Genomic DNA, 93013 nt, shown 5'->3' with positions numbered 1-93013 from the left:
ACTGAATGATTAACTCTTTATTTTTTTAAAAGCCAATAAGCACATAAAAAATAGGATCAATGATTTTACTCATCAACCCTATAAATTATAGAACCAAAATATACAAAAACTGTTGAACAATTAGCATAATCAGTTTATGATTGGTATTCAAGAGTAGTTAAAGTAAAAGGCTTGGAGGGAATCATGGTTACAATTAAAGATATTGCTAAAATTGCTGGGGTATCGCATGGGACAGTATCAAATGTCTTAAACCACCGTGGTAATGTTAGTTCCGAAAAAATCAAAATTGTTGAAGAAACTGCCAAAAAATTAGGTTATCAATTGAATATTCAAGCACAATCATTAAGAAAAGGTAGTTCACCACGAATTTGTGTATTTATTCCATTTAATTTACGCTCTACGTATAAAGAGTTTTATGCAGGAATTTATAACACATTAGTTGATTCAAGATATGATTTGGAATTAATCTATGTACAAGATGTATTGGATTGTAAAAGTCAATTAGAAAAAGAATTTGCCACTAAACCGGTAGCTACATTATTTTTAGGATTTTTACCAGAACATCATGTATTAGATTTTGTACCGAATGAGATTATATTAATGGTCATTGACTATTATCAAGAAATAGCGAACCCTAAAGTCATTCCGTTGAATTTTAATATGGAACAAATTAAAACAGACATCAGAGATTATTTAAAACAGCATCAATTAGAACATGTTTTAATTATTTCACATAAACAACCTCAAAAAGGCGTATTTGCTAAAAAATTAGCGACAGCCTTAGCCAATAATTGTCAGATAAGTACCTATACACTAGAACAAGAGCATAGTATTTTACGTTTATTCCAACAAATGAATAATATTCATCATTTTGATTTAATTATTTGTATGGAATATGAGATTAAAAGTGAATTACTAAAAATTTTTCGTTGGTTTGAATCAGAGCAAATCCCAAACATATTAACATTTGATTCAAAACAATTTTTCCGAGACACCAATGATTATTATGAATTAGACTATAAGAATCTAGGATTTAAAATTGGCAAAAAAATTATTCAAAAGAAATTAAAAAGAATGAAACCCCAAGTGATAACACCAGATGGTATTATCCAACCAATTCAAATAGGTGTTGTTGATGAGGCAAAAGAAATCAAAATTCTCTCGCTAAAATCTCCAACTAGTGCGGCTATTAAAATGGTGTCTAATAAATTTTCAACAGAAACAAATATTAAAGTTATAGTGGATGAACTGGATGCCAAAGACTTATATTATAAATTATTAAACCAAGAAGAAGTTATTGAGGAATATGATCTTATTCGAGTAGATGTATCGTCTCTACCGCAAGTTGCAGCTGATTTATTTATCGCTTTAGATCAAGAACCAAGCATTACTGAGATATTAAATAATATTGAAGAAGAAGTATTAGAAGAATATATTAAGGTCAATCAATCTGTTTATGCTTTGCCATTTGATGTTAGTGTGCAGATGTTATTTTATCGCTTGGATTTATTTGAAGATAAATGGATTCAGCGTCGTTTTTATGAAAAATATAAAGAAAAGTTAGTTGTGCCAAAAACTTTTGCGGAATTTGATAAAATCTCTCAGTTCTTCTCAGATAGTAAAAATTCATTAGGAAAAGTAAAATACGGGCATAGTCTGGCAAATAATACCCCAGTGGTTGCGACTTGTGATTTAATGCCTAGATACCGTGAACAATTAAAAATGACCCATGATGAGCAGTTGGCATTTGATTTGGCATTAGAACAATATGTTACAAGTTGCGTATCAACCGATTGTAAGGAAGATAAATGGTGGGGAACTTTAGCGGATGAGTTCGCAACGGGGGAAACAGCGATGGCAATCATCTTTTCAAGTTATGCTTCACGGATTACTAATAGAATTCATGAATGTCATAATTTTGAGATGGGAGTAGCAGATGTTCCAGGTCAACAACCCTTAATTGGTGGAGGGAGCTTAGGTATTACAAAAGGCTGTAAAAATATTAAAAATGTACTATCTTACTTAGAGTGGTTATATTCTGATGAGATTTCACAATTAGTCGTTTGTCTAGGGGGAATTATCCTTAATAAAAAAGTTATTAGTAATCGGAATTTACAAGAACTTTTTCCTTGGTTATCTCAAATTGAGTCATCGATTAAATTAGGGAATCGTTTGAATTTTGAAGGGTATAAATATGCTAAAGAATATGAAGAAGAATTAGGTTTATCGATTATTAATTATGTAAAAAACAGGTAATAGTAATAGTGCTATTACCTGTTTTTTTATAGTTAAAAATATTTTTTTAGGAAAAAAATTACTCGTAATAAGAATGTGCTTGATATTAGTTGACACGTTCTAAAAGGTGTATTACTATTACTTAAGACATTGACACGTTCCAAAACAGTTTTTTTATTTTAACAAGGCGTAAAAGCTTACAAAAATAAGATTATCTCACAAATAATGATAAAAATCCTGTTTTGGAAGATGTCAGTTATGGAAGTTTTCGTTAAAATTGTAGTGAAAAAGGAGAAATAGACATGAAAAAAGTATTAGCAGGATTAGCTTTAGTATCAGTAGCAGGATTGACGGCAGGGTGTTCATCACAAAATGAAAAAATCGTTATTTATTCAAATGCAGTTGATGGTGGACACGGAGAATGGTTAACAGAACAAGCAAAAGAAGCCGGTTTTGATATTGAATGTGTAAGCGTACCTGGTGGAGAATTAGGAGAACGTTTAATTGCAGAAAAAAACAATGCAACTGCTGATATGGTATTTGGTCTAAATGCAATTGAATTCTCACGTTTAAAAGATGAAGAATTATTAACTAAATATAAACCAACATGGGCAAGTGATGTTGATATGACAATTGGAGACGTTGAAGGATACTTCTATCCAATTACAGTTGTTCCATTAACATTAGCAGGAAATGATCGCGTTGAAATGCCAAGTGATTGGACTGATTTAACACAAGATCAATATAAAGATCGTTATGCAATCTTTAAATTAAGTGGTAATACAGCTAAAACAATCTTAGCAAGTATCGCTTGTCGCTATCCAGATGAAAATGGTGAATTTGGCGTTTCTGATGAAGGTTGGGAAGTTGTTAAAAAATATATCCAAAATGGTGTAGTAGTAGATGGTAAAGAGCGTGATTTCGTAGGGGACGTTATTAGTGAAGATGATCCATTAGATTACATGATGATTTGGGGACAAGGATTATTCCAATTCGGTGAGCAACGTGATTATACATTCCAATATATGAAACCTGAAATCGGTGTACCATATGTAACAGAACAAGTAGGTATTTTAAATACAACTGATAAAGAAGAAAAAGTGAAAGAATTTATTGACTGGTTCGGTTCAGCAGAAGTACAAGGTGGATGGAGTAAAGAATTTGGTTCAATTCCGGCTAACCAAGTAGCATTAGAAGGCATTAAACCAGAAATTAGAGAATTCGAAGCGTCATTACACCCACAAGAAATTGATTGGGATTTCGTTTCAAAACATTTAGCTGATTGGGTTGAAAAAGTTGAATTAGAATTTATGCAATAAAAGATTAAGATGAAAAGAATCGGGGAAAAATAATGATTAAATTTAGTGATATACAAATTAGCTATGGCGATTTTGTTGCTGTAGATAACTTGAATCTAACGATTGAAGAGGGTGAGTTTTTTACGTTCTTAGGACCAAGTGGATGTGGGAAATCAACAACGCTTCGTACCTTGGTAGGTTTTATTGAACCAACACGTGGAGACATTTTTATTGGTGAAAATAATATTACGCATTTAGTTCCGGAAAAAAGAGAAATCGGGATTGTATTCCAAAGTTATGCTCTTTTCCCAACAATGACTGTCTATGATAATATCGCTTATGGCTTAAAAGTCAAAAAAGAGAAAAAAGACATTATTGAACAAAAAGTTACTGAAATTGCTAAGAAAATTAAGATTTCAGATGAACAATTATATCGCAATGTTTCAGAATTATCTGGTGGACAACAACAACGTGTCGCTTTAGCTAGAGCATTAGTATTAGAACCAAAAATTTTGTGTTTAGATGAACCTTTATCGAACTTAGATGCAAAATTACGTGTTGATTTACGATTAGAATTAAAACGTCTACAAAAAGAATTAGGAATTACGACTTTATATGTCACTCATGACCAAGAAGAAGCCTTAACCCTATCAGATAGAATCGCTGTCTTTAATAATGGCTATATCGAACAAGTAGGCACTCCACAAGAAATTTATAATGAATCTAAAACTGAATTTGTATGTGACTTCATTGGAGAAATTAATAAATTAACACCTGAGACAATTTCATATTTAAATGGTTTAGGTAGTTTAGCAGATAAAAAAGGGTATATTCGTCTAGAAAGAATTAGATTTGATAAATTATCAGAAAATGATCAAAAAATCGCTGCGAAAATTATTGATAGTGAATTTAATGGAACATTTGTAAAATATACTGTAGAGACAGTGACAAATCAAGAATTAAAGATTATTGATAAAAATGATGGTTGCTCACTTCGCGAAATGGGCACCGAGATTGATTTATTCATTAATGCAGCTGATATTATGCAGTATTAGTAGGTGAACCTTATGAAAAAGAAAAAAGTAACACTCCAGCAAATTCTTATTCGCGTACTATTAGCATGGTTTATAATTGGATTTATTGTTTACCCAAATATACATTTATTACAGAGTATTTTTTGGCAGAATGGTACTTTCTCATTTAGAGCAGTAGAAAAAGTATTAAGTTCACCAAGAGCAGTTCAAAGTATTAAAAATAGTTTTATTTTAGCCATTTCCCTTGTATGTTCGGTTAATATTGTGGGAACATTAGTGGTGTTATTAACAGAATATTGGGATATTAAAGGTGCTAAGTTTTTACGTTTAGGTTATATGACATCATTAATTTATGGCGGGGTTGTTTTAGCAACCGGTTATAAGTTTGTTTATGGTTCAACAGGTTATGTAACTCAAGTTTTACAATATTTTATGCCGAATTTAGATGTTAATTGGTTTTCTGGTTATGGAGCGGTGTTGTTTATTATGACATTTGCTTGTACATCTAACCATATTATGTTTTTAACGAATGCAGTTCGTTCAGTGGATTATCATACGATTGAAGCTGCAAAAAATATGGGTGCCAAACCATTTAATGTTTTACGAGAAATTGTATTACCAACATTGAAACCAACTATTTTTGCATTAACCATTATGATTTTCCTAACTGGTTTATCTGCAGTATCAGCACCATTAATTGTTGGGGGAAGCGAATTCCAAACGATTAATCCAATGATCATTACTTTTGCAAAATCGACTAGTTCAAAAGATTTAGCTGCTTTTATGGCAAGTTTCTTAGGGCTTGCAACCATTATTATGATTATGATTATGAATAGAGTTGAACGTGGTGGAAATTATATTTCTGTGTCTAAGACAAAAGCACGTCTTAAAAAACAAAAAATTCAATCTAAAGTAATGAATGTTATTATGCATATTATTGCCTATGTATTATTTATTATTTATATGATGCCGATTATTTTAATCATTCTATTCTCATTCTCAAATTCATTAGCAGTTTCAACAGGTAAATTATCATGGAGCAGTTTTACCTTAGAAAATTATCAACAATTATTTACAAGTGCAGATGCTTTCAAACCATATTTAGTCAGTGTGACATATGCCTTGTTAGCAGCCATTCTTGTAACAATTTTATCAATTTTAATTGTTCGTATTATTAAAAAACCAATCTTTAAATTCGATTTCTTATATGAATATGGAGCATTATTACCATGGGTGTTACCAGGTACATTAATTGCCTTAAGTTTCTTATATACATTTGATGTGCCAGTTATCTATATTGGCAATAAAATCTTAGTAGGAACCGTTGTTATTATGTTACTAGCCTATGTCGTTATCAAATTACCATTTTCATTCCGTATGATCCGTGCTGTATTCTTCAGTGTTGATGACAATATGGAAGAAGCTTCACGTAGTATGGGGGCATCATCATTTTATACAATGACTCGTGTAATTATTCCGTTTATCTTACCAACTGTATTATCAGTAATGGTCTTAAACTTTAATTCACTATTAGCAGACTATGATTTATCTGTCTTCTTATACCAACCCTTATTCAAACCATTAGGGATTGTTATTAAGGCAGCCAGTGATGAGACGGCATCCGTTAATGCGCGTGCTATGTCATTTGTCTATACGGTCATTTTAATGATTATGTCATCGACAGCACTATATCTTACTCGCTCAAGAACACCGAAGAAAAAGAAAAAATAATGAATCGTTAAGCACCTAGAGTTACAAAGCTCTGGGTGTTTTTTGTTGGTAAATTAAGGAAACGCTTACTAAAATATAAGGTGAAAAAGTCATTAAAATATGAAAAAAGAAATAGATTTTATTGCATTTTTTAATAGATTCATGTAAGATGAAAGGTGCAAAAAGGGTATGATGATCACCCTTGTAATTCAGTTACTAAACCGCCCCTAGGCTAATGACATCTATGGCTTTTTTGTCATGGAACATTAACTTAGAGGCTTTTTTTGTAACTAAGAATAAAAGAATGGAGTGTGGAAAAATGTTAGCAAGTTTAGGGATGTTGATTATTGCTGGATGGGCACTTAGTCAACTAAGTAAAAAAGTAGGATTACCGCCTTTAGTAGGGATGATTCTTGCAGGTATTATTTTAGGGCCATCAATTATGAATGTGATTAGTGATCCAATGATTGCGGTGGCACCAGATTTACGTACAATCGCTTTAGTAATTATTTTAGTTCGTGCAGGTTTAACATTAAAATTAGATGACTTAAAACAAGCAGGTCGTCCAGCTGTCATGTTATGTTGTGTGCCAGCAATTTTTGAAATTGGAGGATTCTTATTATTAGCGCCATTATTATTTGGCATTCCATTTGCAGAGGCAGGGGTTATGGGGACTGTATTAGCAGCTGTATCACCAGCCGTAATTGTACCAGCCATGATTCAAATTATCGATAAAGGTTATGGTCAAGCAAAAAAAATCCCACAAATGATTTTAGCGGGAGCTTCAGTTGATGATGTGTTTGTTATTGTATGTTTTAGTTTCTTTACACAGTTATCATTAACTGGTGAAAGCAATCTATTAAGTTTACTAAAAATTCCAGTATCAATTATTTTAGGAATTTTATTTGGATATTTAATTGGTAAAGCATTCGTAGCATTCTTCAAAACAGTTCATGTTAATGATACTTTAAAAGTTGGTTTTATCTTAAGTGTGGCATTTATTTTATTAGCTTTACAAGATATGATGACTTATGTACCATTCTCAGCTTTATTAGCAGTAATGTGTATGGCAATGGTGATTGGTAAAGATGACTTTGAAGTTGCTGAACGTTTAGCTCCTCGTTTTCAAAAATTATGGACCATCGCTGAAATCGTTCTATTCACATTAGTAGGAGTTGCGGTTCAATTATCTGCTGTATCAACAGTTTGGTTACCAGCAATCTTAGTGATTTTAGGAGCTTTAGTAATTCGTATGCTAGGCGTATTAGTATCAGTAGCAGGCAGCCCATTAACTTGGAAAGAACGCTTCTTTACAGCAGGAGCTTATACTCCTAAAGCAACCGTTCAAGCAGCAATTGGTACATTACCATTACAAATGGGCATCGCTTCAGGAGAAATTATCTTATCAGTAGCAGTTATGGCAATTTTAATCACTGCACCATTAGGATCAATTTGGATTGAACGCTCATACAAAAAATTATTACAAAATTAATAAATACAAAAGAGTGGCCTTGTGTCGCTCTTTTTTTACAGCAAAAAAGTTTAGATATACCGAAAAGATTAAAAAAACATGAAAATAAGGGTTGCCAAATTTAAAAAGAGTAGTATAATCGACTATAACAGGATGAAAGAAAGGTGGAAAATTAATGGAATTAGAAAAAGAAATGACAAAAGAATTTAGAAATGGCTTTACACAAGATAAGAAAAATCTTGCTGTTCAAAAAAGTGCCGTACGAAATGGGATTCATGAAAGTTGCCAAACAGTAGAAGCGGCAGTAAGTAATGTACCAGTATTCTCAGTAGATGTGGAAGTAGGAGCAGTTGCTAACCAAAAAGCTTCTGGACGTTGTTGGATGTTTGCGGCGTTAAATACTTTCCGTCATAAATTATTAAAATCTCATAACTTAAAAGAATTTGAGTTATCACAAAGTTATACATTTTTCTGGGATAAATATGAAAAAGCTAATTATTTCCATGAAAATATTTTAAAAACAGCTAATCAAGAAGTAACAAGTCGTGAGGTAAGTTTCTTATTACAAACACCACAACAAGATGGTGGACAATGGGATATGATCGTCTCAATTTTCGATAAATATGGCGTTGTTCCAAAAACAGTTATGCCTGAAAGCGTAAGTAGTTCAGCTAGCTCTGTTTTAAACTCATATTTAAACAAAAAATTACGTAAAGATGCAATGATTTTACGTCGCTTAGTAAAAGATAATGCGACTGAAGAAGAAATCGCTGCAACACGTAAACAAATGATGGAAGAAATTTACCAAATTTTATCAGTATCATTAGGTACACCTCCAGAAACATTTGATTTTGAATATCGTGATAGTGAAAAAGAATATCACTGTGTTAAAGATTTAACACCACAAACATTCTTTAAACAATTTGTAGGAATTAACTTAGATGATTATGTTTCAGTAATTAATGCTCCAACAAAAGACAAACCATTTAATCGCTCATTTACAGTAGATATGTTAGGGAATGTCGTTGGTGGACGTGAAGTGAAATACTTAAACGTTGATATGGAAACTTTCAAAGATTTAGCCATCAAACAATTAAAAGATGGCGAATCAATTTGGTATGGTTGTGATGTAGGTCAATCATCAGATCGTAAAGCTGGTATTATGGCAATGGATACATTCGATGTTGAAAACTTATTCGATGTAGACTTCACAACTACTAAAGCTGAACGTTTAGAATTCGGTGAAAGCTTAATGACTCACGCAATGGTATTAACTGGTGTTGATATTGTTGACGGCAAATCAACTAAATGGAAAGTTGAAAATAGTTGGGGAGATAAGATTGGTGATAAAGGATTCTTCGTCATGTCAGACGAATGGATGGATGAATACACTTACCAAATCGTTATTAAAAAAGACTATTTAACAGAAGAACAATTAAAAGCGTTTAACGAAGAACCAATCGTATTAGCACCATGGGATCCAATGGGCTCATTAGCTTAATACATTTATTAAATTTGTTTATGGAAAGCATCGTACAACCGTGTCCCCGTGCGATGCTTTTTTATATTAAAAATCGCTAGTGAACAGTAAGAATCAGTTTACTAGCGATTTTTTGTATTAGATAAAGGCTAGGATAATAAAATTAAGAATAAATAAGAAGGTTGCTAACCAAAGAATCGGGTGGATATCATGTCTTTTACCGGTAATTACTTTAATTAAACAATAGAAAATAAACCCTGCTGCAATCCCATATGAAATACTATAACATAAAGCCATAAAGATACCAGCGAAAAAGGCAGGAACAGCTTCTTCTAAGTTATCCCATTGAACATCAGTAAATGACGATAGCATCATAATACCAACTATGATTAAGGCTGGTGCTGTTGCTGCTGCAGGTACAATACTAACAATAGGTGCTAATAAAGTGGATAGTAAAAATAATCCTGCTGTTACGACTGCTGTTAAACCAGTTCTTCCTCCCGCTGCAATACCGGCTGCACTTTCGACATAGGTGGTTGTATTAGAAGTACCAAAGATAGCACCAATTGAAGTACCGATTGCATCGGCGAATAAAGCTTTATCCATTTTAGAGCTGAATCCTGAACCATTTTCTAACATACGCTCATCTTCTGCTGAAAAGATACCTGTCTTCCGTCCAGTTCCAATAAACGTTCCCAATGTATCAAAAGTATCTGATAAGCTAAAAGCAAAAATAGTCATTAAAACTAAGGGAAGTTTGGCAACGTCTGAGAATAAGGAGCCCATCCCTTCAGAACCAAAAGCAGCTAAGAAAGTTACTTTCAAATCGCTAAAGGCACTTCCAAGAGAGTTATTGGTCCAATCAATTGTCGATACATCCACCACTCCCATTGGTATCCCTAGTAAAGTGGTTAATAGAATACCAATTAAAATGGCCCCCTTCACATTTTTTATCAGTAAGATTACTGTTAAGAATAAACCAATAATAGCAAGCAATGTATCAGGTTGCGTAAAATTCACTAATGACGGAACAATCCCTCCATTTGATACAACTGAGAAGACACCATCAGGATAAGGGGTAGTAGCAGTATAACTAGCATTATTAATAGAGATAATAGAGGCATCATTTGATAAAAAGTTTAATAGATTCGCATTTTTAATCCCGATATAAGCTACGAAAATACCAATCCCACCACCAATCGCATGTTGTAAACTAAGGGGGATGGCTTTAATAATCATTTTACGAACTTTTGTAACTGTAATAAAAACATTGAACATACCGCAAATAAAAACCATTGCTAAAGCTTCTTGCCAACTAAATCCTAATCCAAAAACAACTGTAAAAGTAAAGAAAGCATTTAAACCCATTCCAGGCGCTAAAGCATAAGGTACATTGGCAAATAACCCCATAATCAGTGTACTAACGACTGTTGCGATGATGGTGGATAAAAAGACTGCTTGAAAAGGCATGCCAGTTAAACTTAAAATACTTGGATTAACAAAAATAATATAAGACATGGCGAAAAAGGTCGTTAACCCAGCCATTACCTCGGTAGAAACAGTAGTATTATGTTTTTTTAGTTCGAAAAACTTGTCCATTATAAATAAATCTCTCCTTTTTAATAAAAAATAGATTACTTTCGGTTATTCATTTGTCGACACCTACAGTATACGTATAAAACAATGATAAATCAATATAAAAATGAACGTTAAATAAATAAAATTTATAATCGTTCGTGAATAAGGTTAAAACAGATGGGCATTTTACAACTTTGGAGGTTTTAGGATGAAGATTAGGGAGAATAGTGGTAAAATAAATAGGAATTTGAAAAAAGGAGCGATTTTATGACAGAAAATAATCAACTAACAGAGCGTCAACGTTCAATAGTGTTGGTAAAAAAAGAATTAACACAATTTTCACCAAAACAAATTGACACTGTATTAAGCTTATTACAAGAAGGCAATACCGTACCTTTTATTGCTCGATACCGTAAAGACCAAACCAATTCTTTAAATGAAGTGCACATTAGACAAATTGAAGAGCGACAACAATATTTAGAAAATTTAGTGAAGCGTAAAGATGAAGTTATTCGTAAAATTTTAGAACAAGATAAATTAACTGACCAATTAGAACAAGAGATTCAAAAAGCAACAACTTTAACACGCCTAGAAGATTTATATCGTCCTTATAAACAAAAACGTCGCACTAAAGCAACGATAGCTAAGGAAAAAGGCTTAGAACCTTTAGCAAATTGGCTACTAACTACACCTCACCATGCAGATATCATGGAAAAAGCAGCTGAATTTATAAATGAAGAAAAAGACGTCAAATCATTAGAAGATGCCTTAGATGGCGTACATGAAATTATTGCCGAAATGATTAGTGATAATGCAAATTACCGTACAAAACTAAGGAATTACACACGTCAATATGGCCGTATAGTATCAACAGTTAAGAATAGTAATGATGATCAAACGAATATTTATGAGATGTATTATGAGTATGAAGAGCCAGTTAAATCAATTGTTCCGCACCGTGTTTTAGCATTAAATCGTGCAGAAAAAGAGGAGATTATACGTGTAGGGATTGTAATTGATGTTAGTGGTGTATTAGAAACAATTAAAGCAGAAGTCATTAAAGAAAGAACGTCACCTGCTGCACCATATATTGAAAAAGCCATTGAAGATAGCTATAAACGCTTTATTGGTCCAGCTATTGAGCGTGAAATCCGTAATGAATTATCAGAAAAAGCCGAACAACAAGCTATTCATATATTTGGTGAGAACTTAAAAAATCTTTTATTACAAGCGCCAATGAAAGAACAAATTATTTTAGGCTTAGACCCAGCTTATCGTACCGGTTGTAAATTAGCTGTCATTGATGAAACAGGGAAAGTATTAGGAAAAACAGTTATCTACCCACATAAAGGTGGAAAACCACATCAACGTCAACAAGCAGCAGCGTTATTCCAAGAGTTTGTTAAAAAATATGGGGTAACAATGATTGCAATTGGGAATGGAACCGCAAGTCGAGAATCAGAACAATTTGTTGCCAAACAAATTAAAGAAATGAACGTACCGATTGTCTATACAATTGTTAGTGAAGCAGGAGCATCAGTCTATTCAGCTAGTGAGGTTGCTCGCTTAGAATTTCCTGACTATCAAGTAGAAGAACGTTCCGCAGTTAGTATCGCTCGTCGATTACAAGACCCTTTAGCTGAATTAGTAAAAATTGATCCAAAAGCAGTTGGAGTTGGACAATACCAACATGATGTCTCACAAAAAGAATTAGATCATCAATTAGATTTTGTTGTTGAAACGGCTGTAAACCAAGTTGGGGTAGATGTGAATACTGCTAGTGCCATCTTATTAGCTCATATTGCTGGTTTAACAAAGACAACCGCTAACAATATTGTGACTTATCGCGATGAGAATGGTAAATTTACCAAACGTCAAGAATTGAAAAAAGTTCCACGTTTAGGACCGAAAGCCTATGAACAAGCAATAGGATTTTTACGCATTCTAGATGGCGATAATATTTTAGATAGTACGGAAATTCATCCAGAATCTTACCAAGAAGCAAAAGCAATATTAGAGAAGGCTTCGGTTGGTTTAAGAGAAGTAGGTACTCAAAAAGCACAAGAGGCACTACAACAATTAGATAGAGCTTCAGTTGTAGAAGAGTTAGCTATTGGGAAGGAAACGTATGAATTATTATTACAAGGACTAACCAAACCAGGACGTGACCCTAGAGATGAAGTAGCGGGACCAATTTTACGAAATGATGTCTTAACAATGGATGATTTACAAGTCGGTATGGAATTAGAAGGAACTGTTCGCAATGTAGTTGATTTTGGAGCATTTGTTGATATTGGCGTAAAACAAGATGGTTTAGTCCATATTTCTCGCTTAACAAAATCTTTTGTCAAACACCCATCAGATATTGTTGCTGTTGGGGATATTGTCAAAGTGTGGGTAGTAGATATTGATACTGCAAAAAATCGTATTGCTTTAACAATGATTCAACCAGAAGAAAAATAATCAATAGAAAAAGCACACTAGTAATTCACAAAATGTGACTGCTAATGTGCTTTTTTGAAAACAGGATGCGGCTAAGAAGACTCGAACTTCCACGGGATTACTCCCACTACCCCCTCAAGATAGTGCGTCTGCCATTCCGCCATAGCCGCAAGTTCACCATTAGAATAGCATTCTTCATTGATTATTGTCAATTGCTAAATCTGAAATACTTATAAGAAAAAGAAAATAACATGACGAATGATGTCTTAAGTAATGATAAGCTTCTCAGAATGAATTGAGTATTACTAGTATAAAGGCTATAATAATAATACAGAATCTCATTAAAAAGAGAAGGAAGGAGGATGTATATGAATTTTGTAACACTACAGGTTGCCAGTGCCTATTCATTATTAAAAAGTACCATTGCGATTGATGAATATGTAAAGTTGGGAAAAAAGCTTGGGTATGATGCACTAGCGTTAAGTGACCAAGGGATGATGCATGGGGCTTTAGAATTTTATCAAACATGTCAACGCCATCAAATTAGACCCATTATCGGTTGTGAATTTGCGATACCGGGAGTCTTACATCAAGAATTTTTGCAACCAATTATGGTCTATGCTAAAAATAAAGCTGGATATCATAGTTTAATAAAATTATCTACTATTTATCAAGAAAAAGGTTGTCATGCGGAATTTATCGAAGAAATAAACCAGCAAAACAGTAACTTAAAAGTGTTACTAGCCTATAAAGATTCTGAATGGCTTCGCTATATTGACCAACCAGAATTATTAGTCCAGTATTTTGCAACAATAAGAGAGATGTTTCCTACCATTGAACTAGCATTAGGAATAGGCATTCAACAAGTAGATAGTAAAGCTTATCAAGTGGTTGCGCCAATTGCCAAACAACTGGCTATTACACCAATTGCCCATCAAGTTACTTTTTATTTGTATACAGAAGATGATTTTAGTTGGCGTGTATTAGAGGCTATTGATCAAGGACAACAATTGCAAAATTATGCCTCAGAAATAACTGGTCCATATTATTTACATGAAACACATGCCATGAAGCGAATGTTTGTGGAAAGAAAAGCTAAAGAATTAATCACGAACCATCTAGCCTTTATTGAGGATTTAGCAGTCGAGATTGATATGGATAAACATTTATTACCAAAATACCAAGTACCAAATGATGCTCCAAGTAATAGTTATTTAAAAGAAGTCTGTCAAAAAGGTTTACTACAGCGAGGAGTGGCGAATAATTCAGTATATCAAGAGCGCTTGAACTATGAATTAACCGTGATTGAGGATATGGGTTTTTCGGATTACTTTTTAATTGTTTGGGACATTATGGCTTATGCGCATAAAGCAGATATTCAAACAGGTCCGGGGCGTGGTTCAGCAGCCGGCTCATTAGTAGCTTATGCATTAGATATTACGCAGGTAGACCCAATAGAACATGGCTTGATTTTTGAACGATTCCTTAATCGTGAACGATTTACCATGCCGGATATTGATTTGGATTTTCCTGATAATAAACGTGAATTAGTTTTACAATATGTTTTAGAAAAATACGGGAAAGCCCATGTCGCACAGATTGCTACTTTTGGAACTCTAGCAGCTAAACAAGCCTTGCGTGATGTTGGTCGTGTGATGGGGTTATCAGTGACAGAAATGGCACAGTGGTCAAAAGCTGTACCAAATCAATTGAAAATAAAATTAACTACAGCTTATCAACAATCACGTGCTTTACGAGAAATTGTTGAGCGTTCACCTAGAAATCAATTAATCTATCAAACAGCATTGAAAATAGAAGGCCTGCCACGTCATATGTCAACGCATGCGGCTGGAGTAGTGATTAGTGATCGTCCATTAGTTGACCATATTCCATTAGTCTATCGTGAAGGGGAATTACCAATTACGCAATATACAATGAATGATGTTGAAAAAATTGGCTTATTAAAAATGGATTTCTTAGGCTTAAAAAATTTAACGATTCTTTATGATGCATTACAATTTGTAAAAAAAATAAATCATGAAGCGATTGATATTTACCAAATTAATCCTCAAGATGAAAAGACACTCAAATTATTTGGGGAGGCTTACACGAATGGCATTTTCCAATTTGAATCAGATGGGATTAAACAAGTCTTAAGACGCTTAAAACCGTCTAGTTTAGAAGATATAGCAGCAGTTAATGCCTTGTATAGACCAGGACCAATGGAGCAAATCGATACTTTTATCAAGCGTAAAAATCATAAAGAAACTATTCGCTATATTAATTCTGATTTAGCACCAATTTTAGAAAGCACTTATGGCATTATGGTATATCAAGAACAAGTCTTACAAGTTGCTTGTAAATTTGCTGGTTTCTCATTAGGGGAAGCGGATATTTTGCGCCGAGCAATCGGTAAGAAAAAATTAGCCGTTATTGAACAGGAAAAAGTACACTTTATTGAAGGGGCTAAAAACTTAGGTTATGAAGAACAAACAGCTATAGAAGTATATCGTTATATTGAACGCTTTGCAAATTATGGTTTTAATAAATCACATGCTTATGCTTATTCATTGTTAGCTTATCAATTAGCCTATTTAAAAGCGAATTATCCAAGCGCATTTTTTGCCGCCTTATTAAAATCGATGAATGCTAGTTCTAAAAAAGCTCAAGATTATTTAACAGAAGCCAAACGAGCGGGTGTTAGAGTCTTACCACCATCTATTCAAACTAGTGTGATGGACTTTACAGTAAGTGATACAGGGATTATAACCGGATTGGGGGCCATTAAAGGCTTAAGGAAAGATGTAATGATGTATATTATTCAAAATCGTGCCAATTATGGTGAATACCGCGGATTTATGGATTTCTGTTTTAGATTAGGGAAAAAATATTGTCGTGAAGAAGTGATTAGTGCTTTAGTGTATGTTGGCGCCTTAGATTCATTTGGCGAGACACGAGCTAGTTTGATTGCAACTATCCCAGGTGTAGTTGAAAGTGTGAACTTACATGGAGATAACCTTGTTTTAGATGTGAATGATGAACTGTTCCCTAAAATGGAAGTTAAGCCCGAAATTTCGTTATTAGAAAAGCTCGACAAAGAAATTGAATTCTTAGGTTACCCCATATCAGCTCATCCAACAGAAGAGTACCAAGAAGCTTATGATGCAGGAATAGTTCAAACAATTAATGATATTTTTGAAGCCAAAATAGTCAGTGTCTTAGGGGTGATTACATCAGTCAAAAGAATTCGTACTAAAAAAGGAGAACCAATGGCATTTGCAACACTTCAAGATGCGACAGGAACAATTGATTTAGTATTATTCCAAAGAGATTATCCCAAATACTATCAATTACTTGAGGAAAAAGCTCTTGTTCAGATTACTGGGAAAGTTTCAAAAAATAGAATGAATGATTGGCAAATTCAAATCCAAAAAGTACACCCTATTGAAATTATTGCCGAGATGTTGAAAGAAAGTAAAAAGAAATGTTATTTGAAAATTGATGAAAACCATTATAATCAACAAACAATGGATAAAATCAGTCGAATCGTTCAACAACACTCAGGATTCACACCTGTATTTATCTATCTTAATAGAGAAAAAAAAGTTGTAAAACCTAATTTTATCAGAGGTATTAAAATAAGTAATAATTCAACTTATGAATTGGAAAAAATAGTTGGTCAAGAAAATGTTAGAATTGTTGAATAAATACGTTTTCCGAAATCGTTTACAGAGTCAAAAGTGAAGACATTTTCAAAAAAAAGTGGTAATATTACAGTGGATATGGATGAAAGTCCGTTAGAAATAAATTTGAAGAGGTGAATTCTATGAAACGTATCGCAGTGTTAACAAGTGGTGGTGATGCACCAGGTATGAATGCGGCAATTCGCGCAATCGTTCGTAAAGGGATTTATGAAGGTTTTGAAGTTTATGGCATTAATTATGGATATGCTGGTCTAGTTGCAGGAGATATCCGTCGTTTATCAGCAGAAGATGTGGGGGATATTGTAGGTCGTGGAGGTACATGCTTATATTCAGCACGTTATCCAGAATTTGCAAACCGTGAAGGTCAAGAAAAAGGAATCGAACAATTGAAAAAATTCGGTATCGAAGGCTTAGTAGTAATCGGTGGAGATGGAAGTTATCAAGGAGCAGTAGCCTTAACAAAATTAGGGTTCCCAACTGTTGGTGTTCCAGGAACAATTGATAATGATATTCCAGGAACTGATTATACAATTGGATTTGATACAGCTATTAATACTGTATTAGAATCAATTGACCGTTTACGTGATACTGCCTCAAGTCACATGCGTACATTTATTGTTGAAGTTATGGGACGTAATGCAGGAGATATCGCTTTATGGACTGGTATTGGTACTGGTGCCGAACAAATCATTATCCCAGAACACGGATTCCATTTAGATGAAATCGGTGAAGCTATTAAAGAAGGTCGTAAAAATGGTAAAAAACATACGATTATCGTTTTAGCAGAAGGAGTAATGACAGGTGCTGAATTAAAAGAAGAATTATGTCAATTCGACCCAGAATCAGATACCCGTGTAACAGTTTTAGGTCACGTACAACGTGGTGGTGCTCCAACAGCTCGCGACCGTGTATTAGCAAGTAGATTCGGTGCAAAAGCAATTGACTTACTTAAAGAAGATATCGGTGGCGTATGTGTAGGTATTCGTAATGGCGAAATTATTTATAATGATATTGTTGATACATTGGAAAATGGAAAACATGTTCCAAACTTAGATTTATACACTTTAAATAAAGAAATTTCATTCTAATAAATAGAGTGAAAGCAATAGATAATTAAACTAAAAATAAAAGGGGATTTTACCGTAATGAAAAGAACAAAAATTGTTTGTACTATCGGACCAGCAAGTGAAAAAAAAGAGGTTTTATCACAATTAGTTGAAGAAGGTATGAACGTTGCTCGTTTAAACTTCTCTCATGGTGATTTTGAAGAACATGCAGCACGTATTAAAACAATTCGTGAAATTGCTGAAGAAACAGGTAAAGTAATTGCAGTGCTATTAGATACTAAAGGACCAGAAATTCGTACACATGATATGACAGATGGCAAGTTAGAATTCGAAACTGGTGATGTTGTTCGTGTAGCAATGAATGAAGTATTAGGAACAAAAGAAAGATTCTCAATTACATACCCACAATTAATTGAGGATGTAGAAGTTGGATCAAGCATCTTATTAGATGATGGCTTAATCGGCTTAGAAGTTACTGATATCGATTTAGAAAACCAAGATATCGTTACTGTTGTTAAAAACAGCGGTATCTTAAAAAACAAAAAAGGTGTTAACGTTCCAGGCGTAAGCACAAACTTACCAGGAATCACTGAAAAAGATAAAAATGATATTATCTTCGGTATTGAACAAGATGTTGATTATATTGCAGCAAGTTTTGTTCGTCGCCCTTCAGATGTACAAGAAATCAAAGAATTATTAGCTGCACATAATGCAGAACATATTCAAATTATTCCAAAAATCGAAAACCAAGAAGGTATCGACAATATTGATGAAATCTTAGCATTAGCTGATGGTTTAATGATTGCTCGTGGTGACATGGGTGTTGAAATTCCAGCTGAGGAAGTTCCAATTGTTCAAAAATCATTAATCGCTAAATGTAATGCTTTAGGTAAACCAGTTATTACTGCTACTCAAATGTTAGATTCTATGCAACGCAACCCACGTCCTACACGTGCAGAAGCTGGTGACGTAGCTAACGCTATCTTTGATGGAACAGACGCAGTAATGTTATCTGGTGAATCAGCAGCAGGGGATTACCCAGTAGAAGCTGTTAGAACAATGGCTAATATCTGTACTCGTACAGAACGCGAATTAAAACCAAACGAAAGATTCAAATTAGAAACATCAGACGCAAGTGATGTAGCTGAAGCAATCGCTCGTTCAGTAGCTCATACAGCTAAAAACTTAAATGTTAAAACAATTATTGCAGCAACTGAATCAGGACATACTGCAAAAATGATTGCTAAATTCCGTCCAAATGCTGATATTTTAACATTAACATTTAAACCTCGTTCAGCTCGTGGATTAGCATTAGTATCAGGTGTTCACCCAATCGTTGTTGAAAAATTACCTTCAACAGATGCTATTTTTGAATGCGCTCAAGAAGAAGCTTTAAAACATGGTTTTGGTAAAGAAGGCGATTTAACAATCGTAACTGCTGGTGTTCCAATTGGTAAAAAAGGTTCGACTAATATGATGAAAGTTCAGAGCTTATAATTATATTTTTAACTAGATTCAATGAGACTCAAAAACACTGTTAAAACAATGTTCTTGAGTCTTTTTGTTTACTTTCGAGTCTATATGATTATCATCGCTTTCCTAAATTGCACACACTATTTGAAAACCTCATTAAAAAGTCATAAAATAAAAATGAATACTTAAAGGGAAGAGTTGATAATATAGATTTGCTACTTGATAAGTTAATAAAACAATTTGGTGGAGAAAAAATAGAACGCACATAGTCCCTGCAAAGGAGGATTAAAAAATGTTCACTAATGATCTTTATGATAAAAAAATTAAAATTATAGATATTGATGACAAGGTTCATGTAGGAACTGTAGCATACATAACGCCCAAAGGAGATGATGATGAAGTAAACAGAGATAGTATAACAATAAAAATAAACGGAAATTATGTGTGTATTTATGATTTTGAAATAAAAAAGATAGAGGTTTTACAATAAGTACACCAACAGGCCTATTGGGGTACTTTTTTCTGCACAAAATTAGAAATAAGAAAAATAATGAACGCACTACAATAATTAATTTTAGAAATCGTAAAAGTTAGATATACACATAAGAAAGAATTTTACAAAATGTATAATTTAAAAGTGGATGATGGGAAGAATGTAAAATAATTACCAAGAAATCACCTGTGCTTTTGCTTTGTGTGTAGTTTTTAATTAGAAGAATTTGACAAATTTGATGGTAAATGACATTTTTCAAAACTTGTCAAAAAACATGTCATAATATTGTATATTAACAACATAATGATGTTAGAATAAGCTTAGAAACTTAGGGATAAGTTTGTTGCCTATAGGATAGTATGTTATACTTTATGTTCAAAGGAAGCAATGTTCTATTAGAAAATAGATTAATTATTACAACAAAATAGCTTAAAAAAGCATAAACACTAAGAATATAACTTAAAAGATGGAAAAATTTTTACATTTTTAGTCTTATAAACCGTACAATTAGTTTAATTTTATAATAAATATGATAAAATGGAAGAGTATATATGTTTATAGAAATGAAAGGAGGATTTTATGAAGAGTGATTTAGCAACAGTTATTCAAGCAATGGTCACTGATGAGAATGAAAAAGCCTTTTTTGTTCAAAAAAATGGTCAGACATATCAATTGCCAAAAGCTGAAAACACATCAGAACTTACGATAGGATCCGTAGTAAAAGGATTTGTATATGAAAATAGTTCAAAAAGAAAGATGATGACTCTTGATATTCCTCAGGTGAATCAAGATCATTACGGGTGGGTGAGGGTTACCGAAGTACGAAAAGATTTAGGTGTTTTTGTAGATATCGGATTGCCGGATAAGGATATTGTGGTTTCTTTAGACGAGTTACCAACAATTACTTCTTTATGGCCTAAAAAAGGCAACCAATTGTACACAACATTAATTATGGATAAAAAGGACCGTATGTGGGCTACTTTAGCCGAAGATTCACGTATAAAAGCTTTATCACATCGTGCAACGGAATATGAATTAAATAAAGATAAAAAAGCAACAGTATTCCGCTTAAAATTAGCTGGTACACAATTAATTACAGAAGATGGGTTTATTTGTTTCTTACATCCATCAGAACGTTTTTATGAACCAACATTAGGAGAACAATTATCAGTTCGTGTTATCGGTGTCAAACCCGATGGAACATTAAACGTTTCAGCTCGCCCTCGAGCGCATGAAGCTATTTCTGATGATGCGCAGATGATTTTAATGATGCTTAAAAATTCACCAACGCATATTATGCCATATGGTGATAAATCTAGTCCTGAAGCTATTAAGGAAGCGTTTGGAATTAGTAAAGGCCAATTTAAACGTGCATTAGGCTCATTATTAAAAGCTAGACAAATTGAACAAATTGATGGCTGCATTTCAATGACAGAAACCGCTTTAGCACAAGCAGCTGAGGAAGAACGTACCGCTCAAGAAAGAGCACAACAAGAATTAATTGATTCTCAAGAAGTAACTGAATCAGAATAAAGTACGATGAGGGTGGTTAAGGTGAGTAATTTAACAATTGAAGATATTAGAAGTAACTTGCAAAAGGCAGGATACAAATTAACACCTCAAAGAGAAGCAACCGTCAGTATATTATTAGATAGAGATGATGAACATTTAAGTGCTGAAGAAATCTATATTCTCGTAAAGCAAAAAGCACCAGAAATTGGTTTAGCAACAGTTTATCGAACATTAGAGATTTTAACAGATTTACATTTGACGCATAAGGTTGTTTTTGAAGATGGTTTATCACGATATGATTTGCAAAAGAATCGAGGCCATCACTTCCATCATCATTTAGAATGCGTAGAATGTGGCAAGATTGAAGAGATTGAAGAAGATTTATTAGATGAAGTTGAACAAGAAATCGAGCAAAGATTTGGTTTTCTTGTTCAAGATCATCAATTGACTTTCCAAGGAATTTGTAAAAAATGCCAACAAAATCGTAAGGAATGAGGATGATGACAAAGCAATTATTAGAAGAATTTGGTTATTCCTTATTAGTGGAAGGTTTAAGTAAAAATACTGTCCAAAGTTATGAGAGAGACCTAGCAAAATATTTTGATTTTTTAAAGAGTCAAGGTATTACTGATGTTTCAACAACATCATCAGAGACCGTTATTTTATATTTGCAACAGTTAAAAAATGATGATTATGCTAGTTCATCGGTTAGTCGGATGATTAGTTGTTTAAGACATTTTTATCAGTATTTATTGGATGAAAACCAGATTACTATTAATCCAATGCTTAGTGTAAAATTACCTAAAAAGAAAAAAATATTACCAAAAGCATTATCAATAGAAGAAATTGACACCTTACTTGATTCAAAGTCGCCAACAGATGCGCCATCATTACGAAACAAAACTATGTTAGAAGTAATGTATGCGACGGGTTTGCGGGTAACGGAATTAGTAGAATTACGATTATCGGATATTCATTTAGAAATAGGTTTTATTCAAACAATAGGTAAAGGGAATAAACAACGCATGATTCCAATTGGTGATGAAGCTAGTTATTGGTTAGATATGTATTTAACTTATGCTAGACCATTATTAGAAAAGGAAACCATTGAAGATACACATGTCTTTTTAAACCAAAGAGGAACAAAATTTACTAGACAAGGTGTTTGGAAAATTTTAAAGAAAATGGTAAAAGAAGCAGGCATTACAGAAAATGTTTCACCACATACGTTGCGGCATTCATTTGCAACGCATATTTTAGAAAAAGGGGCAGATTTAAGAGTGGTTCAAGAATTATTAGGACATTCTAATATTACAACAACTGAAATCTATACCCACATTACTGGTGAACGTAAAAAAGAAATTTATAACCAAACTCATCCAAGAGCTAAAAAATAAATTTAGGGGGACACAGAAATGAAATTTAATAGAATACATGTAGTAGTAATGGACTCAGTAGGAATCGGAGAAGCGCCAGATGCAGCAAAATTTAATGATGCTGGATCACACACTTTAGGACATATTTCAGAACGCGTAGGCTTAGATGTACCAAACATGCAAGCATATGGTTTAGGAAATATTGCACCTTTAAAAACAGTAACGCCTGTTGAAGAAGCTAAAGGATACTATACTAAACTAGAAGAAGTATCAGTTGGTAAAGATACAATGACAGGACACTGGGAATTAATGGGATTAAATATTCAAACACCATTCCGCGTATTCCCAGAAGGATTCCCTAAAGAATTATTAGATAAAATTAGTGAATTCTCAGGACGTAATATCGTATGTAACTTACCATATAGTGGTACAAAAGTTATTGATGATTATGGTAAACACCAAATGGAAACAGGAGATTTAATCGTTTATACTTCAGCTGACCCTGTATTACAAATTGCGGCTCACGAAGATATTATTCCATTAGAAGAATTATACCGTATTTGTGAATATACTCGTGAAATCACTAAAGATGATCCATATATGATTGGTCGTATTATTGCACGTCCGTACGTAGGGGAACCAGGAGCATTCGTTCGTACATCAAACCGTCATGACTATGCACTAGATCCGTTTGGTAAAACTACTTTAGATTTCCTAAAAGAAGATGGAAAAGATGTTATCGCTATTGGTAAAATCAATGATATCTTCAATGGACAAGGAATCACTTCATTTGTTAGAACTGCTAATAATATGGATGGCGTAGACAAATTTGTTGAAGTATTAAAACAAGACTTCACAGGAATGAGCTTCACAAACTTAGTAGACTTTGATGCATTATTTGGTCACCGTCGTAATGTTGAAGGTTACCGTGATGCATTACAAGAATTTGATGCACGTATTCCAGAAATCGTTGAAAACATGAAAGAAGACGATTTATTAATTATCACAGCTGACCATGGAAATGATCCAACATTCCCAGGAACAGACCACACACGTGAATATATTCCTGTATTAGCAATTAGCCCTAAATTTGAAGGAAATGGCCAATTTACACAAGGACACTTCTCAGATATCGGTGCAATGATTTGCGAAAACTTCGGCGTTCAATCAACTGGAAACGGCGTAAGCTTCTTAGATGAATTAAAATAATAAATAATATTTTCAGGAGGAATACAATGACAACTCAATACGATCAATTATTAGAAGTAAAAGAATTTTTATTTGAAAAAGGAATGACAAAACCAGAAATGGGTCTTATCTTAGGCTCAGGTTTAGGCGAATTAGCAACTGAAATTGAAGATGCTATTTCAATCGATTATAAAGATATTCCTCATTTCCCAGTATCAACAGTAGTAGGACATGCAGGGCGCTTAGTATATGGTAAATTATCTGGTAAAATGGTCTTAGTAATGGATGGTCGTTTCCACTTTTATGAAGGTTATGCAATGGAAACAGTAACATTCCCAGCACGTTTAATGAAAGTTTTAGGAATCCACACAATGTTAGTAACTAATTCAGCTGGTGGATCAAACAAATCGTTCAAACCTGGTGACTTAATGATGATTACTGATCACTTAAACTTAACTGGAACAAATCCATTAATCGGTAAAAATGATGATCGCTTTGGACCTCGTTTCCCTGATATGTCAGATACATACGACAAAAAAGGTCAAGAAGTTATTCGTGCAGCAGCTAAAGAATTAAATATTGACCTAAAAGAAGGTGTATATGGTGGATTCTCTGGACCAACTTACGAAACACCAGCCGAAGTACGCATGGCACAAGTTTTAGGAGCAGATGCAGTAGGTATGTCAACAGTACCAGAAGCTATTATCGCTAACCACGCTGGTTTACATATCTTAGGAATTTCATGTATTACAAATATGGCAGCTGGCTTACAAGAAAGTTTAAACCATGAAGAAGTAGTTGCGACTACTACTCGTGTTAAAGAAAGCTTTAAAGGTTTAGTAAAATTAGTTATCGAAAACTATGATGTTACTAAAATGTAATTGAACACAAAAATTCACTAATCTACAATTAATAGCAAGTATAAAAATGATAAAGAAAGGGACTTACGATGGAGGAATTAACAATAAAGATTAATGAATTTGAGGGGCCCCTTGATTTATTATTACACTTAATTAAAGAATATAAAATGGACATTTATGATATTCAAATGGTTGAATTAACAAATCAATATCTAACTTATATCCATTCAATGAAAGAGATGGAATTAGAAATTGCCGGCGATTATTTAGTAATGGCCGCAACTTTATTAGAGATTAAAGCACGAACACTTTTACCAAAGCCAACTACTGAGATTGAGATTGGGGAAGACTTATATGAAGAAGATCCAAGACAAGAATTAGTGGAGCGCTTAATTGAGTATAAAAAAGTACAAGCTACGGTAAAAACCTTAGAAGAATTATCACAAAAAAGAAGTTTACATTATTCAAAACAAGCAACGGATTTGACTTCTTTTCAGGATATGGTTCCGCTAAAAGAAGGCGAACTAACGACACAAGATTTGTGGAATGCGCTAAAAAAAATGGCACAAAGAACACTTGCCAAACAACCATTGCAAGCCAATTTGTATCATGAAGTTCATACTATTGAAGATGTGATGGATAATATTTTAACAAAAGTAACACTATCTAAAAAAGAAAAAGTACCTTTTGTAGAATGTTTTCCAGAATTTAATCGTCATGCGATTGTAACTACATTTTTAGCGATGTTACAATTAGTTAGAGATCGTTCAATAATGATTGTGCAAAGAGTTCCATATGAAGATATTTACATAGTCAAACGTAATGAGAAGGATGAGTATAAGAAATGATAAGAAGTATTGCAACCGTACAAGCATTGTTATTTGTGGCGGGAGATGAAGGCTTAAGTTTAGAACAGATTAGTTCATTATTAGAAATTGCAAGGCCAGCTGCAAGCCAAATGATTGAGGAGTTAACTGAAAAGTTAGCAGATGATGACATGTCAGGATTAGAAATCATTAAAACAGCTAATGCCTATAAAATAGTGACAAAAGAAGAATTTGAAAAAGTTATTAAACAATATGCGGTATCACCTTATGCAGCTCAAATATCAAATGCAGCCATGGAAACTCTAGCGATTATCGCTTATAAGCAACCAGTTACTAGATTGGATATCGAACAAATTCGTGGTGTACAGTGTAGTGGTGCGCTTCAAAAATTACTTTTACGTGATTTAATTGAAGAAGCGGGCCGTTTAGAAAGTCCAGGACGACCTAAGTTATATAGAACAACTAAGTATTTTATGGATTACTTTGGTCTTGATAATCTAGCAGAACTACCAGATGCTCAAGAGTTATTTGCATTAGGAGAAGAAGAAGCCGAACAATTATTCAGCGATAATGAAGAGCTGTTCGAAAAGTGGCAAAAAAATTAGTTAAAATATACTAAAAAATGAATTTTTGGATAAATAGTTGCTAGAAAGAGCAAGTAAAGTGTAAAATCTAAGGAGGTTGTTAAATGGAAAGACTACAAAAAGTTATGGCACATATGGGGGTAGCCTCAAGAAGAAAATGTGAGGAGATTATTACATCTGGTCGCGTTAAAGTGAATGGCAAATGTGTGAAGGAATTAGGTATTAAAGTAAGCCAAAGTGATAGAATAGAAGTAGATGGTGTTCCGGTTTATCGCGAAGAACCTGTATATTATTTATTTTATAAACCAAAAGGCGTATTATCAGCTGCATCGGATGACCGTGATCGTCGAGTTGTTACTGATTATTTTGATGATATAAAAGAAAGAGTATATCCAGTTGGTCGTTTAGATTACGATACAACAGGGCTATTGATTATGACGAATGATGGCGAGTTTTCACAATTAATGACTCATCCAAAACATGCAATTGATAAGACCTATGTTGCTAAAGTCAAAGGTATACCAACACCACGTCATATGCGTCAATTAGAACGAGGTATTATGATTGATGGACGTAAAACTTCACCAGCAGTTGCAAAAATTATTTCATTTGATCAAGCTAAAGGAACAGGTATTGTTTCTTTAACCATTCATGAAGGATGGAATCATCAAGTAAAAAAAATGTTTGAAGCGGTAGGATTACCTGTTCAAAAACTAAAAAGAGAACGTTTTGGCTTTCTAACATTAGACAAATTACAACCAGGAGATGCTCGTATCTTAAAAGGACACGAAATTCAAAAACTAATGAAAATGGCACAAAATACTAGTAAATAATTAATGGAGGACATGCACATGAGTTTAGGAAAAGTCTTATTAGTAGATGATGAAGAGCGTATTCGTCGTTTATTAAAGTTATATTTAGAAAAAGAAGGATATGAAGTTGATGAAGCAGAAGCAGGAGATATCGCTTTAGAAATGGCGTTATCTGGTGACTATGATTTAGCATTATTAGATGTTATGTTACCTGGGATTGATGGTATTGAAGTTGCACGAATGATTCGTGACTCAGATAAAAAAGATTTACCAATTATTATGATTACTGCTAAAGGTGAAGAACAAGACCGTGTTAATGGTTTCTTAACTGGTGCGGATGATTATGTGGTAAAACCATTTAGCCCACGTGAAGTTATGTTACGTATTTCTTCATTGATGAGTCGTGTTAAGAAAAGTACTGAAACAGAATATAGTGCTGACAGTGTTGATTATGGCGTACTAAAGATGTTCCCTAAATCACGTTTATTATTAGCTAATGAAGTTCCAGTCAGCTTAACACCAAAAGAATTTGAATTATTGTATTATTTAATTAAATCACCTGAAAAAGTATTTAGCCGTGAAGAGTTATTAGAAGCTGTTTGGGGTTATGATTATTATGGTGATTTACGTACAATTGATACTCACGTGAAACGTTTACGTGAAAAATTGGCTGTTGAATCTGAAATTGCTGCTCGTATGATCGTTACTGTTTGGGGGAAAGGATATCGCTTCTCTCCACACGAGATGAGTCGTAAAGTATGAAGAAATTCGATGAAATAGTTTTTCGGATATGGATTGTTAATTTAATTATCTTTATCTGTTCGGTGTTATTGGTATATACTTTATTTTATCAATCAACACTAAAGGGGTGGTATTTAGTAGTTCCGGTTATTGTGATGATTATCGTTTACTATGGCTCGTTTTATATTGTTTTGCATCAATGGTTAACGAAACCAATTACCGAATTAACCAATATTGCCTATCGTTTTTCACAGAATGATTTCGAGAATAATTATGATTTTGATTCTGTTGATGAATTTTCCCAATTGGGTTTAGCAATGAATAAATTAGGAAAGTCATTACTAATTACTCGTATTGCCAATCATGACAAGCAAGAAGTTCTTGGACACATTTTAGAATCATTGCAAACAGCGGTTATTCTATTTTCTACTGAGTATTCTATCCCAATTTCTAATACAGCAGGGGATGTGTTATTAGAGCGTTGGCAAATAAGTTCATCTGGTGAATCTATTCATGGCTTGCCAATGGATCTTGATGAAAAGTTAAAAAAAGTTTTTGAGACACAAGAAACATTGCAATACTCTATTTCAGTTAATGAGCATCCCTATGTGATTAGTATGTTACCAATGTATCATGAAAATCAAGTAACGGTACGTGGGGTATTAATGATTGCGCATGATGTGACGGAACAAGAAAATCTTGATAAAATGAGATCCATCTTTATTAGTAATGTGTCACATGATTTGCGTACCCCATTAACGATGATTAAAGGGTATAGTGAAGCGATTATGGATGATTTAGCAGAGACTCGAGAAGAAAAAAATGAGATGGCTGCGATTATTAATGATGAAGTGTCTGAGATGATGAGAATTGTTAATTCATTAATTGAATTGTCGAAAGTTCAAGGTGGAATGCTAGAATTAAATCGTAGTGAAATTACTCCAGAAGATTTTGTAGAACATGTCGTAAAAAGATTTAGACGTTTAATCGAGGATGAAGGAATACAGTTAACGATTGATATTGATCCGAAAGTTAAAATGTTAAATATTGATGAAGATAAAATGCATCAAGTTGTCTTTAATTTATTAGATAATGCCATTCGCTATGTTTTAGTCAATGGAAAAGAGACAAAAGAAATTACTATTTCGGTTTATGATGATATTTTAATCAATAAAACAGTTATTAAAATTACAGATAATGCAAAAGGAATTGTTAAGGAAGATTTACCATTTGTCTTTGAACGGTTTTATAAAGCAGATAAGGTACGTGGTCGCGAAAAGAAAATTGGCTTAGGAATTGGCTTATCGATTGTTAAGAGTGTTGTTGAACAACATGATGGACAAGTCGCTGTTGAATCTGTTGAAGGAGAAGGCACAAGCTTTATTATTAAATTACCAAAAGCAATTATCTAGTAAAAAACTTCGTTATTACATCTAGTAATAGCGAAGTTTTTTTATTACACTAAAATTAGTTAAAAGGTTGGTTAGAGCGTTTGATAGCTCCCGTTGGACAATGGACATAAGCCTGCTTAAATTCATCCGTTAATGGACTAGGAATAGCTGCTTGTCCAAGGTTTTGGTCTAATGTAATAAAAGCTAGTCCTTCTTCATTATAATCGAATAAAGCAGGACTTTTTAATTGGCATAAACCACATGCAATGCATTCCTCTTGGTTAACGCAAGCATATAAATGATTTTCAGGGAAGGGTGATTGTTTCATGGAAGATATCTCCTTAATTAAATATAGTATTTATCAAATTGTTGGTAAATTAGGTAGTTGTAAAAAGAATGCGGTCTATCATATTATTTGTGGTAGACGAACAAGTTATATGTTATATCATACATTTTCAAATGAACTAATGAATTATTTTGGTCTTTTTCCAAGATGTCAGATGGAAGAATTTAATGCTATTATAGCACAAATGATTGAAAATAATCAGTTGAAGGGTTATTTAGAAGGAGAAATAACTTGTGGAGAACAAATTCCTACTTGTTTATCTCAAGACTTAATGGAAGAATTAACCATCAATGAAATGGGATTAATCCATCAGAAATTATATCCTGTTTGGTGTGAGAGTTTTCGTTTATTAGTACAAGTGATAGGGAATAGTAGCTTTAAAATTTATCAATATGCGCCCTTAAATGATAATATTATTATTCAACAAGCATTAAAAAATTGGGTTAAGGAATATCAATATAATATTTTTGATCAGGAATATTTAAATAATTGGATTGATGAATTAGAAAGTCTTCTTAATGAGCATTCGGTAGTATTTAATAACCTTTTTTTATCGATGTTGGATACCAAAGAGGAGGTTAGTCAAACATCAGAACAAAGAATTAGTCAATTTTTAGAGCTTGATTTAGTAGAAATGAAAGCAATGGAAAAAAGAATCTGGCTACAAGTTTTCTCAGATATTTATGATAATCAAGAAAAATATCCAATTCTGTATAGTTGGCATCAAAATCAAATGAAGTATTTTGGTTTAGTATCAAGAAGTTGTCGACAAACGGAAATATTATACTATCAAGGGCGCTCAATTGAAGACATGGTTAGAATACGTAACTTGAAGCAAACAACGATACAGGACCATTTAATGGAGATTGCAGTACTTTCTAATAAAGAAGTGATGTCCTCATTATTACCACCACATGACCAAAAGGAATTATGGCAGGCATTAAGTGATACGCCAACTCTTCCTTATAAACAATTCTATCAAGAGCTAACTGGAGAAGAAGTTAGTTTTTTATCGTATCGTTTATTGCAGATTTATCAATTAAAATTACAAAAGAAGGTGACAAGAGATGATTGATTGGAATTTTTTGAAGGAGTCTTTTGGCTTTACTTCTTTACGAGTAGGACAAGAAGAGATTTTGGAAACTTTATTAAAAGGGAAAGATGCATTGGGCATTTTACCAACAGGAACAGGAAAATCTTTTATTTATCAATATTATGGTTTATTTACTAAACAAAAGGTAGTGGTTGTATCGCCATTGATTGCTTTAATGCATGATCAAGTGCATGAATTACAATTATTAGGGGAGAAAAAAGCTATTGCATTAACTTCGATGCTAAGTAGCCGTGAAAAAAATTGGATTATCCATCATTTACAATATTATCAATTTATCTTTCTTTCACCAGAAATGTTACAAGATCAACAAGTTATGATGAATTTAAAACAACAAAAAATTGGTCTATTAGTCATTGATGAGGCGCATTGTATTTTGCAGTGGGGGTATGATTTTAGGCCGGAATACTTAATGTTAGGGAAGATTAAACAGGAATTACAACACCCTTTAACGCTAGCTTTAACGGCTACAGCGACCCAGCAAATGGTACAAGAGATTAAAGATAGTTTAGGGTTAGATGAAGATGTATATCTTTTTAGTAATAATAGTATTCGTGAAAATAATCGAATTGAAGTTATCCCAGTTGATAAAACAGATAAAAACCAAGTGATAGTAGAAATTTTGCAAAAAGTATCCTTACCAGTCGTAATTTATGCTTTATCCATCAAGGCTTTAGAAGAATTAAAGTTTCAATTACAACAAATTTTTCCACAATTAAAAATGGATACCTATCATTCCAAACGGAGTAAAGAAGATCGCCAAAGTATTCAAAAGCAATTTATTAAGAATCAATTAGATATCTTATTAGCAACGAGTGCTTTTGGGATGGGGATTAATAAAAAAGATATCCATACCATTATTCATTACCATGTTCCGGCAAATTTAGAAGATTATGTCCAGCAAATTGGTCGTGCGGGACGTAATGGTGAAAATGCGGATGTGATTTTATTGTATGATGAACGAGATATTAATCTGATGAAACATCGCTTAATAGAAGAAACGAACCCTGATTTATTAGTGAATATCTTGGAAAAAGATTGTAGCTTAGAGTATTTTCCTGAAAATCAACAAACTTTATTACAATTAGCAAAACATTATCACTATCGTACGGAAGAAGCACGAGCTTTTTTTGAGAAAGTTTTTTATGATAAATTAAATCGATTGCAAGTAATGCAACAATATTGTCAAGCAAATACTTGTCATCGTTATGCTATTGAACAATATTTTACAAATAAAATTAAGAAAGAACCAGAAAATTGTCAACAATGCGCTAATTGTTTACAAAAATCAATTTTCGACAGAAAGAGTGAAATACCTCAAAGTTTATTACCGCAGAATGATACAACTAAAAACCAGGATTGGCAAGAAAAATTTCATCGTTTGTTTAAAAAAATGTAATTTATTTAGTCTTTTAATTAGAATTGTGCTACAATGATATTACTGAAAACTTTATACTACTACCATTTATAGATAGAAACAGTTATAATAGATAAGAAAAAGTAGTTAGATTTGTAGGAGGAAATTTCATGAGAGATAAGCAAATCAAGAAAGAGACCAATGAAAAACAGCCTTGGTCACACAAATTTGGTGAAGAAGAAAACCTAAAAAATAGACAATTTTCACGTGTAGCAAGAAATCAAAAAAAATCAGTAGCGCCATTATCAAATGTTTTAATGATTATTATGTTAATTGTTGTCGTTGTACCAATTATCTTTATGATTTGGTTCTATAATCATACTAAGCAACCAACAATTGAACCAAGAACTGCTGAGAGTATTATGTATAGTCGCTCAATTGCGGAATCAGAAAGTATGTCCATTATCGAATCGGAAAGTTTAGCTAGTAGTTTAGCGAGCAGTTCATCAGCAGCAGAGAATAGTTCACAAGAAGAATCTTCTAGTAAGGAGGAAAGTTCGCAAGTAGAGTCTTCTAGCACGCAAGAAAGTAGTGTAGTAGAAAGTTCGTCTGAACCAACAAAACCAACAAATGATGGCAATTATCAGATTTATACTGTAAAGGCTGGTGATAATTTATATCGTATTGCGTTAAATCATGGAATGGATTTAGCAACATTAAAACAAATTAATGGCTTAGCAAGTGATGAGATTTCAGTCGGAATGGAATTGAAAGTAGCACAACAATAAAAGGGAAATCAGAGGAAACTAGCTATTCTGAATATAGAATTACTAGTTTTCTTTTTTGTGAAAAATAAAGAATTAGGAGTGGATAAGTTATGCAAATTGCAATCGATGGGCCAGCATCGTCAGGTAAAAGTACAATTTCAAAAAAAATTGCGAATATGAGAGGGTTATTATATTTAGATACAGGAGCAATGTATCGTGTAGTCACTTTAGCAGCGCTACAACATAAGATTGACCCAAGTGATGAGGAAAGTGTGAAACAATTATTATCACAAATCAAAATTCATTTTGAAACAAGTGATAATGGTCAATTAGTCTTTTTAAATGGCGAGAATGTAACAGATACTATTCGAGGGAATCAAGTTACGAATAATGTTTCAGCAATTGCAGCCCAAAAATTAGTACGTGAAGAAATGGTAAAGCGTCAAAGAGACATTGCAGCTAATCATTCAATTATTATGGACGGACGTGATATTGGTACAGTAGTCTTACCAGATGCGGATTTAAAAGTCTTTTTAATTGCAACAGCTGAGGAACGTGCAAATCGTCGTTTTAAAGAAAATCAATTGCGTGGCATCGAAACAGATTATCGTCAATTATTAGAAGAGATTAAGCATCGTGACTATTTAGATTCAACACGTAAAGAATCTCCACTAAAAAAAGCTGATGATGCCATCGAATTAGATTCCACACCACTAACAATTGATCAAGTTGTTGATACAATTGTTAAATGGATTGACGAAAGTAATAATTAATTTAGACAAAAAATAGATCAAAAGGAATTTGTTAAGAGAAATCAAGGCAAGTTCTTTTTTTTGTGGATAAAAACATGTGGATAAGTATTTTGTAGTGAAAAGTTAACATGTGGATAAGTCGTGAATTTTTGTTTAGAGGACTGTTTTTGACCGTTTTAATGAGTTTAAATAAATTTCACAAACTTTTGTGTATTTTTTAGTGAAATGTTATAAAAAAGAGCTGACCTATGAATAAATCAGCTCTTTTGTGGATAAGTTAAAATAATTCTTTAGCTTGTTCAGTGAATTGTAATAAAGTTTTAGTAATTGTAGGTTCAAAAGTAGAGTGACCAGCATCTTGCGCAATTTTTAGGGTAGATTTTGGTAAGGCTTTGTGTAATAACCAAGCATTTTCAAAGCGACAATCCACATCATAACGTCCATGAACCATTAAGCAAGGGATATCACTGATTTTATCTACATTATTTAAAATATAATGATCATCATCAACAAAATTATGATGTTTAAAGTAGTGACACTCAATACTTGCAATGGCTAATGCATCACGATCAGACTCGGCAGTAGGGGCAGGAGTTGGTTTATCAATTAATGAGACGATTCCACCTTCCCAATTAGCCCAAGCACGTGCAGCAGATAGTTTAATAAGAGGATCATGACTTGTAAAACGTTTATAATAAGCACTGACTAAATTATCTTGTTCAGATACAGGAATTTCATCGATAAAATCTTGCCATTTATCAGGATAAAAACTACTTGCCCCTTCCTGGAATAACCAATCAATATCAGTTTTTCGCCCTAAGAAAATTCCTCTTAAAATCATCGCTTTCACATGATTGGGGTGACTAATCGCATAATGTAATGCTAAAGTTGTACCCCAGCTACCACCAAATAAAATCCACTCCTTAATATCTAATTGTTTGCGGATAACCTCCATATCATTGATTAAATCCTCAGTCGTATTCTCTTCTAAACAACAATGCGGTGTACTTAATCCAGCTCCACGTTGGTCAAATTGAATAATACGGTAAAACTCTGGATCGAAAAATTTACGTCCTTTTGGTGAAGTGTGTCCACCAGGTCCGCCATGTAGATAAATAATCGGCTTGCCATCTGGATTTCCGGATTCTTCTACATAGATAGTGTGAATATCGGATACTTTTATAAAATGGGTTTTGTATGTATCGATATCGGGAAATAATTGACTACTCATAAAGATCTTCCTTTCAAATTGTTTTTTTGTTTTTAGATAAAAAATAAGGCTGGAACTAGTCCAACCTTATAGTGTTTTATTTGTATAATTCCTCAACACGTTGTTGAACTTCTTCATTTTCTAAGAATTCATCATATGTTGATCCCATACGGTCGACAACGCCATTTGGTCCGATTTCGATAATACGGTTAGCAGTTGTTTGAATGAACTCGTGGTCATGAGATGAGAATAATAATGAACCTTTGAAGGCGATTAAACCATCATTTAGGGCAGTGATTGATTCTAAGTCTAAGTGGTTAGTTGGGTCATCTAATACTAATACATTCGCTTTAGAAAGCATTAATTTAGATAACATACAACGAACTTTTTCTCCCCCAGAAAGCACATCAACGTTTTTCATAACTTCCTCACCAGAGAATAACATACGGCCTAAGAAGCTACGTAAGAATGTATTGTCTTGTTCTTCAGCTGGAGCATATTGACGTAACCATTCTAGGATATTTAAGTTAGAATTATTAAATTCATCCCCCATATCTTTTGGTAAATAGCTTTGTGAAGTAGTAACACCCCATTTGAATGTACCACTATCAGCTTCCATTTCACCAGTTAAGATTTTGAATAAGGTTGTAATTGCGATATCTGAACGACTTAAGAAAGCAGCTTTATCGTCTTTACGTAATTGGAAACTAACATTATCAAAAATTACTTTGCCATCAATTGTTTTAGATAAACCTTCAACTAATAATAAATCATTACCAATTTCACGCTCAGGAGTAAATCCAACGAATGGGTATTTACGTGATGAAGGTTGAATATCGTCTAGAGTGATTTTATCCAACATTTTTTTACGAGAAGTTGCTTGTTTTGATTTAGAAGCGTTCGCAGAGAAACGAGCGATAAAGTCTTGTAATTCTTTGATTTTCTCTTCTTTTTTAGCGTTTTGGTCAGCTTGCATTTTAGCAGCTAATTGGCTTGATTGTAACCAGAAGTCATAGTTACCAACGAATAATTTAATCTTACCAAAGTCAACGTCAGCCATATGAGTACATACTTTATTTAAGAAGTGACGGTCATGGGATACGACGATAACCGTATTTTCAAAGTTGATTAAGAATTCTTCTAACCAAGCAATTGATTTAGCGTCCAAACCATTCGTAGGTTCGTCTAGTAATAATACATCTGGTTTTCCAAATAAGGCTTGAGCAAGTAAGACTTTAACTTTATCGGCTTCAATTAATTCACTCATTAATTTATCGTGTTTGTCTTCAGTGATTCCTAAACCTTGTAATAATTGTGAAGCGTCTGATTCAGCTTCCCAACCATTCATTTCAGCGAATTCACCTTCTAATTCAGCAGCGCGGATACCATCTTCATCTGAAAAATCAGGTTTCATATAGATGGCGTCTTTTTCTTGCATAATCGCATATAATTGTTGGTGTCCCATAATTACTGTTTCGATAACACGTTTATCTTCAAAAGCGAAGTGGTCTTGTTTTAAAACAGTTAAACGTTCATGCGGATCTAAAATAACATCACCAGTTGTTGGTTGAATTTCACCTGATAAGATTTTTAAGAAAGTAGATTTTCCGGCACCATTTGCTCCAATAACACCATAACAGTTACCTGGAGTGAATTTGATATTTACATCATCAAATAATTTACGGTCAGAAAATAATAAGCTTACATTTGATACAGTTAACATTTTTTTCCTCTTTTCATTCTTTATTTACCGCTTAATTTTATCATACAATTATTAAAATAGAAATGAATTAGCGATTATTTCAAACAAATCATTAGAAAAGAAGGGGTTTGTAATCTATCTAGAAATTTGGTATCTTTAAATTATTAAAAAAAGAAAAATGACATGGAGTGATATCATGAAAAAAGTATATTTTGCTAGCCCTTTATTTTCTGAAATGGAATTAGCTTTTAATGCAATGTTAGTAACCAAAATCCGCCAAGCATATCCGAATCTTGATATTTATGTACCGCAAGAACAAATGGAAATTAATGATAAAAATGCTTATGCAGACTCAACAATGATAGCTCAATATGATACAAAAGCTTTATTAGAAAGTCAATTAATGATTGCAGTCCTAGATGGTGTAACGATTGATGCTGGTGTAGCAAGCGAGATTGGGATTGCTTATCAAGCGGGAATTCCTATTTTAGGATTATTTTCTGATAGTCGCCAAAAAGGGGCAGATAATCCTCAAAAATTAGATGCTTTACAAGAAGTCTGTGAATCACAATTCCCATATGTTAATTTATATACAGCAGGATTAATTAAATTACGCGGTGAAATTGTTTCATCATCAGACGAATTATTAGAAGCTTTGAAAGGTTATTCAGCAGAAAAAAACAAATAAAAAACGAATAAACTCATATTTGCCGGTGATAGTTCACCGGCTTTATTAATGTCTAGTAGATTGTTAGCTAATTGTAATATAACTGATACATATTGATGATATCGATTCGGTACAATATGAGACGAATATAGAAAGTAATATCAAATAAGCAATTCTAATAAATTTAATAATGGTGGAGAATAAAATGAAAAAAATAAACTATATACTAGTAGCTATGATGGCAACAGTTGGAATGGTTAGTTTTAATCATGCTGTTGCTTATGCTGAAGACAGTCTAGCTCAAGAAGAAGCACAGATAGAAGCTTTGGAAAATAAAATTTCAACGGCTTTAGCCGAAATTAATGAGCATCGTTTAGCTAGCGAAGTCTTATCAAAAGACATTGAAGATTTATTAGCTGAACAAAATGAATTACAAACAGAAATCACAAGTCAACAAATGAAGGTTGATGAGCGAGAAGATTTTTTAAAAAAACATTTAGTATCTATGCAAGTATCAAATTTTGCTCATAATGGTGTTATGCAATTAATCAATGCCGAAAACTTTACAGATTTCATGAATCGTTTAATGGTGATTGGTCAATTATTTAATGCGGAGGAAACAACGATTAATACGATAGTTGATGATATTTCGAATTTAGAAACAATGGAAAAAACAGTTGAAGAAAACAAACAAATTTTAATGGAAAAGCAAGCTAAAGCTAAAGAAGAAGAAGCGACAATGACAGCAGGAATTCATGAATTACAAGCAGTTTTAAGTGAAAATAAAGCAGTTTTTGCTGAATTAATGAAACGTAAAGCTGAAGAAGAACGAATTGCTGAAGAAGAACGAATTGCTGAAGAGAATCGTAAAGCTTTAGAAGAAGCTGCCCAAAAAGCTTTAGAAGAACAAGTTGAAGCAGAAAAAGCAAAACAAGCTGAGATGGAAGCAAAAGTCAAAGCAGAAAAAGAAGAAGTAAAGGCTAAAGAAGAATCGAGTACAAAAGAAGATCACGTTGAACCAACAACACCTTCTCAAAAGCCATCTGAACCAGCTAAGCCAGTAGAACCAACAAAGCCAATTGAAAGTCAAGATGGTTATAAAGTGATAGCAGTTGAGGCGACAGCTTATTCTTATCAAGAAGCAGGATTAACATATCATACAGCATTAGGAATTGATTTACGTGAAAATCCAATGGTTATAGCAGTTGATCCAAGTGTTATTCCGTTAGGCTCAATAGTTGAAATTCCAGGATATGGTATTGCGATTGCAGGAGATACAGGGGGAGCTATTAAGGGGCATCGTATTGATGTACATTTCCCAGATGTAGCATCTTGTCATGCATTCGGGCGTAGACAATTAAATATCAAAGTATTTTCATGATTGATGATAAAAGATTAGATAGAAATGACTATCTAGTCTTTTTTTATGGATTAAATTTCTGAAAATACGAATAAATTTTTCAGTATTTTTGCAATCGTTCGTGTTAAAATAGATATCCATTCATAAAAAAGTAAAAAACGTTGACTTTTACAGTTTAAGAGGCTAAAATAGAAGATACCAAATAAGACTTTTGTTTGAAAATACGAACAATAATAGGAGGATGAAAATGAATAGTAATAAAGGTGAAGCAAGTATCAATAATATTTATAAACTGGATGGTAAGGTTCCATTGATGAAGGCTATTCCATTTGGTTTGCAACATATTTTAGCGATGTTTGTAGCTAATTTAGCTCCTTTATCCATTATTGCGGTATCTGTTCAACCAGCAATGGAAGCTAGTCAATTAGCAAGTTTGTTACAAAATACAATGTTTGTAGCAGGGATTGCAACATTAATTCAGTTATATCCAGTCTGGCGTATCGGTTCTAAATTGCCGATTGTGATGGGGGTTAGTTTTACTTTTGTGGCAGTCTTAGGAACAATTGCTGCTAATTATGGTTATCCAGCTGTTATGGGAGCTGTTATTGTAGGGGGTATTTTTGAAGGAACTTTAGGTCTTTTGGCAAATTATTGGCGTAAGATTATTACTCCGATTGTTGCTGCGACGGTGGTAACTTCTATTGGTTTATCGTTATTTACAGTAGGTGCTAGATCTTTTGGGGGAGGATATGCAGAAGATTTTGGGTCAGCACAGAATTTATTATTAGGAGCAATTACCTTAGCTGTATGCTTATTATGGAGTATTTTTGTAAAAGGTCATTTAAAGCAATTAGCGGTTTTGGCAGGTTTGGTAGTTGGTTATATCGTAGCGATGGCGATGCATAAAGTAGATTTATCTTTATTAACGGCAAATGGTTGGTTTGCTTTACCAAAATTTTTACCATTTACACCAGAGTTTCATCCAGGTGCTATTATTTCTACTTGTATTATCTTCATGGTATCGGCTGCTGAGACGATTGGGGATACTTCAGCGATGGTGTCAGGTGGATTAAAACGAGATATCACTGATCAAGAAATTGCTGGATCTTTAGCATGTGATGGGTATCTATCGGCAGTTTCGGGATTATTTGGGTGTCCACCGGTGACGTCTTTTTCACAAAATGTTGGCTTAGTGATTATGACAAAAGTAGTCAATAGGTTTACTATTATGACGGGGGCTGCATGTATGATTTTAGCGGGGTTAATACCAGTTGTTGGGAACTTTTTCGCTTCTGTACCGCAATCCGTTTTAGGTGGCTGTACGATTATGATGTTTGGGATGATTGTAACATCAGGTATTGAAATGATTGCCAAATGTGAATTTACTCAAAGAAATATTACGATTGTAGCTTTAGCGTTATCAGTAGGAATTGGCTTTACTGCTGCTAGTGAGAGTGGTATTTGGGCTATTTTCCCTCCTTTAGTACAGACGATTTTTGCTTCAAATGTAGTAGCAGTAGTCTTTGTGGTATCGATTATTTTAAGTTTAGTTTTACCTGAAAATATGGAAATAAATCATATGATAGCAGAAGATTAGAATCACTATAAAAGCGTAGTAACGAGATAGAATAGTTGCTACGTTTTTTTTGTTAGTGTCTATCTTGATAAATTCTGTTACTCTATGTGTTTTTAATGTATAATAGAGGAGACTTTTAGATAGAAAGGGGCCAAGAAATGGTAACAATTGATAAGCAATTAGCAGAGATTAAAAGTGGTCATTTGGCGCCAGTGTACCTAGTGCAGGGGGAAGAACATTTTTTACAAAAAAAGGCAAGAGTGTTTTTTCAAGAAGAAATTGTTGATGAAGCTGATCGTGATTTAAATATAGGTTCTTATAATATGGAAGATACACTTTTACAAGTTGCATTAGAAGATGCGGAAAGCGCACCTTTTTTTGGAGACAATCGTGTGGTCTTTATTGATAAGCCATATTTTTTAACGACTGCTAAAAATAAAAGTAAATTAGAACATGATTTAGAGGCATTTACGGATTATTTAGCCAATCCTTTAGAGAGTACGGTACTCGTGATTATGGCGCCGTATGACAGTTTGGATTCACGTAAAAAAATTGTTAAGCAATTAAAGAAACAAGCGGTATTAATTGATGCTAAGATATTAAAAGAAGATAGTGTGAGAAGTGTTGTGAAGGAACAAGTTATTGAGAAAGGATATCAGATTGATCGAAAAGTCTTAGATATATTTTTACATAAAGTGAACTTCTCATTAACAAGAGCTATGCAGGAATTGGACAAATTATATTTATCAGTAGGCGAGTCAAAAGAGATTACGGAAATGATGATTCATCAATTAATTGCTAAGAGTTTAGAAGAAAATATTTTTGAATTAGTTGAAGCGATTCTAAAAAAAGATGCTACCAAAGCATTAGAAATTTACCGTGATATGTTATTGCAAAAAGAAGACCCTATTAAGATGAACGCTATTTTAGTGGGGCAATTCCGTTTGTTATTGCAAGTTAGTTATTTAACGAAGCAAGGGCATCATGAAGGTGAGATGCAAAAGGTATTAGGGATTCATCCTTATCGCATCAAATTAGCCAGCCGACAAGCAAAAAAATATTCAATTAAACAGTTAGAGATGTATTACAAAAAATTAATCGAAACAGAATTAGCTTTAAAAACAAGTGTAGGAATTAAAAATATTCATTTCGAATTATTTATTTTACAATTTTGTGCATAAAAGTTAGCGAACTACCAACCATGATTAGTAGTGTCATACTGATAGGGTGGGTAGTTTGTTTTTTTGTAAAGCTTGTTTTGTGATATACTGAAGAGAGAATTGACTATAAGATAGAAAAGATAAATAAGATTGTGATAGAAAGAGGATTATTATGGCAGAGAAATTATTATTAATTGATGGAAGTAGTTTAGCGTTTCGTGCATTCTATTCAATTATGAATTTAGAAAGTTTTAAAAACCAAAATGGGTTGCATACGAATGCATTATTTTCATTCCATCGTATGTTTGAAAGTATTATGAACAAAGAACAGCCAAGCCATGTGTTAGTAGCTTATGATGCAGGGAAGGTGACTTTCCGAACTGCAATGTATGGCGATTATAAAGGTGGACGTAAAAAGACGCCTTCAGAATTTCAAGAACAAATGCCATATTTCCCAGTGTTATTAGATGCATTTGGCGTTAGTCACTATAAATTAGCCAATTATGAAGCGGATGATATTATTGGGACATTAGCACGTATGGGTAGTGAAGCCGGTTATGAAGTTGTTGTCGTTTCGGGAGATAAGGATTTAATTCAATTAGCTGGAGAGAATATCCGTGTTGAAATTACGACAAAAGGTGTCAGTGAATTAGCAACTTATACGCCAGAAGTGATTCGTGAGAAGTTCAATTTAACACCGGAACAGATTATTGATCTGAAGGGTTTAATGGGTGATTCATCTGATAATTATCCTGGAGTTACTAAAGTCGGCGAAAAGACCGCTTTAAAATTATTACACCAATATGGCAGTGTGGAAGAACTTTATGAACATATTGATGAAATGAAGAAAAGTAAGTTAAAAGAAAACTTAATTAATGATAAAGAATCAGCCTTTTTAAGTAAGACATTAGCACGTATTCACCAAGATGCCCCAATCGAGATTACGTTAGAAGATACCATTTATCGTGGAAAAGACACACAATTATTAATGGATTTTTATAAAGAGATGAATTTCCAATCTTTTCAAACAGAATTATTAAAACAATCAGATGATATTGAGTTACCAGAAGAGGAAGAGCCAGTTGAATTTGTGTGGGTTGATGAAGTAACACCGGAAATGCTGGAAAAAGCAACGACACTTCATGTAGAAACCATTACCGAAAATTATCATTTAGCAGAGATTGTGGCAGTAGCTTTCGGAAATGAAGAAAAAGTATATTTAACATCTCCAGAAATTGCGACAAGTTCAATGTGGTTCCAATCATGGGTTGAAGATGAAGCAGTTGAAAAGACTGTTTTTGATTTAAAAGCGATAACAGTCTTATTAGCACGTTATGGTTTACGTCCAAAAGGGGTAAAATACGATATTTCACTAGAATCTTACTTATTAGATACTAATGATAGTGTCAAAGAAATTGCCGACATAGCCGTTAAACATCAAATGAATTTTGTTAATTATGATGAAGTAATATATGGAAAGGGCGCTAAATTAAAAGTCCCTGAAGATAAAGAAGTATTAGGAAGACATATCGCTCAAAAAGTAAAGGCGCTTCAATTATTAGGGCCAGTTATTTTGGCAGAATTAGCTAACTTTGATCAAAAAGATTTATACGAAACAATGGAATTACCATTAGCAGATGTCTTAGCTCGTATGGAAATTGAAGGGATTTCTGTTGATAAATCTCGCTTAGAAGAAATGGGTCTAGCATTAGATGAGCGCTTAAAAGAATTAGAACAAAGCATTTATGAACAAGCTGGAGAAGAATTCAATGTAAAATCTCCTAAACAATTAGGCGTGATTCTATTTGAAAAATTAAATTTACCAGTGATTAAAAAGACGAAAACCGGTTATTCAACAGCAGTGGACGTCTTAGAAAAGTTAGCACCACAAGCACCAATTGTTCATGATATTTTAGAGCATCGTCAATTAGCAAAATTAAAATCAACTTATGTGGATGGCTTAACGCAATTTATTTTAGCAGATGGCAAGATTCATACCCGCTATATTCAAACATTAACACAGACAGGCCGCTTAAGTTCTGCTGATCCTAATTTACAAAATATTCCAATTCGTACGGAAGAAGGACGTAAAATTCGTTATGCCTTTTTACCAGAAAATAAGGATTCTGTTATCTTATCCAGTGACTATTCACAAATCGAGTTACGTGTCTTAGCGCATATTTCAGAAGATAAACATATGATTGAAGCCTTTAAAGAAGGTGCAGATATTCACTCTAGTACAGCGATGCGTATTTTTGGAATTGATCATGCAGAAGATGTTACTAGTCAGATGCGTCGTGATGCTAAAGCTGTTAACTTCGGGATTGTTTATGGCATTAGCGATTATGGTTTATCACAAAATTTAAATATTAGTCGAAAACAAGCTAAAGAATTTATTGATCGTTATTTAACAGAATATTCAGGTGTGAAACAGTTTATGGAAGATGTCGTTAAACAAGCAAAACTTGATGGTTATGTGGAAACATTATTTAATCGTCGTCGTTACTTACCAGATTTACATTCAAGTAACTTTAATGTGCGCTCATTTGCCGAACGTACAGCGATGAACTCACCAATTCAAGGTTCAGCTGCCGATATTTTAAAAATGGCGATGCTAGAGATTGATCATGAGTTAACAACCCGTCAATTAAAATCAAAAATGTTATTACAAGTACATGATGAACTGATTTTTGAAGTACCACAAGATGAATTAGAATTAATGCAAAGTCTTGTGAGTGAAGTAATGGAAAATGCTGTTAGTTTACATGTCCCATTAAAAGTTGATTCGAATTTTGGTTCAAGTTGGTATGAAGCGAAATAATGCAAAAAGTTAGTAAAAGGGAGTGATTACATGCCAGAATTACCAGAAGTTGAAACAGTTCGTCGTGGTTTATTGGAGATGATTAAAGATCAGACAATTATTGATGTAGATGTTTATTGGGATAGAATTATAACACCTCCTTTTGATAGTGAAAAATTTAAGCAATCATTAGTAGGCGAGACAATTCATACTATTCTGCGTCGTGGGAAGTATTTAATATTTTTAATGGATCATTGGGCAATGATTTCCCATTTACGTATGGAAGGGAAATATAAGGTGTGTCCAGCTAGTGACCCTTTAGAAAAGCATACGCATGTGGTATTTACATTAGCAGATGGGCGCTCTTTACGCTATTTAGATGTAAGGAAGTTTGGTCGTATGACCTTAGTGCCGATTACAATGATTAAAGATAAAGTGAACGGCTTAGGATTAGGTCCCGAACCGATATTGCAATGTTTTAAATTGGAAGATTTTTATCAACAACTACAAACTAAAAAGCAAATGATTAAACCTGCACTTTTAAACCAAAAATTAGTCGCAGGTCTAGGGAATATATATGTTGATGAAGTCTTATTTCGGGCTAAAATTATGCCAAATAGAGCGTGTAATGATTTAACAAAAGAAGAAGTCGAAAGATTACATCATTATATTATAGAAGTCATTGAAGAAGCAGTAGCTCAAGGGGGAAGTACGATTAGAAGTTATCAGAATTCATTTGGTGCTCCAGGTTACTTTCAACAATCATTAAGAGTATATGGACACGAAGGAGATCCTTGTGTAGATTGTGGACAACCCATAAAAAAAACAAAAATTGCGCAACGTGGTACACATTATTGTCCACATTGCCAATCATAAGCGATAATATGGATGTGGATAAACAAGTAAGCTGTAACAAGTTGAAAACTTATCCACATTTTTAATAATTTGAAAAAGAATGAGTCAAGCTGTATGATAGACATACTATTATAAAAAATGGAGGGAACTAATGAAGATAGTTGGATTAACAGGCGGAATCGCTACAGGGAAAAGTACCATTAGTCAGTACTTATTAACAAAAAATATTCCAGTAATTGATTGTGATCTGATTGCTCGTCAAGTTGTTGAAAAAGATACGATAGGGTTACAGCAATTAATAGCTGCTTTTGGTGAAGAGATTTTAACAGATAGTAAAGAACTTAATCGAGCTAAACTGGGAAATATCATCTTTAATCATCAAGAAAAGCGTCAATTAGTCAATCAGATAGTCCACCCATTAATTGATGTAGAAATGAAAAAGCAAATAGAAAATTATCAACTAATGAATAAACAGTTAGTAGTATTAGATATCCCTTTATTATTTGAAGAGAACTACCAAACATGGTGCGATGAAGTATTAGTCGTCTATATCCCTACCAAACTGCAATTAACACGTTTAATGCAACGAAATCAATTATCGCAAGAAGAAGCTAAAAGTAGGATTCATTCACAGATGCCAATAGATGAGAAAAAGTTATTAGCCAATCGAGTTGTGGATAATAGCCAAAGTTTAGAAAAAACTTATCAACAAGTGGATAAATGGCTGCTCGAAAATACTTTGTAAAAATGTTATAATATAAAAGAATATACACATAATAGTGTGGAAGAAGGAGTGAAGTAGAATGCTATGCCCAAGATGTAAACATAATGGATCGAAAGTTATCGACAGTCGCCCGGCGGATGAAGGTCGTGCAATTCGTCGTCGCCGTGAATGCGAAGAATGTCAGTATCGTTTTACAACATTTGAAAGAATTGAAAAAACACCATTATTAATTATTAAAAGAAATGGTAATAGAGAAGAATTTAATCGCGAAAAATTATTAAACGGAATTGTACGCTCATCAGAAAAACGTCCTATTTCATTAGAAGAAATGGAAAAAATTGTTAATATTATTGAACATGATATTCATCAATATGGTGAAAATGAGGTATCTAGTTCATTAATTGGAGAAATGGTAATGGATCATTTAGCTAAAATTGATGATGTGGCTTATATTCGATTTGCAAGTGTCTATCGTCAATTTACCGATCGAGCAATGTTTATTAAAGAATTAGAAAAAATGTCTACGGATAAAGATGGAGAAAAGAAATAGGAAGGATTATTAATGATGGAATATGCATGGAGTAAGTTAACCCCAAAAGATGCCTTACAAATCTGGCAGCCTAAGTGGATTACTGAATTAGATTTGCGCTATTTAACGCATTTATATCAACCATTTATTGGGCAAACAGCAACAATTTTATATACGACTTTATTCTATGAAATTAGTCCGTCAAATTATTATAGTGAGTGGTTTCGTATTGGTGATATGTTAGCAGTGTTAAATATTGGTATGGCTAAATTTTATGAAGCCAAGACACGTTTAGAAGGAATTGGTTTATTAAAGACGTATCAATTACAAAAAGAAGATGGTAATTACTATAAATTAGAGCTGATACCACCAGTTGCACCGGATCGTTTTTTTAGAGATCCGTTATTATCAAGTTTGTTAATTAGTCAAATTGGCCATCAACGTTTTGCTATTTTGCAAAGACGGTATTCTATTGCAAAAGAATATGATGAATCACAAGAAGTTACGGCTAATTTTTCGGATGTTTTTGTTGCACCATTTAATGTAACAGATTACCAAGTTGATCACTATCGTAATAAGCATTTAATGGATAGTAGTGACGCAGAAGTGCCACAACTAGTAGAGGATACGTTTAATTGGGAATTATTATATTCATTATTGAAGAGTCAATTTGTCTCAAAAGAGTTTTTAACAGAAGAAGTCAAACGAGTCATCCTAACCTTACATGTACAATATGGTGTATCAGAAGAAGATATGGTGCCTTATATTATGTATGCAACAGATTTGTCAACGGGGATTACCGATCCAGATGAATTGATGAAGTTAATGCTTAATTCCTATGAAGAGTTGCAAAAAACAAAGAAAATAGCACAAAAGAAATCCAAACAACAAGCTAAAAAGATTGAAAAAATAAAAAATCAAGCGACAGTTAATGATATCGAGGCCTTTAAAATTAATCTATCTTATTCTGATCCAGCATATTCTTTAGTAAAAGTAGCTAAAAAGATGAATTGTATGGAATTTTTAGAAAGCATTAAAAAGCAAAGACATGGATATGTAGCTGCTAGTGAGCAAAGAGTATTACGTGATTTAGTGGACTTAAGTGGCTTACCAAGTGAAGTGATTAATATATTAATTCATTATATTTTAGTCGTTCAAGATAATACTAGTCTAACTAAGAACTTTGCGGATGCGATTGCCAATGACTGGGGACAACGCCAATTAAAGACTGCTGAAGATGCGGTTACTGTAGTGCGCACACGTGAAAAAGAAGGACAAATTAAGCGTGAACAAAAAGTAAAACAAGTTACCACAAAACGAAACTATCAACAAAAACCACCACGCATTGAGAAATTACCAGAATGGGCCAAACATGAAAATACAGCAAAAGATACCCCATTAGCTGATGAAAAAGTAGCAGCCTTAAAAGCAAAAATTGCCAAATTAAAATCTAGTCAAAAGGAACCTGAGGAGGGATAAAGATGGATAGTGTGAAAGAAATGATGAAACAACATACCAATCACTCAGATTTTCGTGATAAATACCAACAAATCATTAAAAAAGTTATGGCAGATGAAGATATCAAACAATTTATTTTTCTTCATGAAGATGAAATTACCCAAGATGTTTTAGAAAAGTCTTACGCTAAGTTTCATGAATTCATTAAAGAGCGTGATGCTCGTATTAATGGAAAGCCGGTATCAAGTCCTGGATTAGAACCAGTTTTACAAATGAATGTTGGTTTTGTGGATGTGATTTATCGTCCAACAGCGGAATTTATGCGTCAACAAAAAGAAAAATCGATTAAGAGACGTTTACACGCTTTGAATATGCCAAAAAATATCGCTGAAGCTACCTTTGCTGAAGTAGATATTACCGAGCAACGTGCAATGATTGTTGCTGAAGCTGTAGAATTAACTGAATTAATGACCAAAGAACCTAAAACATTCCATCAAGGTTTATATTTATCAGGAACCTTTGGAGTAGGTAAGACCTTTTTACTAGGTGCCATGGCTAATGAATTAGCAAAAAACGGTTTTATTACGACTTTATTACATGTGCCAAGTTTTAGTATGGAAATGAAGCAAGCCATCGGAACTGGTGATGTTGCTGAAAAAATAGAAATCATTAAAAAAGCCGATATTTTAATGTTAGATGATATTGGAGCTGAATCAAGTTCAGTATGGTTTAGAGATGAAGTTTTAGGTGTTATTTTACAGTATCGTATGTTGCAAGAATTACCAACTTTCTTTAGTTCGAACTTTACTATGAAAGAATTAGAAGAACACTTTCGCGTATCACAACGAGGCGATGATGAACCATTAAAAGCTAAACGATTAATGGAGCGAGTTCGCTTTTTAGCGCGTGAAATGGAATTAACAGGTGAAAATAGACGACCAAAATAAAATGTCAAATAACCAAAGATATTACTATACAATATCAAAAATAATTAGTATCTTATTAGCTAGAAACTAATTAAAGAAAGTAGGTAGTAATATGGAAATATCACCGAGCAATAGTATTTTAGCAAGTATTTTATATATGTTAATCGTAATTGGCATGTGGAAGTTATATCAAAAATCTGATGAAGCCGGTTGGAAAAGCTTGATTCCAATTTACAATTTATATATTTTATATAAAATTGTTTATGGAAATGGCTGGCGTTTCTTATGGTTGTTTATTCCGATTGTTCAAATTTTTATTGATTTTAAATGGTCAATCGATTTAGCGAAAGTTTATGGAAAAGGGACTCTTTATGGGATTGCCATTTGGTTATTTAGACCGATATTTATGATTATTTTAGGATTTAGTGATGAGGAATATTTAGGCCATATATAAGATAAAGATAATATTGGAGGAAAGAGTAGTAGAAATCTACTTTTTTCTCTATTTTTTATTGCAATTTAGTTATAAATATTGTATGATAATAAACGGTATAAAAACCGTATTTCACACCTAACTGGATAATGTGATTGGTGCTTTATCATAAAGTTGTCACATTGATGAAGGTTGGGGAGGAAAAAATAAAAACCAAATTGGAGGAAAAGAAAAAATGGCAGTTATTTCAATGAAACAATTATTAGAAGCTGGTGTACATTTTGGTCACCAAACACGTCGCTGGAACCCAAAAATGAAGAGATATATCTTCACAGAAAGAAACGGTATCTACATCATCGACTTACAAAAAACAGTTAAGTTAGTAGAAGAAGCATACAACTACATGCGCGAAGTTGCAGAAAATGGTGGTATCGCATTATTCGTAGGTACTAAAAAACAAGCACAAGATGCTGTTAAAGAAGAAGCTATCCGTTCAGGTCAATACTACATCAACCACCGTTGGTTAGGTGGAACATTAACTAACTGGAACACTATTCAAAAACGTATCAAACGCTTAAAACAAATTCAAACAATGCAAGAAGACGGAACTTTCGAAGTATTACCTAAAAAAGAAGTTGGTATCTTATTAAAAGAATTAGACCGCTTAGAAAAATTCTTAGGTGGTATTAAAGATATGCCTCGTATTCCTGATGTTATGTTTATTGTTGACCCTCGTAAAGAACGCATCGCTGTTCAAGAAGCTCACAAATTAAACATTCCTATCGTTGCTATGGTTGATACAAACTGTGATCCAGATGAAATCGATGTTGTTATCCCATCAAATGATGACGCTATTCGTGCGGTTAAATTAATCGTAGGTCGTATGGCTGATGCTTTCATCGAAGGTAACCAAGGTGAAGACGTAGCAGTTGAAGAAGACTTAGACAAAGATACTTCATTAGAAGATATTGAAAAATTAGTTGAAGGCAACAACGCTGAATAATCACTAAACTTATGCTGTTTGGAATAAGAAAGCTATTGTTATGATAAACTTTCAGTGTTTCAAACAGCTTTTTTTTAAGAAAATAATGCAAACAATCAAGCAATTGATTATAATAAACAATGAATGAATAATACTTAGGAGGAAATGAAATGACTGTAAAAATCTCAGCAAAATTAGTAAAAGAATTACGCGATATGACTGGCGTAGGTATGATGGATGCTAAAAAAGCATTAGTTAAAGTTGAAGGTGACATGGAAAAAGCAGTAGATTTCTTACGTGAAAACGGACTTGCTAAAGCAGCTAAAAAAGCAGACCGTATCGCTTCAGAAGGTACTACAAGCGTATTAGTAGAAGGAAACACAGCAGTAATCGTTGAAATCAACGCTGAAACTGACTTCGTTGCTAAAAACGACAAATTCCAAGCATTAGTAGCATTAATCTCTAAAGCTATTTTAGATAACAAACCAGCTACTGTAGAAGAAGCTTTAGAAGTTGAAACACCAGAAGGAAAATTATCTGATGTTATCGCTGAAGCAACTACTGTAATCGGTGAAAAAATTACTTTACGTCGTTTTGAAATCATTACTAAATCTGATGACGATTCATTTGGTGCTTACTTACACATGGGCGGACGTATTGGCGTTATCACTGTAGTTGAAGGAACAACTGACGAAGCTGTTGCTAAAGATGTTTCTATGCACATCGCTGCAATCAACCCTAAATATGTTGACCGTTCACAAGTTTCTGAAGAAGAATTAGAACATGAGAAAAAAGTTTTAACTGAACAAGCATTAAACGAAGGTAAACCAGCTAACATCGTTGAAAAAATGATTAAAGGACGTTTAAATAAATTCTTGGCAGAAATCAGCTTAAACGACCAACCATTCGTTAAAAACCCAGACTTAACTGTTGAAGGATTCGTTTCTTCAAATAATGGTAAAGTACGTGAATTCTACCGTTATGAAGTTGGTGAAGGTTTAGAAAAACGTGTTGATAACTTTGCTGAAGAAGTTATGAGCCAAGTAAATAAATAATAATTATTAATTATTAATAAATGGAGAATATGTAGCTTTTGTTACTGTTCTCCTTTTCTATAGGTAGAAACAAGTTTTCTAAAGGAATTTAAGGAGGAAATAACAATGGTTCAACCAAAATATAAACGTGTTGTTTTAAAATTAAGTGGTGAAGCGTTAGCGGGTCAGACAGGTTTTGGAATCAACCCTCCCACTATTAAAGAAATGGTGAAAGAAATTAAAGAAGTTCACGATTTAGGTGTGGAAATCGCAATTGTAGTTGGTGGTGGAAACATTTGGCGTGGTACAATTGGTGCCGAAATGGGTATGGAACGTGCACAGGCTGATTATATGGGAATGCTAGCAACTGTTATGAATGCATTGGCATTACAAGATACATTAGAGAATGCTGGAGTTCCAACTCGAGTACAAACGTCTGTTGATATGAGACAAATTGCTGAACCATATATTCGTCGTCGCGCAGTACGTCATTTAGAAAAAGAACGTGTTGTTATTTTTGCAGCGGGTACAGGTAATCCGTACTTTACAACTGATACAACTGCTGCTTTACGTGCAGCTGAAATTGAAGCAGATGTTATTTTAATGGCTAAAAACAATGTGGATGGTGTTTATGATGCTGATCCACGTATTGAAGCAGATGCTCGTAAGTTTGAGGAATTAACTCACTTAGATGTTATTCAAAAAGGATTAAACGTTATGGATACTACAGCAAGTTCATTAAGTATGGATAATGATATTCCATTAGTAGTATTTAATTTAAATGAATCAGGAAATATTCGCCGCGCAGTACTAGGTGAAAATATTGGAACAACTGTAAGGGGGAAATAAAATGACTGCAAAAGAAATTCTTTCAAATACAAAAACTCGTATGCATAAAACAGAAGAAGCTTTAGTTCGTGAATTAGCAGCTATTCGTGCTGGACGTGCTAATGCAAGTCTATTAGATCGAGTACAAGTAGAATATTATGGTGTTATGACGCCAGTTAACCAAGTAGCTTCAGTAACAGTACCAGAAGCTAGAATGTTATTAATCTCACCATATGATAAATCTTCATTACAAGATATCGAAAAAGCATTATTAATGTCAGATATCGGTATTACACCAACAAATGACGGTAGTGCTATTCGCTTAGTAATTCCACAATTAACAGAAGAGCGCCGTAAAGATTTAGCAAAACAAGTAGGTAAAGAAGCTGAAACTGCTAAAATTAGTGTTCGTAATATCCGTCGTGATGCGATTGATGGGCTTAAAAAATTAGAAAAAGCTAAAGAAATCACTGAAGATGAATTACATAGTCTTGAAAAAGATGTGCAAAAAATTACAGATGATAGTGTAAAAAATATTGATCAAATTGCGAAAGATAAAGAGCAAGAATTATTAGATGTATAATTGTTTGAGATTGTAGGGATTTCCTACAATCTTTTTTTTGTGGTCAAAAATATCTTTAAAGAGTGGGAATGTGTTTTTTTTGAATGGATTACTTTGATACCGGTAACTATCAGCCACTTGTTGTAATTTGTGAATGACTAAGATAAAGTATGAAGTATAGAATAAGAAAAGGCGGTTATAACATGACAAATACTAATTGGTGGCACGATATTGTGTTATATCAAGTTTATCCAAAGAGTTTTCAAGATACAAATAATGATGGAATTGGCGATATTAGAGGGATTATTTCTCGCTTAGATTATTTAAAAGATTTAGGTGTGAATATGTTATGGCTAAATCCAATTTTTGAATCTCCCCAAGTAGATAATGGGTATGATGTGTCTAATTATCATACTATTGATTCAGAATTTGGCACAATGGAGGATGTTGAAGAATTAATTAATGAAGCACACCAACGTGATATTAAAGTTATTTTTGACTTTGTAGCCAATCATACTTCTGATCAACATCCTTGGTTTAAAGAAGCTTTAAAGGGAAAAGACAATCCTTATCGTGATTATTATTTATGGGCTGATGGTAAAGGTGAATCGGGTGACGAATTACCAAATAATTGGCAATCATTCTTTGGTGGATCAGTGTGGGAACGTGAATCGGCAACTGGTCAATATTATTTCCATTTATTTGCAAAAGAGATGCCAGATTTGAACTGGGAAAATCCTCTAGTTCGTGAAGAAATCAATCAAATTGCTTTATTCTGGTTAGAAAAAGGGATTGATGGATTCCGTGTAGATGCTTTTATTCATATTGGTAAAGAACCTGGCTATCCAGATGTTAGTTGGGCAAAACCTGGTGAAATAGCGATTGCAGAAGAATTTTATGCCCATCAGCCAAATGTGAATCCATATATGAAAGAATGGGCTGAAACATTACGAAAAGAGTATCCAGATATTTTTATTGTTGGAGAAGCAGCATCATCATCTCCAACATTAGGAGTAGAATATTCAAATCCAGAAAAAGGTGGCTGTAATTCTGTAATTACATTCCGCTACTTTACAGAAGATTGGGATGCAAAGGATAGTCGAATTCCAGGTAACTTACAACCAGGGAAACTAAAAATTCCTGATTTTAAACAAGTAATGACTGAGTGGCAAGAAGCGTTCCAAGATATGGGAGGACCAACATTATATTGGAATAACCATGATATGGCGCGTGTTGTTAGTCGATTCGGCAACGATTGTGAAGAATTTCGTGAACAAAGTGCAAAAATGTTAGCTGCGTTGATGTATTTACAAAAAGGTTTACCAATTATCATGAATGGTGAAGAAATTGGAATGAAGAATTTAGTATTTAATTCTTTAGATGAATTTGTCGCACCAGAAAGCCAGGAATTTATTGAAAAATCACGTGAAATTGGGTATACAGACGATGAAATTTTAGCGAATTTAGCAGCTACAGTAAAAGATGCTAGTCGTGGAGCAATGCAGTGGGATCAAAGTGAATTTGCAGGATTTTCAACATCCAAACCTTGGGGCGGCGTGAATGTTGAAGAAAAATACAATGTGTTAGAACAAGTTTCACGAGAAACATCTGTCTATAACTTTTATAAACAGCTAATTTCTTTAAAAAAATCGGCTTTATTTACAAGTGGCTCATGGCAGTTATTAGACACTAATCATTCCCTATATGTTTATCAACGTAAAAATGAAGAAAATATAGCATTAGTTATTTGTAATTTAACAAAAGAGCCTCAAGCATTTACCCTACCACAAGAATTTTCGTTAGAAACATATGATATTTTATTAGAAAATGAAGGGATTAATCATCAAGATAAAACGATTCACTTATCAGCATATGGAGTGACTATTATTCAAAAACAAAATTATTTTGCTAAATAAATGACTATCGGAAATAGTATGCAAAAGGGAATGCAATTTGTTATCGGTAACAATCCTGTGAACGCTTGCAATATACCGTATTATAAAGCATAATAATAATATAAATATAGCGTTTACAAAAAAGCTAAAATCATAAGGGGGAACTACTCATGAAATGGAACTTGAAAAAATTATCAATCGGAACTTTAACAGTAGCATCAGCATTAACATTAGCTGCTTGTGGAAATAATGGTGATAAACCAGCAGAAAATGCAGATGGTGTAAAAACATTAAAGATTTCAGTTGATGAAGGTTATGAAAGTTATATCAATAGCATTAAAGAAAAGTTTGAAAAAGAAAATAATGTCAAAATTGAACTTAGCATTGATTCAATGACAGAAAACTTGGACAAGTTAGCAACAGACGGACCAACAGGAACAGCAGCGGACGTTATGATGTCTCCATATGATCGTGTAGGTAGTCTTGGTAGTGAAGGACAGATTGCTCCAGTTGAATTAGGAAATAAAGATCAATTTGACGAAACAACTAAAAACTTAGTAACAATTAATGGTACTGTTTATGGTGAACCAGCAGTTATTGAATCATTAATTTTATACTATAATAAAGATATTTTAGAAGAAGCTCCAGCAACATTTGCTGAATTAGAAGCTTTAGCAAATGATCCAAAATTTGCATTTGAAAATGAAGAAGGAACTAATACAGCATTCCTAGCAAATTGGACTAATTTCTATTATGCATATGGATTAATCGGAGGATACGGTGGATATGTATTCGGCGACCACGGTACTAATCCGAAAGATGTTGGGTTAGCAACTCCAGGAGCTATTGAAGGTTTAGAATATGCTCATAAATGGTATGCAATGTGGCCACAAGGAATGAAAGATGTTTCTAAAGCAGGTGACTTTGCATTACAACAATTCAAAGACGGAAAAACAGCCGCAATCATCGAAGGACCATGGCAAGCACAAGGCTTAACAGAAGCAGGTGTTAACTTTGGTGCAGCTCAAATTCCATTATTAGACAATGGTAAAGGTTATGAAGCATTTGGTGGTGGTAAAGCATGGGTTGTTTCTAACTACTCAACAGTTAAAGAAGAAGCTCAAAAATGGGTTGATTATGTTACAAATGGTGAAAACCAAAAAGAATTCTATAAAGCAACACAAGAAATTCCAGCAAACTTAGAAGCTCGTAAAGATGTTTTAGCAAATGGTACAGAATTATCAGCAGCAGTTATTGCTCAATTCGAAAATGCTCAACCAATGCCAAATATTCCAGAAATGGCAGAAGTATGGGAACCAGGTGCGACAATGTTCTTTGATGCTGCTTCAGGCGAAAATGCTGCAGAAGCAGCTCAAGCAGCCGTAAAATTAATTAATGATTCAATTGAACAAAAACATGCTGAATAATCAATGATAATTAGTAATTAATCAGGTAAGGCGGAGCGCTAATATCAGTGCTTGGCCTTGCCTATTTTTTAAAATTGGTATTAAAAAACGAGAGGATGGATTAGTATGCTAGAAAGCAAAAAAAATCCGAACAAGGCAATGTTGCTATCAATTATTCCTGGTTTAGGACAGTTCTACAATCAACAAAAGGTAAAGGGCTTGGCCTTTCTAATATTATTTATATTAGAAATAATTGAAATTGTCTCATTTGGAATTCCAGCACTTATTGGATTAGTAACACTCGGTTCAACGCCGATGCAAGATCATTCATTATTTATGTTAATTGAAGGTGCTATGCAAGTTATTATTACCGTCATTATAATTGGCTTCCATATTGCAAATATGAGAGATGCCAAAAAAGTAGCAGAAAAAATTAATGATGGAATTAAAGTTCCTTATACATTAAACGAAACAATTCAAGCTATTTATGAATTCGGCTTTCCGTATTTATTAATTATTCCAGCATATTTAGCAATGACATTTGCAATTGTTTTCCCTGTATTAGTAACATTATTAATTGCATTTACCAACTATGATTTTAAACATATTCCACCAAATGCATTATTAGATTGGGTTGGCTTTAAAAACTTTACGAATATGGCTCAATTAAGTACTTTTAGAGATGCATTCACTTCAGTATTATCATGGACATTAATTTGGACATTATGTGCCTCATCATTGCAAATCGTTATCGGTATAGCAACAGCGGTAATCGCTAATCAATCATTCATTAAATTCAAACGTATTTTTGGGGTTATTTTCTTATTACCTTGGGCAGTTCCAGCGTTTATAACAATTTTAAGTTTTAGTAATTTCTTTAATGATTCGATTGGTGCGATGAATATTCAAGTTATCCCATTCTTAAATCATATTTTACCAATTGATATTGGTTTAGTACCATGGAAGACAGATCCAACATGGACAAAAGTAGCTTTAATTATGATTCAAGGTTGGTTAGGTTTCCCATATATTTATGTATTAGTATCAGGAATTTTACAATCAATTCCAGCAGATTTATATGAAGCTGCAACGGTTGATGGGGCTACAGCTTGGCAAAAATTCTGGCAAATTACTTTACCAATGATTTTAGCAGTAGCAGCACCAACTTTAATTACACAATATACCTTTAACTTTAATAACTTTTCAATTATTTACCTATTTAATAATGGTGGCCCTGGTAGTGTTGGTGGGGGAGCTGGTTCAACAGACATTTTAATCTCATGGATTTTTAAATTAACAACTCAAACATCACCACAATTCTCAATGGCGGCAGCAGTAACATTAATTATTTCATTAATTGTTATTACGACATCATTAATTGTATTCAAGAAACTAAATGCGTTTAATATGGAGGATGAGTAATATGACTAATACACAATCAAAAAAAGTTAATAATTCGATTAAACGTAAACGCTTCTTAACGCAATTCTTCACCTATTTTTATTTAATCTTATTATCAATCATTATTATTTTCCCATTATTGGTTACGATTAGTTCGGCATTTAGACCAGGGAATTTAACATCATTTACATTTGATTTAGGTGGGGCATGGACATTAGATAATTTCAAAACACTATTTAATGATACATTGTATGGCACGTGGTATATGAATACCTTAATTGTTGCTGTATTAACAACGATTATTCAAGTGTTTATTATTACATTAACTGGTTATGCTTATAGTCGTTATGATTTTATTGGACGTAAGAAGAGTCTTATGTTTTTCTTAATTATTCAAATGGTACCAACAACAGCTGCTTTAACAGCCTTCTTCGTAATGGCTTGGTTATTCGGTGCATTAAACCACTACTGGTTCTTAATTATGATCTATGTAGGTGGTGGTATTCCAATGAACGCTTGGTTAATGAAAGGTTATTTTGATACAGTACCTTACACATTAGACGAATCAGCTAAATTAGATGGTGCAGGACACTTCCGTATTTTCTATCAAATCGTATTACCATTAGTTCGTCCGATGATTGCTGTTCAAGCATTATGGGCGTTTATGGGGCCGTTTGGCGATTTCATGTTAGCTAAATTCTTATTACGTACAAAAGAATCTTATACTGTTGCGGTAGGTTTACAAACATTTATTACCGATTCAAAAAATCAACGTGTCACATTATTCGCAGCAGGAGCAATTTTAATAGCAGTTCCAATTTGTACACTGTTCTTCTTCTTACAAAAGAACTTTGTATCAGGGTTAACAAAAGGTGGAACAAAAGGATAAAAATAAATAAATTAAACAACAGAACAGATTTTGTTGTATGAAGGAGTTTTATAGTATGCCGTTTCCCTTATCATATTTTGAAAATATATATTTGCCTAAAAAGATATTTGCCTTTAGAAAAGAATTATCTTGGTGGAAAATCATTTTTATCTTTATCTTTTTAAACGCTTTAGTATTAATACCATCAACAATAGATTATGCAACTTTAGAAAATTATGACTATGAATTATTCGTTAAAGATGGCTTAAAAAGTATTGATCAAGATACTATCTATGCTGTAAAAGAGGGTAAATTGGTTCATAATCAATATGTAGGCGAACCTGTAACTGTTGAAAAAGATAATCATTTTGTGGCAGTTTTACCAGATGAAAAAAGCGAAGAAGATTATCTAATGAGCAAAAAAGATGGTCTAGTAGTAACGAAAGAGAGATGGATTCTTCATTATAAAACAGGTGAAAATATTATGATGTCAATTAAAGGAGATGGCATATTATTATCGCAATATAATACCGTCGATAAGCTAAAAGAATTGATCAATAGTCAATGGTTTGCATCGAATCAATTTAGTGTGGTAGTGATGTTAATCATGGTTAGCGCTTTAATTATTTATGTCGGTAGTATTTTACTGATTTTCGTAGGGGGCTTATTAGTTTCATTAACGAAGAAAGCTAAAATATTTGATATTGCTTCATATAAAGAATCTGTTTCTTTATTGGTGAATTGTTATGGTTTACCAACATTATTAGCATTATTAGTCAGTTTTAAAGTTGATAGTCCAATAACAATTATGAATATCCAGGTATTTGGAACGATTTTAATGATGACATTAGTATTTTATAAAACACATTTTCAAGATGAAATTGAATTATAGGACTGGGGGATATACAAATGATAAAGCGTCTTTTTGAGATTGATCCATGGACAGTATCAACTCATCATTTAGATAAAGACAATCGACGTTTACAAGAAAGCTTAACATCGATTGGGAATGGTTATATGGGAATGCGTGGTAACTTTGAAGAAGGTTATTCAGGCGATCATCATCAAGGCACATATATTGCGGGAGTATGGTTCCCAGATAAGACACGTGTTGGTTGGTGGAAAAATGGCTATCCAGAATATTTTGGTAAAGTTATCAATGCCACTAATTTTATTGCAACAGGTATCATGATTAATGGAGAAAAGTTAGATTTAGCTATTGATTCAGTAGAAAACTTTGAATTATCTTTAAATATGCAAGAAGGTGTTTTATATCGTAGTTTTGATGTGACGAAAAAAGATACTAAAATTCATTTTGAATTTGAACGCTTTTTAAGCATTAAAACAAAAGAATTAGCATTTATGAAAGTAACATTTACTATCTTAGAAGGTAGGGCAGATATTCAATTGGTGCCAGCACTTGATGGTAATGTACAAAATGAAGATAGTAATTATGATGAACAATTTTGGTTAGAAGAAGCTCGTGGCAATGAATTAGACTTAGCTTATTTAACAACTAAAACAATGCCAAATAATTTTGATATTCCACAATTTAGTGTTACAACGGCTATGAAAAATAAATTATCAGTAATGACATTGCCTACATTAGAAAGTGAAGAATTAAAAGTTCGCCATAAATATGATATGACACTTCTTGAAAATAAGACAATCTCTTTAGAAAAAGCAGTAGCAGTTGTAACAAGTCGTGATGTAGCAGTTGAGCATCATGTAGAAAAAGCTACAGCAATCTTAGAAGAAGTAACGACTAATGGTTATGATGCAGAAAAAGCTGCGCATATTGCTCTATGGCAAAAACGTTGGCACCAAGCTGATGTCATGATTTTAGGTGATGAAGAAGCTCAACAAGGAATTCGTTTTAATATCTTCCAATTATTTTCAACTTATTATGGAGAAGACTCACGCTTGAATGTTGGACCAAAAGGATTTACTGGTGAAAAATATGGTGGAGCAACGTATTGGGATACTGAAGCTTATATTGTGCCAATGTATTTATCAGTTACACCTCAAGAAGTGACACGACAATTATTAGTTTACCGTCACAATCAATTAGAAGAAGCTTATCATAATGCTAGACAACAAGGTTTAGCAGGAGCATTATATCCAATGGTAACCTTTACTGGAGTAGAATGTCATAATGAGTGGGAGATTACCTTTGAAGAAATTCATCGTAATGGTGCGATGGCTCATGCTATTTATAATTATACGAATTATACAGGTGATACTAGTTATATTGAACGTGAAGGTTTAGAAGTATTAGTAGGTATTGCACGTTTTTGGGCTGACCGTGTACATTATTCAAAACGCAAAGCTAAATACATGATTCATGGTGTTACTGGACCAAATGAATATGAAAATAATGTGAATAATAATTTCCATACAAATAAAATAGCAGCATGGTCAATTAGTTATGCTTTAGAATCATTAGAAAATGGCGAAAAAACAATTTTAAATAAATTAGCAGTAACTAAAGAAGAACAAGAAAAATGGCAAGATATTATCGACAATATGTATTATCCATATGATGAAGAATTAGGTATCTATGTACAACATGATACTTTCTTAGATAAAGATTTAACACCAGTTAGCCAATTAGCCCCAGAGGATCGTCCATTAAATCAAAATTGGTCTTGGGATAAGATTTTACGTTCACCATATATTAAACAAGCTGATGTATTGCAAAATATGTATTTCTTCCCAGAAATGTATAGTTTAGAAGAAAAAGAACGTAACTTTGATTTTTATGAGCCGTTAACAGTTCACGAATCATCATTATCGCCATGTATTCATGCCATTTTAGCAGCAGAATTAGGTAAAGAAGAAAAAGCAGTAGAATTATATGCTCGTACGGCAAGACTTGATTTAGACAATTATAATAATGATACAGAAGATGGGTTGCATATTACATCAATGAGTGGTAGTTGGTTAGGAATTGTGCAAGGATTCGCTGGAATGAGAGTAATTGATGGACAATTAAGTTTTAAACCATTTGTGCCATCAAATTGGACAGGCTATACTTTCAAAATCAATTTCCGCGATAGCTTAATTGAAGTGATTGTTGATAAGCATGAATGCATTATTAAATTAATTGAAGGTGAATCATTACCAATCAAGATTAATCAAGAACAAACAGTTTTAACAGAAAAAGTTATCGTAAAACTATAAAAAGAACTATCGCAAATTGTAAAAAGATTTGCGATATTCTGTTCTGGAAAATTAGGAGGGTCAAAGATGACAATTAAAGGATTTGTATTCGATTTAGATGGCGTTATTACAGACTCAGCCGAGTATCACTTTTTAGCTTGGAAAGCATTAGCTAAAGAGTTAGATATTATGATTAATCGAGAATTCAATGAACAATTAAAAGGTGTTAGTCGCATGGATTCTTTGGAGCGTATTTTAAAATATGGAGCTAAAGATCAATTATATAATCAGCAAGAAAAAGAAGCACTAGCAGCTAAAAAGAATGAACATTATGTTTCATTAATTAAAGATGTAACGAAAAAAGATTTATTACCTGGAGTATCAGAATTTTTAACAGAATTAAAAGCTAAAGATATGAAATTAGCCTTAGCATCCGCTAGTAAAAATGGACCATTTTTATTAGAAGGATTAGGAATTAAAGAATTATTCGATACGATTGTTGATCCTGCACAATTAACACATGGTAAACCAGATCCTGAAATTTTTCAAAAAGGAGCTAGTCAATTAGGTTTATCTGTTGAAGAATGTGTTGGTATAGAGGATGCACCTGCTGGAATTGAAGCAATTAATGCAGCGGGTATGTTTTCTGTGGGAATTGGTTCAAAAGATTCATTAGGAGCGGCTGATTATTTAATTTCATCAACAGAAGAATTAGCATTAGACAATATATTAGTAGCAGTTGCCCATACTAAATAAAAAAATATTAGCTCAAACACGAGCTAATATTTTTTTGCTTTTTTTCTAAACAAAAACAGATTGGAGGACAATTTTTTTGATTAATAAATTGATATTGTAAAACAGACCAGTCTTGTTGGTCTTGCTGGCTAAGATATGTACTAATAGCATCTAATTCTTCTTGACCATTTTGATGCCCATAATAGGCAACAATAACAATTCGTCCGCCGGGTATTAAATAATCTTGTATACTATTAATGGCTGCGATAGTAGACTTTGGTAAAGTGATAATTGATTTGTCACTTTTAGGTAAATACCCCAAATTGAAAATGGCGGCTTTGATTTTTGTGTCAGAGTCAATATATTTAGGTAGATTACTATGAGAATCTTTAATACAAGAGACTTGTTTGTCGCAATTATTTTGCTGGATTAGTGTTAAAGTATTATTAATGGCTTGTTGTTGAATATCAAAAGCAAGAACTTGGCCACTCTTGCCAATGAGTTGAGCCATGAATAATGTATCATTTCCATTACCACATGTCGCATCGATTACAGTATCTCCAATAGAAATAATTTCTCGAAGTAGCGTATGACTATAGTTTTTTGAATTTTGCATGATTTCCTCTCCTTTTGATATTAAATACACTAATATCATTCTGTTTTTCATAATGATTTTGATACTTCAACGGTTAAAGCTTGTTGGTTTCTTATATATATAGACTTTCAAACATTTTCGAAATCATATCAGATTAATCTGTTTCTATAAGACTTTTACTATCAATCACTCCAATGAATGAACGATAGCATAAGGCTTATATCAAAACCTATTTATATTTATATTTACTTTAAATTACGATACTACTCAAATTCTTATGTCCATTTAATCTATCTACTTCTGAATTATGCAGCAAATAGAAATTTTCAAATCACTTGCTATATTCGTCAATAAGAAAACACTGTATAAATCTCTTTGTATGTTAACTATATTTTGGACAAAAAATAAAATGATAATTTATCAAAGATACAGTTGTTTTTGTATACTTATAATTATTTTTCATACTTTAATTATATCATATTACATGTATAAATCTAACGTTAATATACACTAATTATATAAACGTTATCCAACCTACCCTTAAAAGAGTAGGCTTTCACTATTTTCTTGTAAATTAGAAAGATACTAAAATATTACAAGATAGTTACGATTGTTAAGACTGGACAACTAAATCTTTGTTCGTATATCGTTCGCCTTCTAAAGGGTATTTAGAATGATTATAATAGTATATGATAAGATAAAAGGAGGAAAATGAAATATGTATGTAACACGTCAACAACGCATTACAAAGCAAAAAGCTATGGATAAATATCAATCATATAAACGAATCAATCATTCAATGAAAAAATCCGTTGCAATGATGGGGACGACTGTTATGATGGGATTATATGTATCCCCAGTAGCGCAATTATTAACGTCTCAAAAAGCCGAAGCAGCGACAGTCGGTTTAACGAACAATCAATTTATCAATACATTAATCCCCTCAGCTCAAAAAGTAACAAAAGGTAAAGATTTATATACATCAGTAATGTTAGCGCAAGCAGCATTAGAAACAGGTATGGGGAATAGTACATTATCAAAAGCTCCAAATTATAATTTATTTGGCATTAAAGGTGATTATAAAGGTGAATCAGTTAATATGCCAACTCTAGAAGATAGTGGTAATCAAAATTATTATCAAATTAATGCTAATTTTAGAAAGTATCCATCATATGAACAATCATTAGAAGATTATACGCAAGTGTTATTAACAGGCCCAGCATTTGACCATAATTATTATGCTGGTGCATGGAAGAGTAATACGACTAGCTATAAAGATGCGACAGCTCACCTAACAGGTCGTTATGCTACAGATAGCGCATATGGTTCAAAATTAAATCGTATTATCGAACAATTTGATTTAACACGTTATGACTCGAACGAAGAAGTAATTGATTATCAAACAGTTGAACAAATAAATCATGAAATTTCTAAAACAAATTATACAGTCGTTTCAGGTGATACATTATATGGAATTTCTCGCAAAACTGGTGTAGCAGTTGCTGAATTATTACAATTAAATAGCATAACTTTAGATACAATTATTTATCCAGGTCAAAATTTAAAAGTACCATATAAAAAGACAGTGGATAGCACATCAGCAGTCAAGGAAGATAAAGTCATTGAAGATAAGGTGGCAATGGATACAGCGGTTGAAGAGCATAACGAACCAGTTTCATCACAACCAGCTAAAACATCAGTATCAAGTCAATATACGATTGTAGCAGGTGATACATTATACGGTATTTCTCGTAAGATAGGTGTTCCAGTTGCTAAATTATTAAGCTTGAATAGCATAACACTAGATACAATCATTTATCCAGGTCAAAATTTAACAATCCCATCGAAAGAAAGTAATCGAGCGAAAGAACCGGCAAAAGAAGTGGCAACACCACAACCAGCTAAAGCATCAGCATCAAGTCAATATACGATTGTAGCAGGTGATACATTATATGGAATTTCTCGTAAGACAGGTGTTCCAGTTGCTAAATTAGTAACCTTAAATGGCATAACTTTAGATACGATTATTTATCCGGGGCAACAATTAACAATCCCAGCAAAAGAAAGTAATCAAGCAAAAGAAGTGGCAACACCACAACTAGCTATTGTCACACCAGTTAAAGAAAAAGAAGCAGAAAAAGCAGTGTCGCAATCAACAACAACTTATACGATTGTAGCAGGCGATACATTATATGGAATTTCTCGTAAAATAGGTGTCTCACTTAATACATTATTAGATATCAATCATTTAACAGAAGATGTGATTATTTATCCAGGGCAAACATTAACTATCACTGGTAAAGGAACCAATCAATCAGTTGCCCTAACAGCTAAAGAAGCAACTTCAAAAACCTATACAATTAAAGCTGGAGATAACTTATGGCGCATCGCTAAAAATAATGGTCTAACATTAGAACAATTAAAGAGCTTAAATGGTTTAACAACTAATATTATTCAACCAAATCAAGTATTGAAGCTTGCCTAAAAATCTGATAAAATAAGACTTATATAGAAGAAGCGTACAAAGGAATAGTAGAATAAAGACTTGGATAGAGAGTGCATGGTTGGTGGAAATGCATCTAGAATTTGTTCGAACTCGCCTTTTAGCTATTTACTTGAACAAGCTTTAGTGGCTTTATTAGAGCAAATCGTCTCGCCAGCGTTAATGGCATGATAAGTAAAATAATAGGTGGTACCACGTTAACTCGTCCTATAAAGGTCTATTTTGTAGTAGGCTTTTATAGGGCTTTTTATATACGTAAAACCCAATAAAAAGGAGAGAAAAAAATGACATTTGATCACAAAGTAATTGAACCAAAATGGCAAAAATTTTGGTTAGACAATCACACATTCAAAACAACAGAAGATGAAGATAAGAAAAACTTCTTCGCAATGGATATGTTTCCATACCCATCTGGACAAGGTCTTCACGTAGGACACCCAGAAGGCTATACAGCAACAGATATCGTTTCTCGTATGAAACGTGCACAAGGCTATAATGTACTTCACCCAATGGGATGGGATGCGTTTGGTTTACCTGCTGAACAATATGCTTTAGATACTGGTAATGACCCAGCAGACTTCACACAATTAAATATCCAAACATTCAAGCGCCAAATTCAAGAATTAGGATTCAGCTATGACTGGGACCGTGAAATTAACACAACTAATCCAGAATATTATAAATGGACACAATGGATTTTTACTAAATTATTCGAAATGGGCTTAGCATATGAGGCAGAAGTAGCCGTTAACTGGTGCCCAGCATTAGGAACTGTTTTAGCCAATGAAGAAGTAATTGATGGCTTATCAGAACGTGGTAATCATCCAGTTATTCGTAAACCAATGAAACAATGGATGTTAAAAATTACTGCTTACGCAGATCGTTTATTAGAAGATTTGGAAGAGGTTGACTGGCCAGAAAGCATTAAAGAAATGCAACGTAATTGGATTGGTCGTTCAGAAGGTGCGCAATTACAATTTGCTGTTAAAGATTCACAAGAAACCTTTGAAGTCTTCACAACTAGAGCAGACACATTATTTGGAGCTAGCTATGCTGTTTTAGCTCCAGAACATGAATTAGTTTCAAAAATTACTACTCCAGAACAAAAAGAAGCTGTTGAAGCATATATTGCAGAAGTAGCTAAAAAGTCAGACTTAGAACGTACTGATCTGGCAAAACATAAAACAGGCGTCTTCACAGGAGCTTATGCTATTAACCCAGTAAATGGCGAAGAAATGCCAATCTGGATTGCTGATTATGTATTAAGCACATATGGTACAGGCGCAATTATGGCGGTTCCAGCTCATGATGAACGTGATTATGAATTTGCTAAACAATTTAATTTACCAATTACAGCAGTTATCGAAGGTGGAAACATTGAAGAAGAAGCCTATACTGGCGACGGCGTACATATTAATTCAGATTTCTTAAATGGGCTAAATAAAGAAGAAGCTATTGCGAAAATGAATGAATGGTTAAAAGAACAAGGAATCGGTGAAGCAAAAGTAACATACCGCTTACGTGACTGGTTATTCTCTCGCCAACGTTATTGGGGTGAACCAATTCCGATTATTCACTGGGAAGATGGTACAATGACAGCTGTACCTGAAGAAGAATTACCATTAGTATTACCAAAAACTGATAAAATCCGCCCTAGTGGTACAGGAGAATCACCACTTGCAGCGATTGAAGATTGGTTATATGTAGAAGATCCAAAAACAGGTATGAAAGGTCGTCGTGAAACAAATACAATGCCACAATGGGCTGGTAGTTCATGGTATTATTTACGTTACATCGATCCTAAGAATGAAACCCAAATTGTTGACCCAGAAAAAGCAGCGAAATGGTTACCAGTTGATTTATATATTGGTGGTGCTGAACATGCGGTACTTCACTTATTGTATGCTCGTTTCTGGAATAAAGTATTATTCGATTTAGGTGTTGTGCCAAATAAAGAACCATTCCAAAAATTATTTAACCAAGGAATGATTTTAGCACAAGGTAAAGATGGTCGCCCTGAAAAAATGAGTAAATCTAAAGGGAATGTCGTAAATCCGGATGATGTTGTAGCAGAATATGGTGCAGATACTTTACGTTTATATGAAATGTTCATGGGACCATTAGATGCTTCAATTGCTTGGAGTGAAGATGGCTTAGAAGGTAGTCGCAAGTTCTTAGACCGTGTATGGCGTTTAATGATTGATGACGAAGGTAAAATGCGTGATCACATTACAACCATTAATGAAGGTGAATTAGATAAAGTTTACCATCAAACAGTTAAGAAAGTGACCGAAGACTTTGAAGCTTTACGATTCAATACAGCAATTTCACAAATGATGATTTTCGTTAACGATGCTTATAAAGCTCACTCATTACCATTTGAATATATGAAAGGTTTAGTAACATTATTAGCACCAATTGCACCTCATATGTGTGAAGAAATCTGGTCAATTTTCGGCAACGAAGAATCAATTACTTTTGCGGCATGGCCAACTTATGATGAAGCAATGTTAGTTGAAGATGAAATCGAAGTAATCTTCCAAGTTAATGGGAAAATCAAGGCACGAGTAATGGTTCCAGCAGATGCTACTAAAGAAGAATTAGAAACAATTGCAAAAGAAAATGAAGCAGTGAAAGCGACAATTGACGGAAAAACAATTCGTAAAGTTATCGCAGTTCCTGGTAAATTAGTTAATATTGTAGCGAACTAATATAATATTAGCTAAGGAAGGTGATCCAATTAATGGGTCATCTTTTTTATTGGTTCTATCATAGTATGGAAAAGGTTCATTTATTAGTGGTATAGTAGAAAAATTTTCACATTCGTATTTTTATGATATAATAAAATGAACTTACAATACGGAGGAACAACATAATGGTAAAAGATATTGGAATTGATTTAGGGACAGCAAATGTCTTAATATATTTAAGAGATAGAGGAGTTATTTTAAATGAACCCTCATTAGTAGCAGTAAATAATAAAACAGGTGAAGTGATAGCAGCTGGCGCAAAGGCCTATCAAATGCTAGGACGGACACCAAAAGATATTTCAATTATCCATCCATTAAAAGGTGGCGTAATTGCAGATATTTCAATTGCAGAACAGATGCTTGAACATTTTATTCGCCGATTGAACTTACATAGCTATATCAGAAAACCAGATATTTTAATTTGTACTCCAACTAATATTACTACCGTTGAGCAAAAAGCAATTATTCAAGCAGCTGTTAAATGTGGTGGCCAATCAATATATTTAGAAGAAGAACCTAAAGTAGCTGCAGTAGGAGTTGGTTTGGATATCTTCTCACCATTTGGTAATATGGTGATTGATATGGGTGGTGGAACAAGTGATATTGCGGTTTTATCGATGGGAAGTTGTGTCACAAGTCGCTCCATTAAGTTAGCTGGTGATGATTTGGATCATGAAATTACTAATTATATTAAAGAAGAGTATCAATTAATTATTGGTGAACGTACCGCAGAAGATATTAAAATGAACTTAGGAACAGCTATCGAATTAGAAAAAGAATCCGATATGATTATTAAAGGTCGCGATATGACGACTGGTTTACCAAAAAGTATTACCATTTATTCTAATGAAATCTATCACTGTATGAAAGAAGTATTAGAGACTATTTGCGAAGAAGCGCGCTTAGTGTTAGAAGAGACACCACCAGAATTAGCTGGCGATATTATTGATCGCGGGATTAGTATTACCGGTGGGGGTGCATTAATTCACGGGATGGATCAATTATTAGCAGAAAAATTACAAGTGCCAGTATTTGTGGTGGATAATCCTTTAAATAGTGTCGCAATTGGTACAGGTAAATTATTAGATCGCATTAAGCATGATGAAAATCCTTGGTCATTTATTAAACGCTTATTTAGTTCAAATCGTGTAGTATTGAATCCAACAATCAATATGATTGAAGAAAAAGGAGAAGAGAATGATAGAAAGTAAGAAATTTTTCTTAAAAGCATTGATTCGCGTTTTATTAATTATTTTGTTAGCTTTAGTAGTTTTTTGTATTGGTTTAATGATTGGTTATGCGGTAATTGGAGATGGAGAGAGTATTTTTGATATTTTTAAACCATCAACATGGCAAAATATAGTGAATTTTTTACATTAAAAGGGATATCAATAAAAAGCTCTCAGTATCGAACTTGAGAGTTTTTTGTTTTGCGACATAATTATGTCACAAAACAAAAATAGATTGTTATACTAGAATATAGCTAGAAATGTTTTAAATAAGCGGTTTTTAAGTTACTTTAATCTTATAGATAAAATAATAAAAGTTAAATGTGTAACGTTTTTATTTAAAATAAGATAAAAATATGTTATTATTAATAGTGGAATAACTGATCGATAGGATAGCAAGACTATTCTATAAAGTAATAAGAATAAATGAAAAAATAAAGCTATTATCGAATCAAGAGAGGATGTAAATCAATGAATAAACGAAAAATGAGGTATCTGTTATCATTATTTGCTTTGGCATTCTTAGTTTTTTCAAATATAACAATATATGGTGCTGATGAAGCAGCGGTAACAATTGATTTAGAAGGAACAACAGGACAATTAAGTGATTATGCAGATCGAGAGTTAACCATTTGGAAATTATCAGACGACGATCTAACGTCAGATATTGAGACTATTATGAGTGAACTTGCAGGAATGACAAATGATGAGATTACAGAAAAGTATCCGCATGGAATTAAAAATGTAGCAAGTGATTCATTTGGGCAAGTAACTATTTCTGCAGCAATTGGTAGTTATTATGTTCGGGAAAAAGAACATGATATTGGTGGAAAAGTAGTGCCTTTTGTTTTTGCCGTTACTAACACGGATAATATAACAGTTAGGCCTAAAAAAGAAGAGCCGGGTGGAGTGGAATTATTAAAAAAATCAAGTGATGGAACAGCTTTACCGGGAGCAGAATTTGAACTATATCGTATTGAAAGAGATGTTCGCAAACCCGTGCCGATGCGTGATGGAAGATATGCGGCTGATGGATTGCCAGGAGTATTAGTAACCGATGCTAATGGGAAGATTGTGGTTGCAGGTTTACCAGCTGGGGACTATGTATTTCATGAAATAAAAGCGCCAGAAGGTTATGAGATTCGTGAAGCAGATTCATTCTTTACAGTGGAACCTAATAAAATATCTTATATTGAAGTGATTAACTTTAAAGAACATGAAGGTGGTATTAACTTTAGAAAAGTAACGAATGATCCAAAACCACAACCAATTGCAAATGTTAAGTTTTTAGTGACTCAAAAAAATGGTGAGTTTTATGATAAAGTTTATAAAGATGGTGTAGAGTATATTGTAACTTCAGATGAACAAGGCTATTTTATGGTTGATAATTTACCTTATGGGGAGTATTATTTATGGGAAGTTGAAACACCTCAAGGGTATTTACCATTATCTGGACCAGTTCAGTTTGTTATTGATAAAGCCTCTATGGAACAAATGATTACTATTGAGAATAAGCGAATGAATCCTGGTCAACCACTAATTCCAGATACTGGTGATGTTACATTGTTTTTAGTAGCACTATTAGGATTAGTAATTGGAATAATTGGTTATATGATGGTGAAAGAAAAGCAGGTTAAATAAGTAGACGAAAGGGATTTTCATAATTGGAAATCCCTTATTTTAAATTTAAGGGAGAATAATCAGTGAAGAAAAGAAATAGTAGAATAGTAAATAAAAAGAAAGAAAAAGTTAGTTCTTCTTCAAAAAAAAGCAAGCCATTAAGAAAAAAATTACCATTTTATTTTTTGTTCGCCATTGGATTGTTGATTTTTTTGTATCCACAAATTTCCAGAATGTATTACCGTGTATCCTCGACACAAAATATTGCAGTCTTTGATGAAGAAAAAAGTGCCATGACAGAAGAAGAAATTAGTGAACGCTTACGCTTAGCAAAAGCATTTAATGACTCTTTAGTGAATAATGTATCTGAAGACCCATATGAAGAAAAAAATCGTAAAGAAGGACGTGCAGAATATGCTCGAATGTTAGAGATTAATGAGCAAATTGGCCATATTCAGATTCCTTCGATTGATGTGGATATTCCGATTTATGCTGGCTCTGGTGAAAATGTCTTACAAAAAGGCGCCGGACATTTAGAAGGGACGTCATTGCCTGTTGGTGGGAATAGTACCCATACCGTCATTACTGCCCACTCTGGGTTACCAACAGCTAAATTATTTACAGACTTAAAAGAAGTAAAAGAAGGGGATCGCTTTTATATTCATAATGTTGGGGAGATTTTAGCTTATCAAGTGGATCAGATAAAAGTAATAGAACCGCACGAGTTTGAAAATTTATTAATTGAGCCAGGACATGATTATGCAACACTTTTAACGTGTACACCATATATGATTAATACGCATCGTTTGTTAGTAAGAGGGCATCGTGTTCCATATGAAGCAGCCATCGATAAACGTTTAATGGCTAAAAGTAAGCAGACATTCCTTTATCAATATTTATTCTATGGCCTATTAGTAGTGATTGTTATTTTAATTGCTTTAGCGATTTATTATCATTTATTAGCAAAAAAATTTATGAATAATAAAAAAGAATTACTTGCAAAACAAGAGTCAAGAAAAATAAAATTTAAAGGGAATGAAGACAAATAATGAAAAGAAAAGAAAAACAACAGAAAAAGAGAAAAAAATGGCCATATGCAGTCATTTTCTTCTTAGGATTGATGGTGTTATTATATCCTTTAGTGAGTCAATATTATTATCGTATTGAAGCGCAAAATCAATTAGTAGAATTTGAAAAATCTGTTAGTGAAATGGATGAATCGGAAATTATTAAACGAATGGATTTAGCGCGTGCATATAATGCTGTTTTGGATCCAACAAGATTAGCTGACCCTTATACAGATAAAGAAAAAGAAGGAATAGCAGAATATGCTCGAATGCTTGAAGTTGAAGAAAAATTAGGTTTTATTGAAATTCCATCAATTGATTGTAAAATTCCTATATATGCAGGAACCAAGGAGAGTGTCTTGCAAAAAGGTGCTGGTCACCTAGAAGGGACGTCATTACCAATTGGGGGAGATAGTACTCATACAGTCATTACAGCCCATCGTGGGTTACCGACAGCTGAGTTATTTACTCATTTAGATAAAGTTAAAAAAGGGGATGTCTTTTATATTCATAACCTTGAAACAGTATTGGCTTATGAAGTAGATCAAATTTTAACAGTGGAACCGTCTGATTTTGATCCAGTATTAGTAACAGAGGGGCAAGACTATGCGACACTATTAACATGTACACCATATATGATTAATTCACATCGTTTATTAGTAAGAGGACACCGCATTCCGTATGTCGCACCAGTTGATGATGGGGTTGCTATTAGTCGCTCATTAAATGATAAATACAAGGATTATATTGTCTTTGAAGTCTTAATTGTCGGTGTCTTATTAGCAATTGTTTTATATACGAGACATGATGCTTTAAGAAAGAAAAAAATTTATTTAGAACTTGAAAGGAAAGCGCGTACTTATGGAGAAGAAAATGAGTCGTAAAAAAATAATTGGCTATTTATTGATGATGCTTGGTATTTGTTTGCCGCTTTATTTATTAACTCAATTAAGTATGAGTTTTATTCAAAATAAAATGGCTTATGAAAAATATCAAAGTCATAAGCTTACTAGTGAAGAAATACAAACAGAACAAGAAAAAATTGATGATTATAATAATCAATTATTAGGGAAAGAGGTTTCGGTGGTGGACCCTTTTGCCACTGATGAATTTCAAATAGATTATCAAATTATGGATAATCCAGATGCTATCTTTGCTTATATTAATATTCCTTCCTTAAATATTTTAGAACCAATCTATTTAGGGGCGTCGGATTATCATTTAGGAATTGGAACAGCTCATATTGATGGCACATCTTTACCAGTTGGTGGAATGGATCAGCGAAGTGTGATTGCAGGACACCGTGGCTACTATGAGAATTTTATGTTTTGGAGTTTGGGGGATTTACAACCAGGCGATAAAATATATATTGAGCGAAATAATGAGGAATTAGTTTATGAAGTTAGCGATACAGAAGTTATCGATCCTTCAGAATGGCAAAAATTAGCACCAATTGAGGGGCGGGATATGTTGACATTATTAACTTGTGAACCATTTTTACCCCCACGTTATCAACGATTATTAGTCAATTGCGACCGTGTTTATCCTGAAGAAACTCCTTTAGATACTCCATCAGAAGAATTAGCAACTAAAGATGATACGCACCCTGTTCTTCATCAGCAAGCAAAGATTTTGCGCAATGTTGTATGGTCAATAACAGCTTTTTCATGGGTATTATTGTTAGTAGTCTTTAAGAAATTTTATCAATATGTCCATTAAGGTTAGCTAGATTCTATTAGATGTCACAAGGCGTTTCGGTTAGACAATATAAGCTTACTGTAATGAATGGATATGATTCCTTTTCAGTAGATGTGGTTATGTACCTTGTCTACTGAAGGGGGATTTTTTTATAGAAAAGTTAAGAATGGCAGAAAATAGATTTTGGAAAATGACTTTTATGGTAAAATAAATCTGATATTTGTAACTAAGAGGTGAATGAAGTGAAAGTTTGGTTAGATAGTCGATTTGAAGATATTGTTGCTAAAAGTGGTATCGGAAGAGCTCTAGAACACCAAAGAAGAGCACTGGAAAACTGTAGTGATATTACATTAGTAGGTCCAAGAGATGCTTATCAATTAGCACACTTTAATACAGTTTTCCCGAGTGTTTGTTGGTCTGCTATCTATGCAAAATTAAGACGAAAAAGTGTTATTATGCATGCTCATTCAACGATGGAAGATTTTGAGAATTCTTTTATTGGTTCAAATTATTTAGCACCTTTCTTTAAAAAATGGTTAATATTTTGTTATACAAGAGGTGACGCGATTATTACTCCAACAGAATATTCAAAAAATTTATTACGCTCTTATGGTATAAAAAAAGATATCTATGTATTATCGAATGGAATTGATCTAGCATATTATCAATCCAGTCAAAAAGTTCGTAAAAAAAATAAAATTATTTCTGTGGGGCATTATATTGAACGAAAAGGATTACTAGATTTTATTGAAATTGCAAGAATGATACCGCAATATGATTTTTATTGGTATGGCTATACAGATGTAGCGTTACAATCTGCTAAAATACGTAAAGCAATTGCTACAAAGCCTAGGAATGTTTATTTCCCTGGATATGTAGATAAAGAAGAATTGAAACGTATTTATGATGAAGCTAGTTTGTTTTTATTTACGACATACGAAGAGACAGAAGGAATTGTTTTATTAGAAGCGTTAGCAATGGAAATTCCTATTTTAGTAAGGGATATACCTATTTACAAAGAGTCATTTCCAGAAAAAGAAGTTGTCTATAAGTTTAGGGATAATAAGGAATGTATGTGGATGATTCAAAAAATGATGCATCAAGAAATACCATCTTTAGTAAAAAATGGCTATCAAGTTGCTAAAAGGTTTGATATTGATCAAATTGGGTATCAACTATCATCTATTTATCATAAGGTGAATCAAAAATAGCAAAAACTATCGAAAAAGTCCTGAGATAGAAAAGTTTTTTCATAATAAATTGATGAATTATTACAATACTGTATTATAAGAGTCATTTTATGCTAAAATTAAAAGGGTATGCAGTTAACCTAGAAAAGTTATAGAAAATATACTAAAAGGATTGGCATTAGATAGTTATTACTGTATAATTAAAAGTTGAAATAAAATAGGTGAGGAGAAATCATGGCGCGTAAAGTAAAGAAAAAACAACGAAAAAATAATGATAAAGATGAAATGGAATTAGTTGATGTATACTATATTCCAAAAGTTATTGCACCGCATTTTAAATTGTTAAGAAAACATTGTATTGAAGAGGTTATTTCTATTTTAGAAAATGAATTTTTTGAAGTGAAAGTAACAACATTAAAAGAAGAAAATGGTGAAGTAGTTGTTGCGTATCATGAAGACCAATCTATTGCGATGGTAGTAGAATTAGACCCTATGATGATTTCAAAATTAGAAAAAGAGATATCAGCAGAAAGATTAGAAAAATTTTTATTAGGTGAATAATGAGCCTTTTGAATAGATAAGAGGAGGACTAGTATGTGCGGCTTTGTCGGGTACTATAGTAAAAAAGAATATGGTGAGCAAGTGATTCGTGATATGAGTCAAATGATTGTTCATAGAGGTCCGGATAGTGATGGATTTTATACAGATGGTGATGTGCATTTTGGGTTTAGACGGTTAAGTATTATTGATTTAGAAGCAGGATCACAACCAATCTTAAATGAAAATGAAGATGTAGCGATTATTTTTAATGGTGAGATTTATAATTATCAAGATATTCGTGTTGATTTAGTTGAAAAAGGTTATAAATTTAAAACTCATACGGATACAGAAGTTATCTTACATGGGTATGAAGAATACGGTGAAGAAGGTATTTTAAATAAATTACGTGGTATGTTTGCTTTCACAATTTGGGATAAACGTACCGGTAAATTGTTTGGTGCTAGAGACCACTTTGGAATCAAACCATATTACTACGCTCAAATGGGTGGAGATTTATTAATTGGTTCAGAAATTAAAGCCTTTTTAAAACACCCAGCATTCAAAAAAGAAGTGAATAAAGAAGCTTTAAAACATTATTTAGTATTCCAATATAATCCATTAGAAGAAACATTCTTTAAAGGAGTTCATAAATTACGTCCAGGTCATTATTATACATTCCAAGATGGCAAAATGACGATAAAACGCTACTTTAACTTAGAATTAGATTATGAAGATGTGGGATTAGAAAAAACAATTGAAAATATTGAAGATGCTGTTGAAGATTCCATTAAATATCACAAAATTAGTGATGTTGAAGTAGGTTCATTCCTATCAGGCGGGGTAGATTCAAGTTATGTTGTCTCAAAAGCCAATGTTGATAAGACCTTCTCAGTAGGTTTTGAAAATAAAGGTTTTGATGAAACAATGTATGCAAAAGAATTATCAGATATGCTAGGTATTGATAATTACTCTAAAATCATTACACCAGATGAGTTCTTTGAAGGAATTGATAAAGTTCAATACTATTCAGATGAACCACATGCGAACCTGTCATCAGTAGCATTATACTTCTTATCAGGATTAGCAAGTGAACATGTAAAAGTTGTCTTATCAGGTGAGGGTGCTGATGAATTATTCGCTGGTTATAATGAATACGAAATGCCTTGGTTACAACGTACATATGCGAAGTTACCATTTGGCTTACGTCATTTCTTATTTAATAAAACAAGAAATACTAACCACTTCCACGGTAAAACCATTATCACTAAGTTTGGTCAAAAATTAGAAGATTCATATATTGGACAAGCAAAAATTATGTTAGATAATGAAGCAAATGATATCCTAACACCAGCTTACCAAAATGATGTAACAATGATGGACTTAACGAAAAAATATTATGATGATGTGAAAGATATGGATGAAGTCTCAAAACGTATCTACTTAGATATGAATATGTGGATTGTTGATGATATCTTATTAAAAGCCGATAAAATGACAATGGCTAACTCTATTGAATTACGTGTACCATTATTAGATAAAGAAATGTGGAATGTTGCTCGTAAGATTCCTACTAAATATAAAGTACACAATACAACAACTAAATACGCATTCCGTAAAGCTGCTGAACGTTCGATTCCAGAAGCATGGTCAAATCGCCGTAAATTAGGTTTTGTTGTACCATTTGTTAGCTTTATTAAAGAAGAAAAATACTACCAAATCGTTAAAGAAATGTTTAACCGCGAATTTGTGAGTGAATTCTTTGATGTCGCAAAAATCAACCAATTATTAGATAATCACTATAATGGTGTTATCAATAATGGTCGTAAAGTTTATACCATTTATACTTTCTTAGTTTGGTATAATCAATATTTTTTAATGGAAGTATAGGTGATGAATATGAATAAAGCAGTTGTTTTAGGCTGTAACTATTATATTGGTTTGAGCATGATTCGTTGTTTAGGTAAAGAAGGCGTTAATGTTGTAGCATGTGATTATGATTTTGAGACTGCTTATGGTGCCAAATCAAAATATATTTCTGAATTTTTACATGTTGAGGGGCTTTCAAAGATTGATCAGCATGCACTTGACCAATTAGTAGCATATGGTAAACAGCAAACAGAAAAGCCAGTTCTATTACCATCGCACGATAAATATGTTGAATTTATCGATACTTTTTATGATGAATTATCACAATACTATTTAATTAGCCAAGCTGAAAATGGGTTGAATTCAATCGTGATGGATAAAGTTCAATTACATAAATTAGCAACCAAACATGGGGTGCGTGTACCAACAACGATTACTATTGATGATCCTGATTTGTATCAAAAGGTTGAAGAGATTGGGTTCCCTTGTATTATTAAGCCATCTGATACAGTAGCATTCACAAAGATTTTCAGACGCAAAGTTATTTTCTGTGATACATTAGAAGATGTGATTGTTGGGATTGAAAGATGTAAACAAGAAAAAGTTGATGTATTTATTCAACAAGTTATTCCTGGTTTTGATGATCATATGTTAACGTATGATTATTATGTGAACCGTCAAGGAAAAACAACCCATTATATGACAGCCCAAAAACAAAGACAATGGCCCATTAATTTTGGTGCTAGTGTCTTTACCCAGCAAAAATATAATAAAGAGTTAGTCGATGTCAGCAAACCATTCTTAGAAGCAATTGGTTATCGCGGATTTGGTGAGATTGAATACAAAAAACACGAAAAAACTGGTGACCTTTATTTAATTGAAATCAATGCACGTACAACTAATTTTAATAATTTGATTTATAAATTAGGGATTAATATGCCATACATTGCTTATTTAGAATTAACGGGTCAACAAGATAAGATTGAAGAGAAGTTTATTACATGGGATACAAATCGTGCTTTTGTCTATGGTTTTGAAGATATGATGGCCATTCGTGGTTACCATAAAACAAAACAAGTAAATGCCTTCCAATCAATCGGTAAATTATTTACAAAACGTTTAGCACCAGCTATTTGGGAATTGGATGATTTAGGTCCATGGTTCTTTTATAATGGTCAGCTATTGAAGAAAGTTGTCAAAAAAATCAAACATTAATGAAGGGAAGATAAGCAATGTATACTCTTGGGATTATTGGTGGAATGGGTTCTTTAGCAACCGCACAATATTTTGAGCGTTTAGTCTTAAGTACACCAGCTAAAAATGACCACGAACACATTAATACGGTTATTTTAAATCATGCTACATTGCCTGATAGAACCTCTTGTATTTTAGAAAATAGAGGCGAAAGATTCTTACAAGCAATTAAGCCTGACTTTGAGGTAATGAATAAAATTGGTGTTAAAGCAATCGCCCTTCCATGTAATACAAGTCATTATTATTATGATGAATTTAAAAAATATACCGATATTCCGGTTATTAATATGATTGAAAAAACAATTGAAACTATTAGTCAACGCAACTTTACAAAAGCTTGTGTTTTCGCAACAGAAGGAACATTATCAGCAAAAGTATATGAAAAATATGCAGAACAATATAATATTGAACTTGTCTCTTTATCTAGTGAAGAACGAGCAAAAGTGATGGAAATTATCTATTCCATCAAAGCTACTAATCATATTGAAGAAGCTAGTTTTAATGAATTGATTGCTAGACACTGTGATAAAGACACAGTTGGCATTATCGCCTGTACTGAGTTAAGCTTAATTCCGATTTTAAAAGAAAACAAAGCATATACAATCGATGCTTTAGACGTTTTAGTAAGAGAAAGTATTCGCTATCATAACAATTAATTTTCATAAATTAAAGAGGGATTTTATAGCATATTTTATTCATTTATGGTAAACTGATTTGTAGGAATAAATAGTGAGGAGGAAAGTCCTTGTATAGTGCAATTTTAGCAATTATGTTAGTGTTGTGTGTGCTATTAATTATCGTTGTAGCAATGCAACCATCTAAAACAAATGCAGCTAGTTCTTTAACTGGTGGAGCAGAACAATTATTTGGTAAACAAAAAGCAAGAGGGTTTGAAGCGTTTTTAGTGCGCGTTACTGTTATTTTAGGAGCATTATTTATGATTCTAGCAACAGCATTAGTTTTCTTGCAAGCATAATAACGAAAGACTTGAGCACATTGCGGTGTAATTCCATGCATTGTGCTCTTTTTTAGCAACAAAAATCAAAAAAGTAGGAGCAGTGATGAAAATGATTAGAAAACCTAGTTCAGTTTTTTTAGAAGGGAACCAACAAGGGATTGTTTTATTTCATGCATATACCGGAAGTTCAAATGATGTAAGAATGCTTGCTAAAAGATTACATCAAGAAGGATATACGGTATATTGCCCTAATTACTCAGCTCATGTTGGTAATGATATTGATGATTTTTTAAGTAAAACACCAAATCAATGGTGGAAAGAGTCACAAGAGGCTATTGAGTTTTTACGTGAACAAGGTTGCCAAAAAGTATATGCATTCGGTTTATCAATGGGAGGCATAATGGCAACATTAGCAGCTGAGAAGCATTTTGTTGACGCTGCCGGTGTCTTTTGCTCACCAATTACAGAAGATGCAGCCCAGTTAGATCAGTTAAAGATTGGTTTACAACAATATTGCGAACACAAATTAAACGAACAAGGGCGACCACAAACAGATATTATTTACTTGCAAAAAGCGATGGATACTCAATTGATGCGCTTAACCAAGTTTAGTAAAATGGTTTATCATTATTTAGACCATGTCACTTGTCCATTTTATATTGCGCAAGGAGCTAAAGATGAAATATCCGATCCGCAATCAGCTTATGTATTAAAAGATAAATTAATCAATTCATTGGTAGATTTTCACTGGTTTGAAGAAAGCGGCCATGTGATTACTATTAGTCGAGATAGAAGAGAATTTCAAGAAAGCGTTATAACGTTTATGGAAAATAATTAAGGAGGTGATTGAGTGAAAGAAATCAATCAACAAATCATTGAGAAAGTCAAAAACTTTTTTAAAGAACATGAAAAAGAACAATTTTTTGTAAAAGAAGTAAGTGAAGCCTTAAAAATGGAGCATTCATCAGATTTTAAAGAATTAGTGAAAGCTTTAGCTCATTTAGAAGAAAGAGGTCACTTAATGTTAACTAGTAAAGGGAAATTTGGTTTGAAAGAAGAAAAAGATATTGTAGAAGGAATTTTCCGTGCTAATGAAAGAGGGTTTGGTTTTGTAACGGTAACTGAAGGCGAACCAGACTTATTTGTTCCTCGTGGAAATACCAAAAATGCAATGGATGGCGATAAAGTTGTCGTTAAAATTCAACAACAAGTTCGTAACATTCCCGATAAATCAGCGGAAGCTAAAGTAATGAAAGTATTAGAAAGAAAGTTATCACAAGTCGTTGGTGTTTATACGAGATATTCATCTGAATTTGCTGAAAAAAATGGCATTATTGGTGAGATAGCTTTAAAAGATAAAAAATTATCTAACTTTACTTGTGTTGTTGGTGAAAATGGCTTAAATCCTGTTGATGGAACGATTGTTATCGCTGAAATTTGTGATTATCGTTACCAAGGAAAAGATAACCAATTGAAAACAGTCATAAAAAAAGAAATTGGCTATAAAGATGAAGTTGGGATGGATATTTTAACTATTCTTTTGCAAATGGGAATTCCAACTGAATTTAGTGAAGAGGTAATGCGTGAAGCAAATGCTGTTAGTGAAGTAATTACCGAAAAAGAAAAAGAAGATCGTGTTGACTTAACCAAATTACCAACGATTACCATTGATGGTGCAGATGCAAAAGACTTGGATGATGCAATCTCATTAGAGAAAAAAGCAGATGGGACATATCGTTTAGGAGTCCATATTGCCGATGTATCTCATTATGTAACAGAACATTCTGAAATTGACCAAGAAGCTTATACAAGAGCGACTAGTGTCTATTTAACGGACCGAGTGGTGCCAATGTTGCCACAACGTTTATCGAATGGTATTTGTTCGTTAAATCCACATGAAGAGCGTTTAACAATGACTTGTATGATGGATATTGATCAAAGCGGTACTGTTTTCCACCACGAAATTTATCCATCATTAATCATCTCAGATCATCGTTTAACTTATGATGAAGTGAATGAAGTTTATGCTAGAGAAGAAGCAACGACTCAAAAATATCAAGATATCAATCAAATGTTATGGGATATGAAAGACTTACATGATATTTTAGCTCGCCGACGTCATGCGCGTGGAGCAATTGATTTTGATAGTAAAGAAGCTAAAATCTTAGTTGATGAAGAAGGGAAACCTACAGAAATTATTTTACGTGAGCGTGGTATTTCAGAACGTTTAATTGAATCATTTATGTTATCAGCGAATGAGACTGTTGCACGACATTTTGAGCAATTAAAATTACCATTTATTTATCGTATTCATGAACAACCTGATTCAGAACGTATGCAACGTTTCTTAGAATTCATTACAGCTTTTGGGGTTGTGATTACTGGTACAAATGATACGATTTCACCGAAAAAATTACAAAAAGCTTTAGAAGAAGTTAAAGGCGAAACCTATGAAGCTGTCGTATCAACGATGATGTTACGTTCAATGAAGCAAGCTAAATATGATGTTGTTCCAACAGGGCACTATGGTTTAGCAGCTGAAGATTATACTCATTTCACTTCACCAATCCGTCGTTATCCTGACTTAATTGTGCACCGTATGATTCGCTATTATCACCAACATGGTACGAAACTTTCGCACGAAGAAGAAATAGGTCTAGAAGCAAAATTACAAGATATTGCGGAACAATCTTCTAAAATGGAAAGATTAGCAGTTACAGCTGAACGTGCTGTTGATGAGATGAAAAAAGCAGAATTTATGGTTGAAAAAGTTGGCCAAACATTTGATGCAGTAGTCAGTTCTGTTACCAAATTTGGTATTTTTGTTGAATTACCAAATACGGTTGAAGGGCTAATTCATATCTCGCAAATGCAAAGTGATTATTTTGTATTTATTGAAAGTCAATTAGTATTAATGGGTGAGCGAACTGGTCAAAGTTACCGCATAGGTGATAAAGTTCGTGTTAAATTAGTAAAAGTTGATATCGACGCACGTGAAATTGATTTCTTATTAGAAGCAGATGTGGAAGCAATTGAAGGTTTATCACAAGTAAGTAATAGTGTTAATCGTCGTCATAAACGTCCTGTGAAATCTCAAGAGCGTCGTAAAGTTTCGTCACAAAGTAAGACACATAAAAAAGTTGTGCGTGATGATAAAAAAGAAGGCCGTAAAAAAGATACTAAACCAAAACGCAAATATAAAGCAAAAGATAAGAAAAAGAAAAAACTTAAAACTAAAGATCGTAAGAATAAAGGGAAACGTTCCTTTACAATTCGCAACGTATAGGAGGTTTTTAAATGCCAAAAGGTTTGTCAAATAAAGTATTAGCTCAAAATAGAAAAGCATCTCATGACTATACGATTCTTGATACGATTGAAGCTGGAATGGTATTAACTGGTACAGAGATTAAATCAGTCAGAAAAGCCAGAATTAACCTAAAAGATGGATATTGTAGTTTACGTAATGGAGAAGCTTTTCTAGTAAATGTTCATATTAGTCCATTTGAACAAGGTAATATTTTCAATCATGATCCAGTTCGTACAAGAAAATTATTATTACATAAAAAGCAAATTATTCGTTTGCAAGAAGAAGTCAAACAATCCGGTAATACCATTATTCCATTAAAAGTATACATTAAAAATGGAGTAGCCAAATGCTTAATTGGTATTGCAAAGGGTAAGAAAAATTACGATAAACGTCATGCCTTAAAACAAAAAGATATGAAACGTGAAATGGATCGCGCCTTAAAAGAAAGGTAAATTTTGAGAGTCATTACAAAAATGTAATGATTCTTTTTTAATTTGTGAATAAATCGGTAAATGTTTATGATGAAAATGATAATGTAACCGATTTATAATGACAAAAGATAAAATATCTTGTAAAATGAACTTGTAAATATGAATTTGAGGAGGCTTATTATGAAAAATAAAGGTGTTACATTATATTTCATGCGTCACGGAGAAACTTATTACAATCGTTTTGGTAAAATGCAAGGGTGGTCAGATATGCCACTAACTAAAGAAGGTAGACTAGATGCCATTCGTAGTGGCTTAGGTTCAAAAGATATTGCATTTGATGCAGTCTATACCAGTGATTTAAGAAGAACCGTAGAAACTGCTCAATTATTTTTACGAGATAATGAACAAAGCCGTGACTTAACGGTTAATATGATGCCAGAATTTAGAGAAGTATTTTTTGGTGGTTTAGAAGGATTGAACGTTGAAGATATTTGGCCAGAATTATACAAAAATATTCAGGATGAAATTACGAGTGTTAATGGTCGTGATATTCAAGCTGAATTAAATGGCCTAAAAGAAATGGATCCAGAACACTTAGCTGAAAACTTTATGGAATTTTGGTTACGTGTAGAAAAAGGCCTATTAAAGGTAATTAATCGTCATCGTGAAACAGATCAAAATATTTTAATTGTTAGCCACGGAATGACGATTCGAAATATTTTACATGAATTAGTCCCAGAGTTTGAATTAAGCGAACCAATTTTAAATGCTTCGCTAAGTATTGTAGAATATCGTGATGGTCATTATCATTTACAGACATTAAATCAAACTCACCATTTTGCTTTACGTAAAGAAGCTGAAGAACGTGATTTTGACTTATTACCAATGCAAATATTTGAATAAAATAAAAAAGGGGGGGCAAAATGTTAGAAGTAAAAAATGTTCATAAGTCATTTGGCTCACTGAAAGCAGTCAATGATTTATCATTTTCGATTAAAGAGAATGAGATTTTAGGGATGATTGGGAGAAATGGTTCTGGTAAAACAACAACTTTTCGCTTAATATTAGATTTTTTAACACCAGATAAAGGAGAAGTACTATGGAATAACCATCCATTAACTAGTGAGGATTATGATGCAATCGGTTATTTGCCTGAGGAGAGAGGTTTGTATCCAAAAGTAACGATTCAGGAGCAAATTTTATACTTCGCAAAATTACGTGGCAAAAAGGCGAAAGATATTCTACCGAAGATTGATTATTGGATGGAAAAGTTCCAAGTTAAGGGTAAAAAGACTGATAAAATAAAAACTTTATCAAAAGGGAATCAACAAAAAGTACAATTAATTACAACATTAATTCATGAACCAAAATTAGTAATCTTAGATGAACCGTTTAGCGGTTTGGATCCTGTTAATGCAGCACTCTTAAAAGAAGCGATTATGGAATTAAAACAAAAAGGTGCTTGCGTTATTTTTTCAAGTCATAATATGGAAAATGTCGCTGAGATTTGTGATTCACTAGTCATGATTCATAATGGCGACCAAGTTTTAGAGGGAGAGGTTGATGATATTCGATTATCATTTGGCCGTACAAAATTAATTGTGGAAGCTGATGTAACTGATGAAGAGCTTCTTGCGATTCCAGGAGTTATATCAATCGAATCATTACCATTAAATCAAAAATTGTTACAATTAGAGCATGAAGAAGTAGGTCGTGAAGTCTTTAAGTTAGTAGCTAAAGATGGCTATGTACCAGTCTTTAATCAACAGCCACCAACATTGGAAGAAATCTTCAAAATGAAAGCAGGTGGTAAAGATGAATAAGTTTTGGGTAATTGTGGGTGAAGTTTATCGTAAAAATGTGAAGTCATTAGGATTTATCTTTATGATGTTATCACCAATTATCTTTATGGCTATTTTTGCTATTGTTGGTTTCTTTATCGCTAAAGATGCAATTGGGGCTAAGGATGTAACGATTGCATTAGTGGACGAGCCAGTTGCATTAACAAAGCAAATTGCCACAGACATTACTTCGCCACATATTGTTTTAGTGGATTCAATTGAAGAAGCTAAAAGACAATTAATGGATGGCGAGATTGAAGGATACTTAGTGACTACTGAAGAAGAGGGGTATATTAAGGCTGATTTTTATCATAAGACAACCAATAAGAATGTTGATTTAAGTGATATTAATAATTATTTATCAAATATTCAATTAGCGAACATTACTACTCAATTGAATTTAGCGGAAAGTGAAGTCGCAAAAATTCAAGAATCAAAAGTTGCTGTTATTGATCAAGAATTAACACTCGATGAAAATGGTGAATTACAAAGTGCTGAAAATGAAGAAGAATTAAACCAGCAACAATTTGAACGTTTTGTTAAAAAAGGAACAGCTTATACGGTTGCTATTTTAACGTTTATGTTTATTATGAATTTTGCAGGAATTATTGCGCAAGAGATTGCTTCTGAAAAAGGCACACGTATTATGGAGATTATTTTATCAAGTGTATCAGCAACAACACATTTCTTTGGAAAAGTTGTCGGTATTTTATTAGTAACCTTCACCCAAATTGCGATTTATGGGGTGATGTTTGTAATAGGCTGGAATTTACCAATTGTGGGAGAGTATTTAAATCAATATGCAAGTGGGATTAATATTCCGGCAGTAGTTGGTCCAGTTTTAGCATATGGAACATTATTCTTTATTTTTGGCGTTATTATTTATGTAGGAATTTCAGCATTTTTTGGTTCATTAGTTACTAGAACGGAAGATGTTCAAAAAGTGATGACACCCATTAGTTTATTAGGGATGGTTGGTTTTTATGTTGGCATGTATGCGATGAGTAATGCAAATAGTCCAGTAGTTGTTGTAACATCGTATATTCCATTTTGGACACCATTTGTAATGCCGTTTCGTATGGCGGCTGATACGGTTACCAATATGCAAATTATCATTAGTTTAATTATTTTAGTTGTATCAATGGTCATCATTACTTGGGTATCGATTATATTCTATCGTTCGAATGTATTAGTATACACTAATGAAAGTATGTTTAAAGCCTTTAAACGCTCATTAAGCATCTTACGAAATCAACATAAGAAAGCATAGGAGATGTTATGATTTATGAAACGTAAAAATAATGTAACGGTTAGTAATTTAATTAAGTTATTTTTCTTAATCGTTCCCGTTATAAAATTATTAATGCAAATGTTCCCAAAAGAAGAGGAAACAGCTTAATAATAAAAGAGTAGTTACGATTTTGGTCGTAATTGCTCTTTTTTGTTTAAAAAAATGATAAGCAATCATCGGAGTGTTTATATTTCGTGATATAATAAAGATGAATTTTTTTAGAGAGGAAGTGGCATATGACAAAATCAATCGGATTTATTGATTCAGGTGTGGGAGGATTAACGGTTATGAAGGAGGCCATCAAACAACTTCCTAATGAATCGATGATATATTTAGGGGACTCAAAACGTTGTCCATATGGTGTGAAAACAACTGAGGAAGTTCGTCAATATACTTGGGAAATGGTACAATTTTTATTAGAAAAACAAGTTAAAATGATTGTGATTGCTTGTAATACAGCAACAGCAGCAGCCTTAGAGTATATTAAGGAAAAAGTAGATATTCCAGTTATTGGAGTGATCCAACCAGGAAGTATTGCCGCTGCTAATCAAACAAAGAATAAACAAATTGCGATTTTAGCAACAAAAGGGACAATCGAGAGTGGTTTATATCAAAAGTTAATTATAGAAAAAGATCAAGATATTATAGTAGAAGGAAAAGCGTGTTTAGATTTTGCTTCTATTGTAGAAAATGGTGAGATGGGTAGTCAAAAGGCTGAAAAAATTGTTCACGAAGCTTTAGTACCATTAGCAAAACAAAAATTTGATACAGTAGTGTTAGGTTGTACGCACTATCCTTTATTGCGAGAGAGTATTCAAGAAGTGTTTGGTGATGAGGTTTGTTTAATTGATGCTGGAGCAGAAACCGTTCAACATTTAATGGTGTTATTGCATTATTTTAATTTGGCAGAAACTTTTGAAACGAATCCCCATCCTAAAAGAGAATATTATACAACAGGGAATCCACAAATATTCCAAGAAATTACGCATAAATGGTTGTCTGATGATATTATTGTTCAAAAAGTGGATCTAACGACTTATCAACAAGGAGAACATAACATGACGAAAGAATTATTAATTGCTACAAAGAATAAAGGGAAAGCTAAAGAGTTTGAAGCAATCTTTGCACCATTTGGCTATCAAGTGAAAACGCTATTAGATTACCCTGAAATTAGTGATGTTGAAGAAACGGGGACTACTTTTGAAGAGAATGCTCGTTTAAAAGCAGAGACAATCGCCAATGAATTACATACTTTAGTTCTAGCAGATGATTCAGGGTTAATGGTTGATGCTTTAGAAGGTCGTCCAGGTGTGTATTCAGCTCGTTTTGCAGGCGAACCAAAAAGCGATGCAGCCAATAATGCTAAATTATTAGTTGAATTAGGTGGTTTAGAAGGTAAAGACCGTTCAGCTCATTTTCATACAACTTTAGTATTAGCAGCCCCAGGGGTTGACCCATTAGTAGCTGAAGGTGATGTTTTTGGTCAAATTGCTACATTCCCTTCAGGTACGGATGGATTTGGTTATGATCCATTATTTTATTTCTCAGAAGCTAAGCAAACATTTGCTGAGATGGGCTTAGAAGAAAAAAATAAAGTCAGTCACCGTACCAATGCGATTAAAGATTTATTAACAAAATGGGAAGACTGGTTTCAAGAAAATAAAGAAATATTAGTAACATTATAGGAGGTCAAAAAAATGAAATGTGTAGTTGTTAGTGATAATCATACTAATCGTGAAGTTTTTCGAGAATTAATTGACTATTATCGTGAACAAGAAGTGGAATTTTTCCATTGTGGCGATTCTGAAATGTTATCAACTGATCGTTTATGGCAAGGAGTGCATAAAGTAACAGGAAATTGTGATTATGATGCAGGATTTCCACGTGAAGAATTAGTATATGTGAATGGTCAAAAGATTTTATTAGTACATGGCCATCGTCATTTAGTTAATGTTACCTTAGAGAATTTGGCAGATGCTGCGTTAATGCAAGGAGCTAAAATTGCGTTTTATGGTCATACTCACCGCTTAGATGTTCAAGTAGTTAATGGTGTTTTATGTGTGAACCCGGGTAGTATTTCAATTCCTAGAGGCTTGTATCACGATACCCCAACGTATGCGATTGTTGATATTGAAGAGGTTATTAAGGTACAATATTTCACTGCAAATCATCAGCCTGTTGAAGAATTAGTATTTGAATTTACCATTTAAAAAGGGGAGGATTTGCCAATGATCCATCGAAAGCTAGAAGAGTTATTATTAGAAGAAAGAGATAAATTATATGTTCCCGCAAAAAATGTTGCCATTCTATTAGATTCTAATACTTTAGATCATGCAATGCTTGTCTTATCTCAAGTACATTATTCGGTCATCCCGGTTATTAATAAGGATAATCATATTGTTGGCTTAATTTCAATTCCGATGATTATTCACCAAATTATGAATGAAGGCTCAAAAGATACCATTCATTTTAGTCAATTGCATAAATTAAAAGTAAAAGATGCTATGCAAACTGATTTTCCAACAGTTCATCAAGATACTGATTTTGAAGATGTTTTAAATCGATTAGTCAATCATAATTTTTTATGTTTAGAAACTGATGAGCATAAATTTGCTGGAATTATTACACGTAAAGAAGTGTTAAAACGTGTTAACTATACATTGCATGAAATTGATAAGCAATGTATCTTAACAGAAAAATAGGTAAATGAAAGAACTTGTTCTAATGAGCGAGTTCTTTTATTATAGAGATAGAAAGGGGGAAAAAAATGTATCATGCAGAAAGTAGAATCGAGAAATTTAAATTGTTATTAAAAATTTTAATTCCAATCTTAATTTATCAATTCGCAAATTTTTCAGCAAAGTTTATTGATACGGTGATGACTGGTAATTACGGAGCGAAGCATTTAGCTGGTGTAGCCATTGCCGTTAGTTTATGGGCCCCGTTTTTTGCGTTAGTATCAGGTATTGTGACGGCTTTAGTGCCAATGATTGGGCAATTATTAGGAAGTCAAAGGTCAAAAGAAGTGGAAGGTGTAGTTGTTCAATTTCTCTATGTGGGCGTATTATTAGCTTTTGTGTTATTGGGTGTTGGATATCTGGCGTTAGAACCGATTTTAAGCATCATGCATTTAGAACCGCTTGTTTATAACGTGGCTTTTAATTATTTGAAGTTATTATCCATTGGCTTGCTTCCGTTGATGATTTGTAGTGTTTTACGCTCATTTATTGATGCTTTGGGATATACGAATCTATCAATGGCTTTAATGTTATTATTAGTTCCATTAAATATCTTTTTTAATTATTCATTTATTTACGGAAATGCTTATGTACCGGAAATGGGAGGAGCTGGTGCTGGACTAGGAACAGCTATATCTTATTGGGTATTGGTAATAGTTTCTTTTGTTGGTATGAGAATTCACCCCAAATTAAAACCTTATAAAGTATTTACAGTTAAAAAAATTGATTTAAAAATCTGGAGAGAAATTTTTGTGATAGGCTTACCTTTAGGATTTTCAATTTTTGTAGAGTATGCTGTATTTGCTTTAGTAGGATTAATGATGGCAAAATTTGGTTCAACTGTTATTGCTAGTCATCAAGCTGCTATGAACTTTTGTGATTTAGCCTATGCTTTTCCCATGAGTATTTCGAGTGGCTTAACGATTATTGTGGCTTATGAGGTTGGTGCTAAGAATCATAAAGCGGCTCATCAATATACAAAAGAAGCACTCTTGTTAGCTGTTGGGATTGCTTGTGTTACGCTATTTTTAGTTAAGAAAAATAGTTACTGGGTAGCCAATCTATATGGGACTGATCCAGAATTTATTAGACGCACGATGTCATTTTTAACATATGGATTATTATTCCAATTATTAGATGCGATTGCAGCGCCACTTCAAGGAGCTTTACGTGGCTATAAAGATACGAAAATTCCATTTACGTTATGCGTGATGGGATTTTGGGTGATTGGCTTACCAACAGGATTTTTATTAGATTATTGTACTAATTTAGGACCATATGCCTATTGGATAGGTTGCATTGTTGGGATGGTTTGTAATGGAATATTTATGATTTTGCGTTATAGATTTATTTATAGAAAATATCGAAATGATTAATTAGGAGGCGAATTATGGAGAATAGAAGTGATTTTTTTAATTCAACAGACAATACAACAATCAATGAAACCCCGATAAAACGTGATTTGAGTGCTAAAAAAGCAGTTGGGCGTACCTCATTATTTTTAATTAGTTATCAGATTATTATGACAGTTGCGTCAATCGTTACAATGGTGATAGCTATTATTAAGACAGGTGAATACCTGGATGTGGCATCCATTCAAAATGCGGGGGCATTAGGTGCATATACGGATGCTTTGATGCTTGGTTTATTGGTGTCGACATTTTTTGGTGTGATATTATTTTTATATTTGGAAAAAGGTTCAGACTTAATAAGAGTGTTGCAAGAAAAAAATAGAAAAATATCAGTTAAAACATTAGCTCGATTAATGACAGCTTTAATGGCGGTTCAAGTTGTTTTTTCAGTGGGCTCTACTGCTGTTGAATGGTTGTTGAATTTATTTGGGATTAGTATGTTACATAGCATTGAAGCAGCTTCTTTAGGGGGATATAGTTTGCCGATTATTTTATATGCTGGAATTATTGGACCGATTACTGAAGAAGTGATTTTTAGAGGAGCTATTCTTCACTATTTAGAAAGATTTGGGAAATGGTTTGCGATGATATTGTCTTCTCTATTATTTGGGGCTTTTCATGCTAATTTACCGCAAGCAGCTTTTGCCTTTTTAATGGGCTTAATATTGGCTTATGTGACGTATGAATATTCGATTAAATGGGCGATGGTTTTGCATATCTTTAATAACTTGATTTTAAATATATTAATAACAGCTTTAGGAGATTTTACCAATCCAGACCTAATTGAAAAGATTCAGATAGGGATTCTGGTGGTGGCTTTTGTCTATACGGCTATCATAATTTGGCGAAATAAAGAACAAATAAAAACGTATATTTTGGAATTAAAACAAGATAATGCTAGTTTCAAAGAGGCCTTTTCTTCAGTAGCCTTATGGTTTTTATTGGTTATTTTGGGGATTGAGGGTATTAGTATGCTTACAAGCATTTAAAAAATTAAGTTTTTATAAAATAACTAGTGACAAAACACCTATTTTTTTGTTAAAATTTACTATGTATTTTACTATCAAAAAGTAGTTCAATAATATGGAAACAAAAAGGAGAAATGGAATGTATATCGAAATGTTATTGAGCTCCATTGCTGGGTTAGGATTATTCTTATATGGAATGAATTTAATGGCAAATGGACTTCAAAAGGTTGCGGGTAATAAGTTAAAAGGATTTATTAAAACTTTAACTAAAAACCGTTTAATGGCTGTAATTGTCGGGATGTTTGTAACAATGGTTATCCAAAGTTCAAGTGCGACTTCAGTTATGGTAGTTGGTTTTGTAAATGCAAGTATTATGACTGTTAGTCAAGCAATCGGAATTTTATTCGGTGCCAATATCGGAACAACAATTACCGGTCAAATGGTTTCGTTGAATTTATCTCAAATTGCTCCTATAGCCATTGCGGGTGGTTTGATCTTAAGAGCAACAACAAAAAATAATCAACTAAAAGATTTAGCTGAGATTTTAATAGGGTTTGGGATTTTATTCTTAGGGATTAATTATTTGAAAGATTCATTATCACCATTAAAAGATTCACCAGCATTTGCTAGTTTGATTTTAAATTATGGGGACAATCCTTTCATTGGGGTATTAATTGGTATCTTAATGACATTGATTTTACAAAGTTCATCAGCGACAATTGGGGTGTTAATCGCTTTAGCGTCACAAGGAATTTTGCCATTTTCTACGGCTTTATATATTATTTTTGGTGACAATATTGGTACATGTACAACTGCAGTATTAAGTAGTTTGGGAACTTCTAATCGTGGTAAACAAGTAGCCCTAATTCATGTGACTATTAAAGTAATTGGTACAGTATACTTTATGTTATTCTTACAAGGAATATTAACGGATGTTGTTCAACAAATTGATCCAAATAATATACCGCGTCAAATTGCCAATGCACATACTATCTTTAATGTATTAAATGTGATTGTTTTATTCCCGTTTGCTAATTACATTGTTAAATTTGCAGAGTGGGTATTGCCAGATGATACAGATGAAGATGAAAGCTATGAATTCCGTTCATATCTAGATCCATTAATTTTAGTAACACCATCAATTGCCTTGAAAAATACATTATATGAATTTATTTCAATGGCAACAGAAGCTAATAAAACGATTCGTTATGCAACCATAGCGATAAAAAATAGAGATAAAGATTATATTCAAAAAGCGTATGATAGTGAAGATAATGTTAATCGCTTTGAAAAATCAATTGTTGAGTATTTAGTGCAAATCTCTCAACAAAATGTTTCAAGTGAAGATTTAATGGTTATTGATGAATTATTTAATACAGCTAATGATATTGAAAGAATTAGTGATCATGCCGAAAATATTGCAGATTTTGCAACAGCTTTAATTGATAAAGGAATAGAGTTAGATGAAGAGGTAACAGAAGAACTAGATTATGTTTTTGATTTAGTATATCGTGGTTATTCATTCTCAATTGATGCTTTATCAACAGGTGATATGAAAAAAGTTGCCGAGGTGGTTGAAATCGAAAGAGAAATCGATCGCTTAAAAATTACAATTCGTGATAAACATATGAAACGTATGCATAAAGGAAAAGCAAGCCCAGAATCAGGAGTATTTGTAATGGACTTGTTAAGTAATTTAGAACGTATTAGTGATCATTTCCGTAATATTGCCGAAACAGTTAAAAAATTAGATCCAGAGATGATTGGATAAAAAATACGGTTCTATAATTTATAGGGTTGATGAGTAAAATCATTGATCCTATTTTTTATGTGCTTATTGGCTTTTAAAAAAATAAAGAGTTAATCATTCAGT

77 protein-coding genes, 1 tRNA gene, 1 pseudogene, 1 riboswitch and 1 other annotated feature are annotated in these 93013 nt (G+C 33.1%); of the genes and pseudogenes, 73 read left to right on the top strand and 6 right to left on the bottom strand.

Annotation, left to right across the window (positions count from 1 at the left end):
* Positions 1-183: 183 nt before the first annotated feature.
* From BMX09_RS01445 to BMX09_RS01420, 6 genes are all read left to right on the top strand, one after another.
* Positions 184-2256: an extracellular solute-binding protein gene (locus BMX09_RS01445; protein ID WP_089745912.1), complete on the top strand. Its 2073-nt coding sequence runs from the start codon at positions 184-186 to the stop codon at positions 2254-2256.
* A 281-nt stretch (positions 2257-2537) separates the two neighbouring features.
* Complete coding sequence (locus BMX09_RS01440) at positions 2538-3554, top strand: extracellular solute-binding protein (protein ID WP_089745910.1); 1017 nt, start codon at positions 2538-2540, stop codon at positions 3552-3554.
* A 32-nt stretch (positions 3555-3586) separates the two neighbouring features.
* The gene (locus tag BMX09_RS01435; protein ID WP_089745908.1) at positions 3587-4588 is read left to right on the top strand and encodes an ABC transporter ATP-binding protein; all 1002 of its coding nucleotides are present in this window, start codon (positions 3587-3589) and stop codon (positions 4586-4588) included.
* Positions 4589-4600: 12 nt separating this feature from the next.
* On the top strand, positions 4601-6298 hold the full coding sequence (locus BMX09_RS01430; RefSeq protein WP_089745906.1) for an ABC transporter permease: 1698 nt from the start codon (positions 4601-4603) through the stop codon (positions 6296-6298).
* A 155-nt stretch (positions 6299-6453) separates the two neighbouring features.
* Positions 6454-6529, top strand: a riboswitch (Fluoride riboswitch).
* A gap of 67 nt (positions 6530-6596) precedes the next feature.
* Positions 6597-7769 (top strand): cation:proton antiporter, encoded by a 1173-nt coding sequence (locus BMX09_RS01425; protein ID WP_089745904.1) that lies wholly within the window; start codon positions 6597-6599, stop codon positions 7767-7769.
* Between the two features lie 154 nt (positions 7770-7923).
* Positions 7924-9249, top strand: a complete 1326-nt coding sequence (locus BMX09_RS01420; RefSeq protein WP_089745902.1) for a C1 family peptidase — start codon at positions 7924-7926, stop codon at positions 9247-9249.
* Between the two features lie 117 nt (positions 9250-9366).
* Here BMX09_RS01420 and BMX09_RS01415 read toward each other — a convergent pair whose 3' ends face one another.
* A complete protein-coding gene (locus tag BMX09_RS01415) occupies positions 9367-10827 on the bottom strand; it encodes an NCS2 family permease (RefSeq protein ID WP_089745900.1) in 1461 nt (486 codons plus the stop codon).
* A gap of 246 nt (positions 10828-11073) precedes the next feature.
* Between BMX09_RS01415 and BMX09_RS01410 the strand changes: the two genes are divergently transcribed.
* A complete protein-coding gene (locus BMX09_RS01410; protein WP_089745898.1) occupies positions 11074-13269 on the top strand; it encodes a Tex family protein in 2196 nt (731 codons plus the stop codon).
* A 66-nt stretch (positions 13270-13335) separates the two neighbouring features.
* Here the strand turns inward: BMX09_RS01410 and BMX09_RS01405 are convergent.
* Positions 13336-13418: transfer RNA gene (locus BMX09_RS01405), tRNA-Leu, on the bottom strand.
* Between the two features lie 198 nt (positions 13419-13616).
* On the opposite strand from BMX09_RS01405, the gene dnaE reads away from it, so the two are divergent.
* The 14 genes and pseudogenes from dnaE (at position 13617) to BMX09_RS01335 (ending at position 29297) form a co-directional block, all read left to right on the top strand.
* Positions 13617-16955, top strand: a complete 3339-nt coding sequence (gene dnaE, locus BMX09_RS01400) for a DNA polymerase III subunit alpha (protein ID WP_177159483.1) — start codon at positions 13617-13619, stop codon at positions 16953-16955.
* A 119-nt stretch (positions 16956-17074) separates the two neighbouring features.
* Positions 17075-18040, top strand: coding sequence for a 6-phosphofructokinase (pfkA, locus tag BMX09_RS01395; protein WP_089745894.1), 966 nt, complete (start codon positions 17075-17077; stop codon positions 18038-18040).
* 57 nt (positions 18041-18097) lie between these two features.
* Positions 18098-19513 (top strand): annotated as a pseudogene (pyk, locus tag BMX09_RS01390) (pyruvate kinase); the annotation flags it as partial.
* 271 nt (positions 19514-19784) lie between these two features.
* Complete coding sequence (locus tag BMX09_RS01385) at positions 19785-19982, top strand: hypothetical protein (protein WP_089745890.1); 198 nt, start codon at positions 19785-19787, stop codon at positions 19980-19982.
* Positions 19983-20564: 582 nt separating this feature from the next.
* Positions 20565-21518 (top strand): CvfB family protein, encoded by a 954-nt coding sequence (locus BMX09_RS01380; protein ID WP_089745889.1) that lies wholly within the window; start codon positions 20565-20567, stop codon positions 21516-21518.
* A 6-nt stretch (positions 21519-21524) separates the two neighbouring features.
* A complete protein-coding gene (gene fur / locus BMX09_RS01375) occupies positions 21525-21992 on the top strand; it encodes a ferric iron uptake transcriptional regulator (RefSeq protein WP_089745887.1) in 468 nt (155 codons plus the stop codon).
* A 5-nt stretch (positions 21993-21997) separates the two neighbouring features.
* Complete coding sequence (gene xerD, locus BMX09_RS01370) at positions 21998-22894, top strand: site-specific tyrosine recombinase XerD (RefSeq protein WP_089745885.1); 897 nt, start codon at positions 21998-22000, stop codon at positions 22892-22894.
* An 18-nt stretch (positions 22895-22912) separates the two neighbouring features.
* Complete coding sequence (gene deoB / locus BMX09_RS01365; protein WP_089745883.1) at positions 22913-24082, top strand: phosphopentomutase; 1170 nt, start codon at positions 22913-22915, stop codon at positions 24080-24082.
* 26 nt (positions 24083-24108) lie between these two features.
* Complete coding sequence (locus BMX09_RS01360) at positions 24109-24942, top strand: purine-nucleoside phosphorylase (RefSeq protein WP_089745882.1); 834 nt, start codon at positions 24109-24111, stop codon at positions 24940-24942.
* Between the two features lie 68 nt (positions 24943-25010).
* Entirely contained in the window at positions 25011-25769 is a 759-nt protein-coding gene (locus BMX09_RS01355) for a segregation/condensation protein A (protein ID WP_089745880.1), read from the top strand.
* A complete protein-coding gene (scpB, locus tag BMX09_RS01350) occupies positions 25766-26353 on the top strand; it encodes an SMC-Scp complex subunit ScpB (protein WP_089745878.1) in 588 nt (195 codons plus the stop codon). Before BMX09_RS01355 ends, scpB begins: the two co-directional genes overlap by 4 nt.
* Positions 26354-26436: 83 nt before the next feature.
* Positions 26437-27165 carry a pseudouridine synthase gene (locus BMX09_RS01345; RefSeq protein WP_089745876.1) on the top strand — a complete coding sequence of 243 codons (729 nt, stop codon included), beginning with the start codon at positions 26437-26439 and terminating at the stop codon, positions 27163-27165.
* An 18-nt stretch (positions 27166-27183) separates the two neighbouring features.
* Positions 27184-27906, top strand: coding sequence for a response regulator transcription factor (locus tag BMX09_RS01340; protein ID WP_245711101.1), 723 nt, complete (start codon positions 27184-27186; stop codon positions 27904-27906).
* Complete coding sequence (locus BMX09_RS01335) at positions 27903-29297, top strand: HAMP domain-containing sensor histidine kinase (protein ID WP_089745872.1); 1395 nt, start codon at positions 27903-27905, stop codon at positions 29295-29297. Before BMX09_RS01340 ends, BMX09_RS01335 begins: the two co-directional genes overlap by 4 nt.
* A 55-nt stretch (positions 29298-29352) precedes the next feature.
* On the opposite strand, the gene BMX09_RS01330 is transcribed toward BMX09_RS01335, so the two are convergent.
* Entirely contained in the window at positions 29353-29604 is a 252-nt protein-coding gene (locus BMX09_RS01330; RefSeq protein ID WP_089745870.1) for a ferredoxin, read from the bottom strand.
* Between BMX09_RS01330 and BMX09_RS01325 the strand changes: the two genes are divergently transcribed.
* The 4 genes from BMX09_RS01325 to cmk all read left to right on the top strand — a co-directional run bounded on the left by BMX09_RS01325 (position 29603) and on the right by cmk (position 33630).
* Complete coding sequence (locus BMX09_RS01325) at positions 29603-30697, top strand: helix-turn-helix domain-containing protein (protein ID WP_089745869.1); 1095 nt, start codon at positions 29603-29605, stop codon at positions 30695-30697. The genes BMX09_RS01330 and BMX09_RS01325 overlap by 2 nt on opposite strands.
* On the top strand, positions 30690-32132 hold the full coding sequence (locus BMX09_RS01320) for a RecQ family ATP-dependent DNA helicase (RefSeq protein ID WP_089745866.1): 1443 nt from the start codon (positions 30690-30692) through the stop codon (positions 32130-32132). Before BMX09_RS01325 ends, BMX09_RS01320 begins: the two co-directional genes overlap by 8 nt.
* 128 nt (positions 32133-32260) lie before the next feature.
* Entirely contained in the window at positions 32261-32878 is a 618-nt protein-coding gene (locus BMX09_RS01315; protein ID WP_089745864.1) for a LysM peptidoglycan-binding domain-containing protein, read from the top strand.
* Positions 32879-32967: 89 nt separating this feature from the next.
* Positions 32968-33630 carry a (d)CMP kinase gene (gene cmk, locus BMX09_RS01310; RefSeq protein WP_089745862.1) on the top strand — a complete coding sequence of 221 codons (663 nt, stop codon included), beginning with the start codon at positions 32968-32970 and terminating at the stop codon, positions 33628-33630.
* 256 nt (positions 33631-33886) lie between these two features.
* Here the strand turns inward: cmk and pip are convergent, their stop codons facing one another.
* Entirely contained in the window at positions 33887-34840 is a 954-nt protein-coding gene (pip, locus tag BMX09_RS01305; protein WP_089745860.1) for a prolyl aminopeptidase, read from the bottom strand.
* A 76-nt stretch (positions 34841-34916) separates the two neighbouring features.
* A complete protein-coding gene (locus BMX09_RS01300; RefSeq protein ID WP_089745857.1) occupies positions 34917-36542 on the bottom strand; it encodes an ABC-F family ATP-binding cassette domain-containing protein in 1626 nt (541 codons plus the stop codon).
* Between the two features lie 175 nt (positions 36543-36717).
* Here BMX09_RS01300 and BMX09_RS01295 point away from each other — a divergent pair, with 175 nt between their 5' ends.
* The 22 genes from BMX09_RS01295 to pgmB all read left to right on the top strand — a co-directional run bounded on the left by BMX09_RS01295 (position 36718) and on the right by pgmB (position 61903).
* Positions 36718-37209, top strand: coding sequence for a nucleoside 2-deoxyribosyltransferase (locus BMX09_RS01295; protein ID WP_089745855.1), 492 nt, complete (start codon positions 36718-36720; stop codon positions 37207-37209).
* Between the two features lie 184 nt (positions 37210-37393).
* Positions 37394-38569: a 3D domain-containing protein gene (locus BMX09_RS10365; protein ID WP_143054358.1), complete on the top strand. Its 1176-nt coding sequence runs from the start codon at positions 37394-37396 to the stop codon at positions 38567-38569.
* A 226-nt stretch (positions 38570-38795) separates the two neighbouring features.
* Positions 38796-40145, top strand: a complete 1350-nt coding sequence (locus BMX09_RS01285) for a uracil-xanthine permease family protein (RefSeq protein ID WP_089745851.1) — start codon at positions 38796-38798, stop codon at positions 40143-40145.
* 137 nt (positions 40146-40282) lie between these two features.
* Positions 40283-41305 carry a DNA polymerase III subunit delta gene (holA, locus tag BMX09_RS01280; protein WP_089745849.1) on the top strand — a complete coding sequence of 341 codons (1023 nt, stop codon included), beginning with the start codon at positions 40283-40285 and terminating at the stop codon, positions 41303-41305.
* Positions 41306-41453: 148 nt separating this feature from the next.
* Complete coding sequence (gene polA, locus BMX09_RS01275) at positions 41454-44105, top strand: DNA polymerase I (RefSeq protein ID WP_089745847.1); 2652 nt, start codon at positions 41454-41456, stop codon at positions 44103-44105.
* Between the two features lie 30 nt (positions 44106-44135).
* Positions 44136-44960 carry a DNA-formamidopyrimidine glycosylase gene (gene mutM / locus BMX09_RS01270; RefSeq protein ID WP_089745844.1) on the top strand — a complete coding sequence of 275 codons (825 nt, stop codon included), beginning with the start codon at positions 44136-44138 and terminating at the stop codon, positions 44958-44960.
* A gap of 130 nt (positions 44961-45090) precedes the next feature.
* The gene (coaE, locus tag BMX09_RS01265) at positions 45091-45684 is read left to right on the top strand and encodes a dephospho-CoA kinase (RefSeq protein WP_089745842.1); all 594 of its coding nucleotides are present in this window, start codon (positions 45091-45093) and stop codon (positions 45682-45684) included.
* 58 nt (positions 45685-45742) lie between these two features.
* Complete coding sequence (gene nrdR / locus BMX09_RS01260) at positions 45743-46213, top strand: transcriptional regulator NrdR (protein WP_089745840.1); 471 nt, start codon at positions 45743-45745, stop codon at positions 46211-46213.
* Positions 46214-46225: 12 nt separating this feature from the next.
* A complete protein-coding gene (locus tag BMX09_RS01255; RefSeq protein ID WP_089745838.1) occupies positions 46226-47671 on the top strand; it encodes a replication initiation and membrane attachment family protein in 1446 nt (481 codons plus the stop codon).
* 2 nt (positions 47672-47673) lie between these two features.
* Positions 47674-48597, top strand: coding sequence for a primosomal protein DnaI (gene dnaI / locus BMX09_RS01250; protein WP_089745836.1), 924 nt, complete (start codon positions 47674-47676; stop codon positions 48595-48597).
* 91 nt (positions 48598-48688) lie between these two features.
* Positions 48689-49030, top strand: coding sequence for a DUF5684 domain-containing protein (locus BMX09_RS01245; protein ID WP_089745834.1), 342 nt, complete (start codon positions 48689-48691; stop codon positions 49028-49030).
* A 214-nt stretch (positions 49031-49244) separates the two neighbouring features.
* On the top strand, positions 49245-50012 hold the full coding sequence (rpsB, locus tag BMX09_RS01240) for a 30S ribosomal protein S2 (protein ID WP_089745832.1): 768 nt from the start codon (positions 49245-49247) through the stop codon (positions 50010-50012).
* 149 nt (positions 50013-50161) lie between these two features.
* A complete protein-coding gene (tsf, locus tag BMX09_RS01235) occupies positions 50162-51046 on the top strand; it encodes a translation elongation factor Ts (protein ID WP_089745830.1) in 885 nt (294 codons plus the stop codon).
* A gap of 105 nt (positions 51047-51151) precedes the next feature.
* Complete coding sequence (gene pyrH, locus BMX09_RS01230) at positions 51152-51874, top strand: UMP kinase (RefSeq protein ID WP_089745828.1); 723 nt, start codon at positions 51152-51154, stop codon at positions 51872-51874.
* Position 51875: 1 nt separating this feature from the next.
* Positions 51876-52436 carry a ribosome recycling factor gene (frr, locus tag BMX09_RS01225; protein WP_089745826.1) on the top strand — a complete coding sequence of 187 codons (561 nt, stop codon included), beginning with the start codon at positions 51876-51878 and terminating at the stop codon, positions 52434-52436.
* Positions 52437-52618: 182 nt separating this feature from the next.
* Entirely contained in the window at positions 52619-54331 is a 1713-nt protein-coding gene (locus BMX09_RS01220) for an alpha-glucosidase (protein ID WP_089745824.1), read from the top strand.
* Positions 54332-54480: 149 nt separating this feature from the next.
* Positions 54481-55737 (top strand): extracellular solute-binding protein, encoded by a 1257-nt coding sequence (locus BMX09_RS01215; RefSeq protein WP_089745821.1) that lies wholly within the window; start codon positions 54481-54483, stop codon positions 55735-55737.
* 105 nt (positions 55738-55842) lie between these two features.
* Entirely contained in the window at positions 55843-57138 is a 1296-nt protein-coding gene (locus tag BMX09_RS01210) for a carbohydrate ABC transporter permease (RefSeq protein ID WP_089745819.1), read from the top strand.
* Position 57139: 1 nt separating this feature from the next.
* Entirely contained in the window at positions 57140-58006 is an 867-nt protein-coding gene (locus BMX09_RS01205) for a sugar ABC transporter permease (protein ID WP_089745817.1), read from the top strand.
* Between the two features lie 55 nt (positions 58007-58061).
* A complete protein-coding gene (locus tag BMX09_RS01200; protein WP_177159482.1) occupies positions 58062-58877 on the top strand; it encodes a DUF1189 family protein in 816 nt (271 codons plus the stop codon).
* Between the two features lie 17 nt (positions 58878-58894).
* Positions 58895-61168 (top strand): glycoside hydrolase family 65 protein, encoded by a 2274-nt coding sequence (locus BMX09_RS01195; RefSeq protein WP_143054357.1) that lies wholly within the window; start codon positions 58895-58897, stop codon positions 61166-61168.
* Between the two features lie 66 nt (positions 61169-61234).
* Positions 61235-61903 carry a beta-phosphoglucomutase gene (pgmB, locus tag BMX09_RS01190; RefSeq protein ID WP_089745811.1) on the top strand — a complete coding sequence of 223 codons (669 nt, stop codon included), beginning with the start codon at positions 61235-61237 and terminating at the stop codon, positions 61901-61903.
* Positions 61904-61910: 7 nt separating this feature from the next.
* Here pgmB and BMX09_RS01185 read toward each other — a convergent pair whose 3' ends face one another.
* Entirely contained in the window at positions 61911-62498 is a 588-nt protein-coding gene (locus tag BMX09_RS01185) for a tRNA (mnm(5)s(2)U34)-methyltransferase (RefSeq protein WP_322787573.1), read from the bottom strand.
* A gap of 697 nt (positions 62499-63195) precedes the next feature.
* Between BMX09_RS01185 and BMX09_RS01175 the strand changes: the two genes are divergently transcribed.
* The 26 genes from BMX09_RS01175 to BMX09_RS01050 all read left to right on the top strand — a co-directional run bounded on the left by BMX09_RS01175 (position 63196) and on the right by BMX09_RS01050 (position 92911).
* On the top strand, positions 63196-64962 hold the full coding sequence (locus BMX09_RS01175; RefSeq protein ID WP_089745809.1) for a muramidase family protein: 1767 nt from the start codon (positions 63196-63198) through the stop codon (positions 64960-64962).
* A gap of 26 nt (positions 64963-64988) precedes the next feature.
* Positions 64989-65193: a binding site (T-box leader), on the top strand.
* 71 nt (positions 65194-65264) lie between these two features.
* On the top strand, positions 65265-67691 hold the full coding sequence (gene leuS / locus BMX09_RS01170; RefSeq protein ID WP_089745807.1) for a leucine--tRNA ligase: 2427 nt from the start codon (positions 65265-65267) through the stop codon (positions 67689-67691).
* A 164-nt stretch (positions 67692-67855) separates the two neighbouring features.
* The gene (gene mreB, locus BMX09_RS01165; RefSeq protein ID WP_218138903.1) at positions 67856-68941 is read left to right on the top strand and encodes a rod shape-determining protein; all 1086 of its coding nucleotides are present in this window, start codon (positions 67856-67858) and stop codon (positions 68939-68941) included.
* Complete coding sequence (locus BMX09_RS01160) at positions 68928-69110, top strand: DNA-directed RNA polymerase subunit beta (RefSeq protein WP_089745803.1); 183 nt, start codon at positions 68928-68930, stop codon at positions 69108-69110. Before mreB ends, BMX09_RS01160 begins: the two co-directional genes overlap by 14 nt.
* 320 nt (positions 69111-69430) lie before the next feature.
* On the top strand, positions 69431-70600 hold the full coding sequence (locus BMX09_RS01155) for an MSCRAMM family protein (RefSeq protein WP_089745801.1): 1170 nt from the start codon (positions 69431-69433) through the stop codon (positions 70598-70600).
* 62 nt (positions 70601-70662) lie between these two features.
* Positions 70663-71628, top strand: coding sequence for a class C sortase (locus BMX09_RS01150; RefSeq protein WP_407645241.1), 966 nt, complete (start codon positions 70663-70665; stop codon positions 71626-71628).
* Positions 71628-72530: a class C sortase gene (locus tag BMX09_RS01145; RefSeq protein ID WP_089745800.1), complete on the top strand. Its 903-nt coding sequence runs from the start codon at positions 71628-71630 to the stop codon at positions 72528-72530. Before BMX09_RS01150 ends, BMX09_RS01145 begins: the two co-directional genes overlap by 1 nt.
* On the top strand, positions 72520-73365 hold the full coding sequence (locus BMX09_RS01140) for a class C sortase (RefSeq protein WP_177159481.1): 846 nt from the start codon (positions 72520-72522) through the stop codon (positions 73363-73365). The genes BMX09_RS01145 and BMX09_RS01140 overlap by 11 nt, the downstream gene beginning before the upstream one ends.
* Before the next feature lie 221 nt (positions 73366-73586).
* Entirely contained in the window at positions 73587-74555 is a 969-nt protein-coding gene (locus BMX09_RS01135) for a glycosyltransferase family 4 protein (RefSeq protein ID WP_089745796.1), read from the top strand.
* A 213-nt stretch (positions 74556-74768) separates the two neighbouring features.
* Entirely contained in the window at positions 74769-75095 is a 327-nt protein-coding gene (locus BMX09_RS01130) for a hypothetical protein (RefSeq protein WP_089745794.1), read from the top strand.
* A gap of 33 nt (positions 75096-75128) precedes the next feature.
* A complete protein-coding gene (asnB, locus tag BMX09_RS01125) occupies positions 75129-76961 on the top strand; it encodes an asparagine synthase (glutamine-hydrolyzing) (protein WP_089745792.1) in 1833 nt (610 codons plus the stop codon).
* Positions 76962-76964: 3 nt separating this feature from the next.
* On the top strand, positions 76965-78155 hold the full coding sequence (locus BMX09_RS01120; RefSeq protein ID WP_218138902.1) for a carboxylate--amine ligase: 1191 nt from the start codon (positions 76965-76967) through the stop codon (positions 78153-78155).
* 17 nt (positions 78156-78172) lie between these two features.
* A complete protein-coding gene (locus BMX09_RS01115) occupies positions 78173-78850 on the top strand; it encodes an aspartate/glutamate racemase family protein (protein ID WP_089745789.1) in 678 nt (225 codons plus the stop codon).
* Between the two features lie 89 nt (positions 78851-78939).
* Positions 78940-79170 (top strand): preprotein translocase subunit SecG, encoded by a 231-nt coding sequence (gene secG, locus BMX09_RS01110; RefSeq protein WP_089745788.1) that lies wholly within the window; start codon positions 78940-78942, stop codon positions 79168-79170.
* A gap of 85 nt (positions 79171-79255) precedes the next feature.
* On the top strand, positions 79256-79990 hold the full coding sequence (locus tag BMX09_RS01105; RefSeq protein ID WP_089745786.1) for an alpha/beta hydrolase: 735 nt from the start codon (positions 79256-79258) through the stop codon (positions 79988-79990).
* Between the two features lie 21 nt (positions 79991-80011).
* A complete protein-coding gene (gene rnr / locus BMX09_RS01100; protein ID WP_089745914.1) occupies positions 80012-82438 on the top strand; it encodes a ribonuclease R in 2427 nt (808 codons plus the stop codon).
* 11 nt (positions 82439-82449) lie between these two features.
* Complete coding sequence (gene smpB / locus BMX09_RS01095) at positions 82450-82911, top strand: SsrA-binding protein SmpB (protein WP_089745785.1); 462 nt, start codon at positions 82450-82452, stop codon at positions 82909-82911.
* Positions 82912-83070: 159 nt separating this feature from the next.
* Positions 83071-83793, top strand: coding sequence for a histidine phosphatase family protein (locus BMX09_RS01090; RefSeq protein ID WP_089745783.1), 723 nt, complete (start codon positions 83071-83073; stop codon positions 83791-83793).
* 20 nt (positions 83794-83813) lie between these two features.
* Positions 83814-84713, top strand: a complete 900-nt coding sequence (locus BMX09_RS01085) for an ABC transporter ATP-binding protein (RefSeq protein ID WP_089745782.1) — start codon at positions 83814-83816, stop codon at positions 84711-84713.
* On the top strand, positions 84706-86001 hold the full coding sequence (locus tag BMX09_RS01080) for an ABC transporter permease (RefSeq protein WP_089745780.1): 1296 nt from the start codon (positions 84706-84708) through the stop codon (positions 85999-86001). The genes BMX09_RS01085 and BMX09_RS01080 overlap by 8 nt, the downstream gene beginning before the upstream one ends.
* Positions 86002-86258: 257 nt before the next feature.
* The gene (gene racE / locus BMX09_RS01075; protein ID WP_089745777.1) at positions 86259-87707 is read left to right on the top strand and encodes a glutamate racemase; all 1449 of its coding nucleotides are present in this window, start codon (positions 86259-86261) and stop codon (positions 87705-87707) included.
* A 12-nt stretch (positions 87708-87719) separates the two neighbouring features.
* A complete protein-coding gene (locus BMX09_RS01070) occupies positions 87720-88232 on the top strand; it encodes a YfcE family phosphodiesterase (protein ID WP_089745776.1) in 513 nt (170 codons plus the stop codon).
* Between the two features lie 18 nt (positions 88233-88250).
* On the top strand, positions 88251-88724 hold the full coding sequence (gene cbpB, locus BMX09_RS01065; RefSeq protein ID WP_089745774.1) for a cyclic-di-AMP-binding protein CbpB: 474 nt from the start codon (positions 88251-88253) through the stop codon (positions 88722-88724).
* A 65-nt stretch (positions 88725-88789) separates the two neighbouring features.
* Positions 88790-90136: an MATE family efflux transporter gene (locus BMX09_RS01060; protein ID WP_089745772.1), complete on the top strand. Its 1347-nt coding sequence runs from the start codon at positions 88790-88792 to the stop codon at positions 90134-90136.
* 14 nt (positions 90137-90150) lie between these two features.
* The gene (locus BMX09_RS01055) at positions 90151-91161 is read left to right on the top strand and encodes a CPBP family intramembrane glutamic endopeptidase (protein ID WP_089745770.1); all 1011 of its coding nucleotides are present in this window, start codon (positions 90151-90153) and stop codon (positions 91159-91161) included.
* 118 nt (positions 91162-91279) lie between these two features.
* Positions 91280-92911 carry a Na/Pi cotransporter family protein gene (locus tag BMX09_RS01050; RefSeq protein ID WP_089745768.1) on the top strand — a complete coding sequence of 544 codons (1632 nt, stop codon included), beginning with the start codon at positions 91280-91282 and terminating at the stop codon, positions 92909-92911.
* The last annotated feature ends 102 nt before the right edge of the window (positions 92912-93013 follow it).

This window comes from Granulicatella balaenopterae (assembly GCF_900111135.1).
Taxonomy (GTDB): domain Bacteria; phylum Bacillota; class Bacilli; order Lactobacillales; family Aerococcaceae; genus Granulicatella; species Granulicatella balaenopterae.
This window is presented reverse-complemented; position numbering and strand designations above follow the sequence as displayed.

What these genes read in the sequence shown, in the direction of transcription:
- BMX09_RS01445 (WP_089745912.1), top strand. Translation starts at nt 184, where the DNA reads ATGGTTACAATTAAAGATATTGCTAAAATTGCTGGGGTATCGCATGGG.
- BMX09_RS01440 (WP_089745910.1), top strand. Translation starts at nt 2,538, where the DNA reads ATGAAAAAAGTATTAGCAGGATTAGCTTTAGTATCAGTAGCAGGATTG.
- BMX09_RS01435 (WP_089745908.1), top strand. Translation starts at nt 3,587, where the DNA reads ATGATTAAATTTAGTGATATACAAATTAGCTATGGCGATTTTGTTGCT.
- BMX09_RS01430 (WP_089745906.1), top strand. Translation starts at nt 4,601, where the DNA reads ATGAAAAAGAAAAAAGTAACACTCCAGCAAATTCTTATTCGCGTACTA.
- BMX09_RS01425 (WP_089745904.1), top strand. Translation starts at nt 6,597, where the DNA reads ATGTTAGCAAGTTTAGGGATGTTGATTATTGCTGGATGGGCACTTAGT.
- BMX09_RS01420 (WP_089745902.1), top strand. Translation starts at nt 7,924, where the DNA reads ATGGAATTAGAAAAAGAAATGACAAAAGAATTTAGAAATGGCTTTACA.
- BMX09_RS01415 (WP_089745900.1), bottom strand. Translation starts at nt 10,827, where the DNA reads ATGGACAAGTTTTTCGAACTAAAAAAACATAATACTACTGTTTCTACC.
- BMX09_RS01410 (WP_089745898.1), top strand. Translation starts at nt 11,074, where the DNA reads ATGACAGAAAATAATCAACTAACAGAGCGTCAACGTTCAATAGTGTTG.
- dnaE (WP_177159483.1), top strand. Translation starts at nt 13,617, where the DNA reads ATGAATTTTGTAACACTACAGGTTGCCAGTGCCTATTCATTATTAAAA.
- pfkA (WP_089745894.1), top strand. Translation starts at nt 17,075, where the DNA reads ATGAAACGTATCGCAGTGTTAACAAGTGGTGGTGATGCACCAGGTATG.
- BMX09_RS01385 (WP_089745890.1), top strand. Translation starts at nt 19,785, where the DNA reads ATGTTCACTAATGATCTTTATGATAAAAAAATTAAAATTATAGATATT.
- BMX09_RS01380 (WP_089745889.1), top strand. Translation starts at nt 20,565, where the DNA reads ATGAAGAGTGATTTAGCAACAGTTATTCAAGCAATGGTCACTGATGAG.
- fur (WP_089745887.1), top strand. Translation starts at nt 21,525, where the DNA reads ATGAGGGTGGTTAAGGTGAGTAATTTAACAATTGAAGATATTAGAAGT.
- xerD (WP_089745885.1), top strand. Translation starts at nt 21,998, where the DNA reads ATGACAAAGCAATTATTAGAAGAATTTGGTTATTCCTTATTAGTGGAA.
- deoB (WP_089745883.1), top strand. Translation starts at nt 22,913, where the DNA reads ATGAAATTTAATAGAATACATGTAGTAGTAATGGACTCAGTAGGAATC.
- BMX09_RS01360 (WP_089745882.1), top strand. Translation starts at nt 24,109, where the DNA reads ATGACAACTCAATACGATCAATTATTAGAAGTAAAAGAATTTTTATTT.
- BMX09_RS01355 (WP_089745880.1), top strand. Translation starts at nt 25,011, where the DNA reads ATGGAGGAATTAACAATAAAGATTAATGAATTTGAGGGGCCCCTTGAT.
- scpB (WP_089745878.1), top strand. Translation starts at nt 25,766, where the DNA reads ATGATAAGAAGTATTGCAACCGTACAAGCATTGTTATTTGTGGCGGGA.
- BMX09_RS01345 (WP_089745876.1), top strand. Translation starts at nt 26,437, where the DNA reads ATGGAAAGACTACAAAAAGTTATGGCACATATGGGGGTAGCCTCAAGA.
- BMX09_RS01340 (WP_245711101.1), top strand. Translation starts at nt 27,184, where the DNA reads ATGAGTTTAGGAAAAGTCTTATTAGTAGATGATGAAGAGCGTATTCGT.
- BMX09_RS01335 (WP_089745872.1), top strand. Translation starts at nt 27,903, where the DNA reads ATGAAGAAATTCGATGAAATAGTTTTTCGGATATGGATTGTTAATTTA.
- BMX09_RS01325 (WP_089745869.1), top strand. Translation starts at nt 29,603, where the DNA reads ATGGAAGATATCTCCTTAATTAAATATAGTATTTATCAAATTGTTGGT.
- BMX09_RS01330 (WP_089745870.1), bottom strand. Translation starts at nt 29,604, where the DNA reads ATGAAACAATCACCCTTCCCTGAAAATCATTTATATGCTTGCGTTAAC.
- BMX09_RS01320 (WP_089745866.1), top strand. Translation starts at nt 30,690, where the DNA reads ATGATTGATTGGAATTTTTTGAAGGAGTCTTTTGGCTTTACTTCTTTA.
- BMX09_RS01315 (WP_089745864.1), top strand. Translation starts at nt 32,261, where the DNA reads ATGAGAGATAAGCAAATCAAGAAAGAGACCAATGAAAAACAGCCTTGG.
- cmk (WP_089745862.1), top strand. Translation starts at nt 32,968, where the DNA reads ATGCAAATTGCAATCGATGGGCCAGCATCGTCAGGTAAAAGTACAATT.
- pip (WP_089745860.1), bottom strand. Translation starts at nt 34,840, where the DNA reads ATGAGTAGTCAATTATTTCCCGATATCGATACATACAAAACCCATTTT.
- BMX09_RS01300 (WP_089745857.1), bottom strand. Translation starts at nt 36,542, where the DNA reads ATGTTAACTGTATCAAATGTAAGCTTATTATTTTCTGACCGTAAATTA.
- BMX09_RS01295 (WP_089745855.1), top strand. Translation starts at nt 36,718, where the DNA reads ATGAAAAAAGTATATTTTGCTAGCCCTTTATTTTCTGAAATGGAATTA.
- BMX09_RS10365 (WP_143054358.1), top strand. Translation starts at nt 37,394, where the DNA reads ATGAAAAAAATAAACTATATACTAGTAGCTATGATGGCAACAGTTGGA.
- BMX09_RS01285 (WP_089745851.1), top strand. Translation starts at nt 38,796, where the DNA reads ATGAATAGTAATAAAGGTGAAGCAAGTATCAATAATATTTATAAACTG.
- holA (WP_089745849.1), top strand. Translation starts at nt 40,283, where the DNA reads ATGGTAACAATTGATAAGCAATTAGCAGAGATTAAAAGTGGTCATTTG.
- mutM (WP_089745844.1), top strand. Translation starts at nt 44,136, where the DNA reads ATGCCAGAATTACCAGAAGTTGAAACAGTTCGTCGTGGTTTATTGGAG.
- coaE (WP_089745842.1), top strand. Translation starts at nt 45,091, where the DNA reads ATGAAGATAGTTGGATTAACAGGCGGAATCGCTACAGGGAAAAGTACC.
- nrdR (WP_089745840.1), top strand. Translation starts at nt 45,743, where the DNA reads ATGCTATGCCCAAGATGTAAACATAATGGATCGAAAGTTATCGACAGT.
- BMX09_RS01255 (WP_089745838.1), top strand. Translation starts at nt 46,226, where the DNA reads ATGATGGAATATGCATGGAGTAAGTTAACCCCAAAAGATGCCTTACAA.
- dnaI (WP_089745836.1), top strand. Translation starts at nt 47,674, where the DNA reads ATGGATAGTGTGAAAGAAATGATGAAACAACATACCAATCACTCAGAT.
- BMX09_RS01245 (WP_089745834.1), top strand. Translation starts at nt 48,689, where the DNA reads ATGGAAATATCACCGAGCAATAGTATTTTAGCAAGTATTTTATATATG.
- rpsB (WP_089745832.1), top strand. Translation starts at nt 49,245, where the DNA reads ATGGCAGTTATTTCAATGAAACAATTATTAGAAGCTGGTGTACATTTT.
- tsf (WP_089745830.1), top strand. Translation starts at nt 50,162, where the DNA reads ATGACTGTAAAAATCTCAGCAAAATTAGTAAAAGAATTACGCGATATG.
- pyrH (WP_089745828.1), top strand. Translation starts at nt 51,152, where the DNA reads ATGGTTCAACCAAAATATAAACGTGTTGTTTTAAAATTAAGTGGTGAA.
- frr (WP_089745826.1), top strand. Translation starts at nt 51,876, where the DNA reads ATGACTGCAAAAGAAATTCTTTCAAATACAAAAACTCGTATGCATAAA.
- BMX09_RS01220 (WP_089745824.1), top strand. Translation starts at nt 52,619, where the DNA reads ATGACAAATACTAATTGGTGGCACGATATTGTGTTATATCAAGTTTAT.
- BMX09_RS01215 (WP_089745821.1), top strand. Translation starts at nt 54,481, where the DNA reads ATGAAATGGAACTTGAAAAAATTATCAATCGGAACTTTAACAGTAGCA.
- BMX09_RS01210 (WP_089745819.1), top strand. Translation starts at nt 55,843, where the DNA reads ATGCTAGAAAGCAAAAAAAATCCGAACAAGGCAATGTTGCTATCAATT.
- BMX09_RS01205 (WP_089745817.1), top strand. Translation starts at nt 57,140, where the DNA reads ATGACTAATACACAATCAAAAAAAGTTAATAATTCGATTAAACGTAAA.
- BMX09_RS01200 (WP_177159482.1), top strand. Translation starts at nt 58,062, where the DNA reads ATGCCGTTTCCCTTATCATATTTTGAAAATATATATTTGCCTAAAAAG.
- BMX09_RS01195 (WP_143054357.1), top strand. Translation starts at nt 58,895, where the DNA reads ATGATAAAGCGTCTTTTTGAGATTGATCCATGGACAGTATCAACTCAT.
- pgmB (WP_089745811.1), top strand. Translation starts at nt 61,235, where the DNA reads ATGACAATTAAAGGATTTGTATTCGATTTAGATGGCGTTATTACAGAC.
- BMX09_RS01185 (WP_322787573.1), bottom strand. Translation starts at nt 62,498, where the DNA reads ATGCAAAATTCAAAAAACTATAGTCATACGCTACTTCGAGAAATTATT.
- BMX09_RS01175 (WP_089745809.1), top strand. Translation starts at nt 63,196, where the DNA reads ATGTATGTAACACGTCAACAACGCATTACAAAGCAAAAAGCTATGGAT.
- leuS (WP_089745807.1), top strand. Translation starts at nt 65,265, where the DNA reads ATGACATTTGATCACAAAGTAATTGAACCAAAATGGCAAAAATTTTGG.
- mreB (WP_218138903.1), top strand. Translation starts at nt 67,856, where the DNA reads ATGGTAAAAGATATTGGAATTGATTTAGGGACAGCAAATGTCTTAATA.
- BMX09_RS01160 (WP_089745803.1), top strand. Translation starts at nt 68,928, where the DNA reads ATGATAGAAAGTAAGAAATTTTTCTTAAAAGCATTGATTCGCGTTTTA.
- BMX09_RS01155 (WP_089745801.1), top strand. Translation starts at nt 69,431, where the DNA reads ATGAATAAACGAAAAATGAGGTATCTGTTATCATTATTTGCTTTGGCA.
- BMX09_RS01145 (WP_089745800.1), top strand. Translation starts at nt 71,628, where the DNA reads ATGAAAAGAAAAGAAAAACAACAGAAAAAGAGAAAAAAATGGCCATAT.
- BMX09_RS01140 (WP_177159481.1), top strand. Translation starts at nt 72,520, where the DNA reads ATGAGTCGTAAAAAAATAATTGGCTATTTATTGATGATGCTTGGTATT.
- BMX09_RS01130 (WP_089745794.1), top strand. Translation starts at nt 74,769, where the DNA reads ATGGCGCGTAAAGTAAAGAAAAAACAACGAAAAAATAATGATAAAGAT.
- asnB (WP_089745792.1), top strand. Translation starts at nt 75,129, where the DNA reads ATGTGCGGCTTTGTCGGGTACTATAGTAAAAAAGAATATGGTGAGCAA.
- BMX09_RS01120 (WP_218138902.1), top strand. Translation starts at nt 76,965, where the DNA reads ATGAATATGAATAAAGCAGTTGTTTTAGGCTGTAACTATTATATTGGT.
- BMX09_RS01115 (WP_089745789.1), top strand. Translation starts at nt 78,173, where the DNA reads ATGTATACTCTTGGGATTATTGGTGGAATGGGTTCTTTAGCAACCGCA.
- BMX09_RS01105 (WP_089745786.1), top strand. Translation starts at nt 79,256, where the DNA reads ATGAAAATGATTAGAAAACCTAGTTCAGTTTTTTTAGAAGGGAACCAA.
- smpB (WP_089745785.1), top strand. Translation starts at nt 82,450, where the DNA reads ATGCCAAAAGGTTTGTCAAATAAAGTATTAGCTCAAAATAGAAAAGCA.
- BMX09_RS01090 (WP_089745783.1), top strand. Translation starts at nt 83,071, where the DNA reads ATGAAAAATAAAGGTGTTACATTATATTTCATGCGTCACGGAGAAACT.
- BMX09_RS01085 (WP_089745782.1), top strand. Translation starts at nt 83,814, where the DNA reads ATGTTAGAAGTAAAAAATGTTCATAAGTCATTTGGCTCACTGAAAGCA.
- BMX09_RS01080 (WP_089745780.1), top strand. Translation starts at nt 84,706, where the DNA reads ATGAATAAGTTTTGGGTAATTGTGGGTGAAGTTTATCGTAAAAATGTG.
- racE (WP_089745777.1), top strand. Translation starts at nt 86,259, where the DNA reads ATGACAAAATCAATCGGATTTATTGATTCAGGTGTGGGAGGATTAACG.
- BMX09_RS01070 (WP_089745776.1), top strand. Translation starts at nt 87,720, where the DNA reads ATGAAATGTGTAGTTGTTAGTGATAATCATACTAATCGTGAAGTTTTT.
- cbpB (WP_089745774.1), top strand. Translation starts at nt 88,251, where the DNA reads ATGATCCATCGAAAGCTAGAAGAGTTATTATTAGAAGAAAGAGATAAA.
- BMX09_RS01060 (WP_089745772.1), top strand. Translation starts at nt 88,790, where the DNA reads ATGTATCATGCAGAAAGTAGAATCGAGAAATTTAAATTGTTATTAAAA.
- BMX09_RS01055 (WP_089745770.1), top strand. Translation starts at nt 90,151, where the DNA reads ATGGAGAATAGAAGTGATTTTTTTAATTCAACAGACAATACAACAATC.
- BMX09_RS01050 (WP_089745768.1), top strand. Translation starts at nt 91,280, where the DNA reads ATGTATATCGAAATGTTATTGAGCTCCATTGCTGGGTTAGGATTATTC.